This is a genomic window from Desulfocurvus sp. DL1XJH-121, assembly GCF_054819825.1.
Window position 1 is genome coordinate 1 of sequence record NZ_JBTVWW010000015.1, and the last position, 87,161, is coordinate 87,161.

An 87,161-nucleotide genomic window follows, 5' to 3' on the forward strand; every position below is an offset into this window, starting at 1 on the left:
GACCTGGGTGGTAACCCTCGAAGCGAAGCCCCCCGTACCCGCCCGGGGCGCGGCCGCGTCACCTCTTCCCTCATTCCTGACAAACCAACGCCCTACCCGCGAGGGAACGCGGTGGGCGGGAGGGAGGGCACAATTGGTTTTGCGCCACGACAAAAAACAAGGGAGTCAGCGGCACCAAAAAAGGCGGCCCGGATCCTCTCCAGCCCGCCTCTTCCCAAAAAAATCCCCCAACTACACCGCTACCTTGCCCCGCTCATGCAACCGGCACCAGGCCCGGACCACGTTCTCGTCCCACTGGCCGCCCGCGCCGGCGGACAGGATACGCAGGGCCTCCTCCGGAAAGCGCGCCTGCTGGTAGGCGCGATCCGACGTCATGGCCTCGTACCCGTCGGCCACGCTCACGATGCGCGCCAAAAAGGGGATGGAGTCCCCGGCCAGGCCGTCGGGATAGCCCCGGCCGTCCACGCGCTCGTGGTGGTGGTAGACCATGGGCAGGACGTCCTTCAGGGTGTGCACGCTGGACAGGATGTCGCGGCCCATGACCGGGTGCTGGCGCATGACCGCCATCTCGCCCTCGCTGAGCCTGTCGGGCTTGTTGAGGATGCTGTCGGGGATGCCGATCTTGCCCACGTCGTGCAGGATGCCCGCGAAGGACAACAGCTCCACCTCGCGCTTGGGCAGGCCCATTTCCTCGCCCAGCTGCGCGGAGAACGCGCCCACGCGCTCGGAGTGCCCCCGGGTGTAGATATCCTTGGCCTCCACCGAGCAGACATGGGAGGTGATGACCTCCAGGTTCATGTCGTTGAGGCGGCAGCGGAAGGACAGGCTCTCCATGGCCGTGGCCGCCTGCCCGGCGAAAACCGAGAGCATCTGCAGGCTGGGCATGGAATAGGCCCGGGCTTTGGAGCGGGCCACCACCACCGCGCCCAGGGGGTCCGAGCCCTGGGACAGCGGACAGACCATGGCCGAGACGGCCTGCTTGCCCGCGCCCGTGTCCACGGCCAGGGACTCGAACAGCCTGGGCGAACCGGACTCCATGAGCCGCCCGGATACGGCCTCGAACCAGCGTAGCGCGCGCGGGCACTGGCGCATGAGCGGGCCCCAGACCACGTTGCGGTCCAGGTCCGGGCCCAGGCGCCCCTTGAGGAACAGGGCCATGCCGTCGGGCTCGAAGGTTTCGCGGATCTGAAGCAGGAATTCCTTGACCAGGGATTTGACGTCGCGCTGTTCGCGCAGGGCCGTGCCGAGATTCAGCAGCCGGTCCAGCTCGCCGACGCCGTCGGACTCGGAATGCTTCTTGTCCCGCTGACGCAGGCCGCGCTCCTCCAGGACCTTGTCCACCTTGGTCAAGAATTCTCGGATGTCGAAGGGCTTGAGCAGATAGTCGGCGGCGCCCAGGCGGATGCACTCCACGGCGCTTTCCACCGTGCCGTAGCCCGTGAGGAAGATCACGTCGGCATCCTGGCCGCGCTCGCGCATCCTGGCCAGGAGCTGCCGCCCGTCCAGCCTGGGCATGCGCAGGTCCGTGACCACCAGATCCACGGGGTGGCTCGAAAGAACTTCCAGGGCGTCCAGGCCGTTGCCCGCCGTGAGCACGCGGTGGCCGCAGCTCTCGAGGGTCTCACGGTTGACTTCCAACAGTTCGGGCTCGTCGTCCACGAGCAGGACGGTGCGCTCGACCATGCCTCTGTACGCATCCTTCAGTCGATGGGAATTCCAGCGGTTTCCGTATCCAAACGCCGCCAAACGGGGGAAAAACTAGCCTACTAGACCGGGCATGTCCAGAATCCGGACCCGGACGCTCCACAATTCCTTCCCAATTCTCTAGAAAATATCAAGAAGATTTACGAACCAGCGCCTTTGCCTTTTGCCATGAAATCTCATATTCCATCCGGAATGCCCCGCGAGGTCCGCCGGGGCCGACCGCAGACGCAAAGGAAGGCGCCATGCACAGCGAAGCCCTCTCCTCGGACGCCCCCCATATCAGGGCCATCGCCAGGCGCATCAAGGAGCTTCCCGCTCCCCCCTCGGTGGCGGCCAAGATCCTCAACAGCGTCCTGGAAGACAGCCCGGACTTTTCCTCCCTCTCACAGTTCGTGGAATCGGACCAGGCCCTGACCCTCAAGGTCCTGCGCATGGCCAACACCGCAGCCTACGGCCACAGGGGCAAGGTGGTCTCCGTGGAACAGGCCATCGCCACCCTGGGCTTCGACACCCTACGCGCCTCCATCCTTTCCGTGATTGTCCGCGAGAGCCTGTACCGCGCCCCCCTGGGCGGGGACCCGCTGCTGACCCACGTCTGGAAACACACCCTGGCCTGCGCCGTGGCCGCAGGGCTTCTGGCCGACCATGTGCTGCCCGGCAGGGGGCCCATGGCCTTCGCTGCGGGCATGATCCACGACTGCGGGCAGCTGGTGCTGCTCTCGGCCCTGCCCGAAGGCTACGAGCCCCTGGTGCGCGCCGCGGCGGACAACGGCCCGGCGCTGCTGGCCGCCGAACCCGGGGCCGTGGGCGTGGAGCACACCCAGGTGGGCAAATGGCTGCTGGGCTCGTGGGGCATGCCCGACCAGCTCACGGACGCGGCCTGGCTGCACCACCACCCGGCGGAGGCCCTGGCCGGGCTGGGCGACAACGGCAGGCTCGCCGCCGTGGTGGGGCTGGCGGACATCCTGGCCCATGACGTGATGCTTGATTCCGCGCCATCCAGCCCGGAAAACCGCCAGGACCTGATCGAATTCCTGGGCCTCGGCCAGGACCAGATGGACGACGTGGCCACGCGCCTGGGCGAGGGCTTCGCCCGCCGCGCCGAGGTCTTCAACCTGGACGACCAGGACGCGGCCCTATTCTATTTCCAGGCCCTGCAACGGGCCAACACCAAGCTTTCGGACATCAACGGGGCCCTGGCCCGGCGCGAGGACCGGCTGGCCAAGGGCAACAGGCTGCTGGCGGCCATCGCCGAGGCGGGCCCGGGCCTGACTCTGGCCGAGGACGCGGACCAGGCCCTGACCGCCGCCCTGCGCGCCGTGGAGTCCGGCCTGGCCCCGGCGCGGGCCGTGTGCTGGCGCGTGGACACGGCGGCCAGCTCCCTGACGGGCCTGTATTCCGAGGCCGGGGTGCCGCGCTCCGTGATCCTGGCCCTGGACAAGGATCTGCAGCCCGTGCCCGAATCCGAGGCCCGGGACCTGCCCGAGGGGCTCTACGGGCTCTTGGCCCACTATCTGACGCGCATCCCTGCGGACGCGCCCCTGGACCGGGACGGGATCCGGCCTGTGCCCGCCCCGCCCTGGCTGACCCTGCCGCTGATGGCCGAGGACGGATTCATGGGCGAGCTGGCCGTGGTCCCCGTAAGGCCCCTGGAGGCCGAAGCCGAGCTCGCTCTGTCCCAGCTGGCCGGGCTCACCGCCGCCTCCATCCACCGCCTGGAACTGCACGACCGGCTGGAGGAGCGCGCCGACCGCCTGGCAGAGGCCCTGCGCAAGATCCGGCGCATGAACCACAAGCTTTTGCAGACCGAGCGCCTGGCCGCCGTGGGCCAGCTGGCAGCCGGTGCGGCCCACGAGATCAACAACCCGCTGGCCATCATCTACGCCCGCACCCAACTTCTGGAGCAGCAGGAAAACGACCCGGGCAAGAAGAAGTCCTTCGGCCAGATGATGAGCCAGATCGAACGCATCACCTCCATCCTGACCAACCTCATGGACTTCGCGCGCCCGGCCCCGCCCAGCATGGCGGGCATCTCCCTGTCCGACGTGGGCCGCAGGGCCCTGGAGCTGATCCGCGGGGAACTCCGGCGCAGGAACGTGGAGGTCAAGATCGACCTGGCCCCGGACCTGCCCGAGGTCCTGGGCGACGGCAACCAGCTGGAGCAGGTGGTCCTGAACCTGCTCATCAACGCGGAGCACGCCGTGGACGAGGCCCATCCCGAGGGGGGCGGACGCGTCACCCTGCGCACCGAGGCCCAGGGCGGGAACGCGGTGCTCACGGTCTCGGACAACGGCGTGGGCATCGAGGCCGAGAACCTGAACAAAATCTTCGACCCCTTCTTCACCACCAAGGAGGAGGGCAAGGGCACGGGCCTGGGCCTGTCCACGTCCTACGGCATCGTGCAGAACCACGGCGGGGACATCCGCTTCCGCTCCCGCGTGGGCGAGGGCACGGACGTGAGCGTGGTGCTGCCCTTCACGCCCCCGACGGCTCCGGCGCGCTCCGCCGAGGCGAAGAAGCGCCGCGCGCGCGACACCATCCTGGTGGTGGACGACGAGAAGCCCATCCGCGAAATCCTGCGCGAATCCCTGGAGACCCGGGGCTACCGCGTGGAAACCGCCGCCGACGGGGAACAAGGCCTCAAGCGCCTGAAGGCCGGGGCCTACCGCCTGCTGCTCCTGGACATCCGCATGCCCCTGCGCAGCGGGCTGTCCCTGCTGGCCGAGGCCAGGAAGCACGCGCCCGACATGCCCGTCATCGTGCTCACGGGCATGGCCGGGCCCCAGGAGGTGGAGCAGGCCTTCAAGCTCGGTGCGTTCAAATGCGTTCGCAAGCCCTTTTCCCTGGACGCGCTCATGGAGGACATCGCCCTGGCCCTCCTGGAGAAGGAGGACGGCGCATGAAGATCGTGCCCCTGAGCCCCGAAGCGCCCCCCACCCGCGTTGTCTCCGTGGCCAGCGGCAAGGGCGGCGTGGGCAAGACCAGCGTCACCGTGAACCTGGCCTTCGCCCTGGCCCGGGCGGGCAACAAGGTCTGCATCCTGGACGCGGACCTCGGCCTGTCCAACGTGGACATCCTGCTGGGCGTGGAGCCTGGCAAGACCCTGGAGGACGTGCTCTTCAACGGCACGCCCCTTGGTGAGGCGCTGGTGAACGTGGGGCCGGGGGTGGACCTCGTGTCCGGGGCCTCCGGCGTGCCCAGGCTGGCGGAGCTGTCCCGCGAGAGCAGGCGCCTGCTTGTGGACCAGTTCCAGGCCCTGAACGCCTACGACTACCTGCTGGTGGACAACTCGCCGGGCATCACCAGCCAGGTCACGTCCATCTGCCTGTCGTCGCGCGACATCCTGCTGGTGGTCACGCCCGACGCCACGTCCATCACCGACGCCTACGCCCTCCTGAAGGTTCTGGTGCAGAGCGGGCTGTGGTGGAACCCCTTCATCCTGGTCAACCGGGCGTCCAACCCACGCCAGGCTAGGCTGATCTTCGAGAAGATCCGCTCCACCGCCGGGAGGCACCTGAAGGTCAACTGCCGCTACCTGGGCTGCGTGCACGAGGACAGGGCCATGTCCCAGGCCGCCATCCAGCGGCGGCCCCTGGCTGAGCTCTTCCCGCGCACGCGCGCGGCCCAGGATATGACCGAGGCCGCCGTGGCCCTGGAACAGGCGGCGACCCCGCGCAGGCCCGACGTGCCGCCGGTGCACTTCCTGGACAGCTCCATCATGCGCCTCAAGCAGGCGGGCCAACAGGCGTCGTCCGTGGAGGCCACGGTGCGCCGCTTCAAGGAGCGCCAAGCCACGCCCGGGCTCTCGGCCGGGCTGGATCATCTTTCGCGCTGCCTGGATCGCTTGGCCAAGCCCGTCTCCCAGGAACAACACTCGCGCCTAGTCCAGGCCATGCGGGACCTCCTGCGGCGCATGCGTTCCGACCTGGACCCGCAGCCGCAGGCGGCGCAGGCCCGGCCGCAACCCCCTGCGCCTCCCCTGGCCGCGCCCCGGCGCGCCGGCAACGGCAAGGCGCTGCTGGTCTGCCCGCCCTCGCCCATGCGCGACGTGCTCACCGAGGTCCTGGCCTCCACCGGCCTGGAGACCGTGCCCGCGCACCCGCGTTCGCCCCGTGAACCCGACTTCCAGGACTACAGCCTGGGGCTCATCTGCTGGGACGCCCCGGCGCGCGAGCTGGAGCATCTGGTGGAGCGCTGCGGGGACACGCCCGTGCTGGTGCTCAGGGGCTATCGCCTCGCGCCGGACCAGGAGCCCGATCTGTCCCGGGGGCGGGTCACGGTGCTGCACAAGCCCTTCAAGGTCACGGACCTGACCGGGGCCATACGAAGCGTCGCCTTGAGCTGACTCCCCACCCGGAACACGAAAAGGGGCCGCGGCATGCGCCGCGGCCCCTTTTGTATCGCTCTTTCACGCCGGGCTAGAAGCTGTAGCCCAGGCTGAGGCCCACGATGTGGGTCTCCAGGTCGTGGGCCTTGCCCGTGACCAGGCCGGTGGCGTCTCCCGCCTTGTAGTCGCGGGACTCGGACTGCAGATAGGTGTATCCCAGGTCGATCACGTAGCTATCCCAATGGAAGCCCAGGCCCACGGAGTACAGCTGCCTGTCCGCGGCGGGGATCATGTAGTCGTCGTGGTCGTCGCGGATGGGGGACTGGTCGTAGATGTAGGACACGCGCACGTCCATCCAGTCCAGCAGCTCGTATTCCGCGCCCAGCTGATAGCGGAAGGTGTCCTTCCAGTTCTTCACCGTGGTGGAATGGTCGGAACCCGCGACGCCCGGCACCAGCCGCTCTTCGTAGTCGATGCGCAGTTCCTGGTAGGTGCTCCAGCGCGTCCAGACCACGTCGCCTTCCACGGTCAGCTTGTCCAGGGGCTTCACGGCCAGTCCAACGGTCACGTTGTCGGGCAGGATGATCACGCCCTTGGCCTCCTGGTCCTTGGAATAGGCGCCCGCGATCATGGGGGCCAAGGTGCCCTGCCTGCGGAACCAGACATTGCCCTTGATGTGCTGCTTAATCTGGCTGCGGTAGACCACGCCGGCGGTGAGCCAGTCCCGGGGCTTGTAGTACACGGACAGGTTCAGGCCCGTGCCCATGCTGTCGCCCTCGAGCTTGGCGTCGATGTCGTAGTTGTAGGTGCTGGGATCGTTGCGGGTGACGAAGTTCCCGTCCACAGTCTTGCGCTGCAGGAACTTGAAATACATAAATTCCGGGCCAGCCGCCACGGACCATTGGTCATTGATCTTGTAGACCAGGTTGGGGCTGAAGGACACGGACTCGATGGTGGCCTCGGTGCAGTTGTAGCGCCCCGCCCATTCCTCGTCGAACTCGGTGCCCAGGCCGTAGCGCGAAAACACCGCGCCCGTGAGCCACAAGCGGTCGTTGATCTGCGCCGTGGCGTAGGCGTGGGGGATCAGCCAGACATTGGATTTGCCGTTGGCGTCGTTGTAGCCCTCCATGTCCAGGATGGCCTTGGGATTGATGGCGCTCAGGCCGCCATACAGATGCACACCTTCCAGGTCCGTGGCCGCGGCGGGGTTGAACGCCGCGGTTGACGCGTCCTTGGGGCTGGCCACCACGGCCCCGCCCATGGCGTTGCCCCGGCCGCCCCATTCATAGATGCCGAACCCGGCTCCCTGGGCGACGCCCTCCAGCACCACCACGGCCAAAGCCAGCACACAGACAAACCGTAGCGCCCCTCTCATACACTCACCCCTTTCCTGCAAATTAATTGATATAACAATCGTTGTGGCATGCAACTTAGTTGCACCCGCAACTTTCCCCGCAAAAAGAAAGATTCCGGAAAGGAATCTTCACAAAACTTGTTGGGACATAGCCAAAAAAAATGCCGTTGGCTAGTCCCAAGACGGCCCATGCGCCGCACAAACACGACCCGCACCGGGAGCCAGGAGGAAACTGCCAAAGCGAAAACAGGGAGTGGCGCCAGCCGGACGCAGAGGAATTACCCTGGTTTCCTGGGTACTGACGCGTCAGCGCCCAGGAAACCAGGACATTTATTTGTAGAACAGACGAATGGTATTCGTCTTCGTGACGGGCTGCCCGGGAGGCAGGGGGCGGCCCGAGGTGACCACCACGCTGTCCCCGGACTTGAAATCGTCGCAGGCGCGCACGAAGTCCAGGGCCCGCTTGGTGTGGCTCTCCACCTGAGCATCCACAGTCCGGGGCATGACGCCCCAGAAGAAATTCAGCCAGCGGATCACGCGCTCATCCGGGGTCAGGGCGTAGATGTCCTGGGACGGACGGCGGCTGGACAGGAGCCTGGCCGTGGCCCCGCTGGTGGAATGGCTGACCAAGGCCCGGCACTGGCCGTGCTCGGCGATGAGGCAGGCGGAATAGGCCATGTACTTGACGATGTTGCGTTCTTTGCTCGGGCGGAAGGGGCCGTCCATGCGCTCCAGATAGTACTGCTCCGCGTTGGACGCGATGCCCTGGATGAACCCGCAGGTCTCCACGGGATAGCTGCCGATGGCCGTCTCCTCGGAGAGCATCACGCAGTCGGCCCCGTCCAGCACGGCGTTGGCCACGTCCGTGGCCTCGGCGCGCGTGGGCACGGGGTTCTTGACCATGGAGAGCATCATCTGCGTGGCCACGATGACGGCTTTCTGCTGGTGGCGGCAGGCGCGGATGATGCGCTTCTGAATCACGGGCAGGGTCATGAGCGAGCATTCCACGCCCAGGTCGCCCCGGGCCACCATCACCGCGTCGGACGCGGCCACGATGGACTCGATGTTGTCCAGGGCCCGCTTGCGCTCCAGCTTGGCCACCACGGGCACCCAATGCCCGGCCTGGCGGATGAGCTCCTTGGCCTCGTCGATGTCCTCGCGGGTCTGCACGAAGGACAGGGCCACGGCGTCCACGCCGATGGCCAGGGCCTCCACTAGGTCCTTGCGGTCCTTTTCCGTGAGCGCGGGCATGGGATGGATCTTTTCCGGAAAGGCGATGCCCTTGTGCGAGGTCAGGATGCCGCCGTTCTGGGCCTGCATCTCATAGACCCTGTCGGGCTCCACCACGCGGGTGATGGTGAAATGGAGCATTCCGTCGGACAGGTACACCGGGTCGCCCACGGCCAGGCCGTCCAGGAGCTCCGGCACGTCCAGCTCCACGAACACCGCGTCGGCCGGGGCCTGGCCCCGGGCCGCGGGCGGGCCGAGAACGGCCCTGGCGCCCTTTTCCAGCTGCAGGGGCGAATCCCGCACCTCGCCGATGCGGGTCTTGGGGCCGCAGAGGTCGGCCATGACCGTGAGCGGCATGCCCTTCTCCACCTCCAGCTCGCGGATGGCGGCCACCACGGGTTTGAAATAGGCCGCGTCGGCATGGGAAAAATTCAGGCGGAAGATGCGGACCCCGCGGTCCACCATGTCCCCCATCACGGCCTTGTCCATGGAGGCCGGGCCCAGGGTGGCGATGATCTTGGTGCGCATGTGCATGGGACTCTCCTTTGTCGTGCTGTCCTCTTGTAGCACAGATCGTTGCCGTGTACACGTTCCGCGGAAGAAGACAATCCGCGCTTGCGTTTCCTCTCGGCAGCGGGGTAAAGTGATTCTGGGAAGGAAGCCCCCTCACTAGTTCCGTTTTCCGGGCAGAACGAGCATGAGCAAAATCAGCATCTCCAAGACCTACCTCACCCGCTCCTCCGTAGTGGCGGTCTGCTTCCTGATCCTACTCGGGGCGACCTGGCTGCATTTCGACTATTTCCATTTCCTGGAACACAGCAAGGCCCTGCGCGCCAGGTTGCTGAACGAAAAGAAGCAGATGCTGCAGACCCGGGGCACGGAAATCGCCGACTACATCCAGTTCGAACAGACCCGGGACATGACCGAGGCCCGGCACATCCTGCGCGAAGAAGTCTCCAAGGCCAGGGACATCGCCCAGGCCCATCTCGCCCAGGGCCTCAGCAGGGACGAGGCCGCGAGCCGCCTCAAAACCGCCCTCGCCGCCGTGCGCTTCGCCAACGGAAACGGCTACTTCTTCATCAACGACTTGCAGGGCAACCCGATACTGCACCCGTACGTGGACAAGATCACCTCCGACCACGGCTACAAAAATCGCCCCGTATTCCGGAGATTCAGCGAGGTAGCCCGGGGCAAGGGCGAGGGCTTCATCCGCTACAAATGGGTCAAGCCCGACGCGCCGGGAGAGGATCACGAAAAGCTCGCCTACATCGAACGCTTCCCCTCCCTGGGCTGGACCATCGGCGCGGGCCTGTACCTGGAAGACGTCACCACCATGATCCAGAACAAGATCCTGCGCTGGCTGAACTCCAGGGACTACACCGACGCGGGCTACCTCTTCGCCTACCGCTACGACGGCACGGCCCTGGTGGGCCCGTTCATGGGCGAGAACCTCCTGCAGTCCAGCGCCCCGCTACGGCGCGCCTCCTTCATGAAGGCCCTGGACGTCGCCCGCGCCGGAGGCGGCTTCGTGACCTACGACAGGCCTGCGGTGCACGGGTCGCACCCGCAGGAAAAAATCAGCTTCGTCAAGGGCATAGAAGGCTGGAACTGGTTCGTTGGTTGCGGATTCGAGACATCGGAGATCCAGGACATCCTGGCCCAGGTGGAAAAGGATTTCAAAAGGCGCACCCGGAACATCATCCTGACCGTCTGCGCCGCGCTGCTCTGCTTCATCGCCGCCACCTACATGGGCCTGCGCCTGGCCACGGCGGGGGTGAAGCGCGATTTCCGCATCTTCGGCGAATTCTTCTCCCGGGCCGCCGAGGAGGCCGCGCCCATCGACACGGACAAGCTGATCTTCGAGGAATTCGAACACCTGGCCCAGGCCGCCAACCGCATGACCGAGGAGCGCATTAAGGCCCTGGACGCCCTGAGGAACAGCGAATCGCGCTACCGCAGCATCTTCGAGAACATCACCGACGGCTACTACCGGGCGGACATACAGGGCAGACTCCTGCTCCTCAGCCCCTCGGCCCGGCGCATCCTGCAGATCGCCCCGGACGAGGACATCGCCCGCCTGAACGTGGCCGACCTCTACCAGCACCCCGACGAACGCAACGAATTCCTGAACAGCATCATCAAGAACGGCAGCTACGAGGGCTACCACTGCACCATGGTCCGCAGGGACGGCACGCCCGTGGACCTGGAAGTCAACTCCCGCCTGATCCTGGACGAAAAGACCGGACAGCCCTCGGGCGTGGAGGGCCTGTTCAGGGACGTGACCCAGCGCATCCAGACCCAGGAGATCCTGGTGCAGTCCGAGAAGATGCAGTCCGTGGGCGGGCTGGCCGCCGGCATGGCCCACGAGATCAACAACCCCCTGGGCGGCATCCTGCAGGGCGTGCAGAACATGGAGCGCCGCCTGGACCCGAACTTCCCGGCCAACCAGAAGGCCGCCATGGAAGTGGGCTGCGACCTGGAGGCCATGAACCGCTACCTGCACAAGCGGCGCATCCGCGACACCATGGACGGCATCCGCGAGATGGGGGCGCGCGCGGCCGAGATCGTCTCCCGGATGCTGAACTTCACGCGCAAGAGCGAATCCAGGATCGCCTGGCACCGCTTGGACGATCTGGTCAACGCGGCCCTGGACCTGGCCTATTCCGACTACGACCTGAAGAAGCTCTACGGATTCAGGGACGTCGACATCGTGCGCGACTTCGACCTCACCCTGCCCGAAATCTCGTGCACGGAAACCGAGATCCAGCAGGTGGTCCTGAACATCGTGACCAACGCGGCCCAGGCCATGACCCAGGCCGGGACCGAGCACCCGCGCATCACCTTGCGCACGCGCAGGGAGGACGACTACGCCGTGCTGGTCATCGAGGACAACGGCCCGGGCATGGACGAGGAAACCGGCCGCCAGGTCTTCGAGCCCTTCTTCACCACCCGGGAGCCCGGCAAAGGCACCGGGCTGGGGCTGTCCAGCGCCTATTTCATCATCACCGTGCACCACGGCGGCAGCATCCTGGTCCATTCCAAGCCCGGCCAGGGCGCGACTTTCACCATCCTCTTGCCCATCGAACATTCCGGCCGCCCCTGCGGGGTCTTCCCCGGGGCCCAGGCCTAGCCCGGCGACTTTCTTCACGGCCCGCCTCTCCGCGCCTTGACACCCGCACCATTTCCGGATAATCGATCATCTCTCTGTGACCGCCGGTCATTTTTTGACCAGCGGTCATTCACCCCGGCGGAGACGGCGCATGAGCACGAGACAACAGGAAAAATCCCGGCAGACCATGGAAGAGATCATGGCCTCGGCCGTGCGCCTGTTCGGGGAGCGGGGCTACGTCCAGACGTCCATCACGGACATCACCCGCGACGCTGGCTACGCCAAGGGCAGCTTCTACCGCCACTGGACCAGCAAGGACGACCTGTTCCTGAAGATCCTGGAGCGCAAGTTCGCGGCCTACCGCGAGGTGCGGGACCGCCGCATCCGAGAGGCCGAGAACCTGGAACAGGCCATGAACGTGATCTGGGACTTCCTGGAGACGATCCTGGACGACCTCGACTGGTCCATCGTGTTCCTGGAATTCACGGTGCACGCGGCACGCGACCCGGAAATCAGGCAGCGCCTGAACCAGGGCGTGTACCGGCTGTCCAACGAGATTTTCGCCGGCCTGGTGGAGAAGCACGTGGACACGGATTTTTCCCCGGCCAAGATTGGGGCCCTGAACACGGCCCTGTTCGAGGGCTTTCTCATCCACCGCGCCCTGGCCACCGCCACGCTGGACACCGCCGACGTGCGCCGGGCGGCCCTGACCCTGGCCCTGGAACGCGGGCTCGCGAAAACCGGCCGATAGGCCATACGCCGCAAACGGAGGAACATTTCATGAAAAAGGCCCTGTGCTCCCTGCTGGCCGCCTGCGCCCTGCTGGCCGCCCTGCCCGCGGCTTCGCCCGCGGCGGACGTGACCCTGACCTACTCCAACTTCTTCCCGCCCACCCACGTGCAGTCCAAGCTGGCCGAGGCCTGGTGCGCGGAGGTGGAAAAGCGCACCCACGGCGCGGTCAAGGTCGACTACTTCCCGGGCAACACCCTGACCAAGGCGCCCCAGTGCTACGACGGCGTGGTGGAGGGCCTCTCGGACATCGGCCTCTCGGCCCTGGCCTATTCCCGGGGCCGCTTCCCGCTCATGGCCGCCGTGGACCTGCCCATGGGCTACAAGAGCGGCGTCCAGGCCACCCACGTGGCCAACGCGGTCTACGCCACGTTCAAGCCCAAGGAACTGGACGACGTCCACGTGCTCTACTTCCACGCCCACGGCCCCGGGGTCCTGCACTCCGCGGGCAAGGCCGTGCGCAAGCTGGAGGACATGCGGGGCATGAAGTTCCGCGCCACGGGCAACTCCGCGGCCCTGGTCAAGATCCTGGGCGGCACGCCCGTGGCCATGTCCATGCCCGACTCCTACCAGGCCATCCAGAAGGGCGTGGTGGACGGCGGCATGTACCCCATCGAGACCAACAAGGGCTGGAAGATGGGCGAGGTCGTGGACTACATGACCCAGACCCAGTGCGTGGGCTACACCACCACCTTCTTCGTGGTCATGAACAAGGACCGCTGGGCCGAGATCCCCCCCGACGCCCAGGCCGCCATCACGGCCATGAGCGCCGAATGGGCGGACAAGCACGCCCGGGCCTGGGACGAGAGCGACGGGGTGGGCATGGAATTCTTCAAGTCCAAGGGCGGCGAGGTCATCCCCCTGTCCGAGGCCGAGCAGGCCCGCTGGCAGGCCGCGGCCGCCCCCCTCATGGACCAGTACGCCGCCGACGTGAAGGCCAAGGATCTGGACGGACAGGCCGTGCTGGACTTCATGCACCAGGCCATGAAGGCCGAATAACCCGAACAGAACCCACAGGCGGGGGGCCGCGCCGGCCCCCCGCACACAAAGACGGCCACCACCCATGCGCATGCTCGACAGACTGGAAAAACTCATGACCGCCCTGGCCGCGGCCTGCCTGCTGGGCATGGCCCTGGTCACGGGCTGCGACGTGCTGGGCCGCGCGGCCTGGAACACGCCGCTGTTCGGCTCCGAGGAGATCGTGACCATCCTGGCCACCCTGGCGCTGGGCCTGTCCCTGCCCTACGCCCACGTCCAGCGCGTGCACATCGGCGTGGAGATCGTCACCCGCCGCCTGTCGCGGCGCGTGCGCAACCGCCTGGCCCTGGGCACGGACCTAGCGGCCTGCGCCTTGTTCTGCCTGGTGACCTGGCGCATGACCCTCTACGCGGGCACCCTCAAGCGCTCGGGCGAGGTGTCCATGAACCTGGAGCTGCCCGAATACTTCGTGGTCTACGCCCTGGCCTTCGGCTTCGCCGTGTTCTCCGTGCGCATCCTCCGCGACGTGCTGACCCTCTTCTCCAAGGACGGAATCTGATCCATGGACCCGACGTTCATCGGCCTTCTCGGCACCGCGTTGATGATCCTCCTGTTCATGACGCGCATGCCCGTGGCCCACGTGATGATCCTGGTGGGCTTCGCGGGGTTCTCCCTGCTCACGTCCATGAAGGGCGGCATGAACCTCCTGTCGCGCAACATCTACGACGCGTTCTCCTCCTACAGCCTGTCCACCATCCCGCTGTTCATCCTCATGGGCCAGCTGGCCTTCAACACGGGCATCAGCCGCAGGCTGTACCGCACGGCCTACCATTTCCTGGGCCACGTGCAGGGCGGCCTGGCCATGGCCACGGTGAGCGCGTGCACGGCCTTCGGCGCGGTGTGCGGCTCCTCCCCGGCCACGGCCGCCACCATGGCCACCGTGGGCATCCCGGAGATGAAGCGCTACGGCTACGCGGACTCCCTGGCCACGGGCAGCGTGGCCTCGGGCGGCAGCATGGGCATGATCATGCCCCCCAGCGTGGTGCTCATCGTCTACGGCGTGCTCACGGAGCAGTCCATCGGCGCGCTGTTCGTGGCCGGCATCCTGCCCGCCATCCTGCTCACGGTGCTGTTCATCGCGGCCATCGCCATCCAGTGCGCCCGCACCCCGGGCCTGGGCCCCGCGGGCGAGCGCTTCTGTGCCGCCGCCCGGCTCAAGTCCCTCCTGGGGCTCCTGGACACGCTGTTCGTGTTCGTGCTGGTCATCGGGGGCATGTTCTGCGGCCTGTTCACGCCCACGGAGGCGGCGTCCATCGGCGTCCTGGGCATCATGGCCCTGGGCCTGGTCAAGGGCAGCCTGAGCTGGGCGGCGCTGAAGAACTCCCTGTACGAGACCCTGCGCACCTCGGCCATGGTGCTCTTCCTGGTGGCCGGGGCCGTGGTCTTCGGCAAGTTCCTGGCCGTGACGCGCATCCCCTTCAACGTGGCCGCCTGGGTGGCTTCCCTGGACCTGCCGTCCTTCGCGGTGATGTCCGTCATCGTGCTCATCTACTTCCTGGGCGGCTGCTTCATGGACGCCCTGGCGCTGATCATGCTGACCATCCCGGTGTTCTATCCCGTGGTCACGAACCTGGGCTACGACCCCATCTGGTTCGGGGTCATCATCGTGCTGGTCACGCAGATGGGCGTCATCACCCCGCCCGTGGGCATCAACGTCTACGTGGTCTACGGCGCGGCCCAGAACTACGCCCCGGGCGTGACCCTGGAGTCCATCTTCAAGGGCGTGATGCCCTTCATGGCGGCCATCGTGGCGGGCATCGCCCTGCTGTTCCTGTTCCCGCAGATCGTGCTTTGCCTGCCCGGGCTGATGTACTGACCCCGGGCTGGCCCGGCGCTTGCCGGGCGCGCCGCGTTGACAGCGGGTGGTGATTCGTCCATCCTATCCTCCTGTACTAAGGTCCATTTTTTCGCGACCAGGAGGAGAGACCATGTCCGAACGCACCGCCAGCGCCCAGTGGAAGGCCCTCGCCGACCATTACCTGCAGGTCCAGGGCCTGCACATGCGCGAGCTGTTCGACGAGGACCCCGGGCGGTTCGAGGACTTTTCCCTGCGCCTGGGCGACCTGCTCCTGGACTATTCCAAGAACCGCGTCACCCGCCGGACCATGGAGCTGCTCATGGACCTGGCCCGGTTCTGCCGGGTGCCCGAACGCAGGGACGCCATGTTCGCGGGGGAGCGGATCAACGCCACCGAGGGCCGCGCCGCGCTGCACACGGCCCTCAGGAACCGCACGGACCGGCCCGTTTTGATGGACGGCCGGGACGTGATGCCCGGGGTGCGCGCCGTGTTGGCGAAGATGCGGGCCTTTTCCGAGGCCGTGCGCTCGGGGGCCTGGAAGGGCTACACGGGCAGGGCCGTGACCGACGTGGTCAACATCGGCATCGGCGGCTCGGACCTGGGGCCGCAGATGGTCTGCGCGGCGCTGGCCCACTACGCGGACGGCCCGCGTGCGCACTTCGTGTCCAACGTGGACGGCGCGCACATGACCGAGACCCTGCGCCGCCTGGCCCCCGAGACCACCCTGTTCATCGTGGCCTCCAAGTCCTTCACCACCCAGGAAACCATGATGAACGCGGCCAGCGCCAAGGCCTGGTTCCTGGCCGCCGCCAAGGACGAGGCCCGCGTGGCCGCGCATTTCGCGGCCCTGTCCACCAACGGCCCGGCCGTGGCCGAATTCGGCATCGACCCCGAGAACATGTTCGAATTCTGGGACTGGGTGGGCGGCCGCTACTCCCTGTGGTCGGCCATCGGCTTGTCCATCGCCCTGGCAGTGGGCATGGACCGCTTCGAGGAGCTCCTGGCCGGGGGCCAGGTCATGGACGAGCATTTCCGCAGCGCGCCCCTGGAGCGGAACATGCCCGTGATCCTGGCCATGCTCGGGGTCTGGTACAACAACTTCTTCTCCTGCGGCACCCACGCGGTGCTGCCCTACGACCAGTACCTGGCGCGCTTCCCGGCCTATCTGCAGCAGGGGGACATGGAGTCCAACGGCAAGTCCGCCACCCTGGACGGGCAGATGGTGGACTACGGCACCGGGCCGGTGATCTGGGGCGAGCCCGGCACCAACGGCCAGCACGCCTTTTTCCAGCTCCTGCACCAGGGCACCAAGCTCGTGCCCTGCGACTTCCTGGCCCCGGCCCAGGCGCTCAGCCCCCTGGGGGAGCACCACGAGGTCCTCGTATCCAACTTCCTGGCCCAGACCGAGGCGCTGATGCGCGGCAAGACCCCGGAGGAGGCCGAGGCCGAGATGCGGGCCGCCGGGCTGCCCGACGAGGACGTGCAGCGGCTGTTGGCCCACCGCTCCTTCATGGGCAACCGGCCCTCCAACTCCATCCTCTACAAGCGGCTGACCCCGCACGCCCTGGGCATGCTCATAGCCCTGTACGAGCACAAGATCCTCGTCCAGGGCACGGTCTGGAACGTGAACTCCTTCGACCAGTGGGGCGTGGAGCTGGGCAAGCAGCTGGCCAAGGCCATCCGGCCGGAACTCGCGGGCGATGCCCAGGCCGCGGGCCACGACAGCTCCACCAACGGGCTGATCAACGCCTACAAGGCCATGCGCGAGGGCTAGCCTCGCCGCGACGGCTACTCGTCGCCGCGACAATTTTCGTCGCTGACGAGCCGTTTAGACAGCACGCGCACGGGCTCGTCCGCGTAGCCCAGGCCGAGGTAGAAACCGGCGGCCTGGTGGTTGGAGTCGCGCACCATGAGCTCCACCTTGGGGCAGCCCTGGGCCAGAAGCTCCTCCTCGGCCTGGCGCACCAGGGCCCGGCCCAGGCCCCGGCCCCGCAGGTCCGGGAGCACCCCCAGATAGTAGATCCAGCCCCGGTGCCCGTCGTAGCCGGCCATGCACGTGCCCGCCACCCGGCCCCCGTCCAGGGCCACCAGGAACAGCCCGGGCGAGTCCGCGACCTTGCGCCCGATGTCCCGGCCGGGGTCGTTCCAGGGCCTGGTCAGCCCGCAGGCCTCCCACAGGGCCAGCACCCCCTCCCTGTCCTCGGCCGCATAGGGCCTGATGCTCCATCCGCTCATGGTCCCTCCTCGAATTCCACCATGCGCCAGGGCCCGGCGCGGCGCAAGGCCCCGGCTCCTTGACTTTCGAACGATAATCTATCATTAAGGCTTACCACGGACGCCTGTCCGGCCGTTGTCGGTCCGGGATGACATATCAAGCCCATATGCTTGACTCCAATCCCCGATAGGCGTTCATAGTGGGACGATCCCCGGCCAGCGGGCCGGGCCCCAGCAACCAGCGTACCGGCGCCCGGCGCCGACCCCCTCGAGGGACAGATGTTCGACACGAACTGCCAGGCATCCGCCCCCCTGCGCGCTCCCCGCACGGGATGCGCCATGGGCTTCGCCGCCGCCCACCCCAGCCAGCGCGAACCGCGCGCCAAGGACCTTCCGTCCGCCCCCGTCCGTGGGCTGCCCGGCCGACCGGCCCGGGGCCTTGCGGGCACGGGCGGCATCTTTCGCTTTAGCCGCTGACCACCACCGGCTCAAGGCGCGGACGGCGCGGCCCTTCGCCCGTCCTTCCCGTTTTTCATTTATCTTCCCCTGGAGGGACCATCATGAAACGCATGAGCGTGCTCGCCCTGCTGGCCGTGTGCCTGCTCGCGGCGGCCCCGGCCCTGGCTGAAACCATCAAGATCGGCGCGGTGCTGTCCGTGACCGGCCCGGCCTCGTTCCTGGGAGAACCCGAAAAAGAAACCCTGCTCATGCTGCAGGACAAGATCAACGCCGCCGGCGGCGTGCTGGGCAAGCAGATCGAGGTGATCGTCTACGACGACGAGACCGACGTGAACAAATGCGTGCTCGCCGCGGACAAGCTCATCAAGAAGGACCGCGTGGCGGCGGTGGTGGGCCCCTCGGTCTCGGGCAACACCCTGGCCATCATGAACAAGTTCCCCAGGGCGCACATTCCCCTGGTGTCCTGCTCGGCCTCGGAAAAGATCATCAAGCCCGTGAACCCCTGGGTCTTCAAGACCCCGCAGTCCGACCGCCAGGCCGTGGCCGCCATCCTCAAGCACGCCAAGGCCGCCGGGTACTCCAAGATCGCGGCGCTCACCGTGTCCAACGGCTACGGCCAGTCCGGCCGCGCCGTGCTGGGGGAGCTGGTGCCCGCCGCGGGCATGGAGCTGGTGGCCGACGAGGTCTACGGGCCCAAGGACACGGACATGACCGCGCAGCTGACCAAGATCAAGGGCCTGGGCCCCGACGCCATCGTCTGCTGGGGCACCAACCCCGGCCCGGCCGTGGTGGCCATGAACCGCGTGCAGCTGGGCATGGACACGCCCCTGTACATGAGCCACGGCGTGGCCTCGCGCAAGTTCATCGAGCTGGCGGGCGAGGCCTGCGAGGGCCTGCTCCTGCCCGCCGGGCGCATGATCGACGTGGCCCAGATCCCCGACGGCCATCCCCAGAAGCCCGTGCTCGCCGAGTATGAGAAGGACTACAAGGCCGCCTGCGGCAAGCCCCTGTCCACCTTCGGCGGCTACGCCTACGACGGGCTGATGCTCCTGGTGGGGGCCATGAAGGCCGCCGGGTCCGCCGAGCCCCAGGCCATCCGCGACAGCCTGGAGGCGACCACCGGCTACGTGGGCGCCACGGCCGTGTATTCCTTCTCGCCCACGGACCACAACGGCGTGGACGAGAGCGCCTTCGTCATGGTGCGCATCGAGAACCAGGACTGGAAGGTCCTGGAGTAGCGCATGGACTGGGCCAGCCTTCTGCAATACCTGGTCTCGGGCCTGACCGTGGGCAGCACCTACGGCCTGACCGCGCTGGGTTTCACCATCATCTTCAACACCACGGGCGTTATCAACTTCGCCCAGGGCGAGTTCGTCATGCTCGGGGGCATGCTCAGCGTCTATTTCCTGAAGGCGCTGGGCCTGCCCCTGCCCCTGGCCGTGCTCCTGGCCGTGGTCGCGGCCACGGTGGCCGGGGGCCTGGTGGAGCGCTTCACCATCCGCCCGGTGAAGAACGCGGGCGTGATCCAGCTGATCATCATCACCATCGGCGTGTCCATCCTCCTGCGCGGCCTGGCCATGCTGGCCTGGGGCAAGGACACCTTCGCCCTGCCGCACTTCTCGGGCATGGCCCCCATCCGCGTGGCGGGCGCGGCCATGATGCCCCAGACCCTCTGGGTCCTGGCCATCACCCTGGCGCTGTTGGCGGCGCTGAAGTTCTTCTTCTCGGCCACCATCTGGGGCAAGGGCATGCTGGCCTGCTCCCACGACGTGCGCGCCGCCTATCTGGTGGGCATCGACGTGCGCCGCATGGTCCTGGTCTCGTTCATGATCTCGGCCTTCGTGGGCGCGGTGGGCGGGGCCATCCTCGCGCCGCTGACGCTGACCAGCTACGACGTGGGCGTGATGCTCAGCTTGAAGGGCTTCGCCGCCTGCATCACCGGCGGCATGGGCAACCCCTTCGGCGCGGCCGCCGGGGGGCTGATCCTCGGGGTCCTGGAGTCCCTGGGCGCGGGCTACGTGTCCTCGGCCTACAAGGACGCCTTCACCTTCCTGATTCTCCTGCTCCTGCTCTTCGTGCGGCCCCAGGGCCTGTTCGGGCAGGCGGGCGCGGACAGGGTCTAGATCATGAACGCCGCGCGCAAGAACACCCTGGGCCTGGCGGCCTTCGCGGCCCTGGCCGGGGCCCTGCCCTTCATGCTGACCAACGACTACTACGTAAGCACCCTGATCCTGGCCCTGCTCAACGCCATCGTGGTGGTGGGCCTGAACCTGCTCCTGGGCTACGCGGGCCAGATATCCCTGGGCCACGGGGCCTTCTACGGACTGGCCGCCTACGCCACGGCCATCCTCTCCACCACCTACGGCTGGCCCATGGAGGCCTCGGTGCCCGCGGCCGTGGCCCTCACCGCCGCCGCCGCGTATTTGCTGGCCATCCCCACCCTGCGCCTGGCGGGCAACTACCTGGCCATGGCCACCCTGGGCTTCGGGCTCATCGTGTACATCGTCTTCAACCAGGCCGTGGAGATCACGGGCGGGCCCAGCGGGTTCGTGGGCGTGCCCAGGCTGGAGATCCTGGGCTACTGCTTCGAGACGGACCTCTCCTACTACTACCTCACGGCCGGGGCGCTGGTGCTGGTGCTGCTGGTGTCCCTGAACCTCATCGACTCGCGCGTGGGCCGGGCGCTCAGGGCCATCCACACCAGCGAGCGCGCGGCCCAGACCGTGGGCGTGGACATCACGGCCTACAAGCGCTTCGTGTTCGTGCTCTCGGCGGTGTTCGCGGGCCTGGCCGGGACCCTCTACGCCCACTACCTCAGCTTCGTCGCGCCCTCGTCCTTCGGCTTCCATTTTTCCGTTACCCTCATCGTCATGGTGGTCCTGGGCGGCATGGCCAACGTCTGGGGCGCGGTGGCCGGGGCGGCGTTTCTGACCGTCCTCCCGGAATTCCTGCGCGCCTTCGAGGACATCGAGACTCTGCTCTACGGCGGCATCCTGGTCCTGGGCATGATGTATCTGCCCGGGGGCATCGCCGGGGCCGTAGCCTGGACGGCCCGCGCCCTCGTCCCGCGCCGAAGGCCCAGCCATGACTGACGCGCTGCTCTCCTGCACCGGTGTGGGCGTGCGCTTCGGCGGGGTCCGGGCCTTGGACGGCGTGGATTTCACGGCCCGCGAAGGGCGCGTCACCAGCATCATCGGCCCCAACGGCGCGGGCAAGACCACCCTGCTCTCGGCCATCACGGGCATGGTGGACATCTGCGCGGGCGCCATCGCCCTGGCGGGCCAAGACATCACCGCCCTGCCCACCCACAAGCGCGGGGCCGAGGGCGTGGTGCGCACCTTCCAGAACCTGGAAGTGTTCTCCAACATGAACGTCCTGGAAAACGTCATGACCGGCTGCCACCGCCACGTGGGCTACAACGCGCTGCAAGCGCTCCTGCGCACCCCGCGCTTTCGCCGCGAGGAGCGCCGCTGCCGCGACGAGGCGCTACGCCGCCTGGAATTCGTGGATCTGGCCCACCTGGCCCAGGCGCCCGCCGGGGACCTGGCCTTCGGCCAGCAGCGGGCCATGGAGCTGGCGCGCGCCCTGGCCGCCGACCCGGTGCTGCTGCTCATGGACGAGCCCGCCGCCGGGCTGAACATGAAGGAGACCAAGGCCCTGGGCAGCCTCATCGCGCGCATCCGCGACGAGCTGGGCGTGGCCGTGGTGCTGGTGGAGCACGACATGGACCTGGTCATGGGCGTATCCGACGAGGTCATGGTCCTCAACCAGGGCCAGCCCCTGGCCACGGGTACGCCCCTGGACATCCAGAAAAATCCCGAAGTCATCCGCGCCTACCTCGGCGAGGACGACGACATATAGCAGACCGTTGAAAAACAGCGCTCTGCGGCGTTGCTGCGAAAAATTCAAAACCTCACGTAGCGCAAGCGCGGGGAGTACGCTTCGGTCTTGAATTTTCCTTGCGCCTTGCATCTCACTATTTTTGAACGGTCTGCGTAGAATGATTTTTTTCAACAACCCAAGGATGAGGCCCTTGAATGCTTGAAGTCCGCAACCTCGACGTGCACTACGGCAAGATCCACGCCCTGCGCAGGGCGTCCCTGCACGTGGACCAGGGCGAGATCGTGGCGCTCATCGGCGGCAACGGCGCGGGCAAGACCACGCTCTTGACCACCATCTCCGGCTTGCTGCGCCCCACGCGCGGCAGCGTGGAGTTCGACGGCCGCGACCTGGGGCGCACACGCGCCGACGCCATCGTGCGCCTGGGCCTGTCCCACGTGCCCGAGGGCAGGCTGGTGTTCAAACCCATGCGCGTGGCCGACAACCTGCTGCTCGGGGCCTTCAACCGCTTTTCCCTGCGCACGCGGGCCCAGGTGGGCCGCGACGTGGAGCGCGTCTACGAGATGTTCCCGGTGCTCGGCGAACGCCGCAACCAGGCCGCGGGCACCCTGTCCGGCGGCGAGCAGCAGATGCTGGCCATCGGCCGCGCCCTCATGGCCCGGCCGCGCGCCCTGCTCCTGGACGAGCCGAGCATGGGCCTAGCCCCGCAGGTCACGCGCGAAATCTTCCGCCATATCCGCGAGCTGCGCGACTCCCTGGGGCTCACCGTATTGGTGGTGGAACAGAACGCGCGCATGGCCCTGCGCATCGCCGACCGGGGCTATGTGCTGGAAAACGGCCGCATCATCCTCCAGGGCCCCAGCGACGAACTGCTGGAAAACCGCGACGTCCAACGCGCCTACCTTGGCCGCGACCTGGACGTGGAGCAATAGAAGAAGATGCGGGGGCGCTGCTCCCGCGCCCCCGCTCAAGGGGGTAACCCCCTAGCGGTGCTGTCCCCATCCCTAAGGTGCTGTGTCACTTCGTGCCACACCACCCAAGGGCTGGAGGCTGAGAATCCCTATATTGGGGGGGTAGGATTCCGAAGACACGGACGCAGACACCACCCCCATAGAACGGTTTTTGGGGAAAGAGGGGATGGGGGGTCCGGGGGGAAGGGGGGAAAACCCCTTTTCACCGTCAGGAAAAGGGGTTTTCCCCCCTTCCCCCCGGCTACGCCCGGCAAAGCCTGACAACGACCAAAGGAGCCAGACATGTACTTTGACAAGGCCAGCGAGTGCATGAGCCGTGACGAATTGACCAGGCTGCAGCTGGAGCGGTTGCAGAGCACCCTGTATCGCCTGTCGCGCAACGTGCCCTTTTACCGCAAGAAGTTCGAGGCGTTGAATCTGGACGTGGAGGATTTGCGCAGTCTGGAGGACGTCAGGCGGCTGCCCTTCACCACCAAGGAGGACCTGCGCGCCAACTATCCCTACGACATGTTCGCCGTGCCCCTGCGCGAGGTGGTGCGTTTGCACGCCTCCTCGGGCACCACGGGCAAGGCCGTGGTGGTGGGCTACACCAAGAACGACGTGCGCCGCTGGGCCAAGCTGGCCGCGCGCGTGCTGGTGGCCGGGGGCGTGACCGAGGACGACGTGGTGCAGATCGCCTTCGGCTACGGCCTGTTCACGGGCGGCTTCGGGTTCCACTACGGCGCGGAGATGCTCGGCGCGTCCGTGGTGCCCAGCTCCTCGGGCAACACCCGCCGCCAGATCCAAATCATCGAGGACTACAAGACCACGGCGCTCATCTGCACCCCGGGCTACGCCAACTATCTGGCCGACGCCATGCGCGCCATGGACGTGAACGTGGGCGCCCTGCCCCTCAAGCGCGGGCTGTTCGGCGGCGAGGTCTGGTCCGAAACCATGCGCCAACGCATCCAGGACGGGCTGCACCTCACGGCCACGGACAACTACGGCCTGTCGGAGATCATGGGCCCGGGCGTGGCCGGGGAATGCCTGGAGCGGCGCGGCCTGCACATCAACGAGGACCATTTCATGGCCGAGGTCGTCGACCCCGAAACCCTGGAGCCCGTGGAGCCGGGGCAGGAGGGCGAGCTGGTGCTGACCACCCTGACCAAGGAGGCTTTCCCCATGCTGCGCTTCCGCACGGGCGATCTCACGCGGCTCCTGCCCGGGGACTGCCCCTGCGGCCGGACCTTCGTGCGCATGGAGCGGATCAGCGGCCGCACCGACGACATGTTCATATTGAAGGGCGTCAACGTCTACCCGCAGCAGGTGGCCGGGGTGCTGGCCGAGGTCCTGGGCACGGAGCCCTGCTTCCAGATCGTGCTGGAGCGCGAGGGCTCGCGCGAGCGCGGCACCGTGCTCCTGGAGGCCGAGACCGACGAATACTTCGACGAGATCAAGAAGCACCAGCAGGCCTGCCAGACCATCCGCTCGGCCCTGGACTCCATCCTGGGCGTGGGCTTCGACGTACGCATCGTGGAACGCACCAGCCTTTACGACGGCGAGGCCTGCAAGCTGGTCCGCGTAGTGGACAGGCGCGAGATATAGCGCTCACCCGTCCCTCAGACGTACAGGGCCCCCGGCGTGGCTACGCGCCGGGGGCCCCGTGCATGAGGAGGACGGCGCCGAAGCGCCGGCTATTCGACTTTCTTCAGGTCCTTGCTGCGGTCGCGGGACAGGTCCGTGGCCGCGAAATGCTCGGACTCGGGCAGGAGCACGGTGAAGGCCGGGGTGGCGTCCAGGCGCACGGTGAGGCGCTCGAAGGAGCAGTCCAGCATGTGGCCGCCCCCGGTCCTGTCGTCCGTCAGGAAATGCAGGTGGAACCCGGGCACGCCCAGGCCCTTGACGAAGGCCGGGGACCAGAGGCCCACGATGTCGCCGGGCTGGTCCCTGAACTCGAACTCGGGCTGGTGCGCGGTGACTTCCTTCAACGCCGGATAGGGCTTGGACTGCGCGGGCACGCTGCGCGTGCGCATGGTCTTGAAGACCCCGGTGGCGCGCACCGCGTAGAAGATGTTCGGGTTGGGCAACAGCCCCTTCATGGCCTCGGTGAGCTCCGCCATGGACGAACACGCGCCCAGGGGCAGGGCCAGGTCCTCCTCGAAGGGCGTCACCGCGGCGAAGGGAGTGGTCAGCCCCTTGGGCGCGGGACGCACGGAACCGTCGGCGCGGATCTGGTAGGCCACGCCGTCCAGCACGGCCATCTCCCCGTCCAGGGCGTGAAACGTTCCCAGGCCCGTGTCCCCGTGGGCGACGAGTTCCGCCACGGGCAGGACCCCATCGTAGACCCCGTCCAGCAGGGCGTCGATGGTGGAAACCTGGAACAGGACGTCGGCCCGGTCCTGGGCCCGGACCACGGCGGCGGAACTCAGCACCGCCAGGGCGTACAGGGCTATGCCCAGGAGGATCTTCAGCAGCAGTCGCGTCTTCTTCATTATCAGGCGTTGCCTCCTCCGCTTGGAATATCAGTAGCCGACAAAAATGAAAAGTCCGTCAACACTCTGATTTCACATGTTGCTTGCTCTTCGTAAAACTTTTTTCAGACAGGCAAAAGAAGGCCGCCTTCCCGGGGGGGCGGGAAGGCGGCATCGGGGGGATGGAGACGGCTTTGGGTGGTTGGGGGGGGTGCCGCCTCCCCGGGCCCGCAGGATGCGCAGGAGGTGAGTCTGCGGGTCCGGATAATTCTGTCTATGTATTGGTCGATGCTTTTCGTTTTCCTTAACTACGGGGCTTAGTTGACAGCGGTCTCGCAGAACCTGTCCTCGCTGTGCGCAAAGCCTTTGAGCATGGGCGCCAGGTGCAGCCATTGCCTGGCCGCGCATTCGGGGCAGGAGTCCTCTTCGTGGACGGTCCAGCAAACCGTGCACAGGCGGGCGCTTTCCAGGGCTATTCCTTCGTTCTTGGCCTGTTTGGCCAGCTGGATGATGGTCTCGACAGTCTTCATTCTCATACCCTCCGCCAGCCATGTATCAAGACCCGTTCCAATTTGCCCGCCGAATTGGAATTTTCTATAATTTATTCTGTTATCCACTGGAATAAAAACAAAAAACCGTTCCCGGTCATGAACCGGGAACGGCCACGCCCTTGTGGGCGAACACATATTCTGGACACTTGGCCGCCCATATCCGTCAAACTGGAGTAGACAATCCAAAAAAATTGGACGGTCAGCGCGGACGGGTCAGCCCGTGCTTCTGCATGATCTGGTACAGCCTGGCCCGGGAAACCCCGGCCACGGAGCAGCAGCGCTTGACGTTGCCGTCCTCGGCCGCGATGAGGGCCTGGAAATAGTCGCGCTCGGCGCGGGACACGGCCTGTTCGCGGTATTCGCTCCAGCTCTCGGCTGGTCCCGGGCCAGGGGGCGCGGGGGCGAAGGCCGGGGTGGCCGGAGGCGCGGCCAGGGGCGCGGACGGGGGCGCGGCCCGGGCCGGCGCGGGCTCCAGAGGCACGGGGCGCGGGGCCTGTTCGTCGCCGCGCGTGACCAGGGTCCGGGCGTAGTTCACGCGGATGTCGTCGGGCAGGTGGGCCAGGAACAGGGTCGTCTCGGCCTGGGACGCTGCCAGGGCGCGCTCCAGGCATTGCACCAGTTCGCGCACGTTGCCCGGCCAGGGATACGCGCGCAGGGCCTGGTGGAATTCCGGGGACACGTCCTTGACCTCGAAGCGGCCCTGCCCGGCCAGGCGCTCCATGTGGCTGCGCACGATCTCCTCGATGTCCTCGGGGCGTTCGCGCAGGGGCGGCAGCTCCAGGGAAAAGGAACGGATGCGGTACAGGAGGTCCCTGCGGAACTCGCCCTGCTCCACCATGGCCTCCAGGTGGCGGTTGGTGGCGGCCACCAGGCGGAAGTCGCTGTGCTCCTCCGCCTTGGAGCCCACGGGCCGGAAGGTGTGCTCCTCCAGCACGCGCAGGAAGGCCCGCTGCATGGAAAAGGGCAGCTCGCCCACCTCGTCCAGGAACAGGGTCCCGCCGTCGGCCAGCTTGACCAGCCCCTCCCGGGCCTTGTCCGCGCCGGTGAACGCGCCCTTGACGTGGCCGAAGAGGGTGGACTCCACCAGGGTCTCGGGCAGGGACGCGCAGTCCACCACCACGAAGGGCTTCTTGGCGCGCGGGCTGTTGGCGTGGATGGCGCGGGCGAAGAGTTCCTTGCCCGTGCCGGTCTCGCCGGTGATGAGTACGCTGGCCCCGCTCTCCCCGGCCAGGGCCACGGTGTGCAGCATGGCCCGCATCAGGGGGCCGGAGCCCGCGATGCCCTCGCGGCGGATGGCCCGTTCCGGCGCGCGGGCCGCGTGCTCCTGGCGATACTTGAGCGCCCGCTCCAGGGGCCCGGTGATGCTCGAAAGGTCCAGGGGCTTGGCCACGAAATCCCAAGCCCCCTCGCGCATGGCCCGCTCGGCCACCAGGGGTTCGCCCGAGCCCGTGATGACCACCACCTCGGGGCGGCCCGGGGAGCCCTTGAGCTCGCCCAGCACGTCCAGGCCCGTGCCGTCGGCCAGGTACACGTCCTGGAAGACCACGTCGTAGCGCCCGGCCCGGGCGCGGGCCAGTCCGTCCTTGAGGGTCCGGGCCGTGTCGCAGCGGTGGCCCAGGTCCTCCACGATGTCCGCCACCATCTCGCAGATCATCAGGTCGTCGTCTATGACCAGCACTCTGGCCATGGCCTACCCCGCCACCCTCGGCAGGCAGACCATGAACTCGCTGCCCTTGCCGGGTTCGCTTTCAAGGGAAATCCAGCCCCCGTAGCTGCGCACCAGCCCGTGGACCACGGCCAGGCCCATGCCCGTGCCCTCGCCCGCCGGCTTGGTGGTGAAAAAGGGGTCGAAGACCCGCTCCCGCACCTCGGGCGCCATGCCGCAGCCCGAATCGCGCACCGTGAGGATGGCGCAGCCGCCGCCGCTCTCGCCCTCCAGGCGCATGCCCTCGGACAGGGCCTCGCCGTCCGCCGGGAACGCGGCCACGGGGTCGCCGTTTACCAGGGTCACATCTATCTCCCCGCGCCCGTCGCCAAGGGCGTCCTCGGCGTTGCGCAAAAGGTTCATCACTATCTGGTGCAGCTGCGTGGGGTCCACGCGCACCAGGCAGGGCGTCTCGGGCAGGGCCACGCGCAGCGCCACGTCCGGCCCCAGGGAGGACTTGGCCAGCTCCACGGCCTCCTGGACCACGGGCCCGAAGTCTGACGCCTCCTGATCCTGGGCCGGGGGGCGGCTGAAGTCGAGCAGCGTCTGCACCAGCTTCTTGGCGCGGGTCCCGGCCTTCTGGATGCGGCCGAACATCTTGTGCAGGGGATCGTCCTCCCCCACCTTGGACAGGCCCATCTCGGAATAGCCGATGATGGCCGAGAGGATGTTGTTGAAGTCGTGGGCGATGCCGCTGGCCAGGGTGCCCACGGCCTCCAGCTTGTGGGCCTGGCGCAGCCGGGCCTCGCTCACGCGCAGGCGGTGCTCCATGCCGCTCTTGTACAGGGCGGTCTCCAGGGTGATGCGCAGCTCGGCCTGGTCGAAGGGTTTGATAAGATACCCGTAGGGCGCGGTGGGCTTGACCCGCTCCAGGGTCACCTGATCCGTGTAGGCGGTGGAGAAGACCACGGGGATGCGCGTCTTCTTGCGTATCTCGGCCGCGGCCTGGGTGCCGTCCATGTCCCCGGCGAGCATGATGTCCATGACCACCAGGTCCGGGCGCTCGTCCAGGGCCAGGCGCACGGCCTCCTCGCCCGTGGACACGATGCCCGCGACCTCGTAGCCCAGGTCCCTCAGGCTGTACTCTATCTCTTTGGCGATGATGGTCTCGTCCTCGACCACCAGAATGCGCTGCGCGTCCACAAGGCCCCCGTCGGACAAGATCGAACTCGCTTCGCCCCCCGAAGCGGCATCCAATAAAATTATACATATCCATTTTTTCCCAAAGAGCAAACCCCGGCGAAACCTTCGCGATCGTTCCGCCCCTTGAGCCGTTCCCCGGGAACCTGTATGAAGAGGCGAGCGCCCATCCGGACGCGCCGCACCCCAAACCCAAGAGGTCGAGAATGGAAATCGGACGCATCGAATACGAGGGCAGGATCCACGGCATCGGGGAATGGCAGTACAGCAAGGTCAGCAAGCTGCTCAAAAGCGCCCTGCCCCTGGTGGAATACGAATATCTCGACGACGGCACAGGTGCCGTGAACCTGGGCGGGTCCTCGGAGATGTTCGAGGAGGACATGGAAAACCTCTCGGCCACCTTCGATCTGTTGGCCGACCAGGTGGGCCCGGACTGCGGCGGCGTGATCCTGGCCAAGAAATGGTCCCGGGACGGCGGCCTGGAACTCACGGCCTACGAATTCAAGAACAAGTCCTTCAACCAACGGTCCCTGCTGCCCGAGGACTGACCTCCCGCCCGGACCGCAACCAACGGAGGCGCCATGCAGTCGTACACCGTCCGCATCCTGGCGGCGATCCTGTTCCTGCTCCTGGCCCCGGCCCTGGGGCGGGCCGAGCCCGTGGCCGTGACCCTGTACCCCGACGGGGCCGAGATCACCGAGGCCGCCACCCTGCCCCTCTCGGCCGGGGACGGGCGGCCCGTGGCCGTGATCACCCTGCCCGCCCGAGCCGACGCAGCGAGCCTGCGCCTCACGGCCGAGCGGGCCTCGGGCCTGACCCCGGCGGACGTGTCCGTGAAAAGCGTGCTGCGCACGGACGAGGGCCGCATCAAGGAGGTCCAGAAGCTCCTGGACGCGGCCAAGGCCGAGCGCCAGGACCTGGCGGACAAGCGCGCGGCCCACGCGGGGGCAGCGGACTACTGGCGCTCCCTGGCCGCGGGCGAGAGCCCGGCCAAGGCGGCCGAGGCCCAGGCCATGGCCCGGGCCGTGCGCGACGGCCTGGCCGCCGAGTTGGCCGCCGCGTCCAAGCTGGACCGCGAGATCAAGGACGCGGACACGCGCGTCCGCGAACTGGAAAAGGAGCTCCAGGGCCTCACGGGCGGCGGCCGCCGCGTGCTGGAGGCGACCATTTCCTTTACCGGGCCCGGGGCCAAGTCCGTGGCCTGCCGCTGGACCTACCGCGCGGCCGGGGCGGGCTGGACCCCCGAGTATTCCCTGAACGCCCTGCCGGGCGAGGAGCGCGTGGACTTCGCCTGGGGCGCGCGCATCCGCCAGGAGACCGGCGCGCCCTGGAAGGACGTGGCCCTGACCCTGGCCACGGCGCGCTTCGCGGGCGGGACCGAGCCGCCCGCGCTGCCGCACTGGAATCTGCGGCCCCAGGAGGAGCTCCTCAGGCGCGCGGCCAAGCTCATGACGGACATGGCCGTGCAGACCGAATCCCTCGGGGCCGCGCCCGCGGCCGAGGCCGATCCGGCGCGCACCCAGGGCCGGATGTTCGACGCCTACGACGCCGGGCGCGCGACCCTGGACTCGGGCCAGTCCCGCAGGCTGCACCTGGGGGCCGCGTCCTGGAAGGCCGAATTCGACTATCTGGTGCGGCCCTGGCTGGGGCCCGGGGCCTACACCCGCGCGGCCGTGAACCTGGACGAGACGCCCAGGTATCCCGCCGGGCAGGCCTCCTATCTGCTGGATTCGGCCCTGGTGCGCACGGGGAGCTTCTCCCTGTTCGACAAGAAGGCCGACCTGTTCTTCGGCATGGACCCGCAGGTGGCCGTGCGCCTGACGCCCCTGACCCGGCAGTCCGGGGAGGCGGGCTTTCTGGGCTCCAAGAAGAGCCGCGCCTGGGACTGGCGCGTGACCGTCCAGAACCACAAGTCACTGGCCGTGTCCGTGCGCATGGAGGACCGCGTGCCCGGGGCCGGGGACGAGCGCATCAAGATCGAGAAGCGCCTGCCCGGGGCCGAGGAGGAGGAAGGCCGTCTGGCCGTCTGGACCTTCAAGGTCCCCGCCGGGGGCCAGCACGTGGTGGAATACGGCTACACCGCCACCTACCCGAAAGAGATTAACCTGGACCTGGGCGGCCGCTAGCAGACCGTCGTTTCAAGCACGAAAAACGGGGCGGTCCCAAGGGACCGCCCCGTTTTTTTTGCGCATCGGCGAAAGCCGCTACACTTCGTAGTCGACCGCGCGCCGTTCAATCACGATCTTCTTGATGAACTCCACGCATTTCAGGTGCTCGGGATGCACCTGGTAGGCGTCCATCTCCTCCAGGGTGTTGAACACGCTGTACAAGCAGATGTCCGAGGCGGTGTCCCCGGCGACCACGTTCACGCCCACCTCCAGGCTGACCACGCCGGGCACTTTGGCGGGCAGGGCCTCGAGCATTTCCTTCATCTTGAGGGCGTTCTCCGCCTTGGCGGCGCCCTCGGCCTCGTCCTTCAAGCGCCACATGACGATGTGCTTGAGCATGTTCCTGATCTCCTGTGCGTGGTTGCTGTTTTCTATGCGCCGCACCCGCCCTGGGACGAGCGTTCGCGGGCGCGCTCCTGTTTCCGAATTTCCCGTCTGGCCTCGGCCTCGCGCCAGCGGCGTTCGTCATTCTCGTCCTCCAGGACCAGGGGCGGCACCGGGCTGGGCCGGCCGTCCTTGTCCAGGGCCACGAAGGTCAGGTACGCGGAATTGGTGTAGCGCACCTCGCCGGTGAACAGGTTCTCGGCCTCCACGCGCACCCCGATCTCCATGGAGGTGGTGCCCACGTAGTTCAGGCAGGCCTTGAAGATGACCAATTCACCCACGAACACCGGGCGCAGGAAATCCATGCGGTCTATGGACGCGGTGACCGCGTTGCTGCGGGCGTGGCGCAGGGCCACGGTCCCGGCCGCCGTGTCGATGTACTTGAGGATCACGCCGCCGTGCACGTTGCCTGCGGGATTCGCGTCCTGGGGCAGCATGCGCTGCGACAAAATAATGCTGCTTTCACTCTTGGTCTTGCCCTGCATGGAGCCTCCTGTGGACCGCGGCCAGCCCCCGGACGGCCCCGCGGCGCAGGGCTAGCGGCGGCGCTCGTAGAGCACCGTGCGATTGACCTGAGCGGCGCGAGCCGTGCCCGTCATGAGCATGGCCTGTTCAAGTTCCCGTTGCACGCGGCCCAGATACTCCTCCACGCCGCGCTGCCCGCCGCCCAAGGCCGCGAGTTCCAACGGTCCGCCGATCATAACCGCGTCCGCTCCCAGCGCAAGCATCTTGAGCACGTCCACCCCGCAGTAGGCCCCGCCCTCCACCAGGATGGACACGGCCCCCTGCACGGCCTCGGATATCCAGGGCAGCACGTCGGCCACGCCCGGGCAGTCGTTGAGCATGCGCCCGCCCCGGTTGGAGACCACCACGGCGGCCGCGCCCAGCTCCGCGGCCAGCAGGGCCTCGTCCGGCGTCATCACGCCCTTGACCACGAAGGGCAGCTCGGTGCTGCGGATGATGCGCGACAGCCTGCCCGGGGACATGGGCGCCAGGGGCCGGCCCCGACGCGCGTAGTCCATGTGCACGACCTCGTCGGCCTCCACGCCCACGGCCACGGCGCCCGCGGCCTCGGCCTGCTCGATCCTGTGCCGCAGAGCCGAGCCGCTCCAGGGCTTCACGAAACAGATGCCCCGGACCCCGGGCTTGCGCAGGGCGTCCACGCCCGCCAGGAAGACCCGGTCCGCGAGGCCGTCGCCCACGCAGCCCACCACGCCGCGCGCGTCGCACCCGGCCAGCAGGCCGGACACGAATCCGGCCTCCGAGGGCCCGTCGCCCAGGCGGCTGAAGGCGCCGGACAGGGGGGAGCCGAACACGGGCATGGACAGGGCCAGGCCCATGACGGTCACCGAGGTATCGGGCTCGCCCACGCCGTGCAGCACGCGCAGGTTCAGGCTGTAGCTGTCCAGGGCCTCCCGGTTGGCGGCGTAGGAGCCGCCCCTGCCGGCCACGGCCAGGGCGTCGTCGCCCTCGCACAGGGCCAGGCTGCGGCGGAAGCCCGCCTCGGCCTCGCCCCGGACCAGATATTCCAGATCGTCCATGATGCTCCTGGGGGGCGCCATCCCGCCCGTCGCGCCGGGGCGGGGTGGTGAGGAAAAAGGCAGGCGCAACGGGCGGGAATGGCGGGGGTGGGTGTGAACCGGCGCGGGGCGGCGGACCGCCCCGCGCCGCAGGGCTACTTCTTTCTCTCGGCCAGGGCCTCGGCGATGTGGCGCACGGTGATGGAGTCGCCCCTGGCGTGGGCGCCGCCGCGCAGCTGCATCACGCAGCCCGGGCAGTCCGTGACCAGCTGGGTGGCTCCGGTGGCCTTGACGTTGTCCAACTTCTTGTTCAGCAGTTCCTTGGACTCCTCGGGGAACTTCATGGAGAAGGTGCCGCCGAATCCGCAGCAGACGTCCTCCTCGGCGGCCTGCACGTAGTCCAGGCCCGCGTCCTTCATCAGGTCGCGCGGCGCGTCGTGCACGCCCATGCCCCGGCAGAGGTGGCAGGGGGCGTGGTAGGCGGTCTTGGTGCCCACGGACAACTCGCGGAAGTCGCTCGCGCCCACGCCCAGCACGTCGTGCACGAAGGAGCTGAAGTCAATGACCTTCTCGGAGAAGCGGCGGGCCTTGTCGGCCATGCGCGGCTCGTCCTCCAGGAGCTTGGGATAGGCGTGCTTCAAGTGCGAGGCGCAGGACGCGCACATGGTCACCACGTAGTCGTACTTGCCGGGGTCGATGACCGTGACGTTCTGCGCGGCCACGTCCTTGGCCGTCTGGGTCTCGCCCATCATGACCACGGGCAGGCCGCAGCAGGTCTGCTCCATGGGGAAGTCCATGTCCACGCCGTGGCCGTCCATGACCTTGACCGCGGCCTTCAACTGCTCGGGGTACACGAAGTCCTGCACGCAGCCCGAGAAGATGGCCACCCGGTACTTGGGGGTCTTGGTCTCGGGGCGCACCTTCTCCCACTCGTCGCGGAAGGGCTTCTTGGCGATGGGCGGCAGGGCCCGGAAGTTCTGTTCCTTGAAGAAGGCCATGGGCAGGTGCCGCAGGTAGCCGGTCTTGCCGTCCACCACGGGCTTCTGGCCCATCTTGGCCGTGCGCAGCAGGGTGTGGAAGAGCTTGCGGCTCTTGAGCACCTTGGCCAGCAACACGCTGGGCAGGGGGTGGCCCTCCTCGTCCTGGATGCGGGCGTGGACCTCCTTGATGAGCCTGGGCAGGTCGATGCCCGCGGCGCAGACCTCCTTGCAGGCCCCGCAGTTGATGCAGTTCTGCACGAGGTTCTTGGCCTTGTCGCGGCCGTGGAAGAAGTAGGTCAACAGCAGGCCGATGGCGCCGATGTAGATGTGGCCCATCTTGTGGCCGCCCACCAGCCGGTACACGGGGCAGACGTTGGCGCACGCGCCGCAGCGCACGCAGCGCAGGACCTGCTTGAAGTCCGGGTCCAGAGCCATGGCGGTGCGCCCGTTGTCCAGGAAGACCACGTGGTGGACCTTCTTGCCGTCGGGCCCGGGCGCGCACTCGTTGGCGCCGCAGATCCAGGTCACGTAGGAGGTGATGGCCTGGCCCGTGGCGTTGCGCGGCAGGGCCCGGATCACCCGCAGGCAGTCGTGCAGGGTCGGGGTCAGCTTGTCCAGGCCGCAGATGGCCACGTGGACCCTGGGCAGGGTGGTCACCAGCCGGGCGTTGCCCTCGTTGGTGATCAGGCCGATGCCGCCGGTCTCGGCCACGGCGAAGTTGGCGCCGGAGATGCCCATGTCCGCCTCGATGTACTTGGCGCGCAGTTCGCGCCGGGCCACCTTGACCAGCTTCTCGATGTCCGAGTCCTGCTTCTGGCTGGTGACGTCGGTGAACAGGTCGGCCACCTGGTAGCGGGAGAGGTGGATGGCGGGCATGACCATGTGGGTCGGGCCCTCGTGGCGGAGCTGGATGATCCACTCCCCGAGGTCCGTCTCCGTGACCTCCAGGCCCTCGGCCTCCAGATGGTGGTTGAGGAGCGTCTCCTCGGCGGTCATGGACTTGGACTTGACCACCCGCTTCACGCCCTCCTCGCGGGCGATGCGGGCGATGATCTCGTTGGCCTCGGCGGCGGTCTTGGCCACGTGCACCTTGGTGCCGGCGGCCTCGGCCTTGGCCTTGAATTCGGCGAACAGCTCCGAGAGCCGGGACACGGACTCGTCCTTGGCGTCGGCGATCTCGGCGATGAGCTCGCGCTCGTTCATGTCCGCGAAGGCGTTGACCCGGTTGGCGCGGTAGGCCACGGCGAAGGCGTCCATGGCCTTGCGCAGGAACTCGTCCCCCAGGGCCTCCTGGCACTCCTTGCGGTAGTCTTCAAGATTCTTGGCGTGCTGCATGGCTACTTGTCCTCCATGATCAGGATGTGGAGTTCCAGCGGCCCGTGGACGCCCAGGGCCAGGACGCGCTCGATGTCGGCGGTCCTGGACGCGCCGGTGATGAACGCCAGGTAGCTCGGATTCTTCTGGATGAAGGCCAGAACTTCCTTTTCCGCATCGTAGGAGGTTTCGCGCAGCTTGGATTTGGGCAGAACGGCGACGTGGGTTTCGGCCATCATGGTGGCCAGGCGCACGTCCTCGCTGTTGGAGTTGAGGACCAGGGTGCCGGTCTCGGCGATGCCCAGGTCGCAGACGGTGAAGCCGATGTCCAGCCCGGCGAGGTATTTGCGCAGGCCGTCCTGGATCAGCTCGAAACCCTGCGCGTCGCAGAGCTTTTTCAGGGAAGCGAAGTTCTGCTTGCTCATTCCCGGGGCGGCGATGACCTTGGTGGTCTTGTCCTCGCACAGGGCCTGCGCCCCTTCGGAGAGGTTCAGGTCGCAACCGGAAACGAGCAGGGCACACTTGTCCTTCTGGGCGCACAGATTGACGGTGTACTCGAAGGCCTCCTGGAGGTTCGCGACCTCCGAGACCAGGGCGGACACCGCCTGCGCCTTCTTGGTGAACAGGGTCACCGTCTTCTTCGTTACTGCCATGTTGGATACTCCCGTATGCGTTTTTCCCCCCGACGGCCTGTCCAAGCCGCCGGGGAGGCTTGTTGCGTCTATTCGAGCAACTCGACGGTCTCGCGGGCGATCTCCAACTCCTCGTTGGTGCGCACCACCAACACGTCGATCTTGCTCTCGGGGGCGCTGATGCGCATCCAGTCGCCGGGGCGCTTGGCGTTGGCCGCCTCGTCCAGGACCAGGCCCATGGGCTCCAGGCCCTTCAGGGTCTCCTTGCGCACCACGGCGTCGTTCTCGCCGATGCCCGCGGTGAAGACCATGGCGTCCACACGGCCCAGCTCGGCCCAGTAGGCGCCGATGTACTGGCGCACGCGGTGGCAGAGCATGTCCACGGCCAGCTTGGCGCGCTCGTCGCCCTTCTCGGCCGCGGCGTGGATGTCGCGCAGGTCGCTCATGCCGCAGATGCCCACCAGGCCGCTCTTCTTGGTCAGCATGGTGTCCACCTCTTCCAGGGTCATGCCCTTCTTCTCGGCGATGAACTTGAGCACGGCCGGGTCCAGGTTGCCCGAGCGGGTGCCCATGATCACGCCCGCCAGGGGGGTCATGCCCATGGAGGTGTCGATGCACTTGCCGCCCTCGACGGCGGACAGGGACGAACCGTTGCCCAGGTGCACGGTGATGACGTTCAGGTCCTTGGGCTCCTTGCCCAGGATCTCGGCCACGCGGCGCGCCACGTACTTGTGGGACGTGCCGTGGAAACCGTAGCGCCGCACGCCCAGTTCCTTATAGAGCTCGTAGGGGATGGCGTACTGGTAGGCCTTGGCCGGGATGGTCTGGTGGAAGGCCGTGTCGAACACGGCCACGTGGCCGCACTTGAAGATGGACTGGCCCACCTCGATGCCGGTGAGGTTGGCGGGGTTGTGCAGGGGGGCGAGGTCCGAGACGGCCTTGATGCCCTCGATGACCTCGGCGTCGATGAGCACGGGCGCGGAGAACTTCTCGCCGCCATGCACCACGCGGTGCCCCACGCCGTCCACGTCGGAGGCGTCGGCGATGACGCCGTGCTCGGCGTCGGTCAGGGCCTCCACCACCATCTGCATGCCCACGCCGTGGTCCGGGATGGGGCGCTCGATGACGGTCTTGGTCTCGGCGTCGGTGTCCGGGGCCTTCTTATGGGTCAGGATTCCCTGGTCCAGGCCGATGCGCTCCATCACGCCGGAGGCCAGGACAGACTGGTTTTCCATGTTCAACAGCTGGTACTTGATGGAGGAACTTCCGGAGTTGATCACGAGAATCTTCATTATATCAATCCCTTTTCGGCCTGGGCCTGAATAGCGGTGATGGCGACGGTGTTGACGATGTCGGGGACGGTGCAGCCGCGGGAGAGGTCGTTGACGGGCTTGTTCAGGCCCTGGAGCACCGGGCCGATGGCCACGGCCCCGGCGGAGCGCTGCACTGCCTTGTAGGTGTTGTTGCCGGTGTTCAGGTCCGGGAAGATGAACACCGTGGCCTTTCCGGCCACCTCGCTATCGGGCATCTTGGTGGCGGCCACGTCGGGATCCACGGCCGCGTCGAACTGCAGGGGTCCCTCCACGGGGAAGCTGCCGGCGGCCAGCTCGCGGGCGATGCCCGTGGCCTCCTTGACCTTGTCCACGTCCTCGCCCTTGCCGGACTGGCCCGTGGAGTAGGACAGCATGGCCACGCGCGGCTCCACGCCGAAGATGCGGGCGGTGTCCGCCGAGGACACGGCGATCTCGGCCAGCTGCTGGGCCGTGGGGTTGGGGTTCACAGCGCAGTCGCCGTAGGCATGCACGCGGTCCTTCATGCACATCAGGAACACGGAGGACACGATGCTCGCGCCCGGCTTGGTCTTGATGAACTCGAAGGCCGGGCGGATGGTGTGGGCCGTGGTGTTAAGGGCGCCGGAGACCATGCCGTCGGCGTGGCCCAGGTGGACCATCATGGTGCCGAAATAGGTGGCGTCCTGCATGCGGTCGCGGGCGGCGTCCAGGCTGATGCCCTTGTGCTTGCGGGCCTCGAAGTAGGCCTGGGCGTACTCGTCCAGATGCTCGCTGTCGGAGGGATCGACGATGGCCACACCGTTCAGCTCCAAAGCCAGGTCCGAGACGCGCTTGGCGATGCGGTCCTTGCGGCCCAGGATGGTCAGGTCCACCACTCCGCGGCGGCTGAGGATGTCGGCCGCGCGCAGGATGCGCTCGCAGTCGCCCTCGGGCAGCACGATGCGCATCTTGTGGGACTTGGCCTTCTCCACCAGGTTGTACTCGAACATCTTGGGGGTCACGCGGCGGGACTTGGCCTGGCCCAGGCGGGAGCGCAGCTCGTCCACGTTCACGCAGGACTCGAAGCTGCCCAGCGCCGAGGCGATCTTGCGCAGGTCGTCGGGCGCGATGCGGCCGTAGAGCTCGGAAATCATGCGCGTGCTCTTGAAGGTGTGGTCGGGCACGCTGAGGATGGGCACGGGCACGCCGGTCCAGCCCTCGATGAGGCGGTGCACGCTCTGGGACGGCTGCAGCCCGCCCGTGAGCATGATGCCGGAAATATTGGGGTAGGAGGTGGACAGCCGCGAGGCCAGGCTGGCCAGGATGAGGTCCTCCCGGTCGCCGGGGGTGATGATCAGGCTGCCCTCGGTGATGTACTCCAGGAAATTGCCCACCTGCATGGCGGCGATGAGGTAGTCCTGGACCAGGGTCTCCATGCTGCCGTGGCCGTAGAGCACCTGGCCGTCCATCCACTTGCGCACGTCGGCCATGGTGGGGTTGCCCAGGGCCTCGTTCTCGGGAATGGCGTAGAACAGGATCGGCTGCTGGGACCGGACCTTCTCGCTGATCTTCTGGGGGATCCCGGCGGCGTCGCCGTCGCTGACCCGGTTCACGATGCAGGCCACCAGGTCGACGCCCTTCTCCTCCATGGTCTCGATGGTCAGCTGGGTGGAGTCGATGAGTTCCTTGGTCCCCTTGCCCGTCCCACTGGCCACCAGGAGCACCGGGGCCCCGAGGTTGGCCGCGATGTCGGCGTTGATGTCGAACTCGAACGCGGGATCCTTGCCCAGGAAGTCCGATCCTTCGCAGAGCACGAAGTCATAGTTGGCTTCCAGCGCCTTGTACTTGTTGAGGATATTTTCCAGCAGCAAGGCGTGCTGGCCCGCGTTGATCAGCTCCCGCGCCTGGGACAGGGTCACCGCGTAGGTGTCCTCGTAGGGCACGTCGAGCTTGAAATGGGACAGGATCAGGTTGATGTCGTGATCCTGGCCGCCGCCGACATTGTCGTTGATGATGGGTCGGAAGAAGGCCACGTTCCGCAGATTGCCTAGCAGCATCTGCATGATTCCCAGGGCCACGGCGCTTTTGCCGCTGCGGCTCTGTGTGGCGGTGATGTACAGGGACTTCGACATTCGTCAGACTCCTTTGCGGCAGGGGCGGGCCGCAGCCCGCCCCGACCAGATTACTCCAGAGTCTCCGCGTAGATTTCCACGGGGTGGCGCACACTGATGTGGTCGCCGCCCTGGGACAACATGTCCGTGAGCTGCATCATGCAGGCCGGGCAGCCGGTGGCCACCACGTCGGCCTTTGAGGCCAGGACATTGTCCCGTTTGCGTTGGCCGATCTTCTTGGAGACCTCATAGTGATGAAGGTTGAAGGTGCCGCCGTTTCCGCAACAGCGGTCCGCCTCCGCCATTTCCACGAAGTTGTACGCCGGATTCGCCTTGAGCAGCGTCCGGGGCTGGGCCTTCACGCCCAGCGACTTCACCAGGTGGCACGGGTCATGATATGTCACTCTCCGGCCGCCCGTGGGGGCATCTTGAGCTTTGATGCCAACCTTGTCCACAAGGAACTGATTGATGTCCATGGCCTTGTCAGCCAAGGCCCGCACATTGTCCGCAACGGAACTGGGCAGGCCTTCTGCATAGTGGGGCCAAAACTCCTTGATGGTGGCCGTGCATGTTGCGCAGGCCGTGACGAGGTAGTCGAACTCGCCCTTGGCGAAGGCCTTGGCGTTGAGCTTCACCAGCTTGGCGAAGGACTCGCTGTCGCCCGAGGACAGGGTGGGGATGCCGCAGCATGCCTGGCCCGAGGGCAGGAACACGCCCACTCCGTGGTGGTTGAGGACCTTGAGCACGGCGTGGCCGATGCGCGGCATCATCTTGTCGATGACGCAGCCCGGGAAGAAGGCCACCTTCAGGCCCGAGGCCCCGGCCGGGGTGTCCAGCTTGGGCACGGACTTGTGCAGCGGCGTCTCGGCCAGGGGCAGGAAGTGCCTGTCGCCGATGATGGGCGACATGATCTTGGAGCACGAGGAGCCCAGAAGCTCGTCCGCCGGGGAGGTGAACAGGCCCTGGAACTTGCCGCCAAGGGCCAGGAGGCCGTTGAACAGGTTCGGCTTGGTGAGCATGCCCTTGAAGATGATCTTCTTGGTGGCGGGCAGGCCCATGTAGGTGTTCACGATGATCCGGGCCTTTATGAAGATGTCCATGATCTTCACGCCCGAGGGGCAGTTGGCCTGGCAGGAGCCGCACAACAGGCACTTGTTGAGCTTCTCCTTCACACCGTCGGCGTCGGAGACCATCTCGTGGGCCAGGTTCTCGAGCAGCGCGATCTTGCCGCGCGTCACGTCGGCCTCGTTGAGGGTCGCCCCGAACACCGGACAGACGGCCTGGCACATCCCGCACTTCATGCAGGTGACCATCTGGTCGTCGAGTTCCTTGAGCAGTTGGGCCAGCTTGTGGAGGTCTGCCATGTCATTAACCTCCGATGATCTTGCCGGGATTCAGGATACCCTTGGGATCCACGGCCTTTTTCAGCGCCTTGGCATAGGCGATGGTGGCGGCGGAGGTTTCCTTCTCCAGCCACTTGGCCTTGGCCAGGCCAATGCCGTGCTCGCCGGACAGGGTGCCCTTGAGGGACAGGGCCACGTCGAAGATCTCGTCCACGGCCTGCTCCACGCGCTCGAACTCCTCGTGGTCGCGCTTGTCGCAGAGGATGGTCGGATGCAGGTTGCCGTCGCCCGCGTGGCCGAAGGTGCCCACGTCCAGGCGGTACTTCTTGGTGATCTCGTTGATGGCGCGGATCATGGCCGGGATCTGGGAGCGCGGCACGGTGGCGTCCTCGAGCACGGTGGTGGGGCGGGCGCGGGCGAGCGCCGGCAGGGCCGCGCGGCGGGCCTCCCAGAGCTTGTTGCGCTCGGCCTCGTCCTTGGCGGCCTGCACGTCCACGGCGCCGCACTTCTTGCAGATGGCCACGACCTTCTCGGACTCCTCGGCCACCTGGCCGGCGTGTCCGTCCACCTCGATGAGCAGGATGGCGGCGGCGTCCACGGGCATGCCCGCCTTGGTGAAGTCCTCGACGTAGCGGATGGTGCTGTTGTCCAGGATCTCCAGGGTGCAGGGCACGATGTGCGCGGCGATGATGGCGGCCACGGTCTCGGACGCCTTGTCGATGTTGTCGAACACGGCCATCATGGCCTTGTTGGCCGCCGGCGGGGGCACAAGCTTGAGGATGATCTCGTTGAACACGCCCATGGTGCCTTCGCTGGCCACCTGGAGGCCGGAAAGGTTCAGGCCGGTGACGCATTTCACGGTGCGCGACCCGGATTTGACCAGCTCGCCGTTGACGTCGAAGAAGTCCACGCCCATGACGTAGTCCTTGGTCACGCCGTACTTCAGGCCGCGCAGGCCTCCGGCGTTCTCGGCCACGTTGCCGCCCAGGGTGGAGACGGCCATGGAGCCCGGATCCGGGGGATAGAACAGGCCGCGTTTGGCGACCTCGGCCGCGAACTGGGCCGTGATCACGCCGGGTTGGACCACGGCGTAAAGATCCTGCTCGTTGATCTCGATGATCTTGTTCAGGGCGTTGGTCAGAAGGACGATGCCGCCCTTCTCGGGAATGGTGCCGCCGGAAAGGTTGGTCCCGGAACCGCGCGGGGTCAGGGGAATGCCGTTCTCGTTGCACAGGCGGACCACCTTGCCCAGTTCCTCGCTGGTGGTGGGGCGCACGGCCAAGGCGGGCACGACAGGCTCCAGCACGGCGGAATCGTAGGAATAGGACTGGCGGTCGGCCTCGCTGTGCAGGACGTTCTCCTTGCCGACTATTGCCTGAAACTCTTTTACAAGGGCATCACTGGGCATTTGCTGTTCTCCCACCTTTGTAGGTTTCCGGGGGGCCGGACGGCCCGGCCCCCCGGTATCTGTTTCGGTTTTGCCTGGGCGCATCGGAATCCGACAAGGACCGACGCGCCGCTATCCCCGACCGGCTAGTAGAGGCCGGGCAGGAAGACGAAGCTCATGAGGGTGGCCACGATCCCGACGACCAAGCCGTACAGCAGGAAGGGCCACACGGTCTTCTTCAGGATCTGGCCTTCCATGCCGGAGAGGCCGACAACCGCGCAGGCAGCCACGATGTTGTGGATGCAGATCATGTTGCCCATGGCGCCGCCGGTGGCCTGGGCGGCCACGATGATCTGGCGGGGCAGGTCGAGCTGCGAGGCCACGCCCCACTGGAACTCGGCGAACAACAGGTCGGACACGGTGTTGGAACCGGTGATGAACGCGCCCAGGCCGCCCACGAAGGATGCAAACATGGGCCAGCCGTTACCCACGATGCCAGCCACGGCCTTGGCCATGGCCAGGGGCATGGAGGGGTAGGCGTTGGGGTTCAGGGCCGCGTCGGCGATGCCGGAGCCGCGGAAGATGGACACCAGGGCCACCGACGCGAACAGGGCGATGGTGGGGTTCTTCATGGTGGCGATGGTCTGGCCCCAGGCCAGCTTGACCTTGTCGCCGGGCATGCCGTGGATCCAGACGGTCAGGATGGCCACCAGGGTGAAGGGAATGGTGCCGGGCAGGTACAGGTAGGCGATGGCGCCGTTGACGGAGTTGTAGCCCAGGATGGCCTTGAACTTGATGGCCTGGGCCGCGAGCACGCCCTTGATGCCGAGCTCGGGGATGCGGGTCAGCACCAGGATCAGGCCGATGAGGATGTAGGGCAGCCAAGCCTTGAACTGGGACATGTGGGCCTTGAACTCGGTCTTGCCGTCGAACTTGACGTCGCCGGACCACTCGGCGTCCCAACTCTCGGGCGAACCGAAGTTCCAGGTCTCCTTGGGCACGCAGAACCCGGCCTTGGCGCCGGCGATGATGATGCCCAGGCCAACCAGGCCGCCGATGAGGGACGGGAACTCGGGTCCCACGAACCAGGCGAAGAACAGATAGGGAACGATGAAGGCCACGGCCGCGAAAATGCAGAACTGCCAAGCCTTGAACCCGTCGGACCAAGAGCGCTTGGGCCCGAAGAAACGGGAGATGAAGCCGAGCATGAAGATGGGCAGGATGAAGATCATCAGCCCGTGCATGAGGGTGGCCCACTGGCCCACCACGGCGTTGAACTCGCCGATGTTGGCGAAATTCAGGCCGGGGACGCCGGCCTTCGCGGCCTGATCCACCAGGGGCGCGAGGAACTTGAGGCCCAGGACCACGGGGGTGCCCACCGCGCCGAAGGTCACGGGGAAGGAGTTGAACACCAGGCAGATGACCGCCGCGGCCAGGGGCGGGAAGCCCAGGGACAGGAGCAGCGGAGCGGCCAGAGCCGCGGGGGTGCCGAATCCGGCCGCGCCCTCGATGAAGGCCGCGAACATGTAGCCGATGATGATGGCCTGGATGCGGCTGTCGGCCGTGATGTTCTGCATCCCGTACTGGATGGTTTCCATGCCTCCCGAATGCTGCAGGGTGCGCAGGATCAGGATGGCGCCGAAGACGATGATCAGGATGCCGATGGCCGTGATGAAGCCCTGCAAGGTCAGAGCGGTCACGTAGCCCACGGGCAGGCCCCAGACGGCGATGGCCCCCAAAGCCGCCGTCAGCCACGCCAGAGGCATCGCTTTGGTGGCCGGCCAGCGCAGGCCAACCATGAGCACCAGGGCCAACAGAATGGGAATAGCGGCGACCAGCGCCAAGACACCGATAGACATAGACAGGCTCCTTGCGAAAACGGTTAGGGGTTGAACGAAAAGCAACCTCCTTAAAACAAGGAGCGTGCCAACTGGCGCCCCGATTATTTCACACAATAATTACAGCGAGTTGCATTTTACAACGCTTGGAATGACGTTTTTCCTGTTCGAATCGTCCGGAAAATTGGACAACCAGTAGGCGCAAACGCCTCGCGGGACCCGGGACGGGCATGCGGAAAACCGGATTTTCCCTTTGCCCACGGGGCCGCAGCGCCGGGTCCGCAATACGGGACATGTGACCATAACACGATTTCCCGGCCGCAGGCCAGCCGACGCGCAGCAGAGCCGGGCCGCCACGGAGCCCGTCCGAAAAACCGGACGTCACCCCACCACCCACACGCAGCAATCCGCCACGCCGTGGACCACGGCGCTGGAAACGCTGCCGTAGAGGAATTCCTCGGTCTTGCTCACGCCGCGCTTGCCCACAACCAGGGTCCCGAATCCGCCCTCGCGCACCAGATCGAGGATGGTCTCGGACACCGTGGCCTCGCGAATGCACAGGGAGCGCGGCACCACCCGCTCGTCCCGCATGCCCCGCTCCACCAGGATGTCCCGGGCCAGGGCCAGGAAATGCTCGGCCTCGGCCTCCTGCTCGGCCAGCCGCGCCTCCCAGGCCGCGTCGTCCGGGAACAGATCCCTGTCCGGCCTGCGGCTGACGTGCACCAGCTCCACATAGCGCCCGCCGTCCCCGCGCAGGAATTCGGCCACGTATTCCACGGCCCTGAGCGACGCCGAGGACGTGTCCACCGCCACCAGCAACCTCTCCATGTCCATGAGTCCCCCCGTCACGACGCCCGCATCCGCTCCAGGCACGGCAGCAGGTCGTCCAGCAGTTCCTCCACCGTGTCGTAGGACACGTTGGAGCTTTGTGAAAAATGCATCAACACACGGTTAAAATCTTCAGGAATGTAGGGATACAACTTGCGCAGGTTGGCCACCCTGTGGGGGAAGAGCAGCAGCCCGTCCCCGGCACCGATATCGGCCACGCGCCCGGCGGGCAGCCCGAGCTCGGCCATGGACTCGCGGGTCAGGTCGCCCTTGCCCGCCAGGTACAGCAGGATGTGCCCCAGGCCGAACACGTCCAGGCTGAAGGGCCGCTCGCGGAAATCGAAGGTGTAGTCGAAGTCGATCCAGCGCCAGGCCCCGCTGCCGCTTTCCACGAAGATGTGGTCCCGGCGCACGTCCCCGTGGCGCTCGTCGTGGGAGTGCAGGAAGGCCAGGGCCCGGCAGGCGCCCACGTAGAGCCGGGCCAGCTCGGGAAAGCGCTCGCGGAAATAGGTCTCGTGGTCCAGGTCCACGGCGTGCACCGCCAGGTCCAGGCGGCGGCCCTGGACGATCTCCAGGATGCGCACCTCGTTGCCCGCGCCGTCCAGCTCCGTGACGCCCTGCATGAACCGCGCGTCCCCGCGCACCAGTTCCAGGATGCGCGACTCCTTGCGCGGGCTGCGGTGGCAGGGGATCTCCATCCCGCCCAGGCGCACGGGAAAGCGCTCATAGAACACGAGCTTCAGGATGCGGCGCTCCCCGGTCTCCAGGACCTTGCAGCGCTTGACCCAGTATTTCGGGTCCTCGAGGCCGAAGCGCCGCTCCATCTCGTCCTTGAGCACCAGATAGTGCCGCCCGGCCAGGGGCACCACGTCGCCGTAGCCGATGTCCATGAACTGCGAGGTGTCCTCGCGGATGGACCCGCAGCGCAGGGTGGGAAAATCAGGCAGGTGGGCTTGGATGATGGAACGCGCGCTTTCACTCACGTCGACCTCCACGGGAGCCTGGTTTGGTCCCATGGTAGCCGCATTCTCGCCCCGGCGGAAGAAAAAACAAGGCGGGCGAGGACGGCTTTCGCCGTCCCGCCCGCCCTGGTCAGGTGTGGAGGTAATCGATGGCTGTATCTGCGCTTAGCCCTTGCGGCCGTCGTCGCAGGCTTCCCCGCTCTTGGGGCGGGCCTGCTCGGCGCCCGCGGAGGTGCAGGCGCCGGCCTTCACGTCGCCGCCCTTGGGCGTGGCATCCACAGAGATACTGGGCACTTCCAGGGCCGCCAGGGCCTTGAACTGCTCGTAGCGCTGCAGGTAGTCGGACTCGATGGCCGAGCGCAGCTTCTTGGACTCCTCGGGGAAGGTCCGCTCCAGGAGGCCGTAGCGGTTCTCGCCGGACAGGAACTCCTGCAGGGTGCCGTCGGGAGCCTTGCTCTCGAGCTGGAAGGGATTCTTGCCCTCGTCGGCCAGCTCGGGGTTGTAGCGGTACAGCGGCCAGTAGCCGGACTTCACGGCCAGCTCTTCCTCGAACTGGGTCTTGCCCATGCCCTTGCGGATGCCCTGGTTGATGCAGGGGGCGTAGCAGATGATCAGCGAGGGCCCCTTGTAGGCCTCGGCCTCCTTGAAGGCCTTGAGCATCTGCTGCTTGTTCGCGCCCATGGCCACGGAGGCCACATATACGTATCCGTAGGTCATGGCCATGGCGCCGAGGTCCTTCTTGCCAGTCTTCTTGCCGGAGGCGGCAAACTTGGCGATGGAGCCCAGCGGGGTGGCCTTGGAGGACTGGCCGCCGGTGTTGGAGTACACCTCGGTGTCCATGACCAGGATGTTGATGTCCTCGCCGGAGGCCAGGACGTGGTCCACGCCGCCGTAGCCGATGTCGTAGGCCCAGCCGTCGCCGCCGAAGATCCAGAAGGACTTCTTGGTCAGCAGGTCCTCCATGCCGAAGATCTCGTCGGTGAGCGGGGTGGGAGCCACCTCGCAGAGCAGGGAGCGGATCTTGTCGCCGTAGGCCTTGGACTCGTCGGCGTCTTCCCTGGTCTCCAGCCAGCCCTTGGCCGCGTCCTTGAACTCGGCGGGCAGGTCGGCCTCAAGAGCCTTGGTCAGCAGGTCGGCCAGCTTGTTGCGGCGCTGGGACAGGCCCAGGAACAGGCCGAAGCCGTACTCGGCGGCGTCCTCGAACAGGGAGTTGCCCCAGGTCGGGCCGTGGCCGTTCTTGTTCACCGTGTAGGGGAACGAGGGAGCGGAAGCGCCCCAGATGGAGGAGCAGCCCGTGGCGTTGGCGATGACCATGCGCTCGCCGAACAGCTGGGTCAGGACCTTCACGTAGGGGGTTTCGCCGCAGCCCGCGCAGGCGCCGGAGAACTCCATGAGCGGCTGGAAGAACTGGGAGTTCTTCACGTTGTCGCGCTTCTCCAGCAGGTCGGACTTGTCGGCGATGGAAGCCTCGGCAAAGGCCAGGTTGGCCACCTCGGCGTCCAGCTGGGAAGCCAGGGGCTTCATGACCAGGGCCTTCTCCTTGGCGGGGCAGATGTCCGCGCAGTTGCCGCAACCCAGGCAATCCTGGGCGTAGACCTGCATGCGGTACTTCATGTCCTTGAGTTCCTTGGCGCCCTTCACGTCCACGGTCTTGAAGGTCTCGGGAGCGCCCTCGAGCTCCTCGGCCGTGGCCACCACCGGGCGGATGGCCGCGTGGGGGCAGACGAAGGAGCACTGGTTGCACTGGATGCAGTTCTCGGGAATCCACTCGGGCACGTTGATGGCCACGCCACGCTTCTCGAAGGCGGAGGTGCCCACCGGGAAGATGCCGTCGGCGCTGAAGGCGGACACGGGCAGCTCGTCGCCCTTCTGGGCCAGAATGGGACGGACCACGTCCTTGATGAAGGCCGGGTCGCCCGTCGCGCCGTCGGCGTCGCAGGCGGCCTCGCTCCAGGCGGCGGGGATCTTGACCTCCACCAGGGCGGCGGCGGAGTTATCCACGGCGGCGTGGTTCATGTTCACGATCTTCTCGCCCTTCTTGCCGTAGGAGGCCACGATGGCGTCCTTCAAGAGCTTCACGGCCTGCTCAAAGGGAATGACCTTGGCAAGCTTGAAGAAGGCGGTCTGCATGACCATGTTGATGCGCCCGCCGAGACCCGCCTCGCCGGCGATCTTCACGGCGTCGATGGTGTAGAACTTCAGTCCCTTGGCGGCGATCTTGCGCTTCATGGAAGCGGGCAGATGCTCGTCGAGTTCCTCGCCGGTCCAGGGGCAGTTGAGCACGAAGGTGCCGCCCTTGCGGATGCCGTCCAAGAGGTCGTACTCGTGCACGTAGGCCGGGTTGTGGCAGGCCACGTAGTCGGCCTGGTTCACCAGGTAGGTGGACTGGATGGGCTTGTGGCCGAAGCGCAGGTGGGACACGGTGATGCCGCCGGACTTCTTGGAGTCGTAGGCGAAGTAGCCCTGCGCGTACATCTCGGTGTTGTCACCGATGATCTTGATGGCGCTCTTGTTGGCGCCCACGGTGCCGTCGGAGCCCAGGCCCCAGAACTTGCACTGCACGGTGCCCTCGGGAGTGGTGTCCAGAACCTCGCCGATCTCCAGGGAGGTGTTGGTCACGTCGTCCTCGATGCCCACGTTGAACTTGTTCTTGGGCTGGGAGACCTTCATGTTGTCGAACACGGCCTTGACCATGGCGGGGCGGAACTCCTTGGAGCCCAGGCCGTAGCGGCCGGCCACCAGGGTCGGAATCTCGGCCTTTTCCATGAAGGCGGTGCACACGTCCTGGTACAGGGGATCGCCCAGGGCGCCGGGCTCCTTGGTGCGGTCCAGGACCGTGATGGTGCTCGCGGTGGCGGGCAGCACGGAGAGGAGCGCCTCGGAGGACCAGGGGCGGAACAGGCGGACCTTGACCAGGCCCACGCGCTCGCCGCCGGCCACCAGATGGTTGACCACTTCCTCGATGGTCTCGCAGCCGGAGCCCATGGCGATGATCACGCGCTCGGCCTCGGGATGGCCCACGTAGTCGAACAGGCGGTACCTGCGGCCGGTGATGGACTCGACCTTCTTCATGCTATCCACGACGATGGCCGGGACGTCATTGTAGAAGGGGTTGGCGGCCTCGCGGCCCTGGTAGTAGATGTCGGGGTTCTGGGCGGTGCCGCGGATCTCGGGGCGCTCGGGGTTGGCGCCGCGGGCGCGGAACTCCTCGATGGCCTCCCAGTTCACGATCTTCTTGATGTCCTCGTAGTCGATGACCTCGATCTTCTGGATCTCGTGGGAGGTCCGGAAGCCGTCGAAGAAGTGCATGAAGGGCACGCTGGACTCGATGGCGGACAGATGGGCCACCAGGGCCATGTCCATGGCTTCCTGCACGGAGTTGGACACCAGCATGGCGAAACCGGTCTGGCGGCAGGCCATGACGTCCTGGTGGTCGCCGAAGATGGACAGGGCGTGGGCCGCGATGGCGCGGGCGGACACATGGAACACGCCCGGCAGCAGCTCACCGGAAATCTTGTACATGTTGGGGATCATCAGCAGCAGCCCCTGGGACGCGGTGAACGTGCTGGTCAGCGCGCCCGCGGACAGGGAGCCGTGCACCGCGCCGGCCGCGCCGGCCTCGGACTGCATCTGGCGGATGAACAGTTTCTGGCCGAAGATGTTCTCGCGGCCCTGGGCGGCCCACTCGTCGGCCACCTCGCCCATGGTTGAAGAGGGGGTGATGGGATAGATCGCGGCACAGTCCGACATTGCGTAGGCAATATGCGTCGTGGCTGTGTTACCATCCATCGTCTTCATTTTCTTGGACATACCTGACTTCTCCTTTTATTGACATGACGAATTGTCGTCACCGGACATGCATACCGGTTCGCTCCGGCGGCCCCATTATCGGGGGTTTACAAACAAAATCCGTGCCATCCTCAGATTCACAAGGGCCCGCCGTGGCGACCGTTTGAACGCGCAACCAGTACCCCATTCATATATCACTCGCAACCCATTCCGTCCGGCAAATCGGACAAAAGAAGCCCCGGCCCCGGCATGAAACCAGCGCCGACGCCCCGTCGCAAGCGTTCATTCGGTGAAAGGCGCATTCCAAGGGGTGAAACGCAAAAAAAGACTTTCCACCAGGGCGACAGCCGCAATCTTCTGCTTTTCGAATCCACGGTCCTGTCCGGAAAACCAGACTGGACCTGGGTCTCTTCATGTTATTTATTCCTGCTTGAGTTGAATGTCATTCTTTTTGAGCAAAGCGTAGAAATGCGACCGCGACAGGCCGGAAACTTCCAGTATGGACTTCAAGTCCCCTTCATACATGGTGATCAACTGCTCAAGGTAACGCCCTTCCATCATGGACTTGAATTCCTTGAGGGTGGGCGTGGACCTGGCCAGGAGCGCGTCCACGGTGTCCATGGCCGGGGGGCTGGCCACGGGCTCCGCACCGCCCTCCCCTTCCGCCCGGGAGGACGGTTCGCACGGGGCGGCCTTGCCGCCCAGGCTGGCCTTGGCCACGCTGATGCGCACCTCGTTGGGCAGGTGCATGGCGTAGAGGGTCCTCTCCCGGCCCGCAGCCACGAAGGCCCGCTCCAGCACGTTGAACAACTCGCGCACGTTGCCCGGCCAGTCGTAGCTGTCCAGGACGTCGAAGAAGTCCGAGCCAAAGCCCTTTTCGGGCATCTCGTAGCGCTCGCAGAGCTTGCCCACGTGATACACGGCCAGGTGCCGGATATCGTCCTTGCGGCAGCGCAGGGGCGGCAGGGTGATGCTCATGGTCTTCAGGCGGAAGAGCAGATCCTCGCGGAAATTGCCCTTGCGCACCTCGTCCTCAAGGTTGCGGTTGGTGGCCGCGATGATCCGGAAGTCGCTCTTCTCCTCGCGGGTCTCGCCCACGGGGCGGAAGCGCTTTTCCTGCAGCACGCGCAAAAAGGACTTCTGCACGGCCAGGGGCATCTCCCCGACCTCGTCCAGGAACAGGGTGCCCCCGTCGGCCAGCTTGACCAGGCCGGTACGGTCCTTTTCCGCGCCCGTAAAGGCCCCCCGGCGATGGCCGAACAGGGTGGATTCCACCAGGGTCTCGGTGAAGGACGCGCAGTCCACCACCATGAAGCGGTGCACGGCGCGCGGGCTGTTGTCGTGGATGATGCGCGCGGTGAGCTCCTTGCCCGTGCCGGTCTCTCCGTTAATGAGCGCCCCGGCGTGGCTGCGCGCGGCCTGGGCGATGAAGTCGTAGACCTGGCGCATCTCCCGGCTGCGGCCCACGAGGTCGCTGACGTTCAGGGCCACGGGCGACGAGCCCTGCTTCTCCAGGCGGTACTTGAGCGCCCGCTGCACGCTGAGCATGGTCTGCTTGATGGGCGAGGGCTTGACCAGGTAGTCCCAGACCCCGCCCTGGATGGCCAGCTCCGCGCCGTCGGGGTCGCCCTGGCCCGTGAGGATGATGACCTCCGGGGCCCCGGGCATGGCTTTGATGTCCGGCAGGGCGTCCAGGCCATTGCCGTCGGGCAGGCGCACGTCCAGGAAGACCAGGTCGAACTGGCCCTCGGCCAGCACCCGCAGTCCCTCGCCCAGGGACCCGGCCGTCTCGCTCTCCAGAAGCATCCTGCCCAGCAGGCTGCGCATGGTTTCGCAGACTTCGGGGTCGTCGTCGATGACCAGAATGCGCCCGAAGGTTTCAGTTTGATCGCTCATCGCTCGTCAACACCTCCCGGATGGCCATGCCTATGGTGGTCCTGTCGTAGGGCTTGAGCACGATGCGGCTCACGTTGTCCATGGCGCCCGCATGCTCCACGGCCCGCTCGCGGCCCGTGACGATGACCACGGGCACGCCGGGCATCTCCTTGCCCAGGGCCCGGGCCAGCTCCAGCCCGTTCATCACGGGCATGTCGAAGTCCGTGATCACCAGATCGAAGCCGTCGGGGTCGCTGTCCACAATGGACAGGGCCGCGGCCGCGTTGGGCGCCGGGGTCACGGTGTAACCCAGGCTCTCCAGCACGCGGGGCACGGCCTCCAACTGGTCCTCGTCGTCCTCCACGAAGAGCAGGTGCCCCGAGCCCTGGACCAGATCCGACCCGACCTCGGAACGGGCCTCGTACTCGCCCGCGTGCTCGGGGATGAGCACGGTGAAGGCGGTGTAGCCCGGGCGGCTCTCCACCTCGATGGCCCCCTGGTGGCCACGCACGATGCCCAGGACCACGGCCAGGCCCAGGCCCGTGCCCTCGGCCTTGCCCTTGGTGGTGAAGAAGGGGTCGAAGATCTTGTCCATGATATCCTGGGGGATGCCCGGGCCGTCGTCGGCCACCACCAGCTTGGCGTAGCGGCCCGGGGCCACGCGGCGCAGCTCGGCGGCCTCGCCGTCCAGGAACTCCTCGCCCAGGAAGATGGTGATGGTGCCCCCGGTATCGCGCAGGGCGTGGAAGGAATTGGTGCACAGGTTCATCACGATCTGGTTGATCTGGTTGGGGTCGGCCATGCACAGGGGCAGGCCCCTGGTGACGTGGTCCTTGACCGTGATGGCCCTGGGCAGGGAGGCCCGCAGCAACCCCAGGGCCTCGCGCACCACGTCCTGGATGCGCGTGGGCACCACGCCCTCCTTGGAAGGCCGGGAAAAGGTCAGGATCTGCTTGACCAAGGCGCTGCCCCGCTGGGAGGCCTTGAGCGCGCGCCCCAGGTCCTTGCCCGTGGGCGAGCTTGTGTCCACGTCCATCAGGGCCAACTCGATGGAGTTGATGATGGACGTGAGGATGTTGTTGAAATCATGGGCGATGCCTCCGGCCAGGTTGCCGATGGCCTCCATCTTCTGGGATTGCAGGAGCTGCTTCTCCAGGTTCACGGAGCGGGTCACGTCCTCGGCCGTGGTCAGGGTGCCCACCACCCGGCCGCGCTTGTCCTGCAGGGGGACCTTCTTGATCTCCAACTGCCGGACCTCGCCGTGGACGTTGGGGATGGTGCGCTTGATGCCCGGCATGGCCTTTTCCGAGAGCATGACCTGCTTGTTCAGGCGGTTGGCCCACTCGGAATAGACCTGATAGTTCTCGGCCACCTCGCCCTCCAGCCTGTCCAGGCCCTCGGGATCGGTCACGCCGAAAAAGCGCAGGAAATACCTGTTGGCGCCCAGGAACCTGTTCTTGTGGTCCTTCCAGCAGATGAGCTGCGGGATGGTGTCCATGAGGATTTCCTGGAAGGACAGCTGGTCCTGGATGCGGCGCTCCACGGCCCGGCGGCGGATGATGTTGCGCACCAAGAGCACCGTGGTCATGAGCAGCAGGGCGAAGCTGACGATGATGGTCCAGAAGACCTGCTTGTCCAGTTCGTAGAAGGCCTTGGGCTCGTTGATCAGCTTGCTGCCCGGGGGCAGGGACTTGAGCTTGATGCCGTGCTGCATGAGGACCTTGTAGTCGAACTCGAACTGGGAGTCGGCCACGTCCCTGATGGGGATGTCCTCGGCCTTTTCACCGCCCAGGATGCGCAGGGCGAACTCCGCGGCCAGCCTGCCGTGCCTGCGGCCCGAGAGCATCTTGCCGCCCATGGCCCCGTGCCCCAGCAGGAACTCCCAGTTGGTGTAGATGGGGGCGTCGGTGCTCTGGTGCACGATCTCCAGGAGTTCCTGGGCCGAATAGAACCGCCCTTCCAGGGCCGTGTAGAAGGGGATGAAGTAGAACATGGTGTCCCGCCCCGCGCGGGCCACCATGGCCCTGAGCTCCTGCAGGCTGAACTTGGTCCAGGGCACGAACTCCAGGTGCCCGGCGAAGCGGTCGCGCACGGACAGGACCTGGTTCATGATGGCCCGGCCCGTGACCGAGGAGTCGCCGATGATCACCAGCCGGGTCTTCCCGGGGTGCAGGTACAGGGCCACGTTCAGGGTGGACTCGGCGTCGAAGTTCTCGATTACTCCGGTGAGGTTCTTCTGGCCCGCGAAGTCCACGCGCTGCATGTCGTTGACCCCGCAGAAGACCATGGGCAGGCCCGGGAACAGCGTCTGGCCGTATTTCTGCCAGAACTCGAAGGCGATGTTGTCCGAGACCACCACGAGGTCGAAGCGCTTGTCCTGGAACTTCTGTTTGTAGAGGTCCACCAACAGCGGCATGGTCTGGGCGCGCGGGTAGCGCTTGAGGTCCATGTACTCCACCTGCAGCTCCACCCCGGGGTTGCCGCGCAGGCCCCTGCGCAGGCCGTCTAGAATCTCGTCGGACCAGGAATAGCCGTCGTGGTAGGAATTCAGGTACAGGATGTTCGCCCGCACCAGGCCGGGCGCGGCCCGCTCGCTGTCCTCGTCCTTGTCCGCGCCCATGGCGAACGCCGCCGGCGCGAGCGCCAGCAGCGCGGCGAGGCAGACGGCCAGGACGACGAGCCCGCGTCCGATCCGAAACCTGTAATGCGTAGGATGCATGCATCTCTCCTCGGGCCCTCGGGCGGCCCGGGGCGTATGGGATGCCCGGAACAATCAAGAACCGTTCCATCCCCATGGCGCCGCGCGAAATACGGTGCCAAGCCTAAGGATACGGCCTGTGGATTTGAATGGAAAGAAGAAAAGTCCGAAAAATCGGACATCAGGATTCGGCGTCCCGATAACCGTGTGCAAAGGCTGGATCATAGAGCAATGAAGCGGCCTCGCCCCCCGGTTCGCCCGGCAGCACGAGGAACACGGTCTGCCCTTTCCAGCCCTGGGCCGCCACCGTCGCGGCCAGCTCACCCAGGGTGGTGCGCACGCTCTGCCCATCTGGCCAGCCCGCCCTGTGCGCGGCCACCACGGGCGTCGTTATATCCATGCCCCCGGCCAGGAGGCCGTCCTGCACGTCCCCGGCCAGGCCGGTGGACAGGTACACGGCCAGGGAGCAGCCATGGGCCGCGAAGGCGGCCAGGGATTCGTCCCCGGGAACGGGCGTGCGCCCCGGCGCCCTGGTGAACACGAGGGACTGGGTCCGGCCGGGCACGGTGAAGGAAACCCCCAGGCCCGCTGCGGCGGCGAAGGCGGCGGTGACTCCCGGCACCACCTCCCAGGGCACGCCGTCCCTGTCCAGGAGGGCTATCTGCTCGCGCAGGGCCCCGAACAGCGAGGGATCGCCGGTATGCACGCGCGCGGCGCACTTCCCGACCGCCACGGCCTCCACAAGCAGTGCGTGGGTCTCCTCCAGGGTCATGGGTGCGGAGTCCAGGACCCGCGCGTCGGTCCGGGCGCAGGCCACCACGTCCCGGGGCACCAGGGACCCGGCGTAGAGCACGAGACCCGCCTCGGCTATGAGCCGCCGCCCCTTGACGGTGATCAGTTCCGGGTCTCCCGGGCCCGCGCCGATGAAATAGACCTTGGCCATGCCTGCCCCCTTGTTGTGCGCCATGCCGCAGGCTTACAGCCCCGCCCGCCCTTTGTCCAACCGTCCGCACCCACGGGCGGCGGGGTTTTTCGTCACCGCCCTGCTGGCGCAATGGTTCCTTTACGCACCTGCAAAGGCGACATTGCGGATATTTGTTGACAATGAAACTCAGTATCAATAAATTACGCTTGTCCCAGGAAACACCGGCCAGATGCCGAAAGACACGTAACATGGCACACTCATCCGCTCCCAAGCTCGGCGCCGCACCCCTCTCGCTCCAGGAAACCTTATCCGGCGAAAATCTCGCTCCGACAATCCACCAGCTGGCGGAATCCCTGGGCAACGCCGTGGACGCAAAGGACACCTGCACCTGCGAACATTCCGAAGAGGTCGCGGTCATCAGCGAAATCCTGGCGCTGCGCCTGGGCTTTTCTCCGCGCAAAGCCGAGGCCATTCATATTGCCGGACACTTGCACGATATTGGCAAGATCGGAATCCCAGATTGCGTGCTCAAGAAACCCAGCCCCCTGACCGCCGAGGAATGGGAGATCATCAAGACCCACCCGGTCATCGGCGCGGAAATCCTCAAGCCAGTCAAGGCTCTAGGTGGACCCGGGGGCATTGCGGACGTGGTTCTGCACCACCACGAGAGCTACGACGGCGCGGGCTACCCCCACGGGCTGGCCGGGCGGGCCATCCCCGCGGGCGCGCGCATCATCGCCGTGGCGGACAGTTTTTCGGCCATGATCCAGCCCCGCCCATACAAGGCCCCCCTGGGCTTCGAGGAGGCCTGCGCCGAGCTCGTCCGCAACGGCGGAAAGCGCTACGACCCGGACGTGGTACGGGCTTTTCTCGATTCGAGAAGCAGGATTTCATCCTGGCTGGGCGGCCGGGACCGGCCGGCAGCGGCCACCCGGCCACCCGCCGGGCCGCCGCCGACCGACGAACCGACACAAAAAACCTTGTGAACAGATGCGCACGGGCATGCTTATTGCTATTAATGTGTCATTGCCAGGTGCGTACTGTAACCAAGGAGAACCTCAAACATGACCATCGAACTCAGAAAGGATCGCAAGCACCTGATCTGCTCCTGGGTGGAACCCACCCGGGCCGTGTTCCAAGGCAAGGAAGTGACCATCCGCCGCAAGAAGATGCGCCGGTTAAAGGTTTCGTCCTGCGGGGAAATCCCTCCCTCCGAGCTGACCAAGCTCGGGTCCCAAGAGCGCTCCAAGGCGGTCTGCGCTGAAATCGCCCGCATGCGGCACTCGGGGGTGCTCGGCGCCTAACGGCGCCGGGCCCCGCCCGGGGCTCTTTCTGCACATTGTGCAACTTTACCCATTCGTAATTACGCTAGGCCATCTTTCGCGCGTTTCGTAAAAACCCCTCCACCGTCTTACCGTATCATCAGATTTTCCCCCTTCCAAAGCATCGCTTCCGTCCTTAGCAGTCGCAAAATTGCCCCAGGTGGTGTTGCAAAAGCGCCTCTGGTGGTATAGCTGCAAAGGCCTGACCCTTGTTTCAGGGTCCCCCCATACGACATCTTCTCGATGTTTCTAGCGTTTTCCTTCCCCCGCGGGAACGGGCGCCGTACGGTTTCCTGCGGCCGTTCGCCTTCCCGCCGGGGATGGCGACGGGAGGTGCCATGGCTGCTTACATCGTCTACCAGGAGCAGTTGCCCGGGCTGTTCCAGCTCTGGAGCCGCCGCTACGCCGTGCATGTGCCCACGGACATCGGCGGGGGCGTCTACGATTTCCGTCCCTGGTCGCCGGACACGGTGGTCGCCTGGGACTACGACCTCACGGTGAACCCGCTCAAGCGCCACCTCCTGCCGCCCAAAGAGAACCTCGTGACCTTCGACACCCGGGACTACTCGGCCCAGGGCGTGTTCGAGGCGCCCAGGCAGCTGCTCTTCGGGGTCCACCCCTACGACCTGAACGCCATCGCCCAGATGGACCAGCTGATGGAGGCCGGGAGCCCGGACCGCAACTATTTGAAGCGCCGGGAAAACACCATCATCTTCGCCATGGAGCCCATGCGCGTGGCCAAGGAGGCCTTCTGGCCCAGCATGGGCGGCGGCCGCGCGGACATCGGCTACGACCTGTTCTGGACGCGCATCGGCCCGGCCACCTTCTTCGCGGAGGTGGGCACCAAAAAGGGCGAGGACCTGCTCATGGCCGCCGGGGAGCTGGCCGCGGCCTCGGCCCCGCAGTACGACGCCGCGCGCCGCGTGCGCGAGCGCATCCGCACCTCCCCGGGGCTGGGCGAGCTGGCCTTCCCCTGGCAGGAGCTGCCCGCGCTGCTGGCCAAGTCCTGGGATTCGCCCCTGTGGCGGGAGCGCGCCACCATGTGCCTGGCCTGCGGCTCCTGCAACCTGGTCTGTCCCACCTGCTACTGCTTCGACATCAAGGAAGAGCTGGACGAGACCCTGACCAAGGGCCGCCGCTGGCGCGAATGGGACGCCTGCATGCTGCGGCCCTTCGCCGAGGTGGCCGGAGGCCACAACTTCCGGGGCCGGGCCATGGAGCGCTACCGCCACCGCTATTTCCGCAAGGGCAAATACGTCTACGACCAGCTGGGCGAACTAGGCTGCGTGGGCTGCGGCCGTTGCGTCAAGGCCTGCACCGCGCGCGTGGCCAATCCCCTGGCCGTGTACAACCAACTTTGGGAGGAGGCCGCCCGATGACCCCGCTCACGGAATTCACTCCCTACGCCCCGCGCCCGGCCACCCTGGTGCGCAAGGAGCGCCTGTCGGACTTCGTGACCCTGTTCGAGTTCAGCCAGGACAACGGCCGCCCCCTGGCCCACAAGCCCGGGCAGTTCATCCAGGTCTCCTGCTATGGCGTGGGCGAGGCCCCGTTCTCCATCAGCTCCCGGCCCAAGGCCGGCACCAACACCTTCGAGATCGCGGTGCGGCGCATCGGCTCCGTGACCATGGCCCTGCACAACATGGATCTGGGGGCCAAGGTCGGCATCCGAGGCCCCTTCGGCACCAGCTTCCCGGTGCAGGAGCTGGTGGGCAAGGACACCCTGTTCATCGCCGGGGGCCTGGGCTACATCCCGCTCCGCAGCCTGCTGCGCTACCAGCTCAAGCACCGCGACGAGTTCGGCAGGATCGTGGTCCTGGTGGGCACGCGCTCGCCCGCCGAGCGCATCTTCACCAGCGAGATGGAAGAGCTTTCCACGCGCAAGGACGTGGAGATTCTGGAGACCGTGGACCAGGGCGACGAGTCCTGGCGGGGCGACACCGGGGTCATCACCACACTGCTCCCCAAGGTCAGCCTGGACGTGGAGAACACCTACGTGGCCATGGTCGGCCCGCCGGTGATGTACAAGTTCGTCATCGGCTCCTGCGTCTCGGACCAGTGCATCTCCCCGGACCGCATCTACGTCTCCCTGGAGCGCAAGATGAAATGCGGCCTGGGCAAATGCGGGCACTGCCAGATCAACGGCATCAACGCCTGCATGGACGGCCCGGTGTTCCGCTACACGGACATCGAACCCCTGAAGGAAGCCCTCTAGCCGAGGGGAGGAACCATGGCCCGCAAACCGAAATTGGCGTTCTTCGACTTCGCCGGATGCGAGGGGGACCAACTGCAGGTGGCCAACCTGGAGGAGAAGCTCCTGGCGCTCCTGGAGCACGTGGAGCTGGTGAATTTCCGCGAGGTCATGACCGAGCAGTCCGACGACTACGACATCGCCTTCGTGGAGGGCTCCATCACCCGGCCCGAGGACGAGGCGCGCCTGAAGGAGATCCGCGAGAAAGCCTCCCTGGTCATCGCGCTGGGCGCGTGCGCGGCCATCGGCGGGGTCAACTGCATGAAAAACTTCATGGACGAGATGCAGTACCGGGAGCTGGTCTACGGGGACATGGCCCGGGCCTACCCCACCTACGCCGCGCGCCCGGCCAAGGCCGTGGTGCATGTGGACGCGGAGATCCCGGGCTGCCCCATCGACGGCGACGAATTCCTGCGCGTGACCAAGGAGCTGCTCCTGGGCAAGCCGCCCACCCTGCCCGAATACCCCGTGTGCGTGGAGTGCAAGGCCGCGGGCAACGTTTGCCGCTACGAGCAGGGGGGCATCTGCCTGGGCATCATCACGCGCGGGGGCTGCGGCGCGGCCTGCGTGTCCGAGGGCGCGCACTGCTGGGGCTGCCGGGGCCTGGTACCGGGGGCCAACCTGGACGCGGCCCGCTACGTCATGGAGGACCGCGCCGGGTTCTCGCGCCTGCAGGTCCAGGATCTGATGCGCATGTATCTGGGGTACACCAACGCGCCCCTGTAGGACGCCCCGAAATAAATTTCCGGCACAGGGCTCCGGGGCCCGGAAAGCCCCGGAACAGGAGCCTCGGGGTATGCGCATACGCATAAACGGACCGATTCGTTGCAAACATGCATATCCCTTGTTCCAAGCCTGAAACCAGCGGCCCCGCATCGAGGCGGCCGCAGCCCGAGGGACACAGCCATATGAGCGCCAATATCGCCGCCAAAACGGCCAAGACCAAAAAGGATCCGAGCAAGACCCCGGACCAGAAGGCCGGAGCGCCCAAAAAGGTCGAGGTCCACCACCTGACCCGCGTGGAGGGCCACGGCAACATCATCGTGGAGCTGGACAAGGCGGGCAAGGTCAAGGCCTGCCGCTGGGAGGTGCCCGAGGCCCCGCGCTTCTTCGAGGCCATGATCCTGGGCAAGAGCTACCGCCAGATCCACCAGATCGTCTCGCGCATCTGCGGCATCTGCTCCATCGGCCACCAGCTGTGCTCCATCCAGGCCACCGAGGACGCCATGGGCATCGTGGTCACGGACCAGACGCTCAGGCTGCGCAAGCTGGCCCTGCACGCCGAGAACCTGCAGAGCCACCTGCTGCACGTGGCCTATCTGGTGCTGCCGGACCTCATGGGCGTGGGCTCGGTGGTGCCCCTGGCCCAGACCCACAAGGCCGAGCTCCTGAACCTCATCGCCCTGCACAAGATGGCCAACGAATTCAGCCGCGCGGTCACCGGGCGCACCACGCACCCCCAGCGTCTGGTCCCCGGCGGGTTCACCAAGATCCCCACCCGCGAGGAGCTCCTGGCCCTGAAAAAGCTCCTGGAGGACTCCATCCCCGGGCTGGAGGCGGCCTCGGACCTGTTCGCGGCCGTGCGCGGGGCCGTTCCGGACTTCAAGCGCGAAACCGAATACATGGCCCTGGACTCCCCGGCGGAGTACGCCATGTACTGGGGCGAGGTGGGCACCAGCCTGGACCAGACCCGGCCGGGCCTCTACTACCGCGACATCACCAATGAGTACTCCGTGCCCCAGTCCACGGCCAAGTGGACCAGGAACAAGGTCGGCTCCATCATGGTCGGGGCGCTGGCGCGCTTCAACCAGAACCACGAGCGCCTCACCCCCCTGGCCCGGGCCTTCGCCCGCAAGTTGGGGCTCAAGGCGCCCTGCCACAACCCCTACATGAACAGCTACGCCCAGCTCGTGGAGTGCGCCCATTCCGTGGAGGATTCCATCCATCTGCTGGACGCCCTGCTCGCCGCCGGGGTCAAGGCCGAACCCGCGCCGCAGATCGCCCCGCGCGCGGGCCGGGGCGTGGGCGCGGTGGAGGTGCCCCGGGGCATCCTCTTCCACAGCTACGAATACGACGAGCGCGGGCGCATGCTGCACGCGGACTGCGTCATCCCCACCAACCAGAACCACGCCAACATCCAGATGGACCTGGAGGCCCTGGTGCCCAAGCTGGCCGGGGACGACGAGGCGACCATCGAACTCAAAACCAGCATGCTGGTGCGCGCCTACGACCCGTGCATCTCCTGCTCCACCCACTTCGTGGACCTGACCGCCGACCGCGACAGGAGCATGGTGCGCTTCGTGCGTTCCTCAGACTGTCCATAAACGCACGCTTGCTGCGTTGCTGCGAAAAATGCAAAACCTCGCGTATGAGAATACGCGTCGGTCTTGCATTTTCCTTGCGCCTTGCAATCGCACATTTCTGAACAGCCTGAGACGGCGCCCCAAGCACCCGCCAGCGCTGTGTACGGCCGAAGTCCCAGGCCATGGCCCCGCGCCGGGGCCTTTTCGCGTCCGGCGGGGAACGGTTGTTGCTAGCTTCCAGGGATATGACCATTTTTTGCCGCCAGGGAGATTGCATGCACAGCGACAGACAGGCCATGGTCCCGCCGCCGGAGCTGAACATCCAGTTCGGGGCCGGGGACTATCTGGCCGTGGGCGACAGGATGTGCGCCCTGTTCAAGGAGAAATTCGGCCTCAGGCCCGAGCACAAGGTCTTGGACGTGGGCTGCGGGGCCGGGCGCGTGGCCGTGGGGCTCACGGACCATCTCGTGCCGCCCGGCGAATACCACGGCTTCGACACCTTCCCCTTCGGCATCGAATGGTGCAACGAGCGGATCGCCCCGCGCTACCCGCACTTCCATTTCAGCGTCAGCGACGTGTACAACAACCTCTACAACCCCTTCGCCAAGACCAAGGCCCGGGAATACGTGTTCCCCTTCGAGGACGGGTATTTCGACCTCGTGGTCCTGAAGTCCGTGTTCACGCACATGTACCCCGACGACATGATGCACTACACCGGGGAAATCGCCCGGGTGCTCAGGCCCGGGGGAGGCGCGGTCATCACCTTCTTCCTCCTGAACGACGAGAGCCGGGCCCTGCAAAAGCGGACCGGACAGGGACCCAAGTTCAAGAAATTCGGCCTGTTCTACACGGAAAATCCCGCGGACCCCATGGACTGCGTGGGCTACGAGGAAACCCTGGTGCGCCACATGTTCGAGAAAAACGGCCTGGCCGTCGCCGACGTCCTGCGCGGCGACTGGTGCGGCCGCCCGGGCGACGAACTCCAGGACTTCGTGCTCCTGGAAAAACCCGCCGCCCCGGCAAAGCCTTGAGCCCCGGCCGCGCCTGATCTATGCTGGCGCTCCAACACCACAAGGAGCGAACACATCATGATCACCGGCCGAACCGACCTCGTTGAAGCCAAGCCCGTCACGGGCTCCACCTACAAGGGCCAGCGCCACGAGACCGTGGGCGTCACCAGCCGCCTGCTCTCGGACGCGCCCCTGGACGCCCGGGGCAACCTGCAATACGCCCTGCGCCAGATCACCGTGGAACCCGGGGGCGTGATCCCCATCCACAGCCACGCCTATCTGCAGACCATCTTCATGCTCAGCGGCTCCCTGGAGTTCCTGTCCTATGATCCCGACACCGACGAGGTCGTGGACCGCCGGGTCTGCGGCCCCGGGGAATACATCTACAACCCGAGCATGGAGCCCCACGCCATCCGCAACGCGGGCGACGAGCCCGGGATTTTCGTGAGTTCCATCGGCTACGCCGAGGCGCCCCGCTGAGCCGGGGCCATACCCGCCTGCCGCGCAGGCCCCACCACCACACACAGGAGACGACGATGCACGCAGGAAAAGCCCAGGACATCCCCGGCGCCGCCGTGAAGGGCGCGCCCTACAAGGGCGAAATACTTCCGGCCACGGGCGTGACCATCCGCTGGCTGTCCAAGGCCGGCGCCGACGACGCCGGCAACCCGGAATACGGCCTGAGGCACTTCACCGTGGAGCCCGGGGGCGTGATCCCCATGCACCACCACGCCTATCTGCAGACCATGTACATCGAAAGCGGGAGCTTCGAGTGCTTCGTCTACGACCCCGAGACCGACAAGGTTCTGGAATCCCGCATCTGCGGCCCCGGGGACTACGTGTACTCCCCGTGCATGGAGCCCCACGGCATGCGCAACGCCAGCGACACCGAGCCCGGGACCTTCCTCTGCTGCATCGGCTGCGTGGACCAGGGCTGAGCGGTCATCCCCGAACGCCACGGGCCGCCCCCGCACAGGAGACGGCCCGTTTTCTTTCGATTCTCCCGAGGACCTAGAGGCCGGAAAGCGCGCTTTGCCAACGCATGAAGGTCTCGGGGTATTCGACGACCGCGGAGTCGACGTACCCGGGCAGGCTGAACAGAGCCAGCGTGCGCAGGGCCGGGACCTCGGCCAGCTCCGGATTCTCGGCCAGGGCCCCGGCCAGGGCCTTTTGCACGCCCGCGCTGTCGCCGGTCATGACGATGGCGTCGGGCCTGGTCCGGAGCAGCCCTTTCAGGCTGCGGATCATGCAATGGCCCCGGCTCACCGTGGGCTTGCCCTCGAACAGCGCGCCGCCGATGTTGCGGCAGCCCAGGGGGCCCAGAATGTACTGGTCCGCGTAGCCGCCGGGCATTTCCACGCGCAGGAATATCTTGCCCGTGGCGGCCTGATGGATGCCGTTCAAGATGACCACCTTCTTGTTCAGCCCTCCCCGGGGCACCGCGGCCTTGGCCTTCTCGAAGCTCTCGACGTAGCGGGCCGCCAGCTCCTCGCCCTTCTCGGGCACGCCCAGGAGTTCCGCCGTCCGGCGGATGGCCTCGGGCAGGCCCCGGGAGAAATCCACGTACTGGATATCCACGTCCTGGCCCTCGATCAGGGGCACGGCCTTCATGGGATTGGCGCCGGGCACGTAGAGGCAGAACTTCTCGCTTTTTTCCACGATCACCCGACGGATGCCGCGCTCCTTGAGGAACGTGGGCAGGGTCTCGGGGCGCTTCTTAACGATGCACCCGGGGCAGCCCAGGACCTGCGTGGCGGCCTTGATCTTGCCGCACAGGCCGGGGCACAGGGAGCAGCGCAGGGACGTGCCCTCGGCCACGAACCCCAGGTTGAAGGCCACGTCCACCAGGCGGTCGCCCAGGAACACGGCCTCGACCCGCTGCGGGGCCTTGGGCGGCGTGGCCTGCGCCGGCAGGGCCAGGCACGCGGCCATGAAAACGGTAAGGCATGCCGCCAGGGCCATGCGTCCGGCGGTTTTATGCAAAGAGACCATCGTATCCTCCTAGTTCAGCTTGTAGGCCAGCTTGAATACCAGCCGATAATCCTCGCCGACGCAGTACTGGTCCTCCTGCGCATCGGCATTGAGATCGCGGTACACCACGATGGGCAGGGCGAAGCCCGCGTTGAACCGCTCGGTGAACTTGAAATGCACGCCCGGGGTCAGGAACAGCATATTTCCGCCGGAATTGGCCACGTAGCGGTCGTCGTTCTTGTTGCGGTTCTGGTTCACGCCATTGAGCTCCAGCTCCAGGTCCAGCAGGTTGGTCAGGGCGAAGGAATAGCCCAGGTCGTACTTGAACTGGTCCCCCAGGCGCAGGCCGTGGTCGCCCTCCCTGCCGAAGGTGTACATGGTGTGGGCGTCCAGGCGGTGCCTGCCCATCATCCTGGTCAGTCCCAGCTCCAGCTTCGGGTCCCAGGACCCGGTACCCAGCTGGAACCCGGGCCCCATGTATTCGAAGCTCTTGTTGAAGGGCGCGGGGTTCTTCTTGTCCGGATCGCCCGTGGGCATCTTCACGCCCGCGCCCACGGCCACGGACAGGGGATCGCCGTCGCGCTGGTCCCACAGGGCGTAGCGGCCCATGAGCACCACGTCGCCCAGGCCCATGTTGGTGGTCTCCTTGGTGGCCTCGGCGGGCTTGCCCACGGCCGAGCGGCGCTGCACCGAGCTGCTGCGGTAGGGGACCATGACCCGCATGTCGAAATCCTTGACCACGCCGTAGCGGAAGCTGGCCTGGTAGGTGCGCTGGGTGCGGTCGTACTTGCCGTTGTACTTGCCTTCCTTTTCGTCGTTCCCGTCGTAGAGGGTGTCCTTGTCCATGAACAGGGCCTTCAGGCACACGGCCGCCTTGCCGGGCTTGAAGACCATGCCCGTGGACATGTTCACCGGGCCCACGGGCTTGGGAACCTTGGTGTCCGGAAGGCTCGTGACCTGACCCGCCTCTTGCGCCGATCCTCCCATGACCGGCCCCTGCGCAAGGGCTGGCCGGCTCAGGCATATCAGCGCCAGGAACAGCCCCCATGCGATGCAATGCTTCTTCATGCTCCTCTCCATGTCAGTTTTCGCGTCCGGCATGCCGAACGGCTCCAATGCGTTTTTGATCTGTCGCGGATTGATATTGAATATGAAATTCAATGTCAAATTATTTCTTTATTATATCAACAAAGTATGGTTTAAAGGGGAGCAAAACTCCCTTTCCGATTAAGGGAAGACCCCGGGGCCTTCCACTGCCGCATCGGCTGCGTGGGCCGGGGCCAGCCACCGACCCCGGTCGATACCAAAGGCCGCGCCTGAAGGCGTGGCCCTTGTCTTTGCCCCCTCTCACCCGCACAGACATATCAACTTCGGGGCCCATTTCGATGCGATTTCGCCCCGCCATGACGAACACGGTCGAATCCGGAATTCAAATTCATACTATTTGCTTACGATATCAGCGACCTGGGTATTCCCAAAAAGTAAAATCTGATTCGCATTTGCCCAAATTGTCCCCACGCGCGTCCCGCACCCGTCCTGGGCCATCATTTCAGCTATAAGCTATTTTACATTCTTGAAATCCCAATTGACGTTATCGTGACATCCTTGCTATGAATCAGCACACAATTCAACAAATCGTAAGTGATTTCAACGTTGGGCGCGCCTTGCACGATACTTGCTGACAAGGACTCGTCTCGTTGTGAAATCAACGTACGGACATCACAGCAGAAATTTGAAACCTACTCACACCCGCCGGATGCCTTCCGCCGCCAGCACGGCAGAGGGCACCGACTGAGCATACGGTTCGGCCGTCCTGCGGAAACTGTCCACCCGCAGCCCGGCCAGCGAGAACTCTGGACAGCGGTATTTCCAGTCCCGCGGCGCGCAGGCGCCGCATCTGCAGAACCTCCAGCGCTCAAGGAGACAGCATGTCCGACGACAGCTACAAACTGCGGTTCTTCTCATCCTCCGTGCCCCCGGCACGACGCAACCTTCTTATCCTGTTCGCCCTCCTCTTCATCGGTGTGGTCCTGGCCCAGGCCTTCTATTGGCTGTTCGCCAACGCCGCCGAGCCCATCGTCATGGGCCTGCCCTTCGGCATGTTCTTCATCGTCATGGTCATCATCATCGAATACGCGGGACTGCTCGTCATGGAGCGCGTGCTGCACAAAGACGACAAGGAGGACTAGCCATGAGCGACAGCGTCATCATCCTCCTGGTCATCGCGGCCTATCTGCTCCTGGTCCTGTACATCGGCGCAATCGCCGGGCGCGGGCGCAACAACTCCACCGAGGAATACATCTCCGCCAGCCGCTCCCTGGGCTTCATCTGCATGTACTTCCTCATGGGCGGCGCCATCTTCAGCGCCTTCGCCTACCTGGGCGGCCCGGGCTGGGCCTACGCCAAGGGCGCGCCAGCCTACTACATCCTGGGCTACTGCGCCGCGGGCCTGCTGCCCTGGCTGGTCTGGGGCCCCAAGGCCCAGGCGGCCGGGCAGAAGTTCGGCTACGTGACCCAGGCCCAGCTGTTCAGCGACCGCTTCCAGTCCAAGGCCATGTCCATCATCATCGCCCTGGTCTCCGTGCTGGCCTTCATCCAGTACGTGTCCCTGCAGATGAAGGGCAGCGCCTACGTGTTCGAGATCGCCTCGGGCGGGACCATCCCCTTCTGGGCGGGCGCGCTCATCGCCTACGTCATCGTGCTCATCTACGTGTTCTTCGGCGGCGTGCGCGGCGTGGCTTGGACCAACGTCTTCCAGGGCGCCTTCATGGTCATCACGGCCTGGGTGCTGGGCCTGTACTTCTGCTACAGCCTGTATGACGGCCCCACGGACATGTTCCAGCGCATCATCGCGGCCAAGCCCACTCACCTGCTCATCGGCCCGGGCACCAAGATGAGCTTCGCGGCCTACTCCTCGGCCGTGCTGGTCTCCGTGCTCGGCTTCACCATGTGGCCGCACCTGTTCATGAAGGCCTACACCGCGGACTCCCGCAAGACGCTCAGGCGGACCATCGTCTACTACCCGACCTTCGCCATCATGCTCATTCCGGTACTGCTCATCGGCTTCGCGGGCATCATGCAGGTCGATCCCAAGGTCCTGGGCGCGCCCGACCGCATCCTGCCCTGGATGTTCTCCAACATGAACTTCCCGCCCCTGGCCGTGGGCCTGGTGCTGGCGGCGGCCCTGGCCGCGGCCATGTCCTCCCAGGACACCATCACCCACGCGGCGGGCTCCATCTTCTCGCAGGACTTCATCGAGGTCATCATGGGACGGCCCTCCAGCGAGGCCGAGGCCACCAAGTGGATCCGCATCTTCGTGGTGGGCTTCGGGCTCGTGGCCTACCTGGTGACCATCTTCGGCGGCCAGACCCTGGTGGCGCTGCTGCTGGGCGCCTACGGCTCCATCGTGCAGCTGCTGCCCCTGGCCTTCGCCACCTTCTTCTGGCCCCGGGCCACCCGCGCCGGCGCGCTGACCGGGCTTGTGGTGGGCGTCTGCTACAACTATGCTATCGTCTTCGGACTGGTGCCCAAGATGTGGGATATCAACCCCGGCATGCAGGGACTGGTGCTGAACTTCGCCCTACTGGTGGTCGTGTCCCTGCTGACCAAGCCCCAGGACAAGGACCACGTTTTGAAGTTCGCAGAACTCTAGGAGCAAACCAATGCAGCCAGAACTAGGGGCATGCCTGGAAGCGGCCAGGGACTGGACCATCGGAGTCCGGCGCGACCTGCACCGCATTCCGGAGCTGTCCTTCCAGGAAGAAAAAACCGCGGCCTACGTGGCCGACAAACTGCGGTCCCTGGGCTACGAGCCAAGGACCGGCGTGGCGGGTCACGGCGTGGTGGCCGACCTGGAGACGGGCCGTCCCGGCCCGGTGGTCATGCTGCGCGCGGACATGGACGCCCTGCCCATCCTGGAGGAATCGGGACTGCCCTTCGCCTCCACCCACGAGGGCGTGGCCCATTGCTGCGGCCACGACTGCCACACGGCCATGCTGCTGGGCACGGCCAAGGTGCTCTCCGAGATGCGGGACGCCTTCTCGGGCATCGTGCGCCTGGTGTTCCAGCCCGCCGAGGAGCTGGCGAGCGGGGCAAAACCCTTGGTGGAATCCGGGATCATGGACTCGCCCAAGGTGGACTACTGCTTCGGCATGCACGTCTGGCCCACGCTGCCCGCGGGCACGCTGGGCATCAAGACGGGCCGGATGATGGCCGCCATGACCGAGTTCAACGTGACCATCAAGGGCCACGGCGGGCACGGGGCCATGCCCCACCTGTGCGTGGACGCCCTGGAAGTGGGCACCCAGGTGGTGGGCGCGTTGCAGCGCATCACCAGCCGCCACATGAACCCCATGGAACCCACGGTGGTGACCATCGGCCGGTTCCAGGCGGGCACGGCCATGAACGTCATCGCGTCCGAGGCCCGGCTCTCGGGCACATCCCGGACCTTCGACCGGGATGTCTGGATGGGCTTCGAGGACCGCCTGCGGACGGTCATCGGCGGTGTCTGCGAGGCCATGGGCGCGACCTTCGAGATGGAGTTCAAGGAGGGCTGCCCTCCGGTGCTCAACGACCCCGAGGCAACGGCCATCGCCCGCGCCGCCGCCGTGAAGGTGGTGGGCGAGGAGAACGTCCTGGAACCCGAGCCCACCATGGGCGGGGAGGACATGTCCTTCTACTTCGAGCGCGCCAAGGGGAGCTTCATCTTCGTGGGCGCATCCCAGGAGAAGGGTCTGCCCCTGCACAACCCGGGCATCGTGTTCCCCGAGGAAGTCCTGGCCAACGGCGTTGGCCTGGCCTGCCAAATCGTCTCGGACCTCCTGGGCTGAGCCCGGGCCGAGGAACCACAAACAAAAAGGCCCCCGTCCGTCCGGATGGGGGCCTTTTCCGTTTTCTTCCGGCCTACTCGCCCCCGTCCGGGGGCAGGCGGATCACGAACCGGGCCCCGCCGCCGGGTGCGGGTTCCGCGAAGATCCGCCCCCCGTGGCGCTGGGTAATGATAAAATAGGACACGGACAGGCCAAGCCCCGTGCCCACGCCCGGCTCCTTGGTGGTGAAGAAGGGTTCGAAGATGCGCGCGCGCATCTCCTCGGACAGCCCGGGGCCGTTGTCCTCCACCTCCAGACGCACGCCGCCCTCGTCCGACAGCGCGCGCAGGATGATCCTGGGCCGCCCGTCGGCCTTCGGCCCCTCGGTCATGGCCTGGGCCGCGTTCTTGAGCAGGTTGAGGACCACCTGCTCGATCTCCATCTCCTCCACCGGAATCTTGGGCAGGTCCGGGGCGTAGCGGCGCACGATATCCACTTTCTTGAAGTCGTAGTTCCTGCGCAGGTCGTAGTCGCTGGACGCCAGCTCCACGGTCCTGTCCAGGAGCGCGCACAAATCACAGGGCGCGCGCCGGGCTCCGCTCTGGCGACTGAAGCTCAGCATGTTCTGGATGATGCCCGCGGCGCGGCGACCCGAGTCCTGGATGCCGTCCAGAAACCGCGTAATGGAGCGCTCGCGGAAATACTCGCCCATGGCCGCGAAATCCAGGCCCAGGCGCCCGGCCGCCTCCTGGTTGGCGGGCAGATCCGGATCCAGACGGCGCAGGATGTTCTGCGCGCCCTGGAGGATGCCGCCCAGGGGATTGTTGATCTCGTGGGCCATGCCCGCGGCCAGCCCGCCCACGGACATCATCTTCTCGGTCTGGACCATGATATGCTCGATACGCACGCTCTCGGACACGTCGTCCAGGCGCAGCACCGCGCCCCCGGCCTTGTCCTCTTCCAGGGGAAAGACCATCAGGTCCACGTGGCACCGCTCGCTGCCCCGCTGCAGCAGCACCCTGCGGCGCTCCAGGCGCTCGCGCCAGAACACGGCCCGGGCTATCTCGCGCAACAGATCCCCGGGCAGGAAATTGACCTCGGACAGGAGCTTGCCCAGGGCCTTGCTCCCGGGCAATCCGGTCCAGCGCCCGGCCGCCCGGTTCCATTGCGTCACCGTCAGGTTGCGGTCCGTGCCGATGAGCACCGAGGGCATGGAGTCCACGATGCTGGCCAGGTAGTTGCGCAGGGAAAGCAGTTCGGTTTCCGCGAGCTTGCGGCTCGTGATGTCCTGGTACACGGCCAGGGTGGCCATGAGCTCGCCCCCGGCGCCCCACACGGGGGTCCCGTACATGGCGGCGTAGCGCTCGGCCCCGTCCTTGCGCACGACCCGGACTTCCCTGCCCCTGGTGACCTTGCCCCCCAGGGCCCGGACCGAGGGCAGGTCCGCGTCATCCAGGAGCTCGCCTGTCAGGGAATAGCCCTGCCAGGTCCGCTCGATATCCCAGATCCCGTGCCCGACGAAACGCGGTTCGTCGTCGAGCATGAACAATTCCCGGCAGGCCGAGTTCTGGTAGCGCACCACGTTGTCCGCCGCGGTGAGCACCATCATGGCTATGGGCGACTGTTCAATGACCGCCTCCAACAGTTTCTTGTTGTTGGCCAGGTCCTCCTCCACCAGCTTGCGGTCCGTGATGTCCGTGTGCGTGCCGCCCAGGCGGTGGGGCCGCCCGTCCTCGTTCCTCCGCGAGGCCCCCTTGCCGAGGACCCAGCGCCAGGACCCGTCCCTGTGGCGCAGGCGGTACTCCACCTCGAACTGGTCCACCTCGCCGTCGCGGCAGCTGTTGTTGGCCTCCAGCGCGTGCGCGCGATCCTCGGGATGTATCCGCGACAGCCACTCGGACTTGTCGTTATCGAACTCGTGGTCCTCATAGCCCAGCATGGCCTTGTAGCGCGGCGAATAATACACGCTGTCGCGGTCTAGGTCCCAGTCCCAGATGCCGTCGTTGGCCCCGCGCACCACCAGGGCGTAACGCTCCTCGCTGGCCGCCAGGGCCTCGCGGGCCACCTCCAGCTCCTGGATCAGGTCCCGCTGCAGCGCGTTCTGGTAGGCCTGCCGGGAAATCTGCCCGGCCAGGCGGCACAGGGCCCGGCCCACCGCGTGCAGCCGTTCCAGGGGCATGACGGTCACTTCCCCCAGGGCCTCGCGGAACGTTTCCTCGTCCGCCCCGATCTCCCGGGCGTAGGCCAGCATGGCCTCGGTGTCGTGCCCCTCGCCCAGCACCTGGCCGATGAGCCAGTTGCCCACGTGGCGGCGGCCCAGGAAGATGCCCGTGCCCCCGTCCCACAGGCCGCCGGACAGGCAGGGCAGGATCAGGGCCCCATCCTTGGAGGGGCTGCCGAGCATGGAGTCGGACTGCATGCAGTTGGCCAGGCCCTGTTCGGTGCTGCGGATGACTTCGCTGCACAGGCGGCAGAAGTTGCTGGGCCGGGTGATGGGAGTCCCGTCGGGCCGGGTGATGAGGGAGGCCACCCCGGTGGCCTCGGCAAAGGAGTCCTGCAGAGCCTGCAGCTCTTCCAGGTCGAAGACGTCCTCGAACTTCAGCGTGTCGGCATCCATGTTCTGCCCCCGCCACCCCGCGCCCGGCGCGCCCGGAGCATGCAGGGCGCACCCCGGACTTGGGGTGTCATTTTGCCGCAGACATATCACCACGAACAGCTTTATGCAATGATATCGGGCACTACCCGGCCGCCCACGAAAATCCCCGGGGGCAGTCCGCTTTCGAAGGACAAGGCGTCGGAAATGCCCCTGTCTCGGGCTGGCGGTTTCCGGAAGCAGCCCCTGGACGGCCCTCGCCATCAGCAGATGAACCCGCCCCACCCCCTAGCGCCAGGCCACCGGGTTTCCACCTCGCGCCGGCCGCGCGGCCATGAAAAAACCGCCCGACGCGACGGCGCCGGGCGGCTCTCGGGTCTTGGTTGCCGCGCGGATCAGCCGCCTTCCTCTGCGGGCTTGAACTTGGCGCCCACCAGGGTGGCCAGGAGCACCAGGGAGGTGGAGATGACGATCATGATCAGGCCCAGGGCCGAGAGCTTGCCCCACAGGCCGTCCTCGGCGAAGCGCAGGATCTGCACGGCCAGGACCTCGGTGCCCGGCCGCGAAAGCACCACGGACAGGGTCAGCTCGCGCACGAACATGGTGGCCATGAGAATCCAGGCCGAGACCATGCCCGGCACCAGGAGCGGGATCACGATGCGGCGCATGGTGGTCACGGGACCGGCCCCGCAGACCAGGGACGACTCCTCCAGATGCGCATGCACCTGCACGAAGGCGCTGGCCAGGGGCCGCACCCCGTAGGGCAGGTAGGTGGCGATGTAGCCGATGAGCAAGGCCCAGATGGTGGCGTACAGCGGGGTGCGCACGAAGAACCACATGAAGCCCACGCCGATGACGATGCCCGGGAAGGAGAAGGACAAGAACGTCAACGTCTCCAGTACGCCCGAGGCCGCGCTGCGCACCTTGACCACCACGTAGGCCACCAGCACGGACAGGGCCACGCCCAGGGTCGCGCCGCCCACGCCCAGCACCAGGCTGTTCTTCAGGGACAACAGCGAGATGGGGTCGCGCAGCACCTCGTGCCAGTGCTTCAGGCCCATCATGGAGAAGGCCTTGGCGCTGGGCACCATGGAGTACGGGGTCAGCGACGTGTAGATGAGCACCAGCACGGGCAGCACGATGAGGATGAAGGACAGCACCCCGACCACGCCGAACAGGGGCCCGCGGGCCCGGCCCAGGCTGATCACCGTGGGCTTCCAGCCCCGGCTGGAGATGGTCACGAAACGCCCGCTCTCCGAGGTCAGGTAGCGGTACACGTAGATCAGGCTCACCGAGGTGGCCAGCACGCTCATGCCGATGGCCGCGGCCGCGCCGAAGTCCGCCACGTAGCCCGTGGCGATGGAGCGGTAGATGTGCGTGGCCAGCACGTAGATGCGCCCGGGCATGCCCAGCACCGAGGGCACGGCGAAGGACGCCAGGCTGCGCACCAGGGCCAGGATGAAGGCCGCCAGGATGGCGGGCCGCAGCACGGGCAGGGTGACCCGGGTCAGGGTGCGCCAGGTGCTGGCCCCGCAGACCTTGGAGGACTCCTCCAGGCTGACGTCGAAGGAGGCCAGGGCCGGGGCCAGGATGAGATAGGCGATGGGCAGGTCCAGAAGCCCCTCAACCAGGACCATGCCGCCCAGGGAGTAGATGTTGAACGGCGAGGAGTCGAACCCGAGCACCTGGCGGCAGAAGAGGTTCAGGATGCCGTTGGAGGGGTTCAGCAACAGCGCCCAGCTCACGGAAAACAGGATGTGCGGCACCATCATGGGGATGATGGAGATGATGCGGAACAGGACCTTGAAGGGGATGTCCGTGCGCGTGTTCAGATAGGCCAGGAACAGGGCCAGGAACGTGGCCAGGAACGACGAGCCCAGCACGAAGACCAGGGTGTTGCCCACGATGCCCAGGAGCTCCGGGTCGCCGTATGCCGAGGCGTACTTGGCCAGGGTGAAGGACCCGAAGGCCCCCAGGCCCTGGGAGACGCTGCCGAAGGCCAGCATGAACACCGGGCAGACCGTAAGCAGACCCACCACGAGGATCAGGCTCCAGGTCAGGACCGGACGGTTGGGGGAAGCCATGCGCACCACCCCCTACGCGGCCAGAAGCAGGCAGTGTTGCGGGTCCAGGACCACGCTCACGGCGTCGCCCCGGCCGAGGCCCAGGTCCGGCGCGGCCTTGACGAAGAGCATGGCCTCGCCGGCCTTGACCTCGCCCTCGAAGACCTCGCCGATGAACACCAGGTTGTCCACGATGCCGGGGAAGCGGTTCTCCCCGGGCGCGGGCGCGCCCTTTTCCAGGCGGATGAACTCCGGCCGGAAGCAGAGGGTGACGGCGTCGCCGGGTTTCATGGCGGGCTGCGGCCTGCAGGCCACCCGGCCCAGGGGCGAATCCACCACGGTGCGGCCCTCCTCCTGGGCGGCCACGGTGGCGGGCAGCAGGTTGGCCCGGCCGATGAAGTCGGCCACGAAGCTGTGCTCCGCGTTGAAATAGATCTTCTCGGGCGAGCCGATCTCCATGATCCGGCCCTGGTTCATGACCGCGATGGTGTCGGACAGGGCCAGGGCCTCCACGCGGTCGTGGGTCACGTACACGGCGGTGATGGACAGTTCCGAGAGAAAGGCGCGCAGCTCCTTGCGGGTCTCCTCGCGCAGCTTGGCGTCCAGGTTGGACAGGGGCTCGTCGAAGAGGATGACCTTGGGCTCGGCCACCAGGGCGCGGGCCAGGGCCACGCGCTGCTGCTGGCCGCCGGACAGGCGCGTGGCCGGGCGGGACTCGAAGCCCTCCAGCTGCACGAAGCGCAGGGTGCGGGCCACGCGCTCGCGGACCTCGGCCCGGGGCGTCTTGCGCGTCACCAGGGGATAGGCCACGTTGTCGAACACGGTCATGTGCGGCCAGATGGCGTAGGTCTGGAAGACCATGCCCAGGCCGCGCCGCTCCGTGGGCACGTAGATGTTCTTGTCCCGGGACCAGACCACCTCGCCGCCGATGGCGATCTCGCCCCTGTCCGGGTGCTCCAGGCCCACGATGGACCGCAGCAGCGTGGTCTTGCCGCAGCCGCTGGGCCCGAGCAGGGTGAAGATGCCCTGGGCCGGGATGTGCAGGTCCACCTCGTCCAGGGCCTTGATGGTCTTGCCCCCGGACACGTAGTGCTTGGAAAGATTCGAAATGCGGATTTCCATGGATTTTCCCCCGGCGAACAGGGCCGGAAACAGGCCCGCCCGCCCCGCTCCCCCTCTGGAAGGAACAGGGCCGGGCGGGCGCGCGGATTGGTGTCGGATGCGGTCTACTGGGCCGCGAAAATGGCCTTGAACTTCGCTCCCCACTCCTTGGTCTCCTCGTCGGAGAGCACGCGGATGGGCAGGACCTCGGCCTTGTCCATGCCGTCGATGGGGGGATACACGCCCGGGGCCAGCACGTACTCGCCCACCTGGGTGGCCAGCATGCCCATGGCCTCGTTGGACAGCCACCAGTCCATGAAGAACTTGCCCGCGTCGGGATGCTGGGCCTTGTTCACCAGGGCGATGGCGCGCGGGGTGCCCAGAAGCGGCTGCTCCACGCGGGCCCAGTCCAGGGGCGCCGGGGCCTTGGTGATGATGTACTTGGGCATGGAGATGCCGATGAGCTTCTCGCCGCTCTCGATGGGCGCGGGGGTCGGGCCGAAGGAGGCCACGAACATCGGCCGGTTGGCGGCCAGGCCCTTGAGGAAGGCCATCCAGTCGGCCTCGGACTTGAAGACCTTCTCCTTGAGGCCCACGAGCCAGGCGATGGTGGTGGCGTGGGTGGAGGGGTCGGCCATGACGATCTTGTCCTTCCACTTGGGATCGGTCAGATCCTCATAGCGCTTGGGGGCGTCCGCGGCCTTGACCAGCTCCTTGTTGTAGATCAGGCCCACGTACTCGATGCCGCAGAGCTGGATGGTCCCGTCCTCGCGCGTCCAGGCCGGGTACTTCTGGGCCCTGGGCGGCGCGTAGGGGGCCAGCACGCCCTGTTCCTTGAGGTATTGCATCACGGGCAGGGGCGCCAGGAGCACGTCGGCCTGGAGCTTGCCCGCCTGGTACTCGGTGAGCACCGTGGCCAGGAACTTGGAGGTGGAAACCCGGGTGTACAGACCGTCGACCCCGGTGGCCTTGGTGAAGGCTTCCATGATGGGGTCCACGGCGGTGATGTTGGCGTAGAACGTGGCCTTGCCGTCGGCCTTGGCCTTTTCCAGAAGGCCCTGGTCGGAGGCCAGGGCCGTGCTCGCCAGGCCCAAAACCAACAAGAGAACCAGAATGCGTTTCATGGTCGATCTCCTTATGGGCTTTTGCCCGTGGTTATGCGCTGCAAAGCACCGGCCGATACGCGTTCCAGAAGGTCCCGAACGGCCGGGGATATCCGTTTTGTCATACAACCGTAACAATTCGGCTGTCCAGGGAAAGATACCTTTACGTAGCCCGACCCCGGCCCCCGGGGCTCGGGCCCGGCGCACCGCAAGACAGGGGAAAGCCCCCCGCAGCGAAAGGAAACCGACAAAAACGTCCGGCACGAAAATCCAGACCGCCGCCCCACGCGAGACGACGCAAAAAAGGCCTGCGGCCGGGGCCGCAAGCCTGTAAGCTTCCTATGGTACCCGGGGCGGGACTTGAACCCGCACAGACTTGCGTCCCAGGGATTTTAAGTCCCTTGTGTCTACCAATTCCACCACCCGGGCACGGGTGGGCATTCTTATCCCGCGCCGGGGGCGCGAGTCAACGCCGCAACATGGCGGTTGCCTTTAGCGCGAAACGGTGTCATTTCCCCCATCACGGGAGCTTTGAACGACATGCCTTATTCCGATTCCGGTTCGACCTACGCCCATCTCCGCCACGGCTTCAAGACCGCCCTGGCCACCCTCATCGCCTACGGTCTGGCCAAGGTCCTCGGCCTGCAATACGGATACTGGGCGGCCCTGTCCTCGGTCATCGTGATGCAGATCTCCGTGGCCGATTCCCTGCAAATGTGCTGGTACCGCCTCTCGGGCACCTTGGTGGGCGCGGTCATCGGCATCGTGACCATCCTCATCTTTCCCGAGCACTGGCCCTGGACCGAGGTGGGTTTGTTCCTGTCCATCGGCTTCTGCGCCTACATGACGCGCTACAACACCCGCTACCGCATGGCCGCCATCACCTGCTGCATCGTGGTCCTGGCCAGCGTAGGCGAGGAGGGGCGCGTGCTCTTCGGCATGGAGCGGGTGGTGGAGATATTCCTCGGCGTGAGCTCGGCTTTCCTGGTCAGCGTGCTGCTCTGGCCCTTGCGCGCCAGCCGCTCCCTGAACGAACGACTGCGCGGGCAGTTCGCCACCTGCGCCAAGCTCTACCAGGCCATCGTGGCCGCCTACCTGGATGGCGGTGACGAGCTGCCTGAGGACTTCCTGGACGCCTTCGCCCTGACCACGGGCGAAAACCGCGGGTACCTGCGCAAGGTCCAGCGCCACGAGCGCTTCCTGTACCACGAGGACACCCGCACCCTGGGCCTGAAGGTGGAGACGCTCAGGCTCAGCGCGCGCAACATGAGCTCCATGATGCATTCCCTGTCCGACGCCGCGCCCCAGAGCAGCAGCCGCATCCTGGAGCCGGAGCTGCGCACCCTCTGCACCCTCACGGCCGACGCCCTGCGCGCCGCGGGGGAGGGCACGTTCACGGACGCCGCCCCGCTCCTGGGTGCCCTGGAAAGCCTGGAGGCGCGCATCGCGGAGATGCGCCAACGCGAGGTCACGCGGGTCCTGGCCACCCGGGACATGATGCAGTTCTTCTCCTTCCTGCACCTGATGCGCTTCATGGCCCTGGACGTGCTGCGCCTGGTCACGCCCCAGGCCCTGGCCAAGGCCGAATCCTGAGCCGCCCTTGACCCGCGCGCGCCGCGCGGGTAGCACCGGCCCATGCAGACCGCAGAACGCCCCCGCATGGCCGTCCTGGGCCTGGACGGATTGCCCCTGTCCCTGGCCCTGGACCTCTGCGCCCGGGGGCTGACCCCGAACCTCGCGCGCCTAGCCCCGGCGGCCCGCGCCTTCCGCGCGGAGCTGCCCGAGCTCTCGCCCGTGAACTGGACCTCCTTCTTCACGGCCTCGGGCCCGGGCGAGCACGGAGTCTACGGCTTCACGCGCATCGACCCGCGCACCTACGACATCGCCCTCACCGACTCCTCGGCCGTGGCCTGCACGGACATCTTCCAGCGCCTGGGCGATCGCGGCCTCGTCAGCCGAGTGGTCAACCTGCCCAACACCTATCCGGCCCGGCCGCTCAAAGGCATGCTCGTGGCGGGGTTCGTGGCCCCGGAGCTGTCCCGGGCCGTGTATCCGCCGTTCCTGGCCGGGCGGCTGGCCCAGGCCGGCTACCGCCTGGAGGCCGACACCACCCGCGCCGCGCGCGACCCGGACCACCTCCTGGGCGAGCTGGCCGCCACCCTGGACTCCCGGCGCGCGGCCCTGGACTTGCTCTGGCCGGACCTGGCCTGGGATATGTTCGTGTTCGTGCTCACGGAGACGGACCGGCTGTTCCATTTCCTGTTCCCGGCCCTCACGAACCCGACCCATCCCCTGGCCCGGGCCTGCGAGGGCCTCGTGCGCCGCTGGGACGCGCTCCTGGGGGACTTCCTGGACCGCTCCGCGGCCCTGCCCGGGCCCAAGCGGCTGCTGGCCCTGGCGGACCACGGATTCACGGAACTCATCACCGAGATGGACGTGAACGCCCTGCTGGCCGAACAAGGATTCCTGCGCCTCCAGGGTTCTCCCGAACACGAGAACGACGCCCGGGTCATCGCCCCCGGGACCACGGCCTTCGCCCTGGACCCGGGCCGCGTGTACCTGCACACGGCCGAGCGCTTCGCCCGGGGCGCTGTTGCGCGCGGCCAGGCCCCGGACCTGGCCCTGGCCGTGGAGCGCGCGCTGCTGGGCCTGCGCTTCGAGGGACGGCCCGTAGTGCGCGCGGTGCATAGGGGCGCGGACCTCTATGCCGGCCCCATGGCCCACGCGGCCCCGGATCTGGTGGCCGAGGCGCACCCGGGCTTCAGCCTCACGGCCAAATTCGACGGCAGGGGGATATTCGGCCTCTACGGGCGAACGGGCGTGCACACGGCGGACGACGCTTTCTTCTACGATTCCGGGGACGCAGCCCCGGCCACCCCGCGCGGCGCGGGCTCCCTAGTCCTGGACTTTTTCTCGGTCCCCACGCACAATCAGTCCCGCCCAAGCCCGCAAAGGACCCCATGACCGACTTCCAGAAAGACCTCAATCCCGCCCAATGGGAGGCCGTCAGCCACACCGAAGGCCCGGTGCTGGTGGTGGCTGGCGCGGGGTCCGGCAAGACCCGGACCATCGTCTACCGCCTGGCCCACCTGGTCAGCCGAGGCGTGCCCCCGGAGAGCATCCTGCTATTGACCTTCACGCGCAAAGCCGCCCAGGAAATGCTGGACCGCGCGGAACGCCTGCTGCACGGGGGCCTGACCGGGGTCACGGGCGGCACCTTCCACTCCTTCGCCTTTTCCATGCTGCGCCGCTTCCCCGGGGCGCTGGGCGGCAATCCGCGCGTGACCATCATGGACCAGGGCGACGCGGAAAACGCCCTGCGCGACCTGCGCGGGGAGCTGGGCCTGGGCAAGGGCGACCGCTCCTTTCCCAAGAAGTCCACCCTCATGGGCATCATCAGCAAGTCCCGCAACAAGGAACAGCCCATCGCCACGGTGCTGCAGAACGAGGCCGCGCACCTGGTGCGCTACGAGGACGAGATAGAGCAGCTCTCCCGGGCCTACGCGGGCTTCAAGCAGCGCCTGGGCCTGCTGGACTACGACGACCTGCTCTTCGGCCTGGAGACCCTGCTCCGGGACCACGCCCCGGCCCGCGACATGGCCCGCAACCGCTACCGCTACGTGATGGTGGACGAGTACCAGGACACCAACCTGGTGCAGGCGCGCATCGTCAAGCTCCTGGGCGGCGAGGCGGGCAACGTCATGGCCGTGGGCGACGACGCCCAGTCCATCTACGCCTTTCGCGGAGCCAGCGTGTACAACATCCTGTCCTTCGAACAGACGTTTGCGGGCGCGCGCGTCATCCGCCTGGAGCAGAACTACCGCTCCACCCAGCCCATACTGGACCTGACCAACGCCATCCTGGCCCAGGCCGAGCTGAAGATCGACAAGCACCTCTTCACCGAGCGCCAGGGCGGCCCCAGGCCGCAGCTCATCCGCACCATCTCCGACCGCTCCCAGGCCCAGGCCGTGGTCACCAAGGTCCTGGAACTGGCGCGCACCCACCCCCTGCACGAGATCGCGGTGCTGTTCCGCGCGGGCTACCAGTCCTTCCCCGTGGAGGTGGTGCTCAACAAGCTGGGCGTGAAATACCGCAAATTCGGGGGCATCCGCTTCACCGAGGCCGCGCACATCCGCGACGTCCTGGCCTACCTGCGCATCCTGCAGAACCCGTCGGACCTGCCCGCCTGGCAGCGGATCATGGAGCACCTCCAGGGCGTGGGCCCCAAGACCGCCGCAAAGATCCACGCCGCGCTCATGGAGGGCGGGGGCAAGTATCTGGAGACCATGCGCGCCAAGCACCAGGGCCTGCGCGAGCTCCTGGACCTGGTGGACGAGCTGGCCCGCTCGGGATCGCGCCCCGGGCCGCTCCTGGCCCGCATCCTGGAGCACTACCAGCCCATCCTGGAGCAGAAATTCGCCGACGACCACCCCCGCCGCCAGGCCGGGCTGGAACAGCTCGCGCGCATCGCCGGGGCCTACGAGTCCCTGGACACGTTCCTGGCGGACCTCTCCCTGGAGTCGCCGGACCAGGACGAGGACCCCGACGGCGAGGACGTGCTGGTGCTCTCCACCGTGCACTCGGCCAAGGGCCTGGAATGGACCGCCGTGCTGATCATCGACCTGGTGCAGGACCGCTTCCCCTCGCGCCACGCCCTGATGCGCGCCGAGGACCTGGAGGAGGAGCGCCGGCTGCTCTACGTGGCCTGCACCCGGGCCCGGGAGGAGCTCTGCCTGTTCGTGCCCGCGGTGCTCTACAACCAGTACAACGGGACCAGCGAGCCCGCCGTGGACAGCCCGTTTTTGTCCGAACTGCCCTACGGGTCCGTGGATCCCTGGCGCGAAAGCTATTCGGGCGGGCTGGCCCCGGCGGACGCCTCCCCGGCCGCGCCCAGGCCCGAGCCCCTGCCCGGCGCGCCGGTCGCCCCCACGCCTCCCGGCCCCTGCGCCTCGGCGTCCGACGCGCCCAAGCGTCTGGGATACTGCCGCCACAAGATCTTCGGCCGCGGCAAGATCGTGGCCGCCGTGGACCAGGAGAAGTACCGCGTGAACTTTCCCGGATTCGGCCTGAAGGTCATTCTTGCACAGTACCTGGAAATGGAATAATCATAGTTAGTTGACCGTTCACAGCCCTGCGCGCCGCCCGGCGATGCGCAGGGCCGTTCCAGGTTCCCCTTGATTTTTGCGTTTTGCACACGCTACAAAGCATACTATCTTTTGATATTCTTATCGTCTGCACGACAATCACCCGGCGCCCGCGCAGGCCGGAGAACCACCGTACGCATGGAGGAAATCCGACCATGGCCGGTCCAGACGCACAGTCCCAGCTGCCCCTCGGCGAAGCCCTGATCCAGGAAGAGGTCATCAACGAAGCTCAACTGGCCCAGGCCATAGAGCACATGAAGGAACAGGCCGAGCAGGGCAAGCCCCCCCGGCTCACGTCCTCCCTCCTGGCCCTGGGCCTGGCCTCGGACAAGGCCATCCTGGCGGCCATCAACAAGGTCTACGGCCTGGGCGCCACGTCCCTGACCCCGGATATCGAGGACCAGATCGAGGGCCTGGAGCGCAGGGGCTTCCTGGGCCGCGTACGCGTGCCCATCAGCATCAAGCTCTCCGTGACCCTGGCCCTGTTCCTGCTGACCATCATGATGGTGCTCAGCTACTTCATGCTCAAGCGCCAAGCCGACAACCTCTACAGGGAGAGCGTCAAGTCGGGCAAGATCAGCCTCAAATACTTCACCACAGAGGCCAAGGTCCCCCTGCTCAACGACGACACCCTGCGGCTGAACTCGCTCATCAGCGAGGTCACCCAGGTGGAGGGGCTCGTCTACGCGGTCATCGCCGGGCGCGACGGAATCATCAAGGCCCACAACGACCTTTCCCAGGTGGGCAAGCCCCTGGTGCTCTCGGGCAAGGTGGGCGGCGAATCCAAGGAAGACGACATCACCTACTTCACGCGGCGGCTGCTGAACAACGAGGAAATCCTGAACCTCACCGCGCCCGTGGAGTTCAAGGGCAAGCGCCTGGGCGACGTGCACGTGGGCATCTCGCTGAAGTTCATCGCCGACCGCATCTCCAGGGAAAAGGTCTTCATCTACATGATGACCGTGGTCTTCTTCCTCATCGGCATGGCCGTGGCCGGGCTCCTTGGGACCAACTTCTCGCGGCCCATCTCCAAGCTGGTGGTGGCCACCAAGGAAATCTCCAACGGCAACTTCCACCACAAGGTCAACTTCAAGCGCAAGGACGAGTTCGACGATCTGGGCCGGGCGTTCAACTTCATGAGTCACGAGTTGTGGCTCAAGTCCATCATGCGCGAGAGCTTCGGCCGCTACGTGTCCACCACCATCCGCGACCTGATCCTGGCGGACCCCGAGAGCGTCTGGCTCAAGGGTACGAAATCCTCGGCCACCATCGTCTTCGCGGACGTGCGCGGCTTCACCAAGTACTCCGAGAACAACGATCCTGCCGTGATCGTCGAACAGCTCAACGAATTCTTCGACATCGCGGCCAAACACATCGAGCGCAACAACGGCTACATCGACAAGTTCATCGGCGACGAGGTCCTGGCCGTGTTCGGCGGCCTGCCCAACTACGAGGGCGACCACGCGGTGAACGCGGTGCGCGCCTGCTGGGACATGCAGCGGGAGCTGGCCGAGCGGGCCAAGGAAGGGACCAACCCCGTCCTGGGCCGCGTGGGCGCATCGGTGAACACGGGCGAGGTGGTTTCGGGTAACATCGGCAGCGAGGTGCGCATGGAGTACACGGTCATCGGCGACACGGTGAACGTGGCCTCGCGCCTCAACGCCCTGGCCGGGGCCGGGACCGTGGTGCTCAGCGAGTCGGCCTTCGAGCGCACCAAGGCCATCGTGGCCGCGCAGATGCTGCAGCCCCAGATGGTCAAGGGCAAGTCCAAGCCCCTGCAGCCCTACGGGGTGCTCAAGGTTCTGGGGCCCGACGAGGGCCAAGCCCCGCCGCCGAGGCCCTTCCAGGGCACGGGCGTGGCCGCGCCTCCGCCGCCCAAGGCCGGCCCGGCGGCAGCGCCTCCGCCGTCCAAGACCAGGCCCGCCACAGCAGAGGATACACAACAGCAGGCCCCGCCTGCCGAGCCCAAAAATGGGGGGGAGCCCGTATGACCAGACAAATTCTCAAAGCCGTGGTCCTGGCCGCCGTGCTGGCGGCCATGGTGGCCGCCCTGGCCGCTTGCGGGGGCAAGCAATCCCGGCGGATTTCGCCCACGCGCACGTCCCGCGACTTCGCCGTGGTCAAGGTCCGCCCGGGCGACACCTTGAATACCCTGGCCAACCGCTATCTACACGATCCGGACAAGGGCTGGATCATCGCCTCGTACAACGAGGTGGAGACCATCGCCGAAGGCGACGTGCTGACCATCCCCCTGAGCCCCGTGAACCTCGGGGGCATCGGCCAGGGCGTGGTCCAGACCGTGCCCGTGCTGGCCTACAGCGGCTTCTCCGAAGACACGTCCGACGCGCTCACCGTGAGCCGCGCCGACTTCGAGGCCCATATGCAATTCATCAAGGACCAGGGCTACACGCCCATTTCCCTGGACACCTTCTACGACTTCCTGGACTTCCAGGAGCAGGCCCCCGCGAAATCCGTGGTCATCACCATCGACGACGTGGGCCAGAACACCTATTCCGTGGCCTATCCGGTGCTCAAGAAATTCGGCTTTCCCGCGGCCGTGTTCGTGGCCACGGACATGGTCACGGGCCAGGGATCGGCCCTGTCCTGGGATCAGATCCGCACCATGGCCGGCAACGGCGTGACCATCGGCCACCGCACCAAGACCCTGCGCAACCTGACCCGCCGCCAGGCCGACGAAACCTTCGAGGACTTCGTCATCGCCATCGACCGCGAGATGACCGTGCCCACCCTGACCTTCCGCCAGGAGATCGGCGACGACCCGAAATATTTCGCCTATCCCTTCGGTTCGGCCAACGAGCTGGTCATCTCCCTGCTGATGAAGAACAAATTCCGCGGGGCCATGACCCTGGCCAAGGGCTCCAACCCCTTCTACGTCAACGACTACCTGGTGCGCCGCAACGCGGTCCCCGGGACCATGGCCATGGCGGAGTTCCAGAAACTCTTCGAGTTCACCAGGCAAGGAGGCGCGCAATGAAAACCATAGCCACCACCCTCGCCCTCCTGGCCCTGGCCGCCGTTTCCTGGCTCTGCGCGCCCTGCCCGGCCCAGGCCGGCATCACGGACGACGTCAAGGCCCTTTTCGCCACGGGCGAGCATCAGGACGATCCGTTCCTGCCCCTGCACGACCTGTACAAGGGGCAGGCCCAGGCCGCCGAGGCCCGGAACGACCTGCCCACGGCCCTGGAATACTACACCATCGCCGCCACCATCGACCGCCGCGACCGCGTCTGCATCAAGGCGGCGCGCGCGCTCAAGGCCAAGCTGGAAGCCCTGGCCGCCGAGAGCTTCAAAAAGGGCCTGGCCCTGCTTGAGGCCGGGGACAAGGACGCGGCCCACGCCGCATTCACGGCCGCCCTGCACCTGAACCCGGACAAAAAGGACGCGCTGCCCTATCTGAAGAACGCCTTTGGCGGTGAGATCATCAAGGACTACGAAATCACGCAGGGCGACACCCTGCGCCGCATCTCCGAGAAGGTCTACGGCAACCCCGGCGGCGAGCTGCTGCTCACGCGCATCAACAACCTGTCCATCGCCGACGCCCTGACCCCGGGCGAGACCATCAAGGTGCCCGAGGTCAGCGCGGCCCTGTCCAAGCGCCTGCACATGGCCGCCGTGGAACCGGCCAAGGGCGCGTCCAAGGGCAAGCAGGCCATCACGGTGCTGCCCACCCAGACGGCCTCGGCCATGCCCGTGGAGGAGGACATCACCGCGTCCGAAGCCCAGAGCACGGGCGCGCTCCTGGCCATGGCCAAGCTGCAGTTCGGCAACGGCCTGTACGGCACGGCCGTGTCCATGGCCGAGGAAATCCTGGCCAAGAACCCGGCCAACCAGGCTGCCTCGGCCATCCGCAACGATTCCTACTACAACATGGCCGACAAGAGCTGGGAGGATGGCTCCGCAGCCGAGGCCATGCGCATGCTCGTGCGCCTGCCCAAGGGCTTCAAGGACTCGGACGCCCTCAAAAAGACCGTGCAGGCCAAGCTGGACGCGGATTCCGAGCCCCTGTACCTGGCCGGGGTCAAGCACTTCCTGGCCGAGGACCTGGACAAGGCCGTGGAGCAGTGGGAGCTGACCCTACAGGTCAACCCCTACCACGCCAAGGCCCGGCAGGACCTGGAAAAGGCCCGCCAGCTCATGGAGGCGGTCAAAGGTTTTTAAAGATCCCGCTCCGACGAATACCAGCCGCCCCTTTTCCCTCGGGAGAAGGGGCGGTTTTCATTGCGGGGCTCAGCCCCCGCACAGGGCCAGATAGCGGGCGAAAAGGCGCGCGGACAGGCGGGAATAACGGTCGAAATCCGCCATCAGCTCCAGGCCCGGCACCAGGGCGCGGCAGACCGGGACGCCCAGGTCGGCGCGGGTCAGATCCGCGTAGGCCGGGATGCGCCCCGAGGCCGCGAGCCAGGCCTCGGCAAAGACCAGGTCCCCCTCCACGGAACCGGTGGAGAAGTCCGGCAGATCCTCCAGGGCGCGCTCGGGCAGGCCCTCGCGCCCGGGCAGCGACGGCGGGCCGAATGGGAAGGGGTAGGGAACCTCCAGCACGGCGGACAGGGCCGCCCGCGCGCCCTTGAGGGAGGCGGACGCGCCCTTGGCCACCTGGCCCTCGGGGCCGATGGCGAAGGCCCGGTAGGCGGGGAGCCCGTTGGGGGACGTGATGTCCTCCAGGAGCACGTCCAGGCCCCGCCGCCCGTAGCGGGCGAGCAGGTCGGCCACGCGCTTGTCCGAGGAGCGGATGCGGAACAGGCGTCCCGGATCAAAGGGCGCGGTGGACTCGGCGTCGCGCTCCAGGACCTCCATGAGCGCCCCCAGCCGGGCCTGGGAGGGCGTGTTGCCTGAGGCCAGGCCCGTGGAGCCCAGGCCGCTGAACAGGGCGGGCTCGTCCAGGTTGGCGAAGAGGAAAATCATCTGCGCGGGCGCGAGCACGGCGCTTCCGTCGGGCCGGGCGCACTCCAACCACCACAGGGGCTCGTCCGCGTAAGGGGCTTCCAGGGGAAAGGCCGAGGGCTCCAGCGCCCGTTCCGGGCCCAGCTCGGAAAACCGGGCCCGCACCCACTCGGCCGGCCGCGCAAGGCCCTCGGGGCCGCCGGGTCCCACGTCCGCCCAGCTGGAATAGCGCTCGCAAATCTCCATGAGCAGGGCCGCCTGGGCCGAGTCGAAATCCAGGCCCCGGCCAAAGGAATCGTGGCGGCCGCGCAGGGAATAGGTCAGCCCCCCGCAGTCCACGCGCACCTCCCGCTCCCAGGAGCGCACCAGGCCCACGGGCGACAGGGACATCTGGTGACGCATCTGCTGGGACAGGGACGCCCCGGCCCGCTCCAGGGCCTCCTGGGCGCGGCGGATGGTCTCCGCCAGGGGCACGGGTTTGGCGCCCTTGGGGAACCTGCCCTCGCGCACCTCGGCCGGGTCCGCGAACACGCAGGCCGAGCGCTCCAAGACGCCGGGGGCAAAGGGAACGGGCGCGCCCACCTGGTCCGGCGCGGGCAGGGGCGCGTGCTCCTGGATATTGGCGCGGAACACCTCGCCCCACACGCGGTGGGCCCCCTGGTCGGGAAGCCTCGCCTGGCGCAGGTCCACCAGGGGGGAATGCGCCGCCAGGGCCGCGGGGTCGGCTTCGGGCGCATAGCCCTCGCCCGGGCGTAGGAACTCGGCCTCGGCCAGCACGCAGGCCAGAGCCGGGCCGCCCCCAAGGGCGCGGGAAGCGTCGGGCCCCAGCTCCAGGACGCGCCGCAGGACATGGCGGTGCATGTACTCGTCCATGGGCCGGGCCTCGAGATGGGCTACGGCCTGGGCGTCGGCCAGATCCCCGGCCGGGGCGCAGGCCCCGAAGCCGATGGTGGCGGCGGCCTGTTCGAGCTTGAATTCGTATCGCATGGGCCCTCCTGTGCGCGTCCCGCACGGTAGCAGAGCCCGGGCCAGAGGAAAAGCCGCGTCAGCCCGGCCTTGGGCATGAAAAAAGCCGCCGTCCCATTGGGGGACGGCGGCTGTGATGCCTTGGGCGCGGGGCGCTACTTGAAGCTGCGCTCGAACAGCCCGGCCAGGGCCTTCTTGCCCGCGTCGTTCAGGAAGCGGGTGCCCGTGCCCGTGAACTGACGGCTCTCGATGACCGGCGCGTCCACCGGGATCCAGGCGTCCTGCTCCCAGTGGAACCAGGCGGCCTTGTCCTGGTCGAAGACGTACAGGGGCTTGTTGCAGATCTTGGCGTACTCCGCGCCCCAGCCCGTGCCGCCCTTGACCGTGAGGTCGTCCTGGATGACGCCCACCACGAACACCTCGCGGCCGCTGGCCACCTGCCAGCAGATGCTCTGCAGCACCTTGCGGAATAGAGGCGCGGAGGAGAACTTGCGGTTCATGAGCCGGGACACGTAGGTCAGGCTCACGTCCTTGAGGGCCAACTCGTCCTGGGTCAGCGCGCGCACACCGCGCGCACGGTCCATGGTGTGCCCCTCGAAGCTGAAGTTGACCTCTTCGACCCCATACTTCTCGGCCAGCATCCCGAATTCGCATTCCGCGCCCCGGGCGCCGCCGCTGTACAGGGTATATCCGTTAGCGCTCATGTTCTTCCTCCTCAAAGTTGGCAGTATCATCCATGGATACCACACTCATATGACAGCCGCAACGCGCCTCGGCCCGTGCGCGCCGTGCGCGCCGCCCGCGCCGGCCGCCTCAAAGAACGGCCCCCGAAGCTGTTAGCTCCGGGGGCCGTTAAAAGAAGTCCTGGCGTCGGCCTACTTTCCCACTGACTCCTCAGCAGTATCATTGGCGATGAAGGG

General features: G+C 66.7%; 67 protein-coding genes and 1 tRNA gene. 35 read left to right on the forward strand and 33 right to left on the reverse strand.

Annotated features, from left to right (window positions below):
* Positions 1–231: 231 nt before the first annotated feature.
* Positions 232–1,683 carry an HD domain-containing phosphohydrolase gene (locus ACYYG1_RS11290; protein WP_461210415.1) on the reverse strand — a complete coding sequence of 484 codons (1,452 nt, stop codon included), beginning with the start codon at positions 1,681–1,683 and terminating at the stop codon, positions 232–234.
* Positions 1,684–1,946: 263 nt separating this feature from the next.
* Between ACYYG1_RS11290 and ACYYG1_RS11295 the strand changes: the two genes are divergently transcribed.
* Positions 1,947–4,607: an HDOD domain-containing protein gene (locus tag ACYYG1_RS11295; protein ID WP_461210416.1), complete on the forward strand. Its 2,661-nt coding sequence runs from the start codon at positions 1,947–1,949 to the stop codon at positions 4,605–4,607.
* Positions 4,604–6,049: a MinD/ParA family protein gene (locus tag ACYYG1_RS11300; RefSeq protein ID WP_461210417.1), complete on the forward strand. Its 1,446-nt coding sequence runs from the start codon at positions 4,604–4,606 to the stop codon at positions 6,047–6,049. The genes ACYYG1_RS11295 and ACYYG1_RS11300 overlap by 4 nt, the downstream gene beginning before the upstream one ends.
* A 73-nt stretch (positions 6,050–6,122) precedes the next feature.
* Here ACYYG1_RS11300 and ACYYG1_RS11305 read toward each other — a convergent pair whose 3' ends face one another.
* On the reverse strand, positions 6,123–7,379 hold the full coding sequence (locus ACYYG1_RS11305) for an OmpP1/FadL family transporter (protein ID WP_461210418.1): 1,257 nt from the start codon (positions 7,377–7,379) through the stop codon (positions 6,123–6,125).
* 336 nt (positions 7,380–7,715) lie between these two features.
* Positions 7,716–9,143, reverse strand: coding sequence for a pyruvate kinase (gene pyk / locus ACYYG1_RS11310; RefSeq protein WP_461210481.1), 1,428 nt, complete (start codon positions 9,141–9,143; stop codon positions 7,716–7,718).
* 169 nt (positions 9,144–9,312) lie between these two features.
* Here pyk and ACYYG1_RS11315 point away from each other — a divergent pair, with 169 nt between their 5' ends.
* The 6 genes from ACYYG1_RS11315 (at position 9,313) to pgi (ending at position 17,123) form a co-directional block, all read left to right on the forward strand.
* Positions 9,313–11,745 (forward strand): cache domain-containing protein, encoded by a 2,433-nt coding sequence (locus ACYYG1_RS11315; protein WP_461210419.1) that lies wholly within the window; start codon positions 9,313–9,315, stop codon positions 11,743–11,745.
* A gap of 130 nt (positions 11,746–11,875) precedes the next feature.
* Positions 11,876–12,475: a TetR/AcrR family transcriptional regulator gene (locus ACYYG1_RS11320; protein WP_461210420.1), complete on the forward strand. Its 600-nt coding sequence runs from the start codon at positions 11,876–11,878 to the stop codon at positions 12,473–12,475.
* 29 nt (positions 12,476–12,504) lie between these two features.
* Positions 12,505–13,512, forward strand: a complete 1,008-nt coding sequence (locus ACYYG1_RS11325; protein ID WP_461210421.1) for a TRAP transporter substrate-binding protein — start codon at positions 12,505–12,507, stop codon at positions 13,510–13,512.
* Positions 13,513–13,582: 70 nt separating this feature from the next.
* Positions 13,583–14,050 carry a TRAP transporter small permease gene (locus ACYYG1_RS11330; protein ID WP_461210422.1) on the forward strand — a complete coding sequence of 156 codons (468 nt, stop codon included), beginning with the start codon at positions 13,583–13,585 and terminating at the stop codon, positions 14,048–14,050.
* Between the two features lie 3 nt (positions 14,051–14,053).
* Complete coding sequence (locus ACYYG1_RS11335; RefSeq protein ID WP_461210423.1) at positions 14,054–15,367, forward strand: TRAP transporter large permease; 1,314 nt, start codon at positions 14,054–14,056, stop codon at positions 15,365–15,367.
* Between the two features lie 112 nt (positions 15,368–15,479).
* On the forward strand, positions 15,480–17,123 hold the full coding sequence (gene pgi, locus ACYYG1_RS11340) for a glucose-6-phosphate isomerase (RefSeq protein WP_461210424.1): 1,644 nt from the start codon (positions 15,480–15,482) through the stop codon (positions 17,121–17,123).
* 14 nt (positions 17,124–17,137) lie between these two features.
* On the opposite strand, the gene ACYYG1_RS11345 is transcribed toward pgi, so the two are convergent.
* Entirely contained in the window at positions 17,138–17,584 is a 447-nt protein-coding gene (locus tag ACYYG1_RS11345; RefSeq protein ID WP_461210425.1) for a GNAT family acetyltransferase, read from the reverse strand.
* A gap of 258 nt (positions 17,585–17,842) precedes the next feature.
* Between ACYYG1_RS11345 and ACYYG1_RS11350 the strand changes: the two genes are divergently transcribed.
* The 7 genes from ACYYG1_RS11350 to ACYYG1_RS11380 all read left to right on the forward strand — a co-directional run bounded on the left by ACYYG1_RS11350 (position 17,843) and on the right by ACYYG1_RS11380 (position 24,417).
* Positions 17,843–18,040, forward strand: coding sequence for a hypothetical protein (locus ACYYG1_RS11350; RefSeq protein ID WP_461210426.1), 198 nt, complete (start codon positions 17,843–17,845; stop codon positions 18,038–18,040).
* Positions 18,041–18,123: 83 nt separating this feature from the next.
* Positions 18,124–19,260: an ABC transporter substrate-binding protein gene (locus tag ACYYG1_RS11355; protein WP_461210427.1), complete on the forward strand. Its 1,137-nt coding sequence runs from the start codon at positions 18,124–18,126 to the stop codon at positions 19,258–19,260.
* 3 nt (positions 19,261–19,263) lie between these two features.
* On the forward strand, positions 19,264–20,145 hold the full coding sequence (locus ACYYG1_RS11360) for a branched-chain amino acid ABC transporter permease (RefSeq protein ID WP_461210428.1): 882 nt from the start codon (positions 19,264–19,266) through the stop codon (positions 20,143–20,145).
* Between the two features lie 3 nt (positions 20,146–20,148).
* Positions 20,149–21,114 (forward strand): branched-chain amino acid ABC transporter permease, encoded by a 966-nt coding sequence (locus tag ACYYG1_RS11365; RefSeq protein WP_461210429.1) that lies wholly within the window; start codon positions 20,149–20,151, stop codon positions 21,112–21,114.
* Complete coding sequence (locus tag ACYYG1_RS11370; protein ID WP_461210430.1) at positions 21,107–21,883, forward strand: ABC transporter ATP-binding protein; 777 nt, start codon at positions 21,107–21,109, stop codon at positions 21,881–21,883. The genes ACYYG1_RS11365 and ACYYG1_RS11370 overlap by 8 nt, the downstream gene beginning before the upstream one ends.
* A gap of 176 nt (positions 21,884–22,059) precedes the next feature.
* Positions 22,060–22,794: an ABC transporter ATP-binding protein gene (locus tag ACYYG1_RS11375; protein ID WP_461210431.1), complete on the forward strand. Its 735-nt coding sequence runs from the start codon at positions 22,060–22,062 to the stop codon at positions 22,792–22,794.
* 321 nt (positions 22,795–23,115) lie between these two features.
* Complete coding sequence (locus tag ACYYG1_RS11380) at positions 23,116–24,417, forward strand: phenylacetate--CoA ligase family protein (protein ID WP_461210432.1); 1,302 nt, start codon at positions 23,116–23,118, stop codon at positions 24,415–24,417.
* A gap of 89 nt (positions 24,418–24,506) precedes the next feature.
* Here ACYYG1_RS11380 and budA read toward each other — a convergent pair whose 3' ends face one another.
* From budA to ACYYG1_RS11400, 4 genes are all read right to left on the reverse strand, one after another.
* Positions 24,507–25,304: an acetolactate decarboxylase gene (gene budA, locus ACYYG1_RS11385; protein ID WP_461210433.1), complete on the reverse strand. Its 798-nt coding sequence runs from the start codon at positions 25,302–25,304 to the stop codon at positions 24,507–24,509.
* A 296-nt stretch (positions 25,305–25,600) separates the two neighbouring features.
* A complete protein-coding gene (locus tag ACYYG1_RS11390; protein ID WP_461210434.1) occupies positions 25,601–25,813 on the reverse strand; it encodes a hypothetical protein in 213 nt (70 codons plus the stop codon).
* A gap of 220 nt (positions 25,814–26,033) precedes the next feature.
* Positions 26,034–27,521, reverse strand: coding sequence for a sigma-54-dependent transcriptional regulator (locus ACYYG1_RS11395; RefSeq protein WP_461210435.1), 1,488 nt, complete (start codon positions 27,519–27,521; stop codon positions 26,034–26,036).
* A 3-nt stretch (positions 27,522–27,524) separates the two neighbouring features.
* Entirely contained in the window at positions 27,525–28,700 is a 1,176-nt protein-coding gene (locus ACYYG1_RS11400) for a sensor histidine kinase (protein ID WP_461210436.1), read from the reverse strand.
* 185 nt (positions 28,701–28,885) lie between these two features.
* Between ACYYG1_RS11400 and ACYYG1_RS11405 the strand changes: the two genes are divergently transcribed.
* Both ACYYG1_RS11405 and ACYYG1_RS11410 read left to right on the forward strand, forming a co-directional pair.
* Positions 28,886–29,227, forward strand: a complete 342-nt coding sequence (locus tag ACYYG1_RS11405) for a hypothetical protein (protein ID WP_461210437.1) — start codon at positions 28,886–28,888, stop codon at positions 29,225–29,227.
* Positions 29,228–29,260: 33 nt separating this feature from the next.
* A complete protein-coding gene (locus ACYYG1_RS11410) occupies positions 29,261–30,805 on the forward strand; it encodes a DUF4139 domain-containing protein (RefSeq protein WP_461210438.1) in 1,545 nt (514 codons plus the stop codon).
* Positions 30,806–30,883: 78 nt separating this feature from the next.
* Here ACYYG1_RS11410 and ACYYG1_RS11415 read toward each other — a convergent pair whose 3' ends face one another.
* The 16 genes from ACYYG1_RS11415 to cobM form a co-directional block, all read right to left on the reverse strand.
* On the reverse strand, positions 30,884–31,186 hold the full coding sequence (locus tag ACYYG1_RS11415) for a Dabb family protein (protein ID WP_461210439.1): 303 nt from the start codon (positions 31,184–31,186) through the stop codon (positions 30,884–30,886).
* Between the two features lie 32 nt (positions 31,187–31,218).
* A complete protein-coding gene (locus tag ACYYG1_RS11420) occupies positions 31,219–31,716 on the reverse strand; it encodes an acyl-CoA thioesterase (RefSeq protein WP_461210440.1) in 498 nt (165 codons plus the stop codon).
* A gap of 51 nt (positions 31,717–31,767) precedes the next feature.
* Positions 31,768–32,772, reverse strand: coding sequence for an alpha-hydroxy-acid oxidizing protein (locus tag ACYYG1_RS11425; protein WP_461210441.1), 1,005 nt, complete (start codon positions 32,770–32,772; stop codon positions 31,768–31,770).
* A gap of 134 nt (positions 32,773–32,906) precedes the next feature.
* The gene (gene ldhH, locus ACYYG1_RS11430) at positions 32,907–35,066 is read right to left on the reverse strand and encodes an L-lactate dehydrogenase (quinone) large subunit LdhH (RefSeq protein ID WP_461210442.1); all 2,160 of its coding nucleotides are present in this window, start codon (positions 35,064–35,066) and stop codon (positions 32,907–32,909) included.
* A gap of 2 nt (positions 35,067–35,068) precedes the next feature.
* Positions 35,069–35,698, reverse strand: a complete 630-nt coding sequence (locus ACYYG1_RS11435) for a lactate utilization protein (protein ID WP_461210443.1) — start codon at positions 35,696–35,698, stop codon at positions 35,069–35,071.
* 68 nt (positions 35,699–35,766) lie between these two features.
* Entirely contained in the window at positions 35,767–36,969 is a 1,203-nt protein-coding gene (locus ACYYG1_RS11440; protein WP_461210444.1) for an acetate/propionate family kinase, read from the reverse strand.
* Positions 36,969–39,080 carry a phosphate acetyltransferase gene (pta, locus tag ACYYG1_RS11445; RefSeq protein ID WP_461210445.1) on the reverse strand — a complete coding sequence of 704 codons (2,112 nt, stop codon included), beginning with the start codon at positions 39,078–39,080 and terminating at the stop codon, positions 36,969–36,971. The genes ACYYG1_RS11440 and pta overlap by 1 nt, the downstream gene beginning before the upstream one ends.
* 50 nt (positions 39,081–39,130) lie before the next feature.
* Positions 39,131–40,423, reverse strand: a complete 1,293-nt coding sequence (locus tag ACYYG1_RS11450; protein ID WP_461210446.1) for a (Fe-S)-binding protein — start codon at positions 40,421–40,423, stop codon at positions 39,131–39,133.
* A gap of 4 nt (positions 40,424–40,427) precedes the next feature.
* Positions 40,428–41,810 (reverse strand): FAD-binding oxidoreductase, encoded by a 1,383-nt coding sequence (locus ACYYG1_RS11455; protein WP_461210447.1) that lies wholly within the window; start codon positions 41,808–41,810, stop codon positions 40,428–40,430.
* Positions 41,811–41,935: 125 nt separating this feature from the next.
* Complete coding sequence (locus tag ACYYG1_RS11460; protein ID WP_461210448.1) at positions 41,936–43,648, reverse strand: L-lactate permease; 1,713 nt, start codon at positions 43,646–43,648, stop codon at positions 41,936–41,938.
* A 360-nt stretch (positions 43,649–44,008) separates the two neighbouring features.
* Positions 44,009–44,461 (reverse strand): universal stress protein, encoded by a 453-nt coding sequence (locus tag ACYYG1_RS11465; RefSeq protein WP_461210449.1) that lies wholly within the window; start codon positions 44,459–44,461, stop codon positions 44,009–44,011.
* Between the two features lie 11 nt (positions 44,462–44,472).
* On the reverse strand, positions 44,473–45,438 hold the full coding sequence (locus tag ACYYG1_RS11470) for a protein kinase family protein (RefSeq protein ID WP_461210450.1): 966 nt from the start codon (positions 45,436–45,438) through the stop codon (positions 44,473–44,475).
* A gap of 144 nt (positions 45,439–45,582) precedes the next feature.
* The gene (gene nifJ, locus ACYYG1_RS11475) at positions 45,583–49,227 is read right to left on the reverse strand and encodes a pyruvate:ferredoxin (flavodoxin) oxidoreductase (RefSeq protein WP_461210451.1); all 3,645 of its coding nucleotides are present in this window, start codon (positions 49,225–49,227) and stop codon (positions 45,583–45,585) included.
* A gap of 399 nt (positions 49,228–49,626) precedes the next feature.
* Positions 49,627–51,102, reverse strand: coding sequence for a sigma-54-dependent transcriptional regulator (locus ACYYG1_RS11480; RefSeq protein WP_461210452.1), 1,476 nt, complete (start codon positions 51,100–51,102; stop codon positions 49,627–49,629).
* Entirely contained in the window at positions 51,086–53,800 is a 2,715-nt protein-coding gene (locus tag ACYYG1_RS11485) for a hybrid sensor histidine kinase/response regulator (RefSeq protein ID WP_461210453.1), read from the reverse strand. The genes ACYYG1_RS11480 and ACYYG1_RS11485 overlap by 17 nt, the downstream gene beginning before the upstream one ends.
* 160 nt (positions 53,801–53,960) lie before the next feature.
* Positions 53,961–54,722, reverse strand: coding sequence for a precorrin-4 C(11)-methyltransferase (cobM, locus tag ACYYG1_RS11490; protein WP_461210454.1), 762 nt, complete (start codon positions 54,720–54,722; stop codon positions 53,961–53,963).
* Between the two features lie 161 nt (positions 54,723–54,883).
* On the opposite strand from cobM, the gene ACYYG1_RS11495 reads away from it, so the two are divergent.
* The 9 genes from ACYYG1_RS11495 to ACYYG1_RS11535 all read left to right on the forward strand — a co-directional run bounded on the left by ACYYG1_RS11495 (position 54,884) and on the right by ACYYG1_RS11535 (position 62,528).
* Positions 54,884–55,690, forward strand: coding sequence for an HD-GYP domain-containing protein (locus tag ACYYG1_RS11495; RefSeq protein WP_461210455.1), 807 nt, complete (start codon positions 54,884–54,886; stop codon positions 55,688–55,690).
* Between the two features lie 78 nt (positions 55,691–55,768).
* Positions 55,769–56,008: a hypothetical protein gene (locus ACYYG1_RS11500; RefSeq protein WP_461210456.1), complete on the forward strand. Its 240-nt coding sequence runs from the start codon at positions 55,769–55,771 to the stop codon at positions 56,006–56,008.
* A gap of 356 nt (positions 56,009–56,364) precedes the next feature.
* Positions 56,365–57,405 (forward strand): 4Fe-4S dicluster domain-containing protein, encoded by a 1,041-nt coding sequence (locus tag ACYYG1_RS11505; protein ID WP_461210457.1) that lies wholly within the window; start codon positions 56,365–56,367, stop codon positions 57,403–57,405.
* The gene (locus ACYYG1_RS11510; protein ID WP_461210458.1) at positions 57,402–58,241 is read left to right on the forward strand and encodes an FAD/NAD(P)-binding protein; all 840 of its coding nucleotides are present in this window, start codon (positions 57,402–57,404) and stop codon (positions 58,239–58,241) included. Before ACYYG1_RS11505 ends, ACYYG1_RS11510 begins: the two co-directional genes overlap by 4 nt.
* Before the next feature lie 15 nt (positions 58,242–58,256).
* Positions 58,257–59,003 carry an NADH-quinone oxidoreductase subunit B family protein gene (locus ACYYG1_RS11515; protein WP_461210459.1) on the forward strand — a complete coding sequence of 249 codons (747 nt, stop codon included), beginning with the start codon at positions 58,257–58,259 and terminating at the stop codon, positions 59,001–59,003.
* Positions 59,004–59,185: 182 nt separating this feature from the next.
* A complete protein-coding gene (locus tag ACYYG1_RS11520) occupies positions 59,186–60,601 on the forward strand; it encodes a Ni/Fe hydrogenase subunit alpha (RefSeq protein WP_461210460.1) in 1,416 nt (471 codons plus the stop codon).
* 254 nt (positions 60,602–60,855) lie between these two features.
* Positions 60,856–61,611: a class I SAM-dependent methyltransferase gene (locus tag ACYYG1_RS11525; protein WP_461210461.1), complete on the forward strand. Its 756-nt coding sequence runs from the start codon at positions 60,856–60,858 to the stop codon at positions 61,609–61,611.
* 57 nt (positions 61,612–61,668) lie between these two features.
* Positions 61,669–62,070: a cupin domain-containing protein gene (locus ACYYG1_RS11530; protein ID WP_461210462.1), complete on the forward strand. Its 402-nt coding sequence runs from the start codon at positions 61,669–61,671 to the stop codon at positions 62,068–62,070.
* Positions 62,071–62,126: 56 nt separating this feature from the next.
* Positions 62,127–62,528 (forward strand): cupin domain-containing protein, encoded by a 402-nt coding sequence (locus ACYYG1_RS11535; protein WP_461210463.1) that lies wholly within the window; start codon positions 62,127–62,129, stop codon positions 62,526–62,528.
* 73 nt (positions 62,529–62,601) lie between these two features.
* Here the strand turns inward: ACYYG1_RS11535 and ACYYG1_RS11540 are convergent, their stop codons facing one another.
* Entirely contained in the window at positions 62,602–63,582 is a 981-nt protein-coding gene (locus ACYYG1_RS11540) for an ABC transporter substrate-binding protein (RefSeq protein WP_461210464.1), read from the reverse strand.
* A gap of 9 nt (positions 63,583–63,591) precedes the next feature.
* Positions 63,592–64,629: a transporter gene (locus tag ACYYG1_RS11545; protein WP_461210465.1), complete on the reverse strand. Its 1,038-nt coding sequence runs from the start codon at positions 64,627–64,629 to the stop codon at positions 63,592–63,594.
* 860 nt (positions 64,630–65,489) lie between these two features.
* On the opposite strand from ACYYG1_RS11545, the gene ACYYG1_RS11550 reads away from it, so the two are divergent.
* Genes ACYYG1_RS11550 through ACYYG1_RS11560 form a run of 3 tightly spaced genes read left to right on the forward strand, consistent with a single transcriptional unit; the run spans position 65,490 to position 68,390 of the window.
* Positions 65,490–65,750, forward strand: a complete 261-nt coding sequence (locus ACYYG1_RS11550) for a hypothetical protein (RefSeq protein ID WP_461210466.1) — start codon at positions 65,490–65,492, stop codon at positions 65,748–65,750.
* A 2-nt stretch (positions 65,751–65,752) separates the two neighbouring features.
* Positions 65,753–67,213, forward strand: coding sequence for a sodium:solute symporter family protein (locus ACYYG1_RS11555; protein ID WP_461210467.1), 1,461 nt, complete (start codon positions 65,753–65,755; stop codon positions 67,211–67,213).
* 10 nt (positions 67,214–67,223) lie between these two features.
* A complete protein-coding gene (locus ACYYG1_RS11560; RefSeq protein ID WP_461210468.1) occupies positions 67,224–68,390 on the forward strand; it encodes a M20 metallopeptidase family protein in 1,167 nt (388 codons plus the stop codon).
* Positions 68,391–68,463: 73 nt separating this feature from the next.
* Here ACYYG1_RS11560 and ACYYG1_RS11565 read toward each other — a convergent pair whose 3' ends face one another.
* The 5 genes from ACYYG1_RS11565 to ACYYG1_RS11585 all read right to left on the reverse strand — a co-directional run bounded on the left by ACYYG1_RS11565 (position 68,464) and on the right by ACYYG1_RS11585 (position 75,658).
* Complete coding sequence (locus tag ACYYG1_RS11565) at positions 68,464–70,986, reverse strand: PocR ligand-binding domain-containing protein (protein WP_461210469.1); 2,523 nt, start codon at positions 70,984–70,986, stop codon at positions 68,464–68,466.
* Positions 70,987–71,357: 371 nt separating this feature from the next.
* Positions 71,358–73,046 carry an ABC transporter permease gene (locus tag ACYYG1_RS11570; RefSeq protein ID WP_461210470.1) on the reverse strand — a complete coding sequence of 563 codons (1,689 nt, stop codon included), beginning with the start codon at positions 73,044–73,046 and terminating at the stop codon, positions 71,358–71,360.
* A gap of 12 nt (positions 73,047–73,058) precedes the next feature.
* Positions 73,059–74,147 (reverse strand): ABC transporter ATP-binding protein, encoded by a 1,089-nt coding sequence (locus ACYYG1_RS11575; RefSeq protein WP_461210471.1) that lies wholly within the window; start codon positions 74,145–74,147, stop codon positions 73,059–73,061.
* 104 nt (positions 74,148–74,251) lie between these two features.
* The gene (locus ACYYG1_RS11580) at positions 74,252–75,250 is read right to left on the reverse strand and encodes an ABC transporter substrate-binding protein (RefSeq protein WP_461210472.1); all 999 of its coding nucleotides are present in this window, start codon (positions 75,248–75,250) and stop codon (positions 74,252–74,254) included.
* Between the two features lie 321 nt (positions 75,251–75,571).
* Positions 75,572–75,658: transfer RNA gene (locus tag ACYYG1_RS11585), tRNA-Leu, on the reverse strand.
* Between the two features lie 111 nt (positions 75,659–75,769).
* Between ACYYG1_RS11585 and ACYYG1_RS11590 the strand changes: the two genes are divergently transcribed.
* The 6 genes from ACYYG1_RS11590 to ACYYG1_RS11615 all read left to right on the forward strand — a co-directional run bounded on the left by ACYYG1_RS11590 (position 75,770) and on the right by ACYYG1_RS11615 (position 84,552).
* Positions 75,770–76,822 carry an FUSC family protein gene (locus ACYYG1_RS11590; RefSeq protein WP_461210473.1) on the forward strand — a complete coding sequence of 351 codons (1,053 nt, stop codon included), beginning with the start codon at positions 75,770–75,772 and terminating at the stop codon, positions 76,820–76,822.
* Positions 76,823–76,864: 42 nt separating this feature from the next.
* Complete coding sequence (locus ACYYG1_RS11595; protein ID WP_461210474.1) at positions 76,865–78,193, forward strand: alkaline phosphatase family protein; 1,329 nt, start codon at positions 76,865–76,867, stop codon at positions 78,191–78,193.
* A complete protein-coding gene (locus tag ACYYG1_RS11600) occupies positions 78,190–80,334 on the forward strand; it encodes an ATP-dependent helicase (protein WP_461210475.1) in 2,145 nt (714 codons plus the stop codon). Before ACYYG1_RS11595 ends, ACYYG1_RS11600 begins: the two co-directional genes overlap by 4 nt.
* Positions 80,335–80,528: 194 nt before the next feature.
* Entirely contained in the window at positions 80,529–82,364 is a 1,836-nt protein-coding gene (locus tag ACYYG1_RS11605) for an adenylate/guanylate cyclase domain-containing protein (RefSeq protein ID WP_461210476.1), read from the forward strand.
* On the forward strand, positions 82,361–83,368 hold the full coding sequence (locus ACYYG1_RS11610) for a polysaccharide deacetylase family protein (protein ID WP_461210477.1): 1,008 nt from the start codon (positions 82,361–82,363) through the stop codon (positions 83,366–83,368). The genes ACYYG1_RS11605 and ACYYG1_RS11610 overlap by 4 nt, the downstream gene beginning before the upstream one ends.
* Positions 83,365–84,552: a LysM peptidoglycan-binding domain-containing protein gene (locus ACYYG1_RS11615; RefSeq protein WP_461210478.1), complete on the forward strand. Its 1,188-nt coding sequence runs from the start codon at positions 83,365–83,367 to the stop codon at positions 84,550–84,552. Before ACYYG1_RS11610 ends, ACYYG1_RS11615 begins: the two co-directional genes overlap by 4 nt.
* A gap of 69 nt (positions 84,553–84,621) precedes the next feature.
* Here ACYYG1_RS11615 and ACYYG1_RS11620 read toward each other — a convergent pair whose 3' ends face one another.
* Entirely contained in the window at positions 84,622–86,262 is a 1,641-nt protein-coding gene (locus ACYYG1_RS11620) for a YcaO-like family protein (protein ID WP_461210479.1), read from the reverse strand.
* Positions 86,263–86,396: 134 nt separating this feature from the next.
* Positions 86,397–86,945, reverse strand: coding sequence for a hypothetical protein (locus tag ACYYG1_RS11625; protein WP_461210480.1), 549 nt, complete (start codon positions 86,943–86,945; stop codon positions 86,397–86,399).
* Positions 86,946–87,161: the final 216 nt, after the last annotated feature.

What these genes read in the sequence shown, in the direction of transcription:
- ACYYG1_RS11450 (WP_461210446.1), bottom strand. Translation starts at nt 40,423, where the DNA reads ATGGCAGACCTCCACAAGCTGGCCCAACTGCTCAAGGAACTCGACGAC.
- cobM (WP_461210454.1), bottom strand. Translation starts at nt 54,722, where the DNA reads ATGGCCAAGGTCTATTTCATCGGCGCGGGCCCGGGAGACCCGGAACTG.
- ACYYG1_RS11375 (WP_461210431.1), top strand. Translation starts at nt 22,060, where the DNA reads ATGCTTGAAGTCCGCAACCTCGACGTGCACTACGGCAAGATCCACGCC.
- pta (WP_461210445.1), bottom strand. Translation starts at nt 39,080, where the DNA reads ATGTCGAAGTCCCTGTACATCACCGCCACACAGAGCCGCAGCGGCAAA.
- ACYYG1_RS11565 (WP_461210469.1), bottom strand. Translation starts at nt 70,986, where the DNA reads ATGGATGCCGACACGCTGAAGTTCGAGGACGTCTTCGACCTGGAAGAG.
- ACYYG1_RS11620 (WP_461210479.1), bottom strand. Translation starts at nt 86,262, where the DNA reads ATGCGATACGAATTCAAGCTCGAACAGGCCGCCGCCACCATCGGCTTC.
- ACYYG1_RS11295 (WP_461210416.1), top strand. Translation starts at nt 1,947, where the DNA reads ATGCACAGCGAAGCCCTCTCCTCGGACGCCCCCCATATCAGGGCCATC.
- ACYYG1_RS11540 (WP_461210464.1), bottom strand. Translation starts at nt 63,582, where the DNA reads ATGGTCTCTTTGCATAAAACCGCCGGACGCATGGCCCTGGCGGCATGC.
- ACYYG1_RS11515 (WP_461210459.1), top strand. Translation starts at nt 58,257, where the DNA reads ATGGCCCGCAAACCGAAATTGGCGTTCTTCGACTTCGCCGGATGCGAG.
- ACYYG1_RS11365 (WP_461210429.1), top strand. Translation starts at nt 20,149, where the DNA reads ATGAACGCCGCGCGCAAGAACACCCTGGGCCTGGCGGCCTTCGCGGCC.
- ACYYG1_RS11380 (WP_461210432.1), top strand. Translation starts at nt 23,116, where the DNA reads ATGTACTTTGACAAGGCCAGCGAGTGCATGAGCCGTGACGAATTGACC.
- ACYYG1_RS11500 (WP_461210456.1), top strand. Translation starts at nt 55,769, where the DNA reads ATGACCATCGAACTCAGAAAGGATCGCAAGCACCTGATCTGCTCCTGG.
- ACYYG1_RS11625 (WP_461210480.1), bottom strand. Translation starts at nt 86,945, where the DNA reads ATGAGCGCTAACGGATATACCCTGTACAGCGGCGGCGCCCGGGGCGCG.
- ACYYG1_RS11320 (WP_461210420.1), top strand. Translation starts at nt 11,876, where the DNA reads ATGAGCACGAGACAACAGGAAAAATCCCGGCAGACCATGGAAGAGATC.
- ACYYG1_RS11590 (WP_461210473.1), top strand. Translation starts at nt 75,770, where the DNA reads ATGCCTTATTCCGATTCCGGTTCGACCTACGCCCATCTCCGCCACGGC.
- ACYYG1_RS11335 (WP_461210423.1), top strand. Translation starts at nt 14,054, where the DNA reads ATGGACCCGACGTTCATCGGCCTTCTCGGCACCGCGTTGATGATCCTC.
- ACYYG1_RS11330 (WP_461210422.1), top strand. Translation starts at nt 13,583, where the DNA reads ATGCTCGACAGACTGGAAAAACTCATGACCGCCCTGGCCGCGGCCTGC.
- ACYYG1_RS11290 (WP_461210415.1), bottom strand. Translation starts at nt 1,683, where the DNA reads ATGGTCGAGCGCACCGTCCTGCTCGTGGACGACGAGCCCGAACTGTTG.
- ACYYG1_RS11480 (WP_461210452.1), bottom strand. Translation starts at nt 51,102, where the DNA reads ATGAGCGATCAAACTGAAACCTTCGGGCGCATTCTGGTCATCGACGAC.
- ACYYG1_RS11355 (WP_461210427.1), top strand. Translation starts at nt 18,124, where the DNA reads ATGAAACGCATGAGCGTGCTCGCCCTGCTGGCCGTGTGCCTGCTCGCG.
- ACYYG1_RS11615 (WP_461210478.1), top strand. Translation starts at nt 83,365, where the DNA reads ATGAAAACCATAGCCACCACCCTCGCCCTCCTGGCCCTGGCCGCCGTT.
- ldhH (WP_461210442.1), bottom strand. Translation starts at nt 35,066, where the DNA reads ATGCAGCACGCCAAGAATCTTGAAGACTACCGCAAGGAGTGCCAGGAG.
- pyk (WP_461210481.1), bottom strand. Translation starts at nt 9,143, where the DNA reads ATGCGCACCAAGATCATCGCCACCCTGGGCCCGGCCTCCATGGACAAG.
- ACYYG1_RS11370 (WP_461210430.1), top strand. Translation starts at nt 21,107, where the DNA reads ATGACTGACGCGCTGCTCTCCTGCACCGGTGTGGGCGTGCGCTTCGGC.
- ACYYG1_RS11405 (WP_461210437.1), top strand. Translation starts at nt 28,886, where the DNA reads ATGGAAATCGGACGCATCGAATACGAGGGCAGGATCCACGGCATCGGG.
- ACYYG1_RS11595 (WP_461210474.1), top strand. Translation starts at nt 76,865, where the DNA reads ATGCAGACCGCAGAACGCCCCCGCATGGCCGTCCTGGGCCTGGACGGA.
- ACYYG1_RS11495 (WP_461210455.1), top strand. Translation starts at nt 54,884, where the DNA reads ATGAAACTCAGTATCAATAAATTACGCTTGTCCCAGGAAACACCGGCC.
- ACYYG1_RS11600 (WP_461210475.1), top strand. Translation starts at nt 78,190, where the DNA reads ATGACCGACTTCCAGAAAGACCTCAATCCCGCCCAATGGGAGGCCGTC.
- ACYYG1_RS11560 (WP_461210468.1), top strand. Translation starts at nt 67,224, where the DNA reads ATGCAGCCAGAACTAGGGGCATGCCTGGAAGCGGCCAGGGACTGGACC.
- ACYYG1_RS11485 (WP_461210453.1), bottom strand. Translation starts at nt 53,800, where the DNA reads ATGCATCCTACGCATTACAGGTTTCGGATCGGACGCGGGCTCGTCGTC.
- ACYYG1_RS11410 (WP_461210438.1), top strand. Translation starts at nt 29,261, where the DNA reads ATGCAGTCGTACACCGTCCGCATCCTGGCGGCGATCCTGTTCCTGCTC.
- ACYYG1_RS11390 (WP_461210434.1), bottom strand. Translation starts at nt 25,813, where the DNA reads ATGAAGACTGTCGAGACCATCATCCAGCTGGCCAAACAGGCCAAGAAC.
- ACYYG1_RS11345 (WP_461210425.1), bottom strand. Translation starts at nt 17,584, where the DNA reads ATGAGCGGATGGAGCATCAGGCCCTATGCGGCCGAGGACAGGGAGGGG.
- ACYYG1_RS11535 (WP_461210463.1), top strand. Translation starts at nt 62,127, where the DNA reads ATGCACGCAGGAAAAGCCCAGGACATCCCCGGCGCCGCCGTGAAGGGC.
- ACYYG1_RS11465 (WP_461210449.1), bottom strand. Translation starts at nt 44,461, where the DNA reads ATGGACATGGAGAGGTTGCTGGTGGCGGTGGACACGTCCTCGGCGTCG.
- ACYYG1_RS11315 (WP_461210419.1), top strand. Translation starts at nt 9,313, where the DNA reads ATGAGCAAAATCAGCATCTCCAAGACCTACCTCACCCGCTCCTCCGTA.
- ACYYG1_RS11525 (WP_461210461.1), top strand. Translation starts at nt 60,856, where the DNA reads ATGCACAGCGACAGACAGGCCATGGTCCCGCCGCCGGAGCTGAACATC.
- ACYYG1_RS11425 (WP_461210441.1), bottom strand. Translation starts at nt 32,772, where the DNA reads ATGGACGATCTGGAATATCTGGTCCGGGGCGAGGCCGAGGCGGGCTTC.
- ACYYG1_RS11520 (WP_461210460.1), top strand. Translation starts at nt 59,186, where the DNA reads ATGAGCGCCAATATCGCCGCCAAAACGGCCAAGACCAAAAAGGATCCG.
- ACYYG1_RS11575 (WP_461210471.1), bottom strand. Translation starts at nt 74,147, where the DNA reads ATGGAAATCCGCATTTCGAATCTTTCCAAGCACTACGTGTCCGGGGGC.
- ACYYG1_RS11545 (WP_461210465.1), bottom strand. Translation starts at nt 64,629, where the DNA reads ATGAAGAAGCATTGCATCGCATGGGGGCTGTTCCTGGCGCTGATATGC.
- ACYYG1_RS11395 (WP_461210435.1), bottom strand. Translation starts at nt 27,521, where the DNA reads ATGGCCAGAGTGCTGGTCATAGACGACGACCTGATGATCTGCGAGATG.
- ACYYG1_RS11570 (WP_461210470.1), bottom strand. Translation starts at nt 73,046, where the DNA reads ATGGCTTCCCCCAACCGTCCGGTCCTGACCTGGAGCCTGATCCTCGTG.
- ACYYG1_RS11300 (WP_461210417.1), top strand. Translation starts at nt 4,604, where the DNA reads ATGAAGATCGTGCCCCTGAGCCCCGAAGCGCCCCCCACCCGCGTTGTC.
- ACYYG1_RS11435 (WP_461210443.1), bottom strand. Translation starts at nt 35,698, where the DNA reads ATGGCAGTAACGAAGAAGACGGTGACCCTGTTCACCAAGAAGGCGCAG.
- ACYYG1_RS11580 (WP_461210472.1), bottom strand. Translation starts at nt 75,250, where the DNA reads ATGAAACGCATTCTGGTTCTCTTGTTGGTTTTGGGCCTGGCGAGCACG.
- pgi (WP_461210424.1), top strand. Translation starts at nt 15,480, where the DNA reads ATGTCCGAACGCACCGCCAGCGCCCAGTGGAAGGCCCTCGCCGACCAT.
- ACYYG1_RS11420 (WP_461210440.1), bottom strand. Translation starts at nt 31,716, where the DNA reads ATGCAGGGCAAGACCAAGAGTGAAAGCAGCATTATTTTGTCGCAGCGC.
- ACYYG1_RS11555 (WP_461210467.1), top strand. Translation starts at nt 65,753, where the DNA reads ATGAGCGACAGCGTCATCATCCTCCTGGTCATCGCGGCCTATCTGCTC.
- ACYYG1_RS11530 (WP_461210462.1), top strand. Translation starts at nt 61,669, where the DNA reads ATGATCACCGGCCGAACCGACCTCGTTGAAGCCAAGCCCGTCACGGGC.
- ACYYG1_RS11325 (WP_461210421.1), top strand. Translation starts at nt 12,505, where the DNA reads ATGAAAAAGGCCCTGTGCTCCCTGCTGGCCGCCTGCGCCCTGCTGGCC.
- ACYYG1_RS11505 (WP_461210457.1), top strand. Translation starts at nt 56,365, where the DNA reads ATGGCTGCTTACATCGTCTACCAGGAGCAGTTGCCCGGGCTGTTCCAG.
- ACYYG1_RS11415 (WP_461210439.1), bottom strand. Translation starts at nt 31,186, where the DNA reads ATGCTCAAGCACATCGTCATGTGGCGCTTGAAGGACGAGGCCGAGGGC.
- ACYYG1_RS11350 (WP_461210426.1), top strand. Translation starts at nt 17,843, where the DNA reads ATGTTCGACACGAACTGCCAGGCATCCGCCCCCCTGCGCGCTCCCCGC.
- ACYYG1_RS11510 (WP_461210458.1), top strand. Translation starts at nt 57,402, where the DNA reads ATGACCCCGCTCACGGAATTCACTCCCTACGCCCCGCGCCCGGCCACC.
- ACYYG1_RS11440 (WP_461210444.1), bottom strand. Translation starts at nt 36,969, where the DNA reads ATGAAGATTCTCGTGATCAACTCCGGAAGTTCCTCCATCAAGTACCAG.
- ACYYG1_RS11360 (WP_461210428.1), top strand. Translation starts at nt 19,264, where the DNA reads ATGGACTGGGCCAGCCTTCTGCAATACCTGGTCTCGGGCCTGACCGTG.
- budA (WP_461210433.1), bottom strand. Translation starts at nt 25,304, where the DNA reads ATGAAGAAGACGCGACTGCTGCTGAAGATCCTCCTGGGCATAGCCCTG.
- ACYYG1_RS11610 (WP_461210477.1), top strand. Translation starts at nt 82,361, where the DNA reads ATGACCAGACAAATTCTCAAAGCCGTGGTCCTGGCCGCCGTGCTGGCG.
- ACYYG1_RS11460 (WP_461210448.1), bottom strand. Translation starts at nt 43,648, where the DNA reads ATGTCTATCGGTGTCTTGGCGCTGGTCGCCGCTATTCCCATTCTGTTG.
- nifJ (WP_461210451.1), bottom strand. Translation starts at nt 49,227, where the DNA reads ATGTCCAAGAAAATGAAGACGATGGATGGTAACACAGCCACGACGCAT.
- ACYYG1_RS11455 (WP_461210447.1), bottom strand. Translation starts at nt 41,810, where the DNA reads ATGCCCAGTGATGCCCTTGTAAAAGAGTTTCAGGCAATAGTCGGCAAG.
- ACYYG1_RS11605 (WP_461210476.1), top strand. Translation starts at nt 80,529, where the DNA reads ATGGCCGGTCCAGACGCACAGTCCCAGCTGCCCCTCGGCGAAGCCCTG.
- ACYYG1_RS11550 (WP_461210466.1), top strand. Translation starts at nt 65,490, where the DNA reads ATGTCCGACGACAGCTACAAACTGCGGTTCTTCTCATCCTCCGTGCCC.